Source organism: Halodesulfovibrio sp. (assembly GCF_025210605.1).
Classification (GTDB): domain Bacteria; phylum Desulfobacterota; class Desulfovibrionia; order Desulfovibrionales; family Desulfovibrionaceae; genus Halodesulfovibrio.
Genome location: NZ_JAOARI010000018.1, coordinates 173,015 through 272,536 on the forward strand (window position 1 = coordinate 173,015; position 99,522 = coordinate 272,536).

A 99,522-nucleotide genomic window follows, 5' to 3' on the forward strand; every position below is an offset into this window, starting at 1 on the left:
CGATAATTTTATCCATTGTTGTTGCTGCATGCTGTTACCCTGCATACAAAAGAATTCTCGCAAAGGTAAACGGGCACGAAATATGGGCTTCTACCATCGCCATGTTATTGCTTGTACTCTGTATTGCAGTGCCAATGACATTTTTCATTATAAGCCTTATTCCACAAGCAGCGGACAGTATACAAGCTGTAACCGTATGGCTTCAGCAATCGCAATCAGAATCTTTTCTGAACGACATTCAAAACAACCCGACTTTACAGTGGTTTCACACCCGTCTTCCATTTATTGATGTGAAAGAAGCTGCCATAAAGTCATACCTTGCAACCATATCTAAGACTGTGGGACAGTACATTGTTTCTATTGGTACAACTGCACTTGGTGACACATTAAACTTCTTCGCCAAGTTTCTGCTTATGTTGCTGATAATCTTTTTCCTACTGAAAGATGGAAGCAAGATGGTTTCTGGTCTTAAATATCTCTGGCCAATGCGCGAATCTCAGGAGGATGCACTCCTCGATTCATTGCGTTCTACCTCACGGTCTGTGCTGGTGGGAGGATTGCTTGTTGCTATTCTGCAAGGCATTGTTGGCGGCATAGGACTTGCGTTTGTAGGCATAACCCCCTTGTTCTGGGGAACTGTGATGAGTTTTTGCTCACTTATCCCAATTGTGGGTACAGGTCTGGTATGGATACCGGCAAGCATCTACTTGCTTGTTACCTCCGGCTGGCAGCAAGCGCTGTTTATGGTGCTGTGGGGTGCAATCCCAGTTGCAGCAATTGATAGTTTCCTGCGTCCGTATTTTATGCGTGAAAGCGCCGGGGTTTCCGTTTTCTTCATTTTCCTCTCCATTCTGGGCGGACTGAAAACATTCGGAATGCTCGGTATCCTGTATGGTCCACTTGTTTTGAGCTTTGTTATGGTAATGCTCAAAATTTACGGTGAAGAGTACCACCATATTCTTTCCGAAAATTCTCGCCATTAATTTCAGTCCTGCTACGGCAAAAGGGATTCAATGACGCACCTGACTCTTACTATCGACAATACAGATCAAGCTAGAGCTACATGGCAGTACCTTACGCAATCGTCATCAGAAGTCGCTGCGGACATAGGTGATACCATTTTGAATTTCTTAACGAATCGTCTGGGGATGGAGGAAGAGTACATTGATTCGCAGGTTAAAACTATTTTCATTGATGGAAAACCTGTTGATGACATCACCACTGCTACCATCCCTGAAAATGCCCGCATCGCGCTTGGTGCCATTGCACCCGGTGCTGCGGGAATGACAATGTGCCGCAACAGTCCGATATCCAGCCTCAGAAGCGGCATTACGTATACGAACACAGCGCCGGTAACGACGATTACAGAAGGAGTCGTTACCTTGCTTCTGTTTAATGCCGTCATGAAAGATATGGGGTTACAGATTCTCGAAAAAGGTGTCACTATCCCCGCTGCCAAGCTTGAACAAGCAACAAAGGAAGCGCCAGACTCTATTCTTTCTGCAACGCTGGATGAAACGTCAATCACACCAGAAGAGCTATTACATTGGGTACAAAAAAACCCGCAGACGAAAATACATCTACGGGTTACGTCAACTTCGTAATGCGCAGAGCTGTTACTGAAGGTCGGACTCGAATCCAGGAATGGTAAAGCTACCGCTACCCTGATCCTGTCCGTTACCTTTAGGACAGTCCGGCTGCAAGTAACAGATGTCACATGCACCTTTGAACGGGTAAAAGGTAAGAACTGCATAGCGACGTGAAAGTGCAGATGCATTGTCGTTGTATGGACAGCCTAAGTCTTCCATAACTTCAACAAGGTTGTCAGTCGGTCTCGGAGCCGGAGCACAACCAGCAGTCTCAACATCTGGAAGAACAGCGTAAATGGTGCTCATGATGAAAGCCTGTGCAAGGTTGGTAATCATGTAAGCATCAGACGGAGAATCATCCCACGCGCTGTCAGTATCTTGCTCTACTTCTTCATCAAGCCAGACAGCAAGATATTGGATTTTTCCAATTTTAATTTTCTTTACGGTAAGATGACCAAGCCATTTTTCCCATAAGCCAGCCATTTTATCCATTAATGCGCCATCAACACGAGTCTCCTGACTCAGTTGCAGCAATAATTCCATATCAAAATACGGTGTTGCGTCGAGATTTTCGCTTGTATAGTCAGCCATAATCCTCTCCCGGGATGGTTGATTTCGTGAGTTGTGACTGTGCGGTATAACGATAAATCAGTCAAGCCCTGCAACCAGACAAGCCTGCTTCCCTCTTGCTACAAAGGTAGCTCTTACCGAGATTCTAACACACCGTTTCAGTTACCAAAGCTCACCACAATCACGAAAGGAAGAACACACCATACAAAAAAATATGTGCAGATTATTCGCAAATCTACACACCATACTGAGAAACAACTCAACACTTAGGCTGACAATATAGCTTACATATTTCTTCTGCATGAAGACTCACAAAAGTTAATCCAGTCACCTCACAAGCGGAAGCAATATGTGTGCATTACCGGACTTTGCGGCGAACCTCACCGTGCTCAATATACTCCTCTTCACGGGCTGCGGTATCAATAAGAATGGAGGCGGTCGTGCCTACACGAAGCCGCACCTGTGGCGGAACGTGCGTCAGGTGAATTCGAACCGGAATGCGCTGGGCTAGCCGTATCCATTCGAAGGTAGCATTAACCTCCGGCAACAATTCATAGTTCAAATTATTATTAGACTGAGCGATGCCCCACCCAAGGCTTTGGACAACCCCTTGAAGAGGTGTATCTGGATACCCCATAAGCGTAATTTCTGCCCTGTCACCTTCACGTATGTTCTGGACAGACGTTTCCTTGAAATATCCAAAAATCCAATACGAGGATGTATCTACAAGCGAGATAAGCGGAACATCAGCAACAGACATTGTTCCTCTATAAAGACTGTAGTTTGTAACAAATCCAGAGACTGGCGCGTACACATCTGTAAACTGCAAGTTTAATTCTGCAGTTTCCAACCGTGCTTTCGATGCCTTCACCTGCGCGTCTGCCGCCTGCCATGCATATTCATACTGCACCAAAACCTGACGCGCGATAGCATCAACATCTTCTGCAACAAGCTTCCTGGAGCGCGCCAGAACGTCTAATGCCTCCGCAGCATTTGCCTCATCCACTTCTAATTGTGAGCGAGCCTGATTCACAGCAGCAATAAATGTACTTTTATCTATACTAAAAAGCAGATCACCTTTTTTAACAAACTGATTGTCCACAAACCGCACATGTTCCACAGGACCTGTCACGCGCGACGCCACTGTGATTATATCAGCCTGTACTTGCCCATCGCGTGTCCACGGCTTTACCAAATAGTCTTCATAGCGCACCAGAACAACAACAATCGCCGTTGCTGCGAAAGCGCATGTGAGAAACCATTGAAAAAGACGTTTCATTATCACAAGCTCCTACTAGGCTGGAATAACATATTTACTGAGCAAGCATGTATACAACACAACCAAGGATAGAAACACCACAGGAGGGTAGCCGAAATAACGTGACATTTTGAAATAATTTAATACGAAGACCGTAGCTAGCGCCAAGACCAAGCCCAGAGCAAAGTTTGCCAATATCGGTGGAAAATATATTCCGAGAAATGCAAGTTCATGCGGCATATGCACTCCTAAAAGCGCGGCTGCGCCCATTCTTCCCAGTCAATTTTTTGAGAAGCTGATAAATATTCCATCATCGCATTGGATACCCCTCTATTCCGTTCAAGCAACAGATATAATAATTCATTCTCCTTCTGAGAAATTGGCTGCCCTCTGTTTTCTGCATTCTTATTCACCCGTTCAATTGTTGTTTCAATACGCTCCAACCGACTTCTAAGGTGCTGCTGAAGGGTGTCTATTCGATAATCTGTAGATGTTATATTTCGCTCCAGTTGTGTAAAAAATTTTATTTTAACACGACGCCACTCATCAAGAAGTTGCAGAAGCTCCGGTGCAATCGTCACCTCTTGACCATTTTTCTGCGTCCTGTAGAGAGAAAAAAGAGCTTCTCCCAGCAACTCGAAGGAAAATATAACCTCGCCGACTTGTCCGCGAGGCACACGGATAATAGTACGGTCTAACCGCTCAGCAATACTAAGCATACTTTGCGGGAGCCGCGTAAAATTCTGCATGCACACCTTGAGGCGAAAACGATCCACTAGCGATAGTTTTCTTTTCACCTCATACGGCATCAACTCAAGTATTGTTACCGCGCTTCTAAAAAAACGCCGCCGTTTGCGTATAAAATGCAATTCCGCCACTGGATACGCCACAATATACAGCCCCATACTGGCGACAATGCCCGCTAACGTCATAGTCATTGCACTGTTGATGACAGTCTTAAAATCATACACTTGTACATTTGCAAACTTAGGAAACGACAGCCATGCAAGCAATAATGCCAATTTGAATAACGTTTGATCCGGCTTATTCAAAATAAAGTACACGAGAAATGTTACACAAAATATAAGCGTGCCTAGCTCATAATATGTCGTCAAAAACTGAAGCGTGCACACATAGACGACTGTGATAATAAGCGTTGCCAAGGCATACGATTTTGCATCCCGCAACGGGTCATGTGTTTTCACAAACACCGATATCAAAGAAAAGGCACCACCCAGCATTAGAAATTGCCCATTGTACAACCCGGGTGGATACCAGAAAAACCATATGAGAACAGCTACGGAAAACACCACCATGCTTTGAAGCGCAGTTATAAAGTACTCAAAATCTAATGGTAGCTCCCACGATACATTTGAGAGATACGATGTAGGAGGTTCCAGCGAGTTATCATGAAAAAAGCAATGGTAGTGCAATATTGAATGCACAAGGTGACCCATCTCATCAAATGCACACTGCACAACAATAATTTGTGCCTGCAAAAAATAGGGAAGCTTTGCAAATTCAGCCTCGTCCCGTTCAAGTTGTACAGGCTTCGGGTTACGCCGCAAGTGGTCAGCGTGTGCTCCATATTTCATAGCATGTAAACGAGTCTCAAGCTGCTTCACCTTCGTAGGTAATTCAGGCAAGCTCCTGCGCATAAATTCTTTTCGCAGCTCAGGCACAACCCATCCCCACCTGAGTTGTGCGCGAACTAGTTCTCGCGAATGCCGGATAAAAGCACGCCAATAATTTCTATGCTCCCAAACGGTAAAGGAATCAGTAACAGCAAAGCCCACCAGCTCTTCTATTTTATCAAGAGCACGTAATGCTTTTCTTTGCACGGCAAATACTTTTTTTCTATCTGTAGTTTCCTCTCGCCGCATTTGCTCCCGAAACAAATCTGAATGCAGAGAGGTCATGACAGTGACTTTTTCTTGAAGAATCGGCCATGCACTGCGACGCCATAAAAGTAATGTCACCGTTGAGTATACCGTCATTCCTAAACAAGTTTCTTCCAATCGAGCCAAGGCATATGCAAAGATATCATCACTATGCGGAAGTGACGTTGTAATAACAACAAGACACACAAATGAGATGGCAAAAAAGAAGTAGCCATTCACCTTGCACGCCTGCAAAAAATACATGCTGATGCCACAATAAAGAATAAGAACGGGAAACAAAAAAATGGGTTGCTGCGGAAAGATAGAAAAAATTGTAAGCGCCGCAATCCCGCCCACAAAGGTTCCGGGAATCCCAACCAGTACCCGTCTAAACGCCTGCCCTGTAGTTGAAAAACTCATCATCAATACAGCAAAAGCAGCCCAGTATGGTTGCTTAAAATCTAGATAAAACGCCAGCCCAATGGCAATACTCATAGATATGGCAGGCTTTACAGCATCAATAACGCGCAACTGGAAATCATGCGACATCGATCGCTCTCCCCAGTCATTAAATCTGTTCTTTATTGCTGCCAGTATCGTCATATAAGTTTCAACCTATGTGCCGCGCTGCCTCTGGAGAACAGCATACAATTGCGCCATGGTAACCAAACAGGCATAACCATCTACGTTTCCAGTACTAGTTAAACATACCTCCACCGACATACATGTTATTTGTCTGGGATCATTCATACATTGTCATGCCTCGCATCATTACAAAGCGCATAAAAAAACTCCCTTCAAATTCAGAAAGGAGTTTCTATTGTTATATTCGACAGGCATAACGCCCATGAATTTTTTGTAGCACATTCGTTCTAGAACTAGGCACTATTTGCTATCGAGATATATAACTTAGGCACGGCGCAAGATACGCCCTCGAACAAATGCGATTACAGGCTCAATTGCCTTAGGCGCTAGTAGCCACGATGTACAAGCATATAGCGCACAAAAAAGAGTTCCGCTGACAGCAAGAGATGCAAATGCACCAGTTAGAGGCTGGTCTTTCAGTAGCAGCGGGATTTGCTGCACAGTAAATATTGATGCCGCCATAGCAGGCACACATAAGACAGCTGAAAGCAAAAACATCCGAACAACACCTTTAAAGGCATCACCACCGAATCTATGTCTCCACACAGTGGATAACGCGACAGTATAGATGATGACCGACATTGTTCCCGCCAGAGCAACGCCCATGACACCGATTGTTTTTCCCAAATACCAGTAGACTGGAACAGCCAGCAACGACACTATACTCCCCACTACAGCAGGAGTGATCGTATCTTTATGAGCATAAAATGCTCGTCCTATCATTTGCTGCACTCCCCAGAATGCCACGGAAGCAAGCATAATCTGCAATAGCGGCGTAGCACCTAAGGTTTCCTGTGCGCCAAAGCTGCCCTGCTGGAAAATAAGCCGTAGTGTCGGCTCGGCAGCACTTATCATCCAAAACGAAAGCGGTACAATAAACAACATTGTATTCCGCAGTGCCCTACTTAGCGTTGCGTTAAATTCGTCTGTATCCCCCTTTGCAACCAAAGCGGCAAGGAAAGGATATGACGCAACACCTGCTGCTTGGGCAACAACGCCGACCGGAACAAGCATAATCCGGCGTGAGTAATTTAAAAGACTCACAGCGCCGTCACCAGTTAGGGAACCGAATATACGAACAAATTGCTCATCAAGCACAACAATCGACTGCCCGATCATCAAAGGCAACGCGAGAAGCACAAATTTTTTAAGTCCACGGTGATTCAGAGTGAAACGCCATTGCAACCCACCGCTGCGAACGGCTATGTACGGTAGCATAAAACTGCCGGACACAGCCCCGAACAGCACTCCCCAGCAAAAGCCTTCCATACCTTTATCAATCATAAGCAAACCGCCAACGATGATACTTGCGTTATACACAAGTGGAACAAGCGCAGGGACTAAAAACTGCTTACGCATATACAAAACACCGGACAAACATGACCCGAGAAGAAAGAAAATTTGTGCAGGAAGGATAATCCGCAAGAAGTAGGTAAGGCGAGTTAACGATGCTGCATCGAATCCCGGGGCTGCTATTTTTGCCAAATATGGTGCGCTAAGCCACGCAACACAGGTTCCGGCAGTTGCAACGACACCCACCCAGAACAGCACAGAGGACAAAAACGACCAGCCGTCTTTTTCATCCTTGCCAAAATATTCTGCAAGCAAGGGAATAAGAGTAATTGAGAAGTACCCGCCCGCAAGAAGATAATTCAGAAAATCAGGGATAACAAATGAAGCAAAATAGATATCTGATTCTATGGATGCCCCGTAATAAAAAGAGATCACCTTATCACGAATAAGCCCCATAAATCGCGACAGAAAAATGCTGGCAGCCATAATTACTGCTGCAACACCCATGTGCTGCCTGCCTGTTAAAAACGCCATATATGCGTCAGCTCCTTACATAAAAATCGTACAATAGCATCGCTGAACACGAGTAGCTATCTACACAAAACCAACCCACTCTACGTACTCCATAGAAGTTTGGATGACTACTCATGGCTCACTACTTATTTTTTTCGAAAAAGACAAAAAAGTTAAAACCCATTTAACTACCTATCTATTTTCACTAATACAAACGACCAATCTATCCCGCAACATATTGTAATAAAAGTAATATTAGCTTTTTCACATTTACTGCTTGACTTTATTCAAAGTTGGACCATACTAGATTCATACGCTCATGCAGAGGACACGAGGGATCTGGCCCAAAGACTGTCCGGCAACCTATACTACCACAGTAGTGCAAGGTGCTAAGCCAGCCGCTCCGTGCGGAAACCATGAGGCTGCTATACATACCCAGCCTCTCATTTGAGAGGCTTTTTTATTTACTTCAGGGCGGATTTTTAGCGATTGCGCGCCCTGCAAAACAATACAGCTAAGAGCTTTCCGGTGCATCCGGAGACAAGGAGATTGTTCATGTTAGCCTTTTTAACCCACTTTGCTGAAGCACCAAAAGCAAATATCGAATTTTTGTACCACGATTCATCCAGCCAACCTGCTCCTACACAGTACACAGATTTGCTGGAACTTTTAGGCGACATTAGAATGCTTCATCTCACGCAGGCTCAAAAAGAGGAACTGCGTAGAACTCTCCGCAACGATCTTGCTACAGGCGACATACACGAAATATGGCGCCACAGGGCACTCAGAAAAAATTTGATACACTCACTCGGTAGAATTGTATAACTGCCAAAAAGCGAACAATACACTCCCCATGCAATACAGGAGTGAGTCGTTAGCGATACGCATTGCAGCTTTTATATGTTGCTAAGCAATACATATTGAGTGTGGCTGAAACAATCGCAAAGCTTATTGGATACGCCACACCATTTCTCAACGAATAGTTTTCAATCAAAGTCAGGAGCTAACCACGTCATCATGTAGCTTCTGACTTTTTTCATCAGAACTTACTGCCACAAAACTCTACACATCCAGCAAATTGTTTCTTACTGATACGATCAGCACGCTACCTGAAGCTAGAAACCAAGTGAAGCTAACGCACTTTCAAGCTCTGCAAATGAATGAATCGTACGCATACGTGCTTTTTCTTTGCGCTCGTCCGAATGTAAATTAAGCCAGATACCGTTAATGCCCACCTCTGTTGCTCCCCAAATATCATCCATATAGCTGTCACCAACCATCACAACCCGCTCTGCTGGCAGCTGAAGATCGTGCAGCGCATACCGCCAAAATTCAGCCCAAGGCTTAGGACGACCTGCTCTACCAAAACTATATACAGCAGAAAAACACTGGCTAATTCCCATAGGCTCAAACGCTGCAAGCATGGCTTCGTCACCAGATTCTGAAGCATTGGTTGCCAGCGCTACCCGCCAACTTTTGCTCGCGTGCAACACTGCCTCTGCTGCACCATCCACAGCCGGAACTGAAGACCACACACCTTTACCTGCCAGATACACCGGCATGGTCTCCATCAGTGTTCCGCCCCAGTCAAAAAGTAACGCTCTATCAAACATAGGTTTCCTTTTCCTATTGGTATACTAAATAAAAAAACCCGAAGGCGTAATACGCCCTCGGGTAAATATATAGATGGAATAACGGCGACCTAGAACGGTACGTCGTCCATTCCACTAGCTTCAGATGGAAATGCGGGACCAAGATCTTCATTACCGGAATTATACTGCTGCTGTTGCGGCTGGAAATTGTTGTTCTGCTGCGGACGCGGAGCGTTGTTCTGCTGGTAGGAACGGCGTTCGCCGCCCTGCTGCTGCATTGCATCGCCTTTACGATCGAGGAACTGCACACGCTGTGCTTTAATTTCCGTAGTATAACGGGTCTGACCCTGCTGATCCTGCCACTGGCGGGTTTGCAGGCTGCCCTCAACATACACAAGGCTTCCTTTGCCAAGGTAGTTAGCGCAGTTCTCTGCCACACGCTGGAAGACAACCACGCGGTGCCATTCAGTACGTTCCTGTTTGTTGCCATCACGGTCTGTGTAGGATTCGTCTGTCGCCACGTTGAAGTTAGCGATAGGCGTACCATTACCCGCATAGCGCAACTCTGGGTCTGCACCAAGACGACCGATGATCATCACTTTATTCAGCATTATTGGGCTCCTTAAAAATTACTGTATCTACGATTCTTACTCGTTCGGTAAATCTTTTTCAAGGTCTGATAATGCGTCTTCAATTTTATCTGTAAGCTGGTTAGCTTTTTGCGGATTCCACTCGCTCAATGCTTGTTCAAGCTCCTGACGAAGCACAAAAATAACATCAAGCGGGTCTTTGGCATACGCCTTCAACTCATCTGACCAGTCTGCAAAGCGACACGCATCTACCAGAGTTTCGATCATCTCGATCACACCAGTCTTTGCGACATAACGCTGCTGCTCTTTAGGGAAAGCCAATTCATATAAACGAGGCCACTCCCGTTGAACTTCATCTTCTGAGTATGTGGACGCCCAAACGCGAACCTGCAAAACTTTACCCATGCTTACTCCTGCTCAGTCCATTCGGTCTGCACACGGACAACTACATCTTCAATAAGAGCAAGCTGATCCGGAGGACACACACCGATAAGTGCTGCACCAGCATCCACGTTTTCATTATGCTGGAAGTACACAGAGTAAATTACACCGTCAGGACCGGAGTAATTAAGTGGTGCTTCGCGTTTCATACGAGACATAATGAAAAGCTCCATGCCGTCGTGCACAGTAACACTTTGCGAACCGGAACTTTTAATCTTGCTATCCACATCCGGTGCAAAATAGTATTTTGCACGCTCTGGAGCTTCAAACAAGTACAATGCTTTTTTAAGAATAATTGCGAGAACTTCATCTTTAGAGAGGAAGTGGCGCAGGCGAACAAGCTCAGTACCTGCTTCAACAAATGTGCCTTCCAGCTCAGTGTGAATTTTCTCTACAACACCTTTTTGCGTTGCACGAATAATCTTATCGTTACGTTCACGCTGCAATGTTGCAAGCGGAGTACCCGGAATTTCATTCCAAGTACCGGTTGCACCAATAACGCGGTCGCCCTCTTTAATAGAACCAAAAGATACTACGCCGGTATGAGGAGCGGTAATAATCAGCTCTTCGTACGGAGAAGCTTTAATCTCTTCAAGAAGTTTGGAAATGTCGAGCATATAAAGCCTCCACTACCTGTAGTAAAGGTTACGGCCGCCCATAGTCATAAGCGCCTGCGATAAGTTGTGTCGTGCATCACGACGATCCCAGATACCCTGAATGTGACCGCGGCTGAGAGCCTTCTGGGCACGGTGGTAGTCTGGTGGAATATCCATACCGGTTGTCTCTTTAATTACGCCAGGACCAGCAAAACCGATATTAGAAGAGCGGATTGCGAACTGGTACGGAGAACAACCAAGGAAGCTTGCAAGTGGACCTGCATATGAATTGGTATCGTACAGAACGAGGTACAGACCACCAGCATCAATGTAACGACGTACAGCCATTGTACAACGTGGCATCTGGATTACACCGTTAACACCTTCCTGAATACGAATACCGGCAGTGCCGTGAACATAACTGATGAACGGGAAGCGTTTTTTCTTCGCACGCTCAGCAGCCTGAATGAACTTTTCGCCTTCAGCGGCACCAACTGTACCACCTCGGAATGGTGCGATAAGAGTAGCAACAACAACTTTTACATTGTTGATACGCGCCTCGAATGTCGTACAGGAAGACTTCAAGCCAGTTTTATTTTTTGCCTGCTCAAGCTTGAGGTCAAAGCCCTCAAAACCAAGCGGGTTGGCAGATTCAACTTCTGTGTTGAATTCAAAAATAGAACCCGGATCGAAGATGTTGTGCATGTACCACTGGTATTCCATTGGGAAATGGTGTCCACAGCTGTTACATACACCAGCATATTCGCCAAAAAGGTCTGGTGCCCACAGATCCTGACAGCCATGTGTGTCAGCATTCGGACATGTGATAGCACGGTCATCCTTAGCGCGTGGAGAAATGTAGCTCCACTGCCCTTTGCCCTGATCTTCCTCGTCCCACTGAGAAAGCATAGTAAGCTCTTTCTCTTTGTCGGCTTTGGAAGTGTTGGCAGGAATTGCCTTGGTGATTTTTTTCCAAGGAGCTTTCACCTTGTCCATAAGAACACGGGCTTCCGCGTCCACTTCTTCTACTGCGTACATCAGTTTTTTCTGATGTGAACGCCACAGGTCATACTTGAAGTAGGAGTAGGTATCCCACCCTTTTTCAACAAACCATGCAGCGACGCGGCGGTGAACCGGACGACGGTCAATAAATGCGGATTTGGAAAGTTTATTAAACTTCGCGTGACGCTTGGCGATAAGACGAGCACGAGCTTTTTTGCTCAAGCTCCAGCGTACATGAATGTTTTCAAGATCAAGATCTTCAATAGACTTACCTTTGCGACGACGCAGCGCCATTGCACGGAAAGGAGAAAAGCCTTTCACGTTCAATACAACTTCGTCAGTTGCGCGGATAACTTCCTGACGCAAGCTACGGAAGAACTCGTAATGGTACGGACGCGCACCAAGTGGCGGTTCCTGAACCTTATGGTCTACATAGCCCATACGCACGTTGTCATCAGCAGTAATTTTCAGCTGATGTGCGCATTTCTCAACAAGTTCAGAGCCTGCACGTTCTCCACCACGAACGCGACCTTCAATAGCTGCCGCACCTTCTGGTGAAATAACGGAATAATACCCGTGAGAAAGCATCAAACGGCTGTCGGCAAGACCGATAGCCTCTGCACCACCTGAGCCGCCTTCAGAAAAGATTGCGACAACAGGCACGCTAAGAGCTGCCATTTCGTACAGGTTTTTCGCAATTTGTTGCGCTGCGCCAGGAGCGTCTTCAACAGGGAAAGAACCCGGAGTAAAGACAAAAGTATGCACAGGAATATTCTCGGTTTCTGCAACCTTCATGTAGTGCAACGCCTTTGCGTTACCCCAAGGTTTAACAGAACCACCATTGCGGAATTCTTCGCCGTGCCCTTTTTCCTGACCGATAACCATCACTGGCTGGTGATATACACGTTTGCCACTGCGACGGGTAATGTATGCACGCGCAATCAACATTGAAGGGTCAATGCTGTTTTCGTCTTTACCACCGATTTCTGTGTAGTTATCGTATACGTTTTCTAAAATATCGCGAAGACAAATACGCTGAGAGTGGCGTACAATGCGTACCTTGTCCATCGCGGTCAATTCGTTTTCAAGATTACGTTCTACAAACCCAAAAAGGTCTTCCAACGTCACAAGAGCTGCAAACTTGTCTTCAGTAGACAAGCCGTTCTCGCGCTGTATGAACTCTTCAAGTTTGGATTCAAGCAGACGGATATTTTCCTGCTGCTTATCACCGAAGATGTCTTTGATGTACGTAAGACGTTCGGTTAAATGCTGTGTTCTCTTTTCGGTATCCATATAGTCTCCCCCGCGCCGCTAGGCGGGGTTGATAATGCTTTATTGAGCGTTCCGGCTGCTGTGCTAAAACTCAAGAATTATGTCAGTTTTAGTCCGCAGGAAATTAACATTGGACTTGAGTGACTCGCCACCCTGATTGCGACCTGTAAGACGCAGTTCATCCAAGAATTTCTTACCGTTAATTTTAACCTCAGACAGATCTTTGCCCCAAATAATAGCAAGGGCAAGGTTCGGATCAAACTCGGTTGGAATGTCATACGCAACGTCTGTAGGAACGTGTGTATGCATAGCAAGCCAATCGTGTTTATCCCAGCCAAAGTCTTCAATGCAACCAACCCAAGGAGTAAATTTCATCTCAGGGTTTTCTGCAATAAGACGGTACTCAATGCCGACACCTTCGAAGGTAACAGCATCCTGACTGTATCCAAGAGGTTCACCTAAACCAACTCGAATCTGCTCTGCAATAAGGTCAACACCAGCCTCACCGTTAACGCGGGAAATCATGGCGGAAACACCGTTTTCAACCTGAATACGAGTGTTTACTTCCATAAGGAACGGGCGACCGTCGCGGGTCACAATCCATTCCCAAGTACCTACGTTGTCATAACCAACCTTGCGCGCCATAGCGAGTGAGTATTCGGTAATATCGTCCAGAACTTTCTGGGCGTCGAATGTGTAGTTAATGGAGCTTGGGTCAAAACCCGGCGCAATTTCAAGGCGTTTCTGAAGACCGGTAGACTGGATAGAGCAGTTACGTGTGCCGAAATGTACTGGATTTTTTCCTGTACGGTCGGACACAATCTGTACTTCCAAGTGGTTGAAGTCTTTAATGCGTTGTTCAATAAGAACACCTTCGTCACTAAAATGACGAAGGGAATAACTACGGATACGACGGTATACAGATTTAAAGAGGTCAATATCATATACCTCTTCAATACCCATACCACCGCCACCTGCGGATGCTTTTACCAGTACCATAGGGCGTTCAATACCCTGTTCTTCCTGAAATTCGAAAAGTTGACGAGCAATCTTTTCTGCTTCAAGTTCATCATACACAGGGCGGTCAGACCCCGGTACTGTAGGTACTTCCAAGCTTCGAGCAAGACGTTTTGTATTAATTTTATCGCCCAGTTCACGAATAATTCTCCATGATGGTCCGATAAATATCAGTTTATTTTCGCGTTGTGTTACACGGCGAGCAAAGCGATAGTCTTCTGCAAAAAAACCGTAACCGGGATGAATAGCAGTCGCACCTGACTCATCCGCTACAGCTAACAGTTCGTTTGCGTCTTGATAAGAAGAAACACGGTACAGGCTTTTTTCGCCTCCGTGTTCTTTAGCCATACGAACATGGCCGGAAGCACTATCTTCTGCAGTGTAAACACAGACAAAACCTAATCCAAGCTTTTGACAAGCCTGCATGATACGGATGGCAATTTCCCCTCTGTTTGCCACCAGCACCTTGTGGTTTGTATTCTGCACGTATTACCCTCGATTTTGTGCAGCCTATTTGGCTGCATCTTTTTCTTTTTTCTTAGCGATCATTCGCTTTTGTAACTCAAGCACGAGCCTGTCCAGCCGTGCTTCCTGTCTACGATCAAGAGTGCGGAAATCGCAGCCAATTATCCCGTTGTCAAGAATTCTGACCACTCGACAGGTTAGGTCGGAAAGGTACGCCTTTCCTGCCACCTGAATGGAAATGGAGTGCTCAGCGCCCTCTTTTAAGAATAGTGACTCAGTTTTTATCGCGAACCCTGTTACACTGACGTCCAGAATATCGCAAGTCACATTTTTCTCTTCAAAGGCCACTGAAATGCCGTAAGCCTTTGCTCTAAAAGCTCTACGGCGCTCATTACTCGTTGGCATAGTAAATTCAAGGTCACTCATCGCTACTTGCCTACCCGTCTTTCAAAAACAAATTCAACTCTTCTATTCTGCGCTCTATTTGCTTCATTAATATTTGGCATGATCGGATCAAGATCAGCAAGCCCTGTTGCTGTTAATCGTTGAGGCTCGATACCATGCTCAATATAGTAGCGCAGAACATTGACCGCACGCAATGCTGATATTTCCCAGTTATCTCTGTATCGGCTTGAAGCACTTGGCTGCAAGTCATCAGTGTATCCTTTAATGTTGATAACCTGAGTTTTGTTTTTCAAAAACAACTGGCGCATTTGTTCTAATAATTTAATGCCATCACGCCGCAAAGTAACCTTTCCGTTTTCAAACATAGCGACAGATGGAAGTCGTAACGTAATAACCCCTTCATCAAAAACAGCCCCGATCTGCCCTTCTAACCCTTTCTGGTTGAGGTATGTTCGCATATCGGAATACACTTGCCGCTGTGCTTCAATAAGCTGTTTCTGTAACCGGACAGATTCTAAAATAGCGGTGTCATCTTGTCTGACTGGTGATGTAAGCAGGTTCTGGTCATCACCACCAAATACTTGCCGGACAGTTAAAAAAGAGTCCGTAAACTGTTTCTGGTCAATGACTGACATAGAAAACAGCAATACAAAGAAGGCAAGCAGCAAGGTTACAATATCCGCAAAGGTTGTAAGCCAACCATTGCCTTCTAACTCCTCGCCAATATCATCTTCCATTGCATAATCATCTCTATCGTCGAACATCTTTTCTGTCCTCCGGAGAGATAAAGGAACTTAATTTTTCGTATACTAAACGAGGGTTGTTGTTTTCGAGAATACACTTTGCACCCTCAAAGATAACATTCAGCTGAATTTCTTCCTGAAGAGTTCTGGCTTTAAGCTTACCAGCCATTGGAAGGAAAAGAAGGTTGGCTAACAGCGCACCATAAAAAGTTGTAAGCAACGCAACAGCCATTGCAGGTCCGATACTTGTAGGATCATCAAGGTGTGCCAGCATCTGAACAAGACCGATCAGAGTACCAATCATCCCGAATGCTGGTGCGACAGCTCCAAGCCGGTTAAAAACCGCAATTGCGATATTCTGTCTACGCTTCATGGACAGAATTTCGATTTTCAGCGTGTCATGAATAATGTCCGGATCTGCATTGTCTGCAATAAGCTGACATGCTTTTTTCAGCAGTGGACTTTCTGTTTTAATATTTTCCAGAGCAATAAGCCCTTCGCGGCGGCTGATTTCCGCAATACGAACCATAGTGTTCACAACCTCTGAAACCTTAGTACGGCGAGACGCGAACACCTTTACAACACTTCCAATAGCAAATGCCACTTCTTCCAATGGAAATGTTACAAAAATAGCAGCACCTGATCCACCAAGTACAATCATTGCACCCGGTATGTTAATAAAGTCACCAACACTTCCCCCCATAAAAATGGCGCCAGAGACAAGAGCAAAACCAACAACGACCCCGAGAAGAGTTGCAATATCCATATATTAAACCTATGTAACAGGCGGGTTCGTATAATTTATCACGGTATGTGATTGCAGCATGCTCCGTCAAACCCTTTACGGGGCACTTCTTCCTACAATCTATCAATAGGTATAGCAGGTTATGCAAAGTTTAAATAAAGTACATAACGCCGTACAGTCAATCAAAGAGCTTGCAAAAAACGATTTTTATCCACAAATCGGCATTGCGCTCGGCACAGGTCTTGGTGATTTTATAAACGAAATAGCTATAACCGAGACCATTTCCTATGACGACATTGTCGACTTCCCGCATTCAACAGTAAAATCGCATGCAGGACAGTTTGTTTTCGGCACAATTGCCAATGTACCTGTAGTCGTTCAACAGGGAAGAAACCACCTGTACGAGGGCTACTCTCCTGCTGAAGTAAGCATGGGTGTACGAGTTATGGCGCAGCTTGGCATCACGACATATATTGCAACCAATGCTGCTGGCTGTCTTGTTCCCCAATGGGATGCAGGCAGCCTGATGGCGATTACTGACCATATTAACTTTACAGGCCGTACACCGCTTTCCGGAAACAACGTTGACGAATGGGGACCACGTTTTCCTGATATGAGTCAGGCATACGATCCGCAGCTTATTGCCTGTGCAATGGAAGAAGCTGCCAAGCTCGGTATCCGCCTCGAACGTGGAATCTACGCCGGAGTACACGGTCCGCAGATGGAAACACCTGCTGAAACCCGAATGTACAAACATCTCGGAGCTGATGCCGTAGGCATGTCTACCGTAATGGAAGTTATTGCCGCGCGCCATCTCGGGCTAAAAGTTCTTGGCATATCCTGCCTGACAAACAAGAACCTTCCCGATTGTATGGAAGACGTACCACTGGATGAAATTATCCGCACAGCAAACAAAGCGGGTGCCAACCTCTCTGCGCTTTTGCAGGCAATTATCGCCAAACAGTGCTAACATCGCCCGCCCCCTGTCTACTTCGGTAACGAGTGTCAGCACCGGATACATCTCATTCCTCACACTACTTATCGGAACATCCTTGCATTTCATTAGCATGATGAACTCAAGCTAAAAAAGCATCGCAAAGTCGTTTTTTCTACCGGCTTTGCGATGCTCTATTGGGTGTAATCATCACTCGTTACATATTCTGAAGACTTACAAACACCAATCTGAGTGCTTGCCCTTTCCCGCACTTGGGTATATGCCACCGACACAACGCATAACCGCGAAAGTTTTCCCTGCCGCGACAAGCAGCAACGAAAAGACTTTTGCATTATATAAGGAATTATCTGTGACTCAGACTACTCATAACGATGCAATTCGTAACGTTGCGATCATCGCGCACGTTGACCACGGCAAAACCACTCTTGTTGACGCAATGTTCAAACAGGGCGGCATCTTCCGCGCCAATCAGGAAGTTGATGACCGTGTAATGGACAGCATGGATCTTGAACGCGAACGCGGTATTACTATCGCAGCAAAAAACTGTGCTGTATCTTGGAACAATACAAAAATTAACATCATCGACACCCCGGGTCACGCCGACTTCGGTGGTGAAGTTGAACGTTCTCTTACAATGGCTGACGGTGCTATCCTGCTGGTAGACGCATCAGAAGGCCCACTCCCGCAGACTCGTTTCGTACTCAAAAAGACTCTGGAAGCTGGTCTTAAAGTTATTGTTGTTATCAACAAAATTGACCGCCCTGATGCTCGCATCACCGAAGTACTTGATGAAGTATACGACCTGTTCATCGACCTTGAAGCAAACGACGAGCAGCTTGAGTTCCCTGTTCTGTATGCAATTGGTCGTGACGGTGTTGCAATGACTGGACCGGATGAAGAACAGAAAGACCTTACTCCACTGTTCGAAACTATCCTTTCCGAAGTTCCTGGTCCTAAACACGACCCTGAACAGCCGTTCCAGATGCTCGTAGCAGATTTGTCATACTCCGATTACCTTGGTCGTCTTGCAGTTGGTCGTGTTTTCCACGGTAGCATCCAGAGTAATGACCAGCTCGCATGTATCGGCATTGACAACGAACCGCGTAGCCTGCGTGTTTCTAAAATTCAGACATACGAAGGGTTGAAGCTTGCTGAAGCAAGTGTAGCTCTTCCGGGTGATATCGTTGTTATCTCCGGTATCGAAGATGTAAAGATCGGCGACACAATCTGTACTAAAGAAGCTCCAAAAGCACTGACACGCATCAACGTAGACGAACCTACCGTTTCCATGCGTTTCAGCATTAACTCTTCTCCACTTGCTGGCACCGAAGGCAAGCACGTACAGTCCAGTAAAATCCGTGAACGTCTCAACCGCGAAACTATGCTTAACGTAGCTATCCGTGTTGAAGACAGTGAAGAGCGCGACAGCTTTATTGTTAAAGGTCGCGGTGAATTCCAGATGGCAATTCTTGTTGAACAGATGCGCCGTGAAGGCTTTGAGCTTACCATTGGTCGTCCTGAAGTTATCTTCAAAGAGATCGACGGAACACTCTCTGAGCCAATGGAAAAACTGTTCATCGACTGTGACGACGTTTTCATGGGTGTTGTAACTGAAAAACTTTCTGCACGAAAAGGTCGCATGACCAACCTCGTAAACAACGGTACCGGTCGCGTTCGTATGGAATTCACAATTCCTTCCCGTGGTCTTATCGGTTACCGCGACGAGTTCCTCACTGATACCAAAGGTACTGGCATCATGAACTCTCTCTTTGATGGTTACGAAGAGTACCGTGGCGAGTTCCCTACCCGTCACACAGGTTCCCTCGTTTGTGACCGCTCAGGTCAGTCCGTTGCCTACGCTCTCTTCAACCTTGAGCCACGCGGCGAAATTTTCATCGATGCAGGTCTGCCAGTATACGAAGGTATGGTTATTGGCGAACACAACCGTGACAACGACCTTGATGTAAACCCATGTAAGGGTAAAAAACTCACCAACGTTCGTGCTTCCGGTAAAGATGATGCTGTTGTTCTTACTCCTGTTCGCCCAATGACTCTTGAGCGTGCTATCCACTTCATCACTGAAGATGAATGTGTAGAGGTAACACCAGAATCCATCCGTCTGCGTAAGAATATTCTCTCCGCACAGAACCGTCACCGTCTCGCTGGCAGAAAGAAAAAAGCCGCAGAAGGTAAATAGCATTCCACAAACTACCTGCTGATACAGACAGCAGATAGATATTGTAACGACTAAACGCCGCGGGATATTCTCTTTAAGAACATTCCGCGGCGTTTCTTTTTTTCTGATTGCGCAACAAAGTAATTTCAGATGACAGCTCACCTATTCACACAGGGCAACAGAACAAATAGCTAGTACGTTAGTACCAACCAAATACCTGCCCTAAAAATTCTACCGCTCGAATTTCTGACCAGTAATAATCATCATCCGAAATACGGACAAACCCGATATGACCACCTTCAGCAGGGGTTTCGAGGTAGAGATTTTTACTGCGATGCGCCTGCCCTGTCGGATAGCAAGTGGGACAAAGAAACGGGTCGTTGCGCGCGTTCATTAACAATGTCGGGATTCGAACCCGATCGAGAAATTGCACACTGGAGCTTTTTTTCCAGTACTCCATCGCATCTTTGTATCCATACCACGGTGCTGTATACGTTTCGTCGAAGTCTCGAAAGGTCTTCACTTCATTCAAACGTGTCACATCAACCCGTTCAGGAAACAGCTCATGCTTTTGCAACATTTTCTCTTTAAGGGTTCGCATAAAATTTTTCAAATAAATTGCATTGGAAGACTTATCCATAGCCTTCGCCGCTCCCACAAGATCGCAAGGTACAGAAAATACCACAGACGCCTGAATATTGGGATGCACGATTTCATCAGGGTCACCCAAATATTTAAGAATCTGATTCCCTCCCATACTGAACCCTATGAGAACAATTTCTTCATACCCTCTTCCTGCACAAAAATTCACGACTGATTTTAAATCTTCTGTCGAGCCGCTATTGTACATATGTAATGTTCTGTTAAGCGACCCGCTGCATCCCCTAAAATTCCATGCAACGGCATCCCACCCCGCCTTGAGCAGTGCTCGAACCATACCTTTCACATATGAGCGCTTAGAGTTTCCTTCCAGACCATGAGAAATTATCGCAAGACGCTTTTGCGGATATCCCGGCATAACGTAATGAAAATCTATATCTAAAAAATCATTATCAGGAGTAGTAATCCGTTGAACAGCACTGGCGGGTACTTCAAGTGTTCTGAAAAACGCAGGATACAACGTTTGCGCGTGTCCGCCGGGTAAAAAAAACGGAGCCGGATACAGCGTATTTTCATAAATCGGCATAGTGTTCACCTCAGAGGATAACGTGACAATTACACCATAACAGTATACGTCCCTTTGGCTTCAGGTAAGCAGTAACGACACATATTTTCAGGAGCACGCATGAATCAACATGACGTTATCATTTTAGGTGCTGGCGCTTCCGGTCTCTGGGCAGCACTCACCGCTGCCAAAAGAGGTCGCAAAGTTCTGGTCGTTGACCATGCTCGCAAAGCCGGACGAAAAATTCTGATTGCTGGTGGTGGCAAATGTAACTTTACCAATATAGAACTTAGTGCAGCCAACTACCATTGTAAAAATAGACACTTTTGCAAGTCTGCACTTGCGCGTTTTACTCCGTGGCACATGGTAGAATATCTTTCGCTCCATGATATCCCGTGGGAGGAACGTGAGCACAGTCAGCTGTTCTGTACCCGCAGCGCAGAGGATATTACATATGCCCTCTACAATGATTGTCTGGAAGAAAACGTACGCTTTCTTTTTTCCGAACAGATTACAAGTGTGCAAAAAAACGACGATTTATTCGACGTTACAGTAACAGGCGGACGACATTCCGCGCCGTCCCTTATCGTCGCTCTTGGCGGCAGCGCATGGCCTCAGGTTGGAGCAACTGATGCTGGCTATAAACTGGCACGACAGTTCGGGCACAAAATTATTCCGACATTCCCTGCTCTTGTTCCACTCATGATGCCATCGAACTGGAAGTGCAAAAACTTATCAGGGATAGCACTTCCCGTATCAATATCCTGCAACAAAAAGCAGTACACGGAAAACATGCTTTTCACCCATAAAGGCATCAGTGGTCCTGTTGTGCTTCAAATTTCTGCACACTGGAAAAAAGGAGATGCTCTTGAAATAGATTTCCTTCCTCATGCATCGCTTGAAACACTCTTGGAAGAATCTGGCTCCACTCTGCTATTGAAAACAGTTTTGAAGCGCACTTTCCCCGAACGACTTGCCGTAGCGCTTATTCCTTCTGAACTTGGCGAAAAACAGATTGCGCAACTCAGCAAAAAAGACCTGCTTGCCTTGCACGCTGCTATTCATGCTTTCAAGGTTACACCTACAGGAACAGAGGGTCTAAAAAAAGCTGAAGCAACAGGCGGCGGTGTAGATACAGATTCTATTTCTTCCAAAACGATGGAAAGCAAACTTTGTCAGGGACTGTACTTTACGGGTGAGGTTCTTGACGTTCTTGGTGACCTTGGAGGCTTCAACCTCCACTGGGCTTGGGCATCCGGCAACGCTGCGGGCGAGTCTGTATAACTCCTGATGTTATTCCATCTTTAGATGGTAGCTCACATCACCCTCGGCGCAAGATGAGCAAAAGGTGCAGGCACGGGAAGTTATCGACCTCCAAGATTACATATATAACGCAAAAAGGCTGCCAGTTGGGCAGCCTTTTTCATAACAAAACTTCATCCGGCATCGGCTAAAAAAGCATGCGGAAAAGTGCAACCAGAAGCCATAGCAACCCGCAACCGAAAATAGCTGCTAGACGAATGTGCTTGATAAGCTGCATCAGCGAATGTTTATTCCAAACATCGTCACCAACGCCTAAGACTGGTTTCTCTTTCACTTTACCGAAATAAACCGCCTCACCACCCATTGGTCTCCCATACAGATGAGCTGCCATAGCCATAGGCCAACCGGCATTAGGGCTTTCCATTTTTTCAGCATCGCGCACAACGCTGTTCCATACACCCTTAGCAGGTCCAAGCCCTGCCAGATTTGCAGTCCATTGCAAGAACATGGCTGACAATCGTGCAGGAACATAGGCAAGCACATCATCAAATTTAGCACCTGCCCAACCTAAATCAATCCACTTTTCATTCTTATAGCCCCACATGGAATCCATAGTAGACGTAGCTTTATAGAGCCACAATCCTACAGGCCCAGAAAGAACGAGCCAGAAAAAAGGCGCGATAATGCCATCATTGAAATTTTCAGAAAGCGTTTCTGCAAGCGTCTTGTACAGTTCTTCCTGCGTGGCGTTTGAGACATCACGACTTACCAGCATAGAAACGGCACTGCGCCCTCTATCAAGCGAACCGGACGCTATCGCCTGTACTGCTTTCGTTCCTTCATTGAGCAAACTTCCGAGCGCAAGCCCAGACCATGCAAAATACAGCGCAAACACCCAGCCCAGATATGGAATATCAATAAACGCACTTACAATGATGAAGACCAAAAGCAGCAAAATCACCAATGAAAGAACGCCGCCAACCCTATTAGGAAAGTTCTTACGAGCTAATTTTTCCAGCTTGTTCAACATACGCCCGATCAATTGAACGGGATGAGGCAGACAAGCAGGGTCAGCAAAGACGACATCAATAAGAAACGCAGCCAACGGTATCCAAAGATATTCCATAATCACCTACTTTCCGTTTAAAGCTCCTGTTGCTGCAAAAGCCTGATACAAAACAATACCTACTGCCGTTGATAAATTGAGACTACGTACCTCACCCCACATTGGAATGCGCACATGGTTCTCATAACGATCCATGAGACTATCAGGAAGCCCACGGGTTTCTGGCCCGAATACAAGCGCGTCATTTGCATCGTATTCAACTTCATGCACAGCCACGCCACGTTTAGAACTTGCCATAACATGTCTGTGCTTGTGCCCTACAGCTTCAATGTATGCTTCCCAATCAGACCATACAAACACAGAAACATGCGGCCAGTAGTCAAGTCCAGCGCGTTTTAAATATTTATCTTCAAGACTGAATCCCAACGGCTCAATCAAATGTAAATCTGTTGCGGTTGCCGCACACAATCTAGCGATATTACCAGTATTTGGCGGAATTTCCGGTTCAAATAATACAACATGCATGCATATTACCCCTTTATAAAAACAAAAAAACCGGCTCAGGAAGTACCCCGAGCCGGTTATTATTGCAACGTTAGATAGTGAACAGAACCTATCCTGTTGTCATACACTAGAATGCGTAACTAACAGTGAGAGCACCGATATGGGTTACACCGTTTTTAGATTTACCATCAAGTACACCCGGTGCTACAGAATCATCGTAATCTACACTCTCTGCAATAATGTAAGTGTACGCAAGGTCAACAGTCCAGTTGTCAATGGAGTACCCAACACCAGCACCAATGAGGTGACGGTCTTCAGCTGGAATCATGTAATCAACATACTTAGCGTTTTCTGGAGCTTCGTCAAATGCGTAGCTGCCGCGAACTGTCCAGTTGTCGTTGATATCGTACTCTGCACCGATGCTTACACGCCATACGTCATCCCAGTCTTTAGGCTGACGAACAATGGTATCTGCACCCGGAGTTTCGAGAGTAATGTCGAAGTTTCTGTATGTTGACCAACGAGTATTTACTGCTGCAAGTTCAATGCTCAGCTCTTCAATTGGGTAGTAGGTAACACCCAAGCTAATCATATCAGGAAGAACGATGGATGATTTGGTATCAAGCTTCATCGTAGAGGCAGGAGTAGAAATTTTAGTTTCGCCAGTAGCATCAACTTTTGCCTGACTGTGATAACCGACACCAAAACGCCACTTATCAAGTTTATAGTGCAGACCAGCGGTAAGAGCCACACCATCACCGCTACCAGTCAACTTTGAAGTGGCAAGTGGAGAACCAAGAGTCTTTTCAATAGCAACATCAACGTACACATATTCAAGACCAATAGCTGCGGATAAGTTGTCAGTAATTTTGTACGCCACGTTCGGGTTTAAAGACAACGTAATGATTTTAGCATCATATACATTGTTTGCACCCGGAAAATCGTCTTTATCGTAACCAAAGCCCAGACCGAAACGGGAGTATTCACCAAATCCTACAGCCCACTTATCATTAATACGATGTGTTACGTAAAAATGTGGGATCGGGAATACAGCATCTTCGCTGGAAGTAGTTGTGCTTACACCAGTGGCAGGATTGATTGTTTCAACTTGTGTGTATGGAGCTGCCAGAGAAACACCAGCAGAAATATGGGTTCCATCTAACTGAGTAAGACCAGCAGGGTTGTATGCAACTGCGGAAGGGTCGTCAGCACGACCAACAAGTGTACCGCCAAGTGCGTTACCTCGAGCACTCCACTCATACAAAGCAAAACCGGCAGCAGAAGCAGATGTAGCAACAGCTAACAGCAGGACACAAGACGCAACAATAGACAGGAAATGTCGCTTCATTATTTTCCCTCGTATTCAGTTTAGCATGCCTATAAGTGCCTGTTCAGCACCCTGTTCAATACTTTCAAATAGATATGAAAGCTAAACAGTGTTTCCCCTCAAGACATGCAAAATGAGCAAGCTGCAAGGCCCCTCTGCCATAACTGCTACTTACTCATAAAATTTAAAGTACTGTGTGTATAATAGTATCACTTTCACTTGGCAATGTTTTTTACGTTTTTCCACTCACTTGATCCACAATGAAAAAATAGTGCAATCAAGTTAAGGTATTATAAAAACAATTCTTTCAAACTCTTCCTACACACTTGTTTATATTTGTAACACGAAACCGTACATCATAAGAAACACAAAACCTTACTCTATGATGCTCCCGCCCCACCTCACAACTCAAGTTGCCTGCTCTATACAATACAAAAAAAGGCAGAAAGAACTTCTTTCCACCTTTTCAATATCTCGTATACATTACTACAATGTGAGACTAGCTTCCTCTAATCACAGCGACTTCTTTACGCAAAACACACCAGACAGGACGTTCGCCATCAGTCAAAATTGGGCGTCCTTTAGGGTTCGCAATGTTACACCTGCGTTTTTCGTTCTGGAAAAAGAATGGACAATCCTCACATTCATTAACAGCAATTGCTGGCAAGCCGCTGTTACAAGAAGCAGATTCCGTAACACGCAATGCTGCTCCACTTGCAGGACACCACTCCGGTCTAGTTGTTTCAGGGTCAACATCAACTTGTTTTAATTCAGGAAAACGCCCGCTGCATTTACCCTCATTACCAGCAAGATAAAAAGGACACGCCGAACAGGCAGATACTACAAAAATCATATTTCACTCCTACAGCATATTCACAGGATCTATATCCAGAGACAGTCTGAGCTTAGAACCGCGAGGCACAGCATTACGCATGGCGTAATACAGCGTGCGTACGCTTATCCAGTTATCGGACTTCAGCGTCCACTGGAAACGCTTTCTTCCGCGCAAGATAGGCAACGGTGATGGCGTATGCCCCAACACGCGCACATCATGCTCTTTACCGAGCGCCCTTGCTACCTCGGTCAATGTTTCTACCCATTCCATCCCTTTATTCCAATCCAGCGGATAGCTGGTTCGGATAAGCGCTAATTTTACGAATGGAGGATATTTTCGTTTACGTCTTCGCTCAAGTTCCTCTGCAAAAAATCCATCATAATCTGCACTACCTACAAATTGCCAACAGTAGTGCTCGGGGTCTCGAGTCTGGATTAATACACGCCCAGCTTTTTCACCGCGACCTGCCCGCCCAGATGCCTGAACAAGCAACTGGAATGTACGTTCAGCAGCGCGATAATCAGGAAGATTCAACCCTAAATCCCCATCCGCAACAACAGCGAGCGTTACGTTAGGGAAATGATGCCCTTTGGACAGCATTTGTGTCCCCACAAGCACTTGCGCTTCCTGTTTTGCAAACGAATCAAGAATACGTTGCATCTTACCGGGGCGACGTGTTGAGTCTCTATCCAGACGCAAAATTTTTGTTTCAGGTGGCAATATATCAGTCAGATGCTCTTCAAGCTTTTCTGTACCTTCCCCCATAGGAAGATAGTGAAGCCCCTTACACTTGGAACACACAACAGGATACGCTACCGAATGCCCGCAATAATGACACACAAGCCGTTCACGCTCTTTATGATATGTAAGCCCAACTTCACAGTGCGGACAACGTGCTACGTGACCGCAGTCAAGGCAATACATTAACGGCGAATATCCTCTACGGTTCAACAGAATAACAACCTGTTCACCACGAGCAACCGTTTCTTGAATCTGCCTTTTACATTCAGCAGCAAGGATTCCATCAGAGCGCTTCAAATTTTTTATATTAATGAGAGAAACGTCTGGCAACCTCCCCTCACCCGCACGCTCTTTCATTACACTCATAGAAACTGCGTGTTGCTGCACAGCATAAAACGTCTTTACGTCAGGAGTCGCAGAGCCAAGCAGCAATAACCCATTGCTTTGCTGAACACGATAAAATGCGACTTCTTTTGCCTGATACACCAAGCCTTCATCCTGCTTGAACGAGGTATCATGTTCTTCATCAAGCACTATCAAGCCCAGCGCAGGGGAAGGTAAGAAAAGTGCAGATCGTGTTCCCACAATAATGCAAGGAGCCTCACGCTCTGCCAACGTGCGGAACGTATTTTCTCTTTCAGCAGGAGACTGGTAGCCGTTGTAAAAAAAACAGTCCTGAGAAGGAAAACGATTGCGCACTGCCTGTTCTAACTTACAGGCAAGCGCTACCTCCGGTGCTAACAGCATAACAGAATGCCCCTTAGACAACGCCTCTGCTGCCAACTCCAAATACACCACAGTTTTTCCGCTTCCAGTAATACCATACAGTAATGCTGACTTCGGCTTATCTGCGTGCATCAATGTGCTAAATTCATCGAAAGCAGTCTGCTGTTCCGGCAACAAATCAAAACCGTTCCCGATATCCGAAAAACACTCTGAAGTCTCTTCTTGGCAGGCTTCGCACTCTCCTTCTTCTCTGGGACCAATACGGACAAGCCCACGTTCTGCCAAAGTATTAAGCGCAGCAGATACGCCAGTACCAAGTTCTTTCAACAACCGGGTTCTTGAAAGCATCCCCTTATCTTGCAGATACTCAAGAACCTCGATCTGCCGCTTAGCAGACGGGCGTACAGCCCAAGGCGGGTCAACTAAAAGACTGCAAAGCTCCTGCTCTTCTGCATCAAACGTGCTGTCGAGAACTTCAACAGCGTTTTTCTTCCACAGATCCCCGATAGCAGAACGTTCAGCAAGCGGCATCGTTGCGATATCGCGCATTGTTATCGTGCGCGGTTTGCCACCATCCAACAGGCGCAAGCGCACTTTAGAGGTTCGAAGTCCTGCCGGAAGCAAACCACCGAGAACTTCCCCTTCTGTAACCATATGCCGCAAAGCAAGCTGTTTGACCATTGCAAGGTATTCCGGTTTCAGAAGCGGTTCACGCTCAGCAGCCCAAAGGCACTCTTTAAGCACTACGCCTTCTTTTACGGAACTGTCATCCGTGATGGAAACAATAATTCCTGCTCGCAGCATTCCCCCTTTGCCCAGCGGCACAACAACACGCTGACCACATTTCCATACAAAAGTATCAAGCCACTCCGGTTCGGCGTAGCTCAACGTTGCGTATGGCGGACTTAAAAGAGAGATTGATAACATTGCATACATTCCTAAAAGTAAAAAAGGCGATCATAAAGACCACCTTTTTTGTATTCTTAATTCTGACCGCGTATATTAAGGTAAAAGCGGCTTCAAGTGTTTTACAAGATCATCACGAATAGAATCATCCTGCAAGGCAAAATAAATATTTGCAGTTAAGTACTCCGCCCAGTTACCTGCGTCAAATCGCATGCCGCGCATTTTTACAGCAAGCAATCCGCGTTCTTTCGCAACAGTGCGCAGTGCGTCTGTCAGCTGAATTTCACCACCCGCACCTGCTTTGGTGTTCTCAAGCGCTGGGAAGATTTCTGGAGTCAGCACATAGCGACCAACAATTGCCAGACGAGAAGGTGCATCCTGTACAGCAGGTTTTTCCACCAAATCTGTAACGCGATATGTACCCGGCGCAATTTCTTCACCGGCAACAATACCGTATCGATCAACCTTATCGGCTTCAACTTCCATAACGCCAACAACCGGCAAGCGTTCGGCAGCAGCAACCTCAATAAGCTGTTTCAAACCCGGTTCCATGCCAAACATAAGGTCGTCACCAAGCATTACACCAAAGGCATCTTCATTGATTAAATCCTTGGCGCACAGCACAGCATGACCGAGTCCAAGCTGCTCTTTCTGACGAATAGAAATAATATTCGCCATACGGGCAACTTCCTGCACAGTTTTGAGCAGTTCTGTTTTACCAGCACGCTGGAGTAAACCTTCAAGCTGAAGGTTTTTATCGAAATGATCTTCAATGACTTTTTTTTCGCGGTTGGTAACGAAAACAACATCATCAAGACCGGAACGAATTGCCTCTTCTACAATGTACTGCACGACAGGCTTGTTGTAGACAGGAAGCATTTCCTTTGGGATATTCTTGGTAGCAGGAAGAGAACGGGTTCCCCAACCAGCAACAGGGACAACTACTTTGCGAATATTCATAGAACTTCCAAGATATGTTTAGACTAAGTTTTTCTGTGCAGATTCAGCAAGGTACGACGCAAGGCGCTTTACTTGCTCGCCGTCTTCGCCCTCAACCATTACGCGACAAAGAGACTCTGTACCTGAATAGCGCAACAGAACTCGACCTTTGTCACCTAATTCTTTCTCTGCTTTTGTAACATCTTCGAGCAAGCTTGGACATTCTTCAAACGGAATTTTACGGTCAACGCGAACATTAATCAATTCTTGTGGATATAACTCAAGCAGACCCGCAAGGCTGGAAAGAGGTTTATCTCTCTGACGCATAATGCGGAGCAGCTGAAGTCCGGCAAGAAGACCGTCGCCAGTAGTACCGTAATTCATAAATACCAGATGACCTGACTGTTCACCGCCCATTGTGGCATGCTCGTTTCGCATAGCTTCAACAACATGACGATCACCTACAGGAGTACGTAACAAGCGCCCGCCGTGTTCACGCATAAACACTTCAAGAGCCATATTACTCATCACTGTAGAAACGAGGGTTTTACCCACTAAGTCACCGGATGCCATCATATCCTGAGCGCAGATTGCCATAATCTGGTCACCGTCAAGAACAGAGCCGTTCTCATCGCAGACAATAAGTCTGTCAGCGTCACCATCAAGGGCAAGACCTATATCGGCTCGAACTTCGCGTACCTTCTCTGCCATAATTTCAGGATACAGCGAACCACAACGCTTATTGATGTTCAAACCGTTCGGCTTAACGCCAATAGGAACAACTTCTGCTCCAAGCTCTTCTAGTACTAGTGGAGCAACTTTGTAATTTGCGCCATTAGAACAATCAAGAACTATGCGTAAACCTTCGAGAGACAGGTTCGTTGGGAAGCTATTTTTCAAGTAAACGATGTAGCGACCAACCGCGTCTTCAATACGCTTTGCTCGTCCTACTTTATCCGGAGCAGGATAGTCCCACTGATGGTCAGGGTTAAGAACCATTTCTGTAATGGCATCTTCAACAGAATCTGCGATTTTAAAACCACGATCATCAAAAAATTTAATACCGTTATCGTGGTACGGGTTATGGGATGCAGAAATAACTACACCCATAGTCGCGCGCATATTCCTTGTGAGAAACGCAATGGCAGGGGTAGCCATTGGACCTACAAGGTATACATCCATACCTGCGGCACAAAAACCGGCAGTTAGCGCATTTTCAAAAACATATCCAGAAAGGCGGGTATCCTTTCCGATTACAACTCTATTTCGTCCAGTTTCAGTCCGGAAAGCAGTTCCTGCTGCAAGTCCTAATCGCATAGCGACTTCAGGAACCATCGGGTACATATTCACTGTACCGCGCATACCGTCCGTTCCAAACAAGCGTCTTCCCATGGAAGCTCCTGTTGTAGTATATTTAGTGTGTAAGTAAAATTTATTACGTCTAGATATCGCACGCGATCATTCTTTCACAGCAAGCAGGCTATTCAGCCCCTTTTCACTTGCAGTAATTTGAACAACTGAAAACAACGCAAGTACGCTGTCTTTGGCGATAGGAGGATACTAAGAAACACCCTCTGCCTACACTATTTACTTGAAATAAGTGCAGTCAGAGTCTCCGGCTTGGTGCCGACCACCTTGATATTCTCAGGCAATTCGAGCCGGTAAGGGAGTTGATATTCTCCGGGAGTAATGTCTTCCGGCAACTCTAAAATTACTCTTATTGAATCAATGAGCGCACTATTGTCTTTCATTGAGTCAGGCACTTCAATAGTAAGCGTGACCGAGTCCTGCACTAATGTTATGTCCAACCCCGCACGCGGGATAACGATAACATTACGCACAATGGTACGCTCCTGAGCAAGCAAGCCCAAAATATATGTTACATCCACAATAGGTGGAGTCGCTTTAGCTCGTAACGATAAAGAAACTGTGCCGTCAAGTGTTACACTACCCGGCTCACTAGCCACAGGCGCTGAAGTAACAGCTTCCACATCGCTCAATGCTGCCAATTCAGATTCCGGCCCACTCACTGTCACATACTGTGGCGTTACCGTTGCGGACTCCACAAAAAAGTCAGGAGGCAGTTCGCCAGACCAGCGAGGCACTACCGGAAGCTCTTTCTCAACAAGTTTATCCACTTCAAGTGTCAGACGTGATGGGCGAACCTCTACCACATCAAACGCTTTACCAAGACGAATCCCGCCTGCTTGAATCGGCAGAACATTCAACCCGGGGTGAACTTTGGACAAATCAAGCACATACGTAAGCTGACGATTGGTAATAGTGCGAATAAGCCCTTTAGGTCCGCGCACACGAATCTCAATTTCTGGCGGCAAGCCACTCAGCAGTGTAAGATCTTTAGGCATCCCTTTTAATTCAACGGATGCTCTTTCCCATATTTCAACTTGCTCACGACCAGATATGACGACCCATAAACAGGAAGCCATAATAAAAGCCAAAAGTAAGTGGCGAAAGCTCACACCCATGAATTACCGCTCCAAAAGATTACGCAGCACCCGCTTCAGACGAATCCTGTCGAGGTTACTGGTTAGCCTGCCGTTTACGGCAACAGTAATATCGCCACGCTCTTCAGAAACAACTATGGCAATGGCATCGGTCTCTTCTGTAATGCCCAAAGCTGCTCTGTGGCGCGTGCCGTATTCCGGTCTATCTTGATCGCCGACAGCAAGGGGCAGTATACATCCCGCTGCTGCCACACGCCCACGACGCACAATAACCGCACCGTCATGCAACGGTGTTTTCACCTGAAAAATAGTTACCAGCAATTCCTTAGAAATGGCAGAATCAATCAGAACACCACGCTGGGCAACATCACCCAGCGGAACATGGTGCTCAAGCACAATAAGTGCTCCAACTTTGCGCTTAGCCATATTCACAGCCGCGCCGATCACTTCATCCAGAAATGAATCTTCCACTTCTGTTTTTTTATAGAAACTGCGTGCGCCCATGTTAGAAAGTCCTCGCCTGATGTCATCTTGAAAGAGAATAACAACAACAAGGAAGAACGAACTCAGGAATTGCTGCAATATCCAGTGCAGAGTATAAAAGCCAAAGTATTCAGAGAACGCAAACACTGCTATAAGCAATAACAAGCCATAAATAGCCGATACCGCCCGAGTCCCTCTAATGACTATCATCACTTGATAGAACAAAAGAGTAACAAAAGCGATATCCAAAGCATCACGCCATGTTATGCTGATATATTCCAGTGCATCCAATGAAAACACGCTTACTCCCGAACTCTAACGACGCAAGGCTTCAGCAAGAAGAAGGGTTTCGTGCGTCTTAGCAACATCATGCACTCTGTGCACTTCCACTCCGCGATACCCCAGAATAGCAGTTGTTGCCTGCGTACAATTTTCCCGCTCGCCCACAGGTGCGCCACAAATTTTTTCAAACATAGATTTGTTGGAAATACCCGCCATAACCGGCATGCCCAGAGCTTGAAAACGATCTATTTTTTGCAAGATCGTCAAATTATGCTCTACAGTTTTCCCGAACCCTATACCGGGGTCAATCATAATACGTGACTCAGGAAGTCCGGCGTCTGTCAGCTCTTTAAGTTTCCGATCAAAAAACGCTAAAATGTCATCAACGACATCATCATACACAGGGGCTACCTGCATTTTATCAGGTTTTCCCTGACTGTGCATGAGAACATACCCAGGCTTATACTGTGCTACCACATCTTTAAGCTCCGGCTCAAATTCAAATGCAGAGATATCGTTGATAATGTGTGCGCCAGCATCAAGAACGGCTGCTGCTGTTCCCGCCTTATATGTGTCTACAGATACAGCCCACGGCAAAGCCTCATCTGAGCAATCACCAACAACACCTTCAACAATTGGCAGTACACGCGCTATTTCTTCTTCAAGAGATACCGGATCGGCAAACGGGCGGGATGATTCCCCCCCAATGTCCAATACATGTGCTCCGGCTGCCGCTTGTGAACGTGCGTGGGCAATAGCCGCCGCAACTGAATTATATTCACCGCCGTCATGAAAAGAGTCCGGTGTCACATTTACAATACCGAAGATACAAAAAGGGGCAGGGCCTATGGACCTGCCCCCTCGTACTTCCCAATAAAACGGGGTGCTCATTACTGCTTCTTCTCTTCAGAAGGTTGTGTCGCAGGTTCCGATGTTTTTTCCGGTTCCGCGGCTGGTGCAGTTGGTTGCTGCGCCTGCTCCTCAGTTCCCAGAATAAAATCACCGGAATCTTCATCAGCGGCTTCTGGCTGCTGATCTCTGTAAGCAGCTGCTGCCTTAGCAAACGCATCAGGAGCTTCTGCTGGAGTTGCGTTTTGCGCAGCATTCTTGCCGTTTGAGTCCTCCTGTGGAGGAAGATCTTTACCTTCAATCAGCAGATCAATATCAGCGCCGCTGATTGTTTCACGATCAAGCAAGGAATCAGCAATTCTATGCAGTACGTCGATATTATCCTCAAGAAGCTGACGCGCGGTAGAACGTGCTGTATCAACAATACGCTTTACCTCTGCATCTACAAGGCGTGCAGTTTCATCACTGAAGTTACGGGACTGCGCCCACTCACGACCAATGAATACTTCTTCGCCCTGCTCACCGATGTTAAGAGGACCGATAGCTTCTGACATACCCCATTCGCACACCATTTTACGCGCCATTTTAGTAGCACGCTCAATGTCGTTTCCTGCGCCTGTTGTAATGTCATCAAAGATAATTTCTTCAGCCACGCGACCACCAAGAAGAACCACAAGGTTTGTTTCGAGGAAGGTTCGTGAGTAGCCGTAGCGGTCTTCACCCGGAAGCTGCATGGTAACACCAAGAGCACGACCGCGTGGAATAATAGAAACTTTATGAACAGGGTCTGCTTTAGGAAGAAGCTTTGCACACAGGGCGTGACCACCTTCATGGTACGCTGTGATCTTTTTCTCTTCTTCACTCATGACCATGCTACGACGTTCTTTGCCCATGATGAGCTTGTCTTTAGCCTGTTCGAAATCAAACATGTTGATCTGGTCTTTGTTTTCCTTAGCTGCCTGAAGAGCTGCCTCGTTAACGAGGTTTTCCAAGTCAGCACCGGAGAAACCAGGAGTGCCTTTTGCGATGGTTTCCATGTTCACATCCGCAGCCAGCGGAGAACGACGTGCATGTACTTCCAAAATGCGCTTACGACCTTTTACGTCTGGCACAGGTACGGTAACCTGACGGTCAAAACGTCCCGGACGAAGCAACGCAGGGTCAAGAACATCTGGACGGTTTGTTGCAGCAATAAGAATAACGCCTTCGTTAGACTCAAAGCCATCCATTTCAACAAGCAACTGGTTAAGAGTCTGCTCGCGTTCATCATGTCCGCCACCAAGTCCAGCACCACGCTGACGACCAACAGCATCAATTTCATCAATAAAAATCAGGCATGGCGCATTCTTTTTACCCTGCACGAACAAGTCACGCACACGGGAAGCACCAACACCGACAAACATTTCTACGAAGTCAGAACCGGAAATGGAGAAGAACGGAACGCCAGCCTCACCGGCAACGGCACGCGCAAGCAATGTTTTACCGGTACCCGGAGGGCCCACAAGCAAAACACCTTTTGGGATACGTCCACCAAGGCGAGTAAAGCGCTTAGGGTTTGAAAGAAAATCAACAACTTCGCTGAGTTCCTCTTTTGCTTCATCAACACCGGCAACATCAGCAAAAGTAACCTTTGTCTGCTCCTGCGAGATAAGTCGCGCGCGGGAACGACCAAAGGACATAGCCTTACCGCCGCCTCCCTGCATTTGGCGCATGAAGAAAATCCACACACCGATCAGAAGCAGCATAGGGAACCATGATACAAGCAGAGTCATGTACCACGGAGAATCTTCTTTAGGTTCTGCATTAACAACAATACCCTTGCCCACAAGGCGATCCACCAGCTTAGGATCATCCGGCGCGTAGGTATTTACAACAGTACCGCCATGTTCTTTAGCAAGCAGTTTTTGTCCCTGTATGGAGACTTCCGCTATTTCGCCTTTATCCACCAGCTCCAAAAACTTTGTATAGCTGACTTTTGTCTGCGAGTTTTGTGGCTGGCTGAACATGTTAAACAATACAACCATGAGTAGGGAGATGACAGCCCAGAGAATCAAGTTCCGGGAAAACTGGTTCAAGGTATTTTACCCTCCGAAGTTAGAATCGGATTTAATTTACTTTCTCAAATGTATTTTCGTACTCGAACTTTTATTTCTAATAACTCGAACGCGATTTGACAATGGTTGAAACACTCTTTTTCTAAATTACATTGAACTTTATGCCAAGAGCATCTTACTCTTGCACCTAATACGCTTTCCTGCTAGAACGCGCTCAGTTAAAGAAATTTCATAAAAGGAAGCGTTTCGTCACCGGTGTGGCGTCCGGTCTTCAAAACCGGTGTAGGGCAGTGATGTCCTAGGTAGGTTCGACTCCTATACGCTTCCGCCACGCATATTCTACCCTGCTCAGCAGGGTTTTCTTGTTTATATGCTAGAGCTTCTACTTTCCTCATCGGTTTTATACAATGTTCCCTTAAAAACCGACGACGCTTGCTAAGGTGTATTTCTACACTAACTGCGCACAACTTCCATCACATACTCTTTTACGATTTTCAAATTACGCTTAGGTTACAATCTATCACGGTAGCCCGCCGACAAACAATTAGAGGCATGCAAACCGAACTCTTAAGCACTTTTTGTTGAATCAAGGCTACGTATCGTAAAAAACCATACAACTAAATTAGCATGTTCAGAAAACAAAAAAAAGCTCTCAACAGACTTTAAGCAAAGACTAAAGAGAGTTCTCACCATACTCATAGTACAGCAGCGCAGTACTATTTTTCACACATCCTCAAATACCTCGACACAGAAGTATCTTTCCACCCTGCCCTTTCACCTCCAAATCCAGCGGCATAATAATTTATCGTTCAACCCTATCACGCTTGAAGCTCAACACAAAAAACGCTGGCACATCACTATGCCAGCGTTTGCAGTTTGTATATCTTAAGGAAATTGTCCTGTTGGTCCCCACATATCTTGATCCACAAGTACTTCGTCTTGGTCTTGCAAATAGATTTGTGAATACGGCCCTGCTGGCAATGTCGAAAGCGTAATATCGTTTACACGCCTTGCCACATCAACATACTCAGCCATTGCCGAGTTCACAGCTGAAGCAATAAGCTGTACGATCAAGTCCTCAGAACCGCCACTAAGGTCAACGGTAACTTCTCCATCATGCTTCCATAAAACATTGTTTGTAAGAGTAGAGCGAAGTTCACAATCAATTCCAACAGTCATGCTGGAGCTAAGCACCATGTATGACATGTCCCATGCTGTTATCTTGGTAAACAGTACGCTATCAGCCCCAAGATTGGTTCTGATGCCTTGCAAATCTGCATTGTACAACAACTCAGAGTCGTACAGTCCTTCAATTTGCATTAACTCCATTACAACAGGAGCAGGATAGACGTAATACCCCTTATGCGACAAAGGCTCTGAAACTGTTGTAATATAACATTCTTTTGCGTCTGCCGCTGTCGTAAGGTTAATTGGCGGTAATACTAGGATTGAGCGAGGTTGTTCAGTATACATGCCGGGAAAAAGATCTGCTTTTGTTGCAGGCTTTACACAGCCGACAGCCAAAAGACAGCAGGCGATCATAGCTAAACGAAGAAACTTCATACTGCCACCTACTTCTCAACAGGCTTGTCAGCAGCCTGATTTTTTTCTGCAACAATATCCTTTGCTACGCTATCTTCAACAACATCTGGAGTCGCCATGCGCATAAGCACTGCAACAAATTGTTCAGATTCCGGATACGCAGCAACTTCCCTTTCGTAATTTGCGACAGCCTGCTTTGCATATCCCTCTTTTGCAAGCATGTATCCATACTCTGCAAATATACCAGGAGGAACAGGCTTATTATTCTCTTCAGCATTATCGATGATGTTTACCAACTCTTCCTGATGTTCTTTAATCGTTTCTGGAGACGGCTCTTTAACCATCGCATAATACGTTTGCGAATAATTGCACCATTCTATCCGCTGCTGCGATACACACCCACTCATGAGAACAACAAAGAGGAGGCAGCTACAAACTAGAAATTTTCTCATGGTACTCGAATTTCCTTAGTTTGCTGATTACCTATCAAAACAGTACGTTTCACAACAATTTTGTTGTTACGCATCACAAGAATGGCATGCTTACCCGGAGCAACTTCATACCATTTATCATCTTTTTTACTCGTAGAAAGCGCTACCGAGGCTCCGTTATCGAGAACAAACACTGCACCTTTGGTGTTCCCTACAAAAGAAAGCCATGCAACCTGCTCTGGAGAAGTAACCCCAGTTTGTCTGCCACATCCAAAAGACAACGCCATGATGCCGCAAATAAAAATGAGTACGATAATCTTCTGTAAACGACGCATTACTGCTCCTCCACCTGCAAGGCTTCATAGTTGTCAGCTGCAATGTATGAAGAAAGGTCACCACTCACGACGCTGCAAAATGAGACCTCATCTCGCTGAGATTTTCCGTAGGTTTCAAGAACCTTCAACTCTGCAATTTCTTTACCCGGCAGTGTAATAACACTGTTGGTCTGGCGGTTCTTAACTTTTTTTCCTTCCCTAAGAACAGTAAACCGGTCACCTTTTTTGACGCCCTGACTCTTACCGCCGCCAATAATGAACAATCCATCTTCATAGCCTAAGACATAGCTTCGCCATGGTTTGTCCATCAGGTTTTCAATAATATTTGACGCAACTGTTGTAATAGCTGCTTCAATAGCTTTATCATTCAATGTGGAATCATAACTACTGCGTCCACCAAGACCAAACATAGTACCTACTTCCATAAAAGCTTCACCGCTTCCAGATTCGGAGTAGATGACCTCGCCTGTGTACACATCAATAAGGCGAATGCTCACAGTTGCGAATGCAACTTGTTTTCTGCTTCTGCTGAATATACCAACTTCGCTTGTTTCTTTACGCCCGAACTCAGTAATAGAACCAACAATCAAGTAGTCCGCCATGTTCTTGAGTCGTCCCGCATCACCCAGTGAAAGCTCTGCTTGAATTTTATTCAAGTCTGCTCGCTCAAGAAGAATAAATTTTTCAGTCTGCACTAATTTTTCTGACAGAATATCAACAGCCTGCTTTCCAATTCTGTCATTGTTTTCACCAAGCAAAAAGCTGCGACCATACTTTGTTTCATTAGTAAAGCGACCAATTGCAACTTTTCTTTTAAGTCCACTATACTTTTCTGCTGCCTCTTGTTGAAGAGTAGGGCTGACAATTGCTCCTGAATCAGGTAGAGCAACTTTTTCAGGTTTGCTAATTGTTGCGCATCCGACACATACAGTGCACAGAATCGCAACGAACATACGACAAATATTTTTTCTCATATTTAACCACCTTATTAAAGTGAACAACCATCCACCTTCCACAAAAGCAGATAAAATACAAGTTTTTTGCCCGCCTCCATGCATTTCAATCTAACGAGACGCTTCGTTACTGCATTTCAGCAACACGCTTTTGCAGTCAAATATAAGTCGCCGCACCTTACTACTTGAAAGTCAAACTAATTAAAATACTCTGCTCATTTTAAATTGTCAATGATAGTTGACTCAAATGTCTTTTTTTATGTACGTTCGCTGCCGAGTTTGCTGTACTCAATTATTCATAAAAAGAGAGAGACACTATGAAAAACCAAAATCGCAGACAATTCCTCCAGACAGGTGCTTTTACACTGATGGGAATGTCCTTGATGGGTAGCAAAGCTTTTGCTGCTCCAGCTAATGCTAAGTTCGCCCCAGTACGCTTTGGGATCATCTCTGACCCTCACATGGACATCAAAGGCAAAAACGGCATGAAAATGAGTGCCGCCAGCGTGGATTGTGTTCGTCAGGCTGTAAATGGTCTCAATCAGGAAAAAGATCTGTCTTTTGTTATCATGACAGGCGACCTCCTTCTTGATGGCGAAAAACAGAACGCTGAAGCTATTAAAGAAATTCTCGACACATTGACTGTGCCTTACGTGGTTATTGCTGGTAACCATGACTTCGCACCAGTTAATACTGCAAAACATCGCGAAGGTTTTGATTACCTTTCAATCGATGAGTTCGTGAAATTCTTCGACGGCAAAGGCTACGATGGATCCGGCAACCGCTACTGGGCAAAATCTATTGTTCCAGGACTGCGCATTCTTGGTCTTGATGCTAACCTCCCAGAAGAGAAGAAAAAATGGGGCGGCATCCTGCCTAAAGAACAAATCGACTGGCTTGATAAACAGCTCAGCGACCACAAAGACGAAATGCACATTGTATTCATGCATCACAATGTGATTCCTTGGTCTTCCGACGAACTCAAAGGCGGACCTAAACAGTGGTTCTGTGCTGACAATGCAGAAGAAGTACGCGCTGTTCTTGAAAAGCATGCAGACAATGCACCGCTCATGATTACCGGACACCGTCACATCGGTATGCGTACTCGTGAAATTGGTGGCATTACCTACATGGTTGCACCATCTGCAAACACACACCCTATGCGTTACTCCGTGCTTACAGTTTCTCCAGAAGCAGTAACATGGAAAACTCCTATGGTAGGTGTTCCTGAATCTGTACATATTGAAGCACGCAACAACCTGCTTGCATCTAAATGGTGGCGTGAAAGCCAGTACGCAGAGCGTACTGCTAGCAACGATGCCGAAGTTCTTGATTTCTACGAAAAGAACTCACAGCGCGTTGGCACAAAATTGTTGTAGTACCCGCCTGATATAAAAAAACCTTCGCAATCGTCTGCCCCACCATGTGGATAGACGAAAAGCACTAGGTAGTCAGCGACCAGTTTTTCCCAGCAACAAATGGGAAAAACTGGTCGTTTTTTTAGCTACACACATCTACACAACACGCCACGGTCCTCTAAGTTCGTATCTAGAGTGTTTTTTACATTCGACTGAAAACCCGTCCTATCCATACATATTTATATGTCATATTTTTCATTTAATATTCTGATTTAATATATTTAATTAAATTTCTTGTGATTAAATTCACATAATATTGCTACAAAATGTCTTTTATAAGGCTCTAGCTTGTGAATTAATGTGACGTAATTCTTTATCGCAATTTTTATTGCTGCTCAGATGCCGCATTGCTACTTCACGCTCAGATAACAACAAGCTCAACCACCACCTTTGGTGGAATGACTGAATCTTCACAAGAAACAAACGGGAGAAGAATCATGTCCGTAGATTTTAAAGAAATGCAAGCCACCTTAATGCGCGAAATGCGCTTGTATCATTACCCAATCGCGATCAAATTTTTCTACGATCAGGCAGAAGCAGACAAGTACCTCGAAGAAAACGAAGTGCACGTACCTCTTAAACCTATGACTTACTGCCAGTGGGAAATCGCTGCACGCATGAAAGGTCAGAACGTATACGGTACTAAAGAAATGCTCTCCTGCTCTAACGCTCACTACAGCTTTGGCTGGAAAGGTCTTGATGAAGCGGAAATCAAAAGTCACGCAAAATACACCCGTGACCCAGAGCAGGCAAAGCGCTTTATCGAAACCAAATCTCAGATGCCGGAAGGCATGGTAGGTATGGCTGTAATGCCGCTTGCTAATGCAACTGAAACTCCAGATGTAGTTCATTTTTATGTAGATAACATGCAGGCATATCACCTTGCTGTTGATTACATGGCAGCCACAGATACACACCCTATCCGCCCTGCTATCACAATGAACTCTTCTGCATGTGGCGGCACAGTATTCTCCCACATTGCGAACGAATTCAACATGGTTCCTGCATGTTCCGGTAGCTATAACGCTGGTAAAACTGAGCGCGGTGAAATCAACGTTATGATTCCTGGCGACAAGATGATTGCTACATACGAGCGTCTTCTTGACCGTATGGAAAAACTGGGTAGCTCATCCATTACTAAACCGGGTGACGGCTTCCCAGGACAGGATGTTTGCAAAAACTGTCCGCTCATTATTTTCAAAAAGTCCAAATAGATACTTAAGCATATAGGAGCGGCAGGCACACGCCGCTCCCTTGGAACGCAATTTACGTGAGGAGGTACACGTGTTTTCCAATAAACGTAACTGGGTAAATTTTACCCTGCTTGCTGCAACAGTGGTACTTGTTTTTTCCCAACCAGCATTAGCTGATCGTCTTGCTGACGCTATCAACGCAACACCTAAAGGTGCTGGCGCTGGTGAAATCAACCCTTCTGCCGCTCCGGGCTTCTTAGGCATTCCGGGTGCTCCATCTGTTAACCTTGTTATCGGTTTCTTATGGGCAATCTGGGTTGGTTGGATTTTCTCTACTGTTGGTGCATTCGGCGGTATTATGGCTGGTGTTGGTCACATCACCATTTTCGGATTCGGTAACTACGCATCCGGATTCAAAAAGCAGTCTCCTGTTCTCAACAAACTGGTAACAGACTCCATTCGAGTATCTAACCAGTGGCTTGTAGGTACTTCTGCCGGTATGTCCTCTTTCAACTACTACAAAATGGGTCGCCTTGTTCTGCCACTGGGTCTTTCCCTTGCAACAGGCTCCATCCTCGGTTCATACCTTATTCCTTGGCTCACCGCAGGACAGATCTCCCTTAAAGCGTACATCGGCTACTTTGGCTTGTTCGTACTCTTCTTGGGTTGCTACCTTCTGTATGAAACCACTCCACGTGGTCAGGCAAACAAAAAACAGGCAAAAGAAGCTGCCCGTGCGTTTGAAGCAAGCATCAAAGAAGAACGTTCTGGCTCTTCTGTTGATACTTCCGCACTCGGTGTAAAAATTGTCTCTTTCGCTCCAACCAAATGCGTCTTCACCTTCTATGGTGTTGAGTTCTCCTTCAACCCACTTGTACCGGTCTGCGGCGGTTTCGTAATTGCAGGTCTTGCTTCCTTCCTTGGTGTTGGTGGCGGCTTCCTTCTCGTACCGTTCCTTACAAGTGTTGCTGGTCTTCCTATGTATCTTGTCGCCGGTACTTCAGCCCTCGCAGTACTCGTCGGCATGACCACCTCTATTTTCACATACATGGTGGTCAAAGATACTCCGGTATTCTGGCCTCTCATTGGTGTAGAACTCATCGGTGTACTTGTTGGTTCCTTCATTGGTCCACGCACATCCAAGTACATCCCGGAAGTATGGCTTAAACGCCTCTTCATCTTCTTGGCCTTCTACGTTGGTATTCGCTACGCCTCCAAAGGCTTCCTTGGAATGAGTCTTCTCCCTCCATTCTAATAGCCAACACACACAGCAAATAGCCTGAGGCGAACCACGCCTCTTCGCCTCAGGCGCATACATATTTTCAAGTTCGTTGCCAGCGATACCGTGACAGCCCTACCCATTATTCTCTCTACAACAAAACACAGGGTGCGAACTTTTTAGGTTGATGAGCAATTCAACTTTTATATTCGAGAGGTTTCACATGGATATACAGAGTATTTTTTTCGCACTGGACCCTTACTTTATTGCGCCATACAGGTGGTTAGCTAATCCGCTTGCAGCTATGTGGATCGGCACAGCAATTCTAGGCATATGGTGTCTTCTTGCAGGAGAGATTTCTTCTATCTTCATTTATCGTGTGAACAGGGCATACTACGCCCAGCTTAACGCAAAAATGGTGCGCATGCACAACCTCTCCATTGAAGCCATCAAACAAAAAGATAAAGCAAACTTTAAAGCCACCAACCGCTGGGCTAACGAATATTTTGGCAAAGTTTTTTTTGCTCAGGCAGCTTTTTTTGCTGTTTCTCTGTGGCCTGTCCCCTTTGCACTCGGGTGGATGCAAACACGTTTTACAGGTGTTGACATTGTAACACTTCCTATGATCTCTCTTGACTTAGATACGTTTAGCCTTACCAATTTCAGCACAGACGTATTTTCTTCAACGTCATTGTCACTAGGCTATGCGTTTGTTCTTCTTACCAGTTACATTGCCTTACGATACGGGTTGTATAAGACACGAAAGTACATTCCTGTTCTCCGTACTATTGAAGCAATGCGCGAAGAAGACGCCGAAATGGTAAACCAGATAAAGTCATGGGAAGAACTAAACGCTTCTGCTGCTCCCCTGCAACAGGCAACTAAAGAGACCGTTGCAGCCGGATAACGTTTTCTTTTTAGAAAAGGTCAAAAATTCTATTTGACCCTAATGAGGTTGTTACTTGAAACACCAAACGCTGCGCACGTTGCTAGTAGCCTTTCTACTCTGCATATCTGTATTATTACAGGGCTGCGGAGAAGAAGTACCCGTTGTTAAAGTAGATTTTGCAAAACGGGAATCAATCAAAGTTCCTACACCGGAACCTGCGATAACTTACGCGTACTTGCCTCAATATTCCCACGAAGTTTCCTACGCCAGACACAATCCCCTGATACAATACTTAGCGAAAGAAACCGGACTGCCCATGCGTCAGGTATTTCCAGATACTTTTGCTGAGCACATACGCATGGTTGAACGTGGGGAAATTGATATCTCTTTCTCCAACCCTGTAGTTTACGTTCAGCTTGCGAAGTTAGGCGCACATGCTTTTGCAAGAATTAAAGAACCTGACGGTCGTCCTTCTTTTCGTGGTCAAATCATAGTGCATTCTCAAAACAAGGCTATTGAAAAACTTGAGGATGTCGTTGGTAAACGCTGGATTGCTGTAGACCCATATTCCGCTGGTGGATACATGTATGCACTGGGATATTTTTTAGATCACGGAATCCACGCAAAAGACTTTAGAGAAATTGCATTTGCACCGGGTCCCGGTGGCAAACAAGAAAAAGCAGCACTTGCAGTATATGCAGGAAAATATGACGTAGCCTCTGTTCGCGAAGGCGCACTTGATATTGTTAAAGATAAAATAAATTTAAAACATATTCGGGTTCTGGCAGTAACTCCAGAATATCCGGGCTGGGTATATGCCGCCAGAAAAGGCATGAACAAAGAGATAGTTGCTAAAATATCCCGCGCAATGTTTACGCTTTCAATGGATAACAAAGAAGAAGCAGCTATTCTGACCAACGCACGCACAAGCGGTATTATTCCGGCAACTGACTCGGATTATAATACCGTCCGTACACTTATTCATAAAATCGAAATCGACGACAAAGACTCCACTCTTCAAGCTCCATCATCACAACCAGTGCAGCGGGTGCACAATGCGGAATAGACTAAGTACAATGCGTTTTCGTACCAAACTCAATGTGGGAATGAGCGTTATCATCATTTCCCTCTCAGTTATGCTTGCAGTTGTTGTAACCAACATTGCAGCAAATTCACTTGTGCACGAAACAAAACGCCGCGGACAAGTTCTGGCAGACAACATTGCACTACGTACAACAAGCTCCATGCTTTCCGGTGACTTGCTGCAAATGAAGGAAATGGTTGATGAACTGCGCACTGTGGACAAGGACGTTGCTTACGCTTTTCTCATAAACAGCAACAGTCAAATTCTGGCGCACACATTTGCAGATGGCTTCCCAATTGATTTAAAACACGCCAATATTATTACAGAAGACGGAAAGCCTTCTATCCGGCTTATCGATACAGGGTCACAAAAATTTTATGATTTTGCCGTGCCTGTCACCGCTGGCGGTCTTGTTATCGGACAAGCACGCCTCGGGCTTTCCAGAAGTCAGGTACAGGTTGTTGTAAACGGTCTGATATTCACTATTTCCCTTGTTACCGTAATTACACTTATGGTCAGCATTGCCATATCAACCCAGTTTGCTCACAGAATTACCTACCGCCTGGGTATGCTGGGACAGTATGCAGAAAGCATCGTGCGCGGAGAATTGAAGCTCAACCAGACTTCCGGACTTAACCGGAACTGCTGGGAAATATACAACTGCCAGCAAAAAGACTGCCCTGCATATGAAAATACGGATAAACGCTGCTGGCAGTTAGGCGATACGTTATGCACAAATTATTGTAGCAACCAATCAGCACGCGACCTGAATAATTGCGAGCAGTGCCCTGTATTCGCCCGTAACTCCGGTGATGAAATCCATGAACTTGCAGAAACATTTGACGTTATGTCGCTGTCATTGCGTGGACATATTGCCGAATTAGAAGCGGCTAAAAACGACCTGACAAAACAGCAGGAAATCTTGAGGACTATATTTGAATCCAGTCCCGACCAGCTGTCTCTTATCGATAAAAACGGCACATATCTTTCTGTTAACCAAGCCTTTGCTTCCTTTGTAGCAAAATCAAAACATGAAATTATCGGCAAAACAGAGCACGATATCCCATCACTTTTGAACTCTTGGGACACTCAGAAAGAAACAAATCAAATAATCGAAACAGGCAAACCAGTTAACCGCGAAGTGCGTATTGTTCTCGAAGATGGTTCCCGAAAATGGTTTAACGTACTTAGAGTGCCAGTGCACGATGAGAAAAAACAGTCAATCGGGGTGCTAGGAACTGCGCGTGATATCACAAAGGTAAAGGATTACCAGAACCAGCTTGTGCACTCACAAAAGCTTGAATCCATAGGCAAGCTCGCAGGTGGAGTTGCACACGAGATCAACACACCGCTCGGTATTATTTTAGGTTATTCCCAGCTGTTGCAGGAAGACTTTCCTAAAGACGGACAAGTGCATAAAGACTTGGTCGTTGTTGAGAAGCAGGCTAAATTTTGCAGAAAAATTGTTGCAGACCTTCTTGATTTCTCTCACCAGACAAAAAGTGAGAAAAAAGAGATGTGCTTCAACAACTCCATTATGGAAGTTGTTCAGCTTGTCCGGCATGCTTTTAACTTAGATAACGTGCTCATACTTACACATCTTGATGACAGATTACCAATAATCTATGGAAACCCAGAACAGTTAAAACAAGTCTGGATGAACCTTATGTCCAATGCTATTGAAGCAATAGGTCAAAACGGAGTTATTAATATTCATACAGAATTGGATATTAATGACGGAACAATTGCGGCATGGTTCTCTGATTCAGGAACAGGCATAGCCACAAATGACCTCGACTCGATCTTCGATCCTTTCTTCAGTACAAAGCCTGTGGGTAAAGGAACTGGCTTGGGCTTATCTGTATCATTTGGTATTATTCAAGATCATGGCGGCAGCATATCTGCTATCAGTCCTGCACCTAAGCGTTTACTGGAAGACGGCGCTATGCGCACTGAAGGTTGGGGAGCAGGAACGTCGTTTAAGGTAGTGCTTCCGTTAGACGAAATGGACTACGAGTAATTTGACGGCAATCCACAATAATAACTGCAAAGTGCCTGTGTAAGGAAACCTTGCAGAACATTGTAATTCCCTACAGCCTCTCAGAGACTGTACGTAAGGACACGGTAAAGGACATAGCTATGGCAGAAATAATGGTGCTCGATGATGTGATTGATGCAGGAATTCTTATCAAGCGAATTCTTGAACGCAAAGGACACTCTGTCACTGTTTTTACAGATGAAGAAGAAGCATTGAACTTTGCGCGAACCCACACACCCAATCTCGCAATTCTCGATATTAAGCTTCGCAAAATGACTGGTGTCGAAGTTCTGGCAGAGCTTAGAAGCTACTCCCCGACAACGCAGGTTATTATGCTTACAGGATATCCTACTCTAGAAACTGCCCGCGAATCACTTAAACTCGGTGCAAATGAGTACTGCGTAAAGCCTATTGATAAAGAAGAGCTAGAAAACAAAGTACACGAAGTTCTGAGTGCGGCTATCTAACAAGGTAGGCATTCATAACAACGGTAAGTACGGGGGGATGGCTAACCTTCCAGTTGTTACCAGACATGCCTGAGCCACAGACTATTTATCAGCTAACACCGAAACGAAATAGCTGTGCTCACCATGCAACTTGCAACGCAACTGGGATACCATATTTTTATATGGGCTATGCCACGCGCTTTTCGATCAATTTGCTTCTGAGCAGCAGTACGCGAAAATGGTGACATACGTTACCTATCTTTTTCGTACTATCACCTTATTCTAATTCTACATTCCGACTTGATTGCAGCACACTCATACGACACGATCTGCTTTTTTAACCTACACCGAGTTCAGAGGAACTATGTTTATAACAGAGCTGTTTAAGCACTGGACATTCCGTGCATTTGCACCCGGGACTCTTTTGCGCACAAAATACAATGCCTTTAAAGAGCTTCTGAGACTCGACGAGCGTTGTCTGGAGCATATAGCAAACCTAGAAGAAATTCATTACGGGCGCGAACAGGCAGACTGGACGCGTGTTGTCTGGTTAACTGAAGAATTAGGCAGAGATATCCGAAGCCTTATCGAACAGCTGCAAATTATGAGTCCTGTGAAGTACATGGATCTTCAGGACTACGCGACAAAACTCAACTTCTATGTACGCATGGGAGTAAGCGTAGAAGACCCTCGTATTGAACCGCCTTTTGTTTTCACACTCGATGAAGCACTACATCTACAGGAGGCTGCAGGTGGTAAAGCGGCGAACCTTGCCCGCATTAGTTCCGAAGAAGATATACACCTTCTGCCTGCGCGAATAATTTCTTCTCATGCATACCATTACTTCATTGAGGTAAACGACTTACGTGACGAGCTGGATAAGCGGCTCAGCGCCATTTCCTTATCAGATGCGGCATCATTAGATAGACTTGCATCTGAAATGCAAGAGCTTATTCTCAATGCAGAATTACCCGACCCTATTGCTAATGAAATAGAAATCGCGGCTCTTGAACTGGGAAAAAACGGAACCAAGCTCGCTGTGCGCTCAAGTGCTGTAGCAGAAGACGGAACTGCTTCTTTTGCAGGGCAATATACCTCAAAATTACACGTAGCTGCGGTCGATATTATTCAGGCGTGGAAAGAAGTTGTTGCTTCCAAATACACCCCGCGTGCCCTTGCCTACCGCATTATGAACGGACTTGCAGATACCGAAACTCCAATGGCAGTACTAATTATGCCAATGGTAGATGCTGTATGCTCCGGCGTAGCATACTCTACTGTGCCTTCAGAACATGCTGCACATTTGAAAGAGCCTGCAATTGCTGTATATGCTACTTCCGGCGTTGGTGAAAAACTCGTTTCCGGTTCGATTTCAGGGCAGGCTAGCTTTCTCAAAAAAGAGACATTCCGAATTGTAGAAAAGCCATCGCAACCCATTATCCCCACTCCAACACTCAAACGCCTTGCAAAACAAGCGCAACAACTTGAAACACTCTTTGGTGAACCGCAAGATATAGAGTGGGTCGTTGACCACCGCAGCAGAATATTTATTTTGCAAAGCAGACCAATTCCGCACAGCAAACATCCACAAAACACAGTGTGCCCACCGCACAATTTAACGTCGATTGACGTCGACCAAGAGTGTGCTTCCAGAGGTATCGGCAGCGGAAAAGTCCGTGTTGTGGCAAACTGTCAGGATATTACAGAGCTTCCGCACGGAACTATCCTTGTGACAAGAGGATTAGGTCCAGTACTTACTCGCGTTATCCATCGCCTTAATGGAGTCATTGCAGAACGCGGCAGTGCAGCAAGCCATTTTGCTTCCGTCGCACGCGAATTTAATGTGCCAGTGCTATGCGGCGTTACCGATGCCTGCTCCCGATACACCAACAACCAGCTTGTCACTGTGGACAGTATGTCAGGTACTGTTTTTGAAGGAACACTCCCTGAGTGCCATACAGAAAATACAATGCCTGAGCAGGGAAGCATCCCGCGTATAGGTAAGGTTCTCCCCCGAATTGCAAGGCTGACATTGCTAGACCCGTCATCTGAATCTTTTGCGCCGGAATACTGTAAGTCACTGCACGATCTTGTCCGCTTTGTTCATGAAAAAGGCGTTGAAGAAATGTTTTCGCTTGTAGATAAGTCCAGTCGTGGACTTTCCGGTTCTCGCAAGCTTCAAACCCACCTCCCCCTGAGCATGTATGTTCTCAACCTCGATAACGGGTTATTCCATTCTGCCGCTGGAAAAAAAGAAGTGGCGCAAAGCGATATCGCCTCTGTTCCAATGTGGGCATTCTGGTTCGGACTTTCTTCAGAGCTGGTCACATGGCACGATGCTCTTCCGCATTTTGATTGGGAACATTTTGATAAGGTCAGTGCAGGAATCATTTCAAAAGACTCTCCACTACTTGCAAGCTACGCAATCATTTCAGACAAATACATGCATGCGATGATGCGTTTTGGATACCACTTTTCAATTGTTGATTCCATTTGCGGCGATAATGACAGGCTGAACTACATTCGTTTCCGCTTTATGGGCGGGGGCGGTAAGTCGCATCAGCGCATGTTACGGTTGGATTTTATTGAACGAATCCTTTCCAAAAACAACTTCGCCGTCGAGCGCAAAGGCGACATGCTCAATGCACGGCACGGCATGGAAGAAGGGCATATTATCCAGCAACGCCTTGCATTACTTGGTTTACTGCTAGCCAAAACCCGTATGCTGGACATGCGTATCGAAGATACAAACGATGTTGATGCTCTTGAAAAAGAGTTCATTCAAGACTTAGGGAGCCTTACCTATTGATCGACCTACGCAAAACATTCTCCCGCATTCGATCAACTGCAACGCGCATAGCTAACGGCATGCGTCGCGGTGTCCCCTTTACTGCCTCTTCCGGTACGGAAGAGCATTCGGTATTTCCGGTTCACTACGTATCCTCTCGGCTTGCGCTAGGTCCTGCTCCAAGTACGCAACAACATTTTGCGGCAATCAAAGAACAAAAAATTTCCTGCATTCTGAACCTGTGTGCAGAATTGAAAGAACTTCCAGCGCTGGAAGAAAAAGCGGGTTTTGAAGTCTACTTTCTGCCAATAGAAGATGAGGAAGCGCCGGACTTGCTCCAGCTCGAAAAGGCTCTTGAGTGGATTGACGAACAAATGTTCCTTGGAAAGCATGTGTACATCCATTGCAGACACGGCATTGGTAGAACAGGAACAGTTTTCAATGCATACCTACTTCGTAGAGGCTTAGGGCACAGGCGTGCTGCAAAAATGTTGCACAAGCTACGGGCAGAGCCAACAAACTTTGCCCAATGGCGTGCTGTTCGCAACTATGGTGCACACAATCCGCCACTTTCAATTAAAGCCCCTACTCTAGAATTTGGTGAAGAAACCGCAGAATCGCTTGCCCCCTTCCTCAGCGATTATATGCAGTTGCAAAAAACTGCTGACACTATTTTGCTAGAGCATGATATTGATTCCATGTGCGGGACATTACATAATGCCTGTTGCCACTCCTGCGTCCCACTAACGCTCATAGAATCCCTTGCACTGGCAACGCATCTCAACACGTCTGTCCCCAGTGCAGCCCGTGCCGAAATTATAACCCGTGCCGCAGAGGTTGTGCGCCTTGAACAAAACAGCGCTCAAGGACTTTCCGGCACATTCTGCCTGTATAACACAGACATCCGATGTCCGCTTCTTAGCCACGGAACATGCCTACTGTACGCATACCGTCCGCTCCGCTGTCGCCTTTTCGGAATTACACCAGAGGTTGGAAAAACAATATGGGAAGATGTTCTGCACACACCGCTAGAGCATCTATCATCTCAAGTATATCTGAACGTAACAGGAACCCTGCCAGACCACACCACGCTCATGTTTACTATACCTGAGGTTCTTTCAGGCAAGTACGTCCAACGTCTATTTTCTTCTATGAAAGAGAAGTAAGGTTTGTATTTCGTTGAAACCGTAGTGAATGGCATTCGATCGGCATGAGGGTTTGGCTTTTTTGTAGTGACCCCGCAATGTGTATGCTTGGCTTCATCAGCAATGTCTCCGACGGGCAGGCGGGCGCTGCCCCCTGCACCCCCGCGAGAGGGACGCCCTCTCGACTGCGATTATGGGAAAATTTTTTTGCAATTAGCTACGTGGGATAGTTTATTCAGCAGAGCATCTTACAGTCCCATCGAGCACCTATTTTTTGTAACATCTTGTATTCATTACTCTAAGATCGTGATAAATTTCATTATCTATTTCGACCTTGCACAAGCTGAGTCTGTTTTGCTATTTGAATCCATTGTAACAAATACCACGTAATACTTTACGTACGTACCATCATATATTGGAGTCAAAAATGGCAACATTACCTGCAAGCGCCCTTCTTCAGCGCGATAAAAAAACCTACCAGATTCGTATTACCCCACCATGTGGCGTTGTAACAGCAGATGAGCTTCGTCAGCTCGCAGAGGTTGCAGACAAATACGAAGTTCCTCTTTTAAAAATCACATCCGGTCAGCGTATCGCTCTTATCGGTCTTGAAGAAGAAGAAATGGCAAACGCAGCCGAAGAAGTGCCATTCCGCATTGGTGGTCACTACATTCAGGCTTGTCCGGGTACAGACTGGTGTAAAATGGGTCAGCGCGATTCAACTGGTTTCGCAACGACCCTGAACGAAAAAATCGGCACTCTTGCAACTGCTGCAAAAATCAAAGTCGGCGTTTCCGGTTGTCCTATCAGCTGTGCGGAATGCCACATCCGCGACATTGGTTTCATCGGCACCAAAAACGGTTGGACTATGGTTATCGGTGGTAACTCTGCTTCCCGTCCACGTATTGCCGATACTCTTGCTGAAAAACTTTCTGACGAAGAAGCGCTTGCGCTCCTCGACCGTTTCCTCGCCCACTACAACGAAACCGCTAAGAAAAAACAGCGTGTTGCCCGATACGTGGAAGAGCACGGTATCGAAGCTATTCGCGAAGCTATGGGCGTTTAATTTTACCGTACAGATACAATAAAAAAACGGATGCTTTTTTGAAGCATCCGTTTTTTTATGAGCTAGTATTAAAAGTCCATATGGACAGTCGAATATATTGTGCCATCCGGAAGCACATAGGCATGCGCCATATGATCGGTGTTGTGATAAATGCCGTACTCGCCGTTTTTATCCAGTAAAATTATTCCTGCATGACCGTTTACTCTACGGTACAACATTTCAATTGCTTCCATAGCTGCTGAAGCGGCATCACGATGAGCTAAGTATTCACATGCCTTAGAGCACATAAGAGTACGGATAACCCCTTCTCCAAAACCAGTACATGAAGCCCCGCCAAGTTCGCTATCTGCATAGACGCCAGCACCACAAATAGGAGAATCTCCAACACGCCCCGGAAGTTTGTACGGAGTACCACCTGTAGAAGTAGAAGCTGCAATATTGCCGTCTTTATCAAGAGCAACAGCACCCACTGTTCCTTGCGGAGTAGGAGCAAATGCTTCATGGGTCGAATAACCGTCTTTGCTGCGAAGCTTCTCATAAAGCTGTAGTTCACGTTCAACAAAAAGATCACGAGGATCACATTCAGCTAAACCTTGTTCACGGGCAAAACGTTCCGCGCCTTCCCCGATGAGAAAACAAAATTCCGTCTCTAAAACTTTACGTGCAATATCTACTGGCGTCATGAAACGACGCACACCAGCAACAGCACCGAAATTGAGTTCAGTGCCATCCATAATGGATGCATCAAGTTCTATCTGACCATCCGCATTCAACACCGCACCACGTCCAGCATCAAACGTTTCGTCACATTCCAATACATTCACGGCAGCCTGCACGGCATCAAGAGCACTCGCCCCTTGCAAAAGCAATGGATACGCTGCTTCAACTGCCCTGCGGCATCCGTCAAGGTGCGCCTGCTTGCGCGCTTCAGGAATTGTCCATGCGCCACCGTGAACAATAATTTTCGGTTCCATTACTTTTACCTGTTATTTTTGTAGAAGTTATGAGGCTACCTAATGTGAGCACATAGGGATGCCTCCGACGGGCAGGCATTGCGCTTGTAACCCGACTTACTTTCGTAAGCTGCCTGAGTCTCCGACGGGCAGGCGGGCGCTGCCCCCTGCACCCCCGCAAGGGGACACGTCCCCTTGACCCCGATTAAGGGAGAATTTTACGTTGCACAACTACACGTATGTTCTTTTTAACAGCATTGATTCATACGTTTTTTCTAAAAAACATTACGTAAAATGCAGACTACGTTATACCTATCTTCTACTCAGCCGTTTTAAATTAAACAAGATTTTCTTACGTAAAATATACTATAAAAAATTGTACAAAGCCGAAGCTTTTATATTCCACTCACAACTGTTTCTTTTAAATCGCAGTCGAGAGGGCGTCCCTCTCGCGGGGGTGCAGGGGGCAGCGCCCGCCTGCCCGTCGGAGACACCTAGCTTTTTATATAAAAAAAACGCCGCAGGCGTACCTACGGCGCAGACCGAAAAAACATACTACGAACCCAAATACTTTAGGCAGATTGCACCAAGCGGGGGAAGAGTTAACTCTATGTACCCTTCACCACCAAAGTCATCTGGGCACGTTTCTATCTGTCCTATGTTGCCCACGTTGGAGCCGCCGTAATACATGCTGTCGCTATTCAAGACTTCTTCCCACATCCCGCTCTTGGGGCTGGCGACACGATAGTGATACCGCACTACTGGAGTAAAATTGAATATCCAGAACAGCGGAGTGCCCTCACCACCCGTGCGTAAAAAACTTATGACCGAGGCTCCGTAATCAGAAAAATCAATCCATTTAAAGCCCTTCCAGCTAAAATCTTCTTTGTGCATAGCTTCTTCGGTCACAAGCATCTTGTTTAGATCACGCACTAAAGCACGTATGCCGTCATGTGTTGGAAATTGGAGCAAACACCAATCCAGCTCTTTACGTGGACTCCATTCATTCCACTGCCCGAATTCGCTTCCCATGAAGATCATTTTTTTACCGGGGTGTGCCCACATGTAGGCATACAAAAGACGAAGGTTTGCTTGTTTTTGCCAAACGTCACCACTCATCTTACTTAAAATAGTACCTTTACCATGCACTACCTCGTCATGCGAAAGCGGAAGTATAAAATTTTCGCTGAAAGCATAGAGCATGGTAAAGGTGAGGCTGTTATGATTATAGCTTCGGTAAATTGGGTCAGTTGAAAAATATTCAAGGCTGTCATTCATCCAGCCCATATTCCACTTAAAAGTGAAACCCAATCCACCGGTATACAACGGACGTGAGACCCCCGGCCATGATGTCGATTCTTCAGCTATCATAGCAACACCGGGGAACTGCTCATGTGCGACACGATTAAGCTCACGCAGAAATTCCACAGCGTCCAGATTTTCCCGCCCGCCATATTCATTCGGACACCACTGCCCTTCACATCTCGAATAATCGAGATACAGCATGGACGCGACCGCATCTATCCGCAGACCGTCAATATGAAATTCATGCAACCAATAGAGAGCGTTGGCGAATAAAAAATTACGTACTTCGTGCCGTCCGTAATTGAAAATATATGTTCCCCAGTCGGGATGTTCACCCCGTTGCGGGTCAAGATGTTCATACAGTGCGCTGCCGTCAAAGCGTCCAAGGCACCAATCATCCTTAGGGAAATGAGCGGGAACCCAATCGAGGAACACCCCTATTCCGGCGTTATGCAGTGCATCTACAAACCCTTTAAACTCTTCCGGTGTGCCGAAACGGGATGTTGGGGCAAAGTAGTTGCTGGTTTGATATCCCCATGACTCATCAAGCGGATGCTCTGCAACAGGAAGTAGCTCCACATGCGTAAAACCCATATCTGTTACGTAATCGATAAGAAGCTTTGCAATTTGTCCATATCGAAGAAAGCCATTTCCCTCTGGGTCATGGTCACGGCACCAAGAGCCTAAATGGACTTCATAGATGGAAATCGGCTTATCTAACGGAGGTCCTTGCTTACGGCGAGCGTCCATCCATGCGCTATCTGTCCATGTAAAGTTATCTAAATCCCATGTGCGCGAAGCTACCCCCGGGCGCAATTCACAACAAAATGCTAAAGGATCAGCTTTATACACGTCTCGTCCATCTTTACCGACTACGCTGTATTTATAGAGCTGCCCTTTTTGGACATGCGGAACAAACGCTGCCCACACGCCGGATACACCAACAGGGTACAAAGGCAGTTCTCTAAAATGCCATTCGTTAAAATCTCCGGCAACATGCACTGACTGTGCATTTGGTGCCCATACAGCAAATCTGTACCCCTGTGCGCCATCCACTTCTACGGGATGCGCTCCTAGGAAGCGGTACAAGTCCCAGTGTGTCCCTTTACCAAACAGGTATAAATCAAATGGTTCAAAAAACGCCGGAACACTTTTAAGCGTACCCCTCATCATGCTCTCCTTCGTGGCTCTACAGTTCCGAACGTAATCCCAGTTCATTATACAGTGCTGCATACTCTTTTGCAGAGCTGTCCCAAGAGAACTCCTTAGCCATCGCCCGCCCTATAATTCTACGGAACTCACGCGGGTTGTGCTCCCACACATCAATGGCATCTGTAATAGAATCAATAAACGCCCCACTATTAATATTTTCAAAGGTAAAACCTGTGGCATGCGGGTGCGGCCAAGGCACTATAGTATCGTGTAATCCCCCCACATCGCTGGCAACAGGAATAGTACCAAAACGTAGGGCATATAATTGTGTTAAACCGCATGGCTCGTACGTGGAAGGCATAAGGAAAATGTCTGAAGCTGCTTGAATTTTATGTGCCAGTTCTTCCGTGTAGTCCACAATAGTGCACAGCTTATCAGGATACGTTTCCATATAATTTAAGAGCACGGCTTCGCGCTCCAAATTACCTTCACCAAGAATGACAAGACCGACGTCTTTTTTCATTAATTGCGGAATAATTTCTTCGAGCATGTTAACACCCTTCTGCTTCCGCAAACGCCCGATAAATCCAAGTAAAGGACGCTTTTTCAGTGAGGGAGACAGACCTAGTTCATCTATCAACGCATTTTTGCAAGTACGTTTTCCCCGAACATTATTTCCACTATATGTTTTAGGAAGATATTTGTTACACTCAGGATTCCATACGCTATAATCTGCACCGTTCAAAATACCGTGTAATCGCTCTTTGCGCCCTTTCAGAACATTATGGAGATCACAGCCGAATTGGCGCGTTAAAATTTCCTTGGAGTAGTTTGGTGATACTGTGGTTATTTTATCCGCATACGAGATGCCTGCTTTCATGAAATTGAAATCACCGTAGAATTCAACACCATCCATAGACCAAGCGGATGGCGGCAGACCACAATTTTCAAATAAGCGGGAAGCAAAACGACCTTGGAATGCCAGATTATGGATGGTGAAAACAGAGCGGGTATCTTCCCAGAATGGGTTACTCATCCTGTTAAAATACAAATATGCAGGAGAAAGAGCAGCCTGCCAGTCGTGAGCATGAATTATTTTAGGAGCTATCGTAAACCGCTCCATCAATTTTTGAGCAGCTCTATTAAAAAAAATAAAGCGCTCTGCATTATCAAAGAAATCACCACGATGATCACAATAATAAAAACGCCTGTCGAAATATTCACTACGGTGAATAAAATACACAGGCATTCCCTTGTAATCAGCTTGATATACATCTGCTGTTATTGGTTCCCACGGATACCCTACATGGACATCAGACCATGCGAGGCGAATATCATACTCAGCTGTACCTATCCTTCCGTAAAACGGAGTTATCACAGCTGTTTTAATTCCTTTATTATGCAACGCCAAAGGTAACGCACCAAGAACGTCCCCAAGCCCCCCCGTTTTGGAAAACGGAAAGATTTCTGATGCGATAAATACTACATCTGCCCCCACACTGTACTCCTCGGTAGTTTGGGTATTGAAAGGTCGACATTCGCACAAATGCCGACCTCTACCGACGATAGCGTACCTGTATTTTTCAGGACATGATTTATCGATTTCAGCGTGCTACTTATTTAATCGTTTAAGACGGTTTGCAAAATCTGCAACAATAACATCATGGTCAAACACTATAGTGGGTAGGGATTCCAAAGGAAAGAAGCGTGCATTTTGTGCATCATCACCAGCCATTAGAGCAGATGCATCATTTGTCACAGCACTATATGCCACACTCATTGTGTGGTGTCGCGGGTCCCTTTTAGGGTCAGAGTACACACCGATGAGTTCCGTTAGAATTACATCAAGATTCGTTTCTTCTTTTGCCTCACGAATAGCTGCGGATTCACACGTTTCACCATAGTCAATAAAACCACCGGGTAATGCCCACCCATGCGGCTCATTAGCGCGCTCGATAAGTACTACTCCTTTTGTCGGATCATAAATAACTATATCAACAGTGGGTGCAGGATTCCGGTACATAGTTACCGGCTGTGAACAATGGGGACACGGTATATCATGCGTTATACTCATGAGTTTTTCTCCTTTCTTACATGCCATTAATTACTGTATAATTTTGTATGCATAAAAAAGACAGTGCAATAGAAAAAGCACCTCTCTGACCACTTGAGAGGTGCTTTTTAAAAAAAGAAGGATATGAATATCTTTGCACAAAGGATGCCACTTTTTCCCAGCTATCATTAGAATCGTCGCAGACTACGGCATCCGTGGCATCACTGTTTTTAGCAAAAAAAATCACATCCTATATTCTGTCAAAAGATTTGAACCTATTCAAAAAACACCCGATAGCAGTACAAAAAACTTTTTACTCACGGCATACCATGCGCCGAATGAGCCTCATGAGCCTTTTGAGTTTGCCATAAGTTTTTTCACCTAAACACCAGCAACTCGTGGAACAACGGCAAGTCCTGATGTACGTAAGTCTATTTCAGAAACAGCACCATTACGTACTATGCTGACTGCACGCGGCCCTACAATTTCAATCAGTGTAGAAGGCATGCCACCAGCCGGAACAGGCTCCATATCAACCACACCGGAAACATTCTGTGTAAGCTCAGGGTCAATGCTGGAAACGGCAGTCACAGCAGGGCGTCCACTTAAATTTGCACTTGTGGAAACCAACGGGACTCCTGCTTCTAAACACAACTGCTGTGCCACAGGATGCGGAGTGACACGCACAGCAACCCTGCCTGTTTCACCAGTAAGTACAGATGGAATTCTATCGGAAGCTGTAATTAAAATAGACAAAGACCCCGGCCAGAAGCGATTTGCCAGCGCGGTTACTATATCAGAAGAGATATCTGTCACCAGCGGCAACTGCTCCATGCTGCCAATAAGAACAGGCAGCGGCATAACGCCGGAACGCTTTTTTGCTTTATATACTGATTCTACTGCAAGTGGGTCGAGAGCATTACACCCTACTGCATAAAAAGTTTCTGTTGGGTAGCAGATAACTTGCCCTTCTTTAAGGGCTGCCACTGCTTCGGAAATGCTAAATGTTGGTACGGTCATAAATCTACCTCTATCCTTTTCATTGAGAAACTGCCCATTACACGATACACAGGCAGCCAATACGGATCCAATAACCCGAATATATCTCCAATGATGGAGTAGCTACATGATTCAACTTAAAATTATTGCCGTCGGCAAAATTAAAGAACGCTTCTGGGCAGATGCGGCAGAACACTACATTACCCGCCTGAAGCGCAGTTATAAATTTCAAGAGATCACCGTTAAAGACGGCAACGCTAAAATGAAGCCGCTTGAACGAAATATCGATGAAGGCAAACGTATTCTCGCTGCCCTTGCCCCTACAGATATACCTATCTGCATGGATGAGCACGGAAAAACATACACCTCCGTAAAATTTTCTGAAATGCTCGACCGAATCGGCATGGACAACAACCGGACACCTACCCTAATAATTGGTGGTGCATACGGTCTTTCGCAAGACGTATTAAAAAAGTGCCAGTACAAAATCAGTTTGTCACCTATGACATTCACGCACGAAATGGCACGCGTTGTTCTGTATGAACAACTCTACCGCGCTGATGCTATCCTTCGTGGTAGCCCATATCATCATATTGCCGTCAAATAATGATAATTGCCCGACTCTAACGCGCTGCATCCTGCAAAATATACAGAGACTCAGCACAGACTTAAGCAAGGAGAACCTATGGCTGCCCTACACTTACAATATCTTAAAGAACTTGAAGAATACATGAGCTCAGGACGCATGCAGGAAGACTTTGAATGCTCTCCTGAAGAACGCCGTTTTGAAATGCTCGAATTTCTCGAAACGCTCATGGATGTTGCTGAAATCGCAGATGACACTGCAACAAAACTCATTTTTAAAAATTCCCAGCTTGGTGCGCTTACTGGCGTAAAATAAGTTATAGCAAAGCATCCAAGCTTTTTGCTGCAAGCGTTCATCAAGAAAAAAGGCTGTCCCGCATTCACAGGACAGCCTTTTTTTCATCTCAACTAGCTCGATAGTATCGTCGGTACGATACACACCTCGAATACATCTGTAAGACTACGCTTTTATCAGCGACCAGAAGTATCTGGTATCCTTACCGACGCTATACGAAATTTCTTTTTCTACGCTCCATCCTTCTGTAAGATCTTGCGGCACAGGCTCAAGGGCAAGAACAACAATTCTACCCTGCGATTTAATATTCGGACCAACAAGATCAAGAAGCTTTTTCCACGGCATAAACGCACGGCTCAGCATAAGATCAGCAGGGTCATGCCTTGCCATAAATTCTTCTACACGCCCTTTGTAGACCGTGGTATTCGGAATACGTAAACGCTTAACGGTCTGCTCCATAAACATTGCTCGTTTTTCACGCACGTCTACAAGATGGTATTCTCCTTCCTGCCAAAGAGCACGAAGAGGTATACCGGGAAGCCCTGCACCTGCGCCGAAATCCCATGTAATCGGAGCATCCGGAAGTGGCAAAGAGCGCAAAAACTGGTTAAGATGCAAGCTATCGATAATAAGAATAGTCAGGATGTCCTTCCATGAATATGGACCAACAAGGTTCATTACCTTGTTCCATTTTAAAACGAGGGTCAGATATCCTGTTAGCGCTTCAAGCTCTGATTCTGAAGGAGTAAAGCCTTCTCGCTTTAACAGCGCAGCCACGTCAGTAACTGTTGGAGAGTCGTTCTTTTTCACTGAGTCTATCCTTATGTATATAGAAGCATCGGCTGCCATATTCTATGCATGCCGTTACCTTTTGCTAAGTCTTAATCGGGTTAGGTGGTACTGCACCTCGCCCCCTCTTGCAAGTGAAACAGAGATAGCCTATTAGGCTCTACCAAGCGACGTAGTAAAATTGAATCATATTACAATGTGAGCATATCATGACAATAAACACCGATATAGCGGTTCTCTTTCCGGGACAAGGCTCTCAGGAGCCGAACATGGGACGTGATGTTGCAGAAGCAAACGCAGACATCATGGCACTATGGAAAAAAGCTGAAAAAATTAGTGGCATCGATCTTCGCGGAATTTACTGGGATGGCGACGAAGCTGCCATGGCAGATACCCGCAACTTGCAGCCAGCACTTACACTTGTAAACCTTGGCTTGTGGATTGAAGCTTCAGGCTCCTTGCGCCCTTCCTGCATGGCTGGTCACTCCTTGGGTGAATTCAGTGCACTTGCAGCATCAGAGGCGCTTTCTGTTGAAGCTGTTCTTGAAGCAGTTTCCTTGCGTGGTCGCCTTATGGCTGACGCAGACCCGAACGGTAACGGTGCTATGGCTGCGGCCATGAAAATGAAACTTGATGCAGTGAAAGCTGTTGTTGCTGATGTTGCTGAGTCTACAGGGGAAATGATTCGCATCGCCAACTACAACACACCGGGCCAGTTTGTTCTTTCCGGCACTAAGACAGCTATCGCTGAAGCTGGTGTTAAAATCAAAGAACAAAAAGGTCGCGCAATTCCATTAAAAGTTTCCGGCGCATTCCACAGTCCTCTTATGGCTGACGCAGCTAAAGAGCTTTCCGGCTACTTTGCCAAACTTTCCTGGAACAACCCTAAGTACCCTATTTACTGCAACGTGACAGGCGAACCTGCTGGCACAGCAGCAGACCTTAAAGAAATCATGCCGAAACAGATGACATCATCCGTTTTCTGGATCGACACTATCACCAACCAGTACAACGCTGGTGTTCGTCAATTTGTAGAAGTAGGTCCGAAAGGCGTTCTCTCCAAAATGCTCGGACAAATTTTAAAACCAGTTGCAGACTCCTCCGAATGGGAAAGCCTGAATCTGGGCAACCTTGAAGCTGTTGAAGCGTTTAAGACTGCAAAATAACATACATCCGGCAGTGCAGAAAATACTGTGCTGCCGGATTTCTTCATAAAGCACGTCTTTTCAGGCGTTAAAAAGTTTGCTAAAAAAATAAGTTCCCTTCTGAACGACAGTTCTCTTACACTGTAGTTTCAAGCTGTTACACTACAGCCACTAAGGTAACTTTTCCGCGTTGCGGGATATTGTAAAATTTAACAAGCGCCTTTCTCATTTGGAAAGTCGCTGAACAGTATCGCTAGACCAGTTGAAGTGCACACTTCAGCTTACTTGATATACTCAACTTTATACGTGAATGGAAAGACATGCGCGCTAAGAATCATTTATCTACAGCCCTTAAAGCAATTGTGGCTGACCTTGATCTTGAATGGCCTGCCAGAACAACCATTGAACCTCCGAAAGAGAAAAAGTTCGGTGACATGGCGGCAAACATTGCCATGGTTCTGGCTAAACCTGCAAAACGCAACCCGCGTGAACTTGCAGCACTCATCGCTGAAAAACTCATTGAAGATCCAATGATCGACAATGTAGAAATTGCAGGCCCCGGCTTCCTGAACATTACATTCTCCGTTGATTTCTGGAGAAGCACCATCGCCATTATCGAAGAACGCGGCGAAGACTTCGGTTCCATCAATCAGGGTGAAGGTAAAAAAGTTCAGGTTGAATACGTTTCTGCCAACCCTACCGGTCCGTTGCATATCGGTCACGGTCGTGGTGCAGCAGTTGGTGACAGCCTTGCGCGCCTTCTCCGCTTTGCAGGATACGACGTATACACAGAATACTACGTCAACGACGCAGGTCGTCAGATGCTTATTCTCGGTCAGTCTGTTCTCTTCCGCGCTCGCCAGATCAAAGGTGAAGACCTTCCTGATCCTGAAGATTTTTACCGTGGTGAATACATTAAAGACATCGCACAGGAAGTTCTCGATCAGCATCCTGACTTGCTTGAAAAAGACGATGCTCTCGAAATTTGCCGCGAATACGCACTTAACCAGATTCTTAACGGCATTAAAACAGACCTTCAAGAGTTCCGTGTTGAGCACCAGAACTGGTTCTCTGAACGCTCCCTTGTAACTGCCGGTGCTGTTGAAAAAACATTCAACCGTCTTAAAGAAGCAAACCTTGCTTTTGAAAAAGACGGCGCTCTCTGGTTCCGCACTACAGAATTTGGTGACGACAAAGACCGCGTTCTTCGCAAGTCCGACGGTTCACTGACCTATTTTGCTTCCGATATTGCTTACCACGACAACAAATATGACCGTGGTTTCGATTTGAACGTAGACATATGGGGTGCTGACCACCACGGTTACATTCCGCGTATGCGTGCAGCTATCGAAGCATTGGGCAAGCCAAAAGAAAGCTTCGATGTTATTCTCATCCAGCTTGTAAACCTGCTCCGTAATGGTGAGCAGATTGCTATGTCCACCCGTGCAGGACAGTTCGACACTCTCGAAGAAGTTGTTAAAGACGTTGGCTGCGATGCTGCACGTTTCATGTTCCTTTCCCGCAAAAGTGACAGTCATCTTGACTTTGATCTTGAGCTGGTGAAACAGAAATCCATGGACAACCCTGTATACTACGTGCAGTACGCAAATGCCCGTATTTGTTCTGTACTGCGAAAAGCAGCAGAACGCGGTATTTCTGTACCTGAAAAAACAACTCCTGAGATTCTTTCTGCAATAAAAGAAGACAGTGAACTTGACTTGATTAAACTTCTCGATCAATTTGAGGATGTTGTTGATTCAGCAGCACGTCAACTTGCTCCGCACCAGATTAGTTTCTACGTGCAGGAACTTGCCAGTGCATTGCACAGCTTCTACGCAAACAACCCTATCCTTAATGCTAAGGATGAAAACGTCATTGCAGCACGCCTTTGCCTGCTCCAGAGCGTTTCTAAGGTTATCCGTAACGGTCTTAACCTTGTGGGTGTTGAAGCACCTGAATCTATGTAATTTAACACGAGGATGTTTGCCTGAATGGGCTTTGCACCGACTACATCAAAAGATAAAGACACAGGGAAAAATATTTTTAATTTTTCCCTGCGTCTTCCTGAACTGATTGGCTTGGCTGTTATTATTCTTGTCGGCTTTATCTGGGTCTTTATTTTCGGCTTACTTGTAGGTCGTGGATACCAGCCGGAAGAAGCACTGCCTGAGTTAAAGCACATTATGCCGTCTCAGCAGCAGGTTGTAGAAATTACTCCTACCCCTGTTGAAGAAAACATAGGTAGCAACTCTTCAGTACAGCCCAACAACACACCTGCTTCCCGTCCAATTGAAGTTGCTGAGGCACAGCCTGTAACTAAAAAGCCGGAAGAGGTCGTTCTCAAACCGGAACAGTTAAACTTTTTTGAACAGCTGAAAGCCAAGGAAGCTTCCAACAGCCCGGCTACAGCACCAAAAGTCAAAAAAGCACATGTTGTTGCAAAACAAGCTAAACCTGCTCCAAAGGTACAACCAAAACAGTCTGTAGCTGCTGCACGCAAGCCAAAAGCTCAAAAACAACAAGCTGCTCTCAAAAAGGACAGCCCTGCTTTTGAGTACATCTACCAAGTTGCTGCTTCCACAAACAAAGAAGCTGCAACCAAGCTTCGCAGTTCTATGGAAGGAAAAGGCTTTACCACCTCAATGGCTACGGCTGTTGTTAAAAATGCAACATGGTACCGTGTGAACGTGCACTTTGTTGGTTCGCCAAATCAACTCACCCAATTCAAAAGCCGCCTAGCGGGTGCTGGATACAGTAATCCGTTATTGAAGAAGAAAAAGCAGCGTTAATACAACACAATGCATGGGGTGCAGGCTTCACTTGACGGACTAATAGCAACTTATCTATCATCGTCCGATTGAACTCGAGATCAAAAGGAGCCTGCATTCATGCATCAGAAAACTGGCTTCCAGACCAATCCAGTCGCCGCGCTTGGGCGTTCCGCAACTGATTTTATATCTAGTCTGGGAGAAATTTTTCTTTTTTTCTTAGAAGGTACCCGTCTTATCTTCTCTTCCCCGAAACAGCTGCCGAAAATTATTCGTCAGATGTATTTTATCGGATCTAAATCCTTATTCGTCATTTCCCTTATCGGTATTTTTACCGGCATGGTGTTAGGACTCCAAGGATACTATACACTTGTTAAATTTGGCTCAGAAGGATTACTGGGAGCGGCTGTATCGCTCACATTAATTCGTGAACTGGGACCGGTTCTGACTGCAATAATGATTACCGGACGTGCCGGATCATCCATGGCAGCAGAAATCGGTGTTATGCGAATCTCAGATCAGATAGATGCACTTGATGTTATGGACATAAACCCGATGGCGTATCTGGTTTCTCCTCGCATCGCTGCAAGTGTATTATGTTTCCCGTTACTGACGGCGCTATTTGACGTTATCGGGATTTTAGGCGGCTACTTGACCGGCGTCACAATGCTTGGCATCAACTCTGGTGTATACTTTCACCGAATTCACACCAGCGTAACCATGTCTGACGTGAGTGAAGGATTTTTGAAAGCCTTAGTCTTTGGTATTATCGTTGCCACTATCAGCTGTTATCAAGGATACAACACTCACAAACGAACAGACAGTGTAGGACCGGAGAGCGTCTCCAACTCTACTACCGCTGCTGTTGTACTTTCCTGCGTTTTAATTTTGGTAAGCGATTACGTTATCACTTCCTTCTTATTATAACTCAGGATGGATATTACTATGTCAACAACGACTTGGGATATTGAATTACACGACCTTTGGGGAGGATATAATAATACCAAAATCCTCAAAGGCATTAATGGTTCGCTTCCAGCCGGAAAAATATCCATTATTCTTGGCGGCTCCGGTTGTGGTAAATCCACACTGCTGCGCCATATTCTTGGGCTGAACCGCCCGATGGAAGGGAGTGTTCGAATTGGCGGACACGACTTTTTTGCGCTGGAAAAATCACAGTTCAGAAAAATTCGTCGTCGTATGGGAGTTCTCTTTCAAGATGGCGCGTTACTGGGGTCTCTGACATTGGGTCAAAATGTAGGGCTGCCGCTATCTGAACACACTAAATTACCGCAGGACACCATTCGGAAAATAGTGCTGCACAAACTCGGTCTGGTAGGACTCGCTGACTATATTGATTACTACCCTAACGAGCTTTCTGGTGGTATGCGGAAAAGGGCAGGATTGGCACGGGCAATCGTAATGGACCCTCAAATCCTATTATGCGACGAGCCTACATCAGGGCTTGATCCTATTAATGCTGCGGAAATGGATCAATTGCTTCTGAGTATGAAGGAACATTTTCCATCCATGTCCATTGTTGTAGTTAGCCATGATTTAGAAAGCCTACATAAAATTGCTGACAACGTTCTTGTTATTAATAAGGGGCAAGCTGCCTACTGCGGCAATCTTGAAGGATTGCAGAGCAGCGAAGATCCGTATTTGAAACAGCTACTTGGGAGAAAGCCCAACAGCATCACACAGCCTTCTGTCAGCCTAGGGGCAGACATTCAGAAAGAGCTGTCTAACTGGCTTGAAAAGTAGTAGAATTTTCAAAAAATAAAGTATAAGAGCAGTCTCCATGAAAACGTACTCTAAAGAAACCGCCGTGGGCATTTTTGTGTTAATTTGTCTGCTTTGTGTCGGGTACCTCACAATCAAGCTTGGCAAAATGCAGCTTGGGTCTTCCGATACATATATTGTGTATGCAAAATTTGAATCCGCAGCAGGATTACGTGCTGGCGCTGGGGTGGAAATAGCCGGTGTTCCTGTGGGAAAAGTTGCTTCTGTTTCATTGGATCAGGAAAACTACCTTGCTGAGGTAGCGCTTGCTATCCAAAACGATGTTGAACTTGGCGACGATATTATTGCCTCTATCAAAACAAGCGGTCTCATTGGCGATAAGTATATAAAGCTTACGCCCGGTGGCTCCACTGACTTATTAGAAGATGGAAGCGAAATCAGCGACACTGAGTCTGCTGTAGATATCGAAGAACTCATTAGTAAATACGTTTTTGGAGGAGTTTAGAATAAGAGAAATCTCGTATGTACTTTCACGCCGGACTTGCTATACTACGATGTAATTTCTTTTATTTTACGCTGTTAAAAATCCAAAAACCCTTACTTATCCTATATGGGGGGAAGGTTTTATGTATAAAACCTCTAAAAAACTTTTGACATATGTCATTTGCTCTTTATTCATAACCATGCTTATTGCAAATGTAGCGTTAGCAGATGCCAAAAAAAATGCATCCGATGCATTGCAGCATGCAGTTGATGGAATTTCACATACGCTCAACAACTCGAATCTGAAGAATTTATCAGAAGATAGCGCAGTTGTTTCGGAACTTGAGAAAAAAATTCTAGATATTTTCAGCATGGAACAATTCTCCATGCGTACTGTCGGAAAAAAATGGAAAAGTTTCTCTCCGTCTCAAAAAACTGCCTTTAAAGATGCGTTTGTGAAACTTCTCAAAGCAACCTACTTCAAGCATATCAGCGAATATGACGGACAAACTCTCACTATTGTTGGTGCTCGCACAAACAAAAAAGGTTCCAAAGTAGAGGTTCGTACAGTTGTTAACATTGAGGAAAAAGAAATTCCTATCAGCTACCGCATGCTTGTTGAGAGTAAAAAATGGATGGTTTACGACGTCTTGGTAGAAGGCGTGAGCATGGTTAAGAACTACAGAACACAGTTCAAAGAGCTGCTGCGCAAAGGCTCTCCTGACGACCTCATTCGAAAACTTCAGGAAAAAGCCGTGCGTGTCCGCCAAAAGCAGGCTGCCGCCGACAAACAGTAATTGAGGTACTAATGCGACATTGGATTTGGCTTACTCTTGCTCTTCTCATTCTCAACATACAGCCAGCTTTTGCAGATGGAAAAATACCGTTAGCGCTTTCTGACGACACATCTATTACGGCTCCTGGTGAAACACTACTTTATTCCACGTCCACCTTTGTTGCAGAAAATGATGAGACATTCAGTGATGAACCTGAATTTTTCGAAGAAGATACTGATTATTTCAGTGACGAAGAATACGAAGAAGAGAATTCAGCAGCCTCTGTCTACGACCCTTTTGAGGGCTGGAACAGGGTATGGTTCACCATAAATGACTGGATTTATATTGATGTAGGTAAACCGGCACACGCTGCATACCGTGTTGTTGTTCCAGAACCAGTTCGTATTGCTATTAACAATGTGATTGTAAACTGGTTCGGCATGCCGCGCAGGTTTGTAAACGCGCTGTTGCAAGCCAAGTTTGCTCTTGCAGGCATTGAACTCTCACGCTTTGTCGTTAACACAGCCTTCGGGTTCGGTGGCATTATTGATATTGCCAAGGACTTAAAGCCAGTTATTCCTTACACAGGTGATAAGGAAGACTTTGGACAAACATTAGCGACATGGGGCGTTCCAGCAGGACCGTATCTTGTCCTTCCGTTTTTCGGTGCTTCCAACTTCCGAGATACAGCAGGGATTATTGGTGAATCTTTCCTTCCACCATCTCTTAACCCTCTGTACTGGAACTATGTTCTGTTTGCCACTGCCCAGTTTAACGTTCTGGACAAACGAATCGGCGTGTATGAAAACGTCGTAGGCACAGCTGTCGAGCCATACATTGGCTTGCGCAATGCATATTCACAGCTCCGACAAGCGCAAATAGACAACTAATCTATTTTACAGCAAAAAAGGTTCTGCTTGATATACTCAAGCAGAACCTTTTTTTATTCTATGAGGTACAATAAGCACACTGCTACGGGTAGGAAGTAAACATAAAACGTAAGAAGTTATGTCTTGTGCAGATATTACATACACATTCTGCTGCCATGTACTATCAGGCTACCCTACTCTTCTTCCTCTTCTTCCTTCATAGGCGTATAGCTCACAAGCACGCTCATGTCTTTTTTTGCCCGCAAACCATGCGGTACGCGAAGATCTGTAATAACCACATCCCCACGAACTAAAGAATCTAACACGCCATGCTTGCCAAGTAATAGTCCTTCGCCACTTAGAATAACCACCATTGATTCGCCGAGAGTTTCATAAGATTGAACAGGAAGTTCCTGACCTGCCTTCAAATGCAGGCTCTTAATCTTTACTCCGTTCGATTCATGTACCAGTCGCTCTTGAATTTTTGCTGGATTAAACACCGCATTTTGCAAAATACTACTTTTATGCATAGGAGCCTCCTTTCCACTATGGAGTGTACCCGAAAAGCTCCGTATTCTGACAGTATATTAGCAGTATGACTAAATTGGAGGTGCAATTGTTACCACAAGGCTCATATCTGTAGAAGCGCGTACGCCATGCGGCTCTTTGATTTCACAAATCAAAACATCACCCGTTTTAATGGCATCTAGGGGACCATGCTCACCCAAAAGTTCGCCATTGCCATTCAGCACAACCATAACGAGTTCACCTTCAAGATTATGCGAGTGCACTGGCATCTCCTGCCCTGCTTTCAAATTAAAATTCATAACTTTAACATGTTCTGATTCGTGTACAAGCTGAACATGCATACGGCTCGGATTAAAACTACGGCTTTCAGTAATACTATTTTTACGCATAGGAAAAGCTCCTTTAATTCAGTGTATGCTTCCACTCTAGCGGGTTAACAGTATTATTCTGTGATGAACGTCACGTTACTGATTTCATTGCATTCAACCCCTGCACAAGGTATTCGGACGTAAAAAATTCCCTTTTTTGACAATTGACAATACCTATACAGAAGGCTACCCGCATTTTTTCGGTTATTGGCAATATACTACCATTCCATCTCTGGAGGCACTGTGCTTATCACTGTTCTATGTATCCTTGTGGGAATCCCCCTCGGCTTCCTTTTACGTAATAACAAATCCGTTGTTGATACTGTTAACCGCCTCACTATGTGGTCTATTTACGCGTTACTCTTCATGCTCGGTGTCACCACTGGTTCCAATAAAACCATTGTAAATGAGCTAGGTACAATCGGAGTTCAGGCAGCCTGCATTAGCGTTTGTTGCGTTCTAGGCAGCGCCTGTGCCGTTCTGCTTCTTGATAAACTCGTACTTAAAGGAAAGTTCGATGAAAGGTAGCCTTATTATTCTGTCCTTTTTCATTGCCGGATGCTTTATTGGACACATGGACTCTGTTCCGGCATGGCTCCTTAATGATGCACTTTCCACCTACACTCTGTATGCACTGCTCTTTCTTGTAGGTATGTCCATCGGGTTCGACTCTCACTGCTGGCAAATTCTCAGACAAATGCACATAAAAGTACTGCTTGTTCCAATCGCTATTGTTGTTGGAACAGCCGCAGGTTCTCTCGTTGCATGGAGTATTATAACAGATATGCCAATGCGGGATGTACTCGCAGTAGGCGCTGGATTCGGATACTATTCACTATCTACAGTTATAATAACAAACCTCGGCGATCCGGTTCTAGGTTCTGTTGCCCTGCTTGCAAACATCATTCGCGAGATAATCACTCTGCTGTGCACACCAATTCTTGTTCGTTTTTTTGGAAAACTTGCACCCGTAGCATCAGGCGGCGCAACAGCCATGGATACAACTCTTCCAATAATCGTTAAATTTACAAGTGAACGATATGGCATTGTCGCTGTATTTAGCGGCATGGTTCTAACAGTCCTTGTTCCATTTATCGTGACATTTATAATGACGTAGTACTCAAAAGAACTACATAAAATTACTTTTTTGTACTTTTTCACGTAATTCAAGCGATTATCTGTTGACATTTACTGCTCACAACGCCAGATTATAAGCGGGACGTTTATCAAATCACATTTTTGCAAAGCAGGAGAACCCAATGCTGAAAAAAATAGTTCTTGCGCTGGTAGTTGTTGCCGTAACCGCTTCCTTCGCATTCGCAGAAAAAACAATTGTTATCGCGCATGACGCAACTTGGCCGCCAATGGAATTTGTCGATCAGAACAAAAACATTGTGGGTTATTCTGTTGATTATTGTGATGCCATTGCAAAAGAAACTGGTCTCAAAGTTGAGCATAAAAGCGTTGCTTGGGACGGCATTTTTGCAGGCTTAGTTGGCAGAAAATACGACATGATTGCATCATCTGTATCCATTACTCCTGAGCGTCAAAAGAAATTTGATTTCTCCGACCCGTACTTTGAAGTAACTCAGGCTGTAATTCTCCCAGCAGACGCTTCCGGTTCTTCACTCGCAGATCTGAAAGGCAAAACTCTTGGTGGACAGATTGGCACCACAGGCGTTTTCATGGCTAAACGTGCTGGCGGCGTTAAAACAAAAGAATACGACGAAATTGGTTTCGCTATCGAAGCTCTCTACACTGGTCGTATTGACGGTGTTATCTGCGACGATGCAATTGCAGCAGACTACGTTCTCCGTAATCCTAAATATGCCGGTAAATTCAAACTCGCATTTATCGTTAAATCCGATAAGCCTGAGTACTACGGCTTTGTAGTACGCAAAGGTAATAAAGAACTTCTCGACAAGCTCAACAAGGGCATCGCAGCAGTAAAAGCAAAAGGTATTGAAGACGAACTCCGCAAAAAGTGGATCGGTCAATAATCAGCCTCTGTACTTACAATAAGGGACTGGTACTTACAGAGCACCAGTCCTTTCTTTTTACTGTAACCAACAGCGATAAACATTATGAGTGTAGAAAAAAAAGAAGTACGCATTGCCGTTACAGACGGGATGCTCATTCCTTCCGGTAAAGACAAAAGCATTGTAACTGCGTGGAGCATTTCGCTCATTTTTGCGATAAGCTCCATCGTTTACTTATGCGTTAAAAATCCTGATCCGTATCTGGACATTCTCAAATTCTTACCGGACGGAATTCTGGTTACATTTCAGGTAACAGTCAGCGCAATTATACTGACCATACCTATCGGTCTTGCAACCGGTATGGGGCGATTATCTGAAAATAAAATTATCAACTTAATTGCTTCAACGTACGTAGAAATTATTCGCGGTATTCCGCTTCTGGTTCAACTGTTTTTCATCTATTATGCTATCGGCGAGTTCATACAGCTGCCGGATTTAACTGCTGCAATCATCGCCATGTCCGTCTGTTACGGCGCTTACATGGGTGAAGTTTTTAGAGCAGGTATTGATGCAGTTGACTCCGGACAAACAGAAGCTGCGCGTTCACTCGGTTTCAACAAAACTGAGACCATGTTTATGGTCATTCTCCCGCAGGCTTGGAGAACTATTCTTCCACCTGTGGGTAACGAATTTATCGCGCTGCTTAAAGATTCCTCTCTTGTTTCCATTCTTGCAGTTTCAGAATTACTGCGCCGAGGCAGAGAGTACGCGTCTGTTACGTTTAACTATTTTGAATGCTATCTTATGGTAGCTCTTATCTACCTTGTGATTACCCTGCTCCTTTCAAAAGGAGTAAGCATCATGGAAAACAAACTGAATTACTATGACGACTAATCCAATCATCCAAGTAGAAAACGTCTACAAGTTTTTTGGACAGCTCACAGCGCTTAATGATGTAAGCCTGAACATTACTTCAGGTGAAAAAGTCGTTATCCTCGGGCCATCTGGTTCTGGTAAGTCAACACTATTACGCTCCATCAACCGTCTTGAAAAAATAGACAAAGGTCATATTGTCGTCGACGGTCAGGACATTACTGCACCGGAATGCAATATTAACAACGTGCGTCAGGAACTGGGCATGGTGTTCCAGAGCTTTAACCTGTTTCCACACAAAACCGTGCTGGGAAACCTGATTATGGCTCCCATGCGCTTAAAGAAAATGCCAAAAGAAGAAGCTGAATCCATTGCATTGGAGCTGCTGAAAAAAGTTGGTATCTCGGACAAAGCGCATGTGTATCCGGCTAAATTATCCGGCGGACAGCAGCAACGTGTTGCCATTGCACGGGCGCTTGCCATGAACCCGAAGATCATGCTTTTTGACGAGCCGACATCTGCACTCGACCCAGAAATGATCGGCGAGGTTCTCGACGTTATGACGAGCCTTGCAAAAGAAGGCATGACGATGGTTTGTGTGACGCACGAAATGGGCTTTGCGCGTGAAGTTGCAGACAGGCTGGTGTTTATGGATCACGGTGAAATTATCGAAACAGGCACGCCTGAAGAGTTTTTCACTAACCCTAAACATCCGCGCCTCAAGCAATTCCTTCAACAGATTCTATAAATAAAAAAAGCCGGTTAAACCGGCTTTTTTTTATTTGAACATATATCTGATGGTGTACCCGAACGACGGATACGCCCACAACCACTTTGTCAGTTCTGCAACAGTTGTATTCGTGCGCATAGCAAATGCAAAAATATTAATTATCTCTTCCGAATTATGTCCATTCACCGTTGCTCCTAAAATGGTATCATCCTTCTTAGAAACAAGAACTTTGTACGAAGGATACAGCTCGCCAATCCTCCTATATTCTGACCAGCCCGAAGAGCTTCCTTCGAAAACTTTATATGGAATATTCTGCGCCTGTGCTTCTTCTTCACGCATTCCAACAGTGCTTAATGGAGGATGCGTAAACAGCGTGAATGGCACCACGGAGTAGTCAGGACTTTCTTCATTGCCATGCAATATATTATGTGAAACGACCATGCCTTCCATAGAAGCAACAGGAGTCAGCTCCATGCTATTTCCCACAACATCACCGGCAGCATAAACCCGTGGGTTGGAGGTACTTTGCATGTACTCGTTGACCTTGATGCCGCCTTTTTGATTTAACTCAAGCCCGCCTTTTTCTGGATTTAAATCCTCAACGTGAGCTATTCGTCCCGCTGCCAGCACAACGCAGTCTGCTCTAAATTCGATATTATCCTCACCAGCGCACAAAACTAAGTCGTCCCCTTCGCGTGTAAGTGTGTTTGGAGGAAGCATTGTATGAAAGCGTACGCCCATATCGCGGCTTGCCTCAATCATGCAATCAACTAATGATGCATCAAAACGACGCAAAAAGCGCTCACTGCGAAGCACAACATCAACTTGCGCACCAGCAATAGCAGCCACATGCGAAAGCTCAAAAGCAATAAACCCACCACCGATAAACACAATACGCGATGGAAGTTCCTGCATCTCAAAAAATTCGTCGGTTGTTGTAAGCAGTTCATGCCCTTGAAAATGAACAGGGCGGGACTTAGCTCCGGCTGCAATTACTATTTTTTTCGGCTGATACTGAATCCGATTGATGACCACAGTATCCGGCGTTAAAAACTGAGCCTTGCCATGTACACCTGTAATGCCATGACTCTCATAAAATTCTTCAACAAGTTTCGGAATAGGATCACGCATGGCTGCCATTCCGGTCATCATCTTTTTCCAGTCAATGGAAAGACATCCGCGCAACCCTCTTTCCTTCATGTGCATACGCCGTAGCGCAACATTAGTCACATCGAACAGAAACTTCTTCGGCTCACACCCACGCAGCGGGCATGTTCCACCAAAAGGCTGGTAATCTGCCACGACCACCTGTTTTCCTTCTGCGGCACAGGTGCGTGCAACCGCCCCACCCGCTGGTCCAGATCCAATAACAAGAACATCCGGTTTTTCTATTTTGGTCATGAAGCCTCCTGCTGTTCAATCGACTAATCCACGTAATTGTAGCAACTCCTCAGCCCCGTACAACTATTACTCGTCTTTTTCCTCTGCGCCGCTTTTCTTTAAACACAGATAGTTACAAAATCATTAACCCTGCCTGCTAACAAAATAAATGAACTCTGAGAGCTTTTCGGTATAACGTGAGATGATTCTTTCACTTTTTGGGAGTGTATAAAATAATTTTTTTATTAACAATAACTATTCCCATTAAACACTTTTTTGTGTAGAAGGATTTTCAACAAACAAAAACACAGCCCAACTGGGCGTTACTATGAACTATATTGTCAGGAGAATCTCATGATTGAACGTTCCGGTCTCGTAACTTTTCACGGCAACGGTCTTACACTCGAAGGCACCTCTGTAGAACCTGGTGATGCTGCACCTGACTTCTCCGTACTTACAAATGATTTACAAACCAAAACTCTTGCCGACTACAAAGGCAAAGTTGTCCTTCTGGTTACTGTTCCTTCTATTGATACCCCGGTATGCGACGTTGAAGCACGTCGTTTCAATCAGGAAGCAGCAGACCTGCATGAAGATATTGAAGTACTTACCGTCTCAACTGACCTTCCTTTTGCACAGGCACGCTGGTGCGGTGCTGCGGGTATTAATTCCGTAGAAGTACTTTCCGACCATAAAGACCTTTCACTTGGACACGCATACGGTGTTGCTATTAAAGAACTTCGCCTTCTCGCCCGTGCTGTTTTTGTGATCGACCGTAATCACAAGGTAACCTACACTGAAATTGTGCCAGAAGTTACCAACGAACCAAATTACGAAGCTGTAATCAAAGCAGCAGAAGCTGCTTTGTAAGCATACTCCTCTCTTTGGAAAAGCCCAAAGCCCCTGTTCGGATTGTCCGAACAGGGGCTTGCTTGTTCTAACGATAACTTTACCAGAGACATAAGGGATCTTAAGTAGCTACGCGCAACCTTCCGTGCACTTCACGGCTTGCTACTTTTTCTGATCTACCTATTGCACCAATAGTCACATTTCTGTACTCTGCATCTGCATTTTTTGGAAATGCCTTTTTTATCTTTTCGCCAGTAACAAAGGGATTAAGATGGATATTCTTGCAATACGTGACCATTTGATTGCAACAGTTATGCGCCGCATTGATACTTCTTTAAGCACCCGTGCTGAAGCGCTTAGAGAGTTTATGGACGTAACCCTTCCTAATATCGAAAAAGATGCTTCCGCTGAGATTGCTCAGCATATTCCAACACTGCCAGTAGAAATTTATAAAAAATGGGCAGAAATGTTTGCTGACCGTATGCTTCAGACAGTCAAAACAGACCAACTCGCCGACATGTGTGATAACACAGACGAAAGCAACGCAACTATCTCGCTTGTGTACCTTATGTTTATGGAATCTGAGCGAATGGAGCAACAAATTGCAAAAGACTTAGCTGAGCTTGGAGTAAAAGCAGGAACCACTGATGAAGTGGGCAACTTCCTTGGTGATTATCTCCGCACGGCTTTGGGAGCGCGAAGCCAAGAGCAAATGCAGCAGCCATCCCAACAGTCCGCATAGAAACATACTAAACACAACTGCTTCGATCATAACAAAAGACCAAACTCAGCTCAGGGTTTGGTCTTTTTTGATAGCACTCGCAATTTAAGTGCGTAGCATTAATTCGGTCTTGTCTTCTCGCCTTACTTCAGTTCTACTCGCAGACCATCTGGTTCTGAAATAAGTTTTACATGTTGATCGGTTGCTTCAAGGTCATGAGCCATCCCTTGAAAAAGAGATGCCCGCGACGTCCATTCGTCATTAACAAACACGTCGCACGCACCACCATTTGACTCAAAACGCACCTGCGTGCCATCATCAAGGGTCAGTAATTCTGTTTCACGCAATACCAGCGGCAGGTCTTTACACGTAAAGGTCATAACGTTCTCCTTTGCACATGAGCAATGCGGTTTTGAATACTATGTAAGTAGTCACTAACGTAACATACACAAGATAAAGAGCATTATTTATAATGACAAACGCACAAAAAATTATCGCACAGGAACTTTCCTTGGCAGAAAAAAATGTTGCTTCTGTTCTGGAATTATTAGCAGAAGGTGCCACTGTGCCCTTTATTGCCCGATATAGAAAAGAGGCTACAGGCTCACTGGACGAAGTCGCTATTACCGACATTCGTGATAAATACGAAGCTTTCACAGCGCTTAACAAACGAAGAGATGCTATACTGTCCGCATTAAAGGAACGAGAACAACTTACACCAGAGCTTTCTCAATCATTACAAAAAGTTGGCACATTATCAGAGCTTGAAGATATCTACTTACCATACAAGCCAAAGCGCAGAACAAAAGCACAAACAGCCAGAGAACGAGGGTTGGAGCCACTCGCAAACCTCATTTTCGAGCAAGATGCCTGCAAGTTAGAATCGCTGGCAGCTGCCTACGTATCAGAAGAAAAAGATGTACCAGATATGGATGCAGCACTGAAAGGTGCGCGTGATATCATTGCAGAGCGCATCAGTGAAGACACTCCGACACGAACAGTTTTCCGCAAAATTTTCGCCGTAAAAGGAGTTTGCATATCCAAACTTGCGCGTGGCAAAAAAGACGAAGATGCAGCCACTTACAAAGATTATATTAATTGGCAGGAACCCGTAGCAAAAGCACCCGGGCACAGGTTACTTGCCATGTTCCGAGGCGAGCAGGAAGGCTTGCTGAGTCTTTCCATACGACCAGACGAGAACTTGGCGTTAAACGCCCTTACAAACCACTTTGTTACTTCAGGTAACGCTTGCAGCAAGCAAGTAAGGTTGGCATGCGAAGATGCCTACAAGCGCCTACTTGCCCCTTCTCTTGAAAATGATATCCGAAACGAATTAAAACAGCGCGCTGATGTGGAAGCCATATCTGTTTTTGCATCCAACCTTCGGGAACTTCTTCTTGCTGCTCCACTTGGACAAAAACGAGTACTCGCTCTTGATCCAGGATTCAGAACCGGTGCAAAACTTGTGTGCCTGTCAGAATATGGTGATCTGCTCCACAATGAAACAATCTACCCTACATCCGGAGCAAGAAAAGAAGCACAAGCCGCAGAACGAGTTCAGGCTCTTGTCAAAAAATTCAACATCGAAACCTTTGCGATTGGTAACGGAACAGCATCGCGTGAAACGGAAGCATTTGTCCGCAACCTTGCTATCCCAAATGTATCTATAAATATGGTGAATGAATCTGGGGCATCAATATACTCTGCTTCTGCTGTTGCGCGTGAAGAATTTCCAGATCAAGATATTACTGTCAGAGGTGCGGTTTCCATCGGACGCAGGCTTATGGACCCGCTCGCCGAGCTGGTTAAGATAGACCCTAAATCCATAGGTGTCGGACAATACCAGCATGATGTTAACCAGACAGAACTTAAAAAAGCATTGGATGACGTTGTGGCTTCCTGTGTAAACAGCGTTGGAGTAGAATTAAACACAGCAAGCAAGGAATTGCTTAAGCATGTTTCTGGACTGGGCGCGGTTTTGGCACAAAATATTGTTTCTTACCGTACTGAAAACGGCGCGTTCAAATCACGAAAAGAACTTCTTAAAGTCGCCCGACTGGGTCCTAAAGCGTATCAGCAATGCGCCGGTTTTCTACGCATCCATGATGCAAAGAACCCCCTTGACAGTTCTGCTGTGCATCCAGAATCGTACAAAGTCGTTGAACAAATGGCGAAAGATATTGCTTCAACCTTGCCGGAACTTATCGGTAATGCTGACCTTAAAAGCAAGATTGATCTTGCAAAGTACATATCAGAAAAAACAGGGCTACCTACTCTTACTGATATAATAGATGAACTTGCACGCCCGGGTCGTGACCCGCGTGAAAAGTTTACTGAATTTACTTTTGCGGATGTGCATTCAATATCTGATCTGCACGAAGGCATGACACTTCCGGGAATTGTTACAAACGTTACTAAATTCGGTGCGTTTGTTGATGTCGGAGTGCATCAGGATGGGCTTGTCCACATTTCACAACTGGCAGATCGCTACGTTAGCGACCCGTCAGAAGTTGTTCGCGTGCAGCAAAAAGTCATGGTTAAAGTGATAGAAGTTGATGTGCCGCGTAAGCGTATTTCACTCAGCATGAAAGAAGTGTCTGCATAGCCGAGCTTTTCCATCAAAGCATAAAAAATGCTCCCTGTTTTTCAGGGAGCATTTTTACATTCTTCTATCTAGCTGTGTTTATTTCGCAGCATCTTGCTCGCGAATTTCAACACGTCGAATCTTACCAGAAATAGTTTTCGGAAGCTCGGTAACGTAGCTAATAATTCGCGGATACTTATATGGTGCTGTCAATTTTTTCACATAATTCTGCAACTCTTTTGTAAGCTCGTCAGAAGGTGAATACCCTTGAGCAAGCACAACGGTTGCTTTAACCAACTGTCCACGCAAGTCGTCCGGTACACCGGTAACTGCGGCTTCTACTACTGCTGGATGTGCAACAAGCGCAGATTCGACCTCGAAAGGTCCAATACGATATCCTGAGGATTTGATAAGATCATCCACACGACCGAGGAACCAGAAATACCCGTCCTCGTCCATCCACGCTTTATCGCCAGTATGGTAGTAGCCATCAAACATTACAGACGCTGTTTTTTCAGGGTCTTCAAGGTATCCGGCAAACAATCCGACAGGAGCACCTTCAGAAGTTTTTACGCAGATTTCGCCTTCCTGACCCGGATCACAGATGTTGCCTTCGGTATCCATTAGTACAACATCCCAACCTGGAGCAGGTCGTCCAATTGAACCCGGCTTTGCTTCCATGCAAGGGAGAGTAAGGATTTGCAGAGTAGTCTCTGTTTGCCCATACCCTTCATAAATCGGCAGCCCTGTCATTTTTTCCCATTCGTGGAACACACTATCATTCAACAATTCGCCAGCGGTTGTGCAATGGCGAAGTGCGGAAAGATCGTACTTCGACAAATCCTGACGAATCAGGAATCGATACACGGTCGGAGGCGCACAGAATGTTGTGACTTTGTGCTCAGCAATCTGTTCAAGTAATTCTGCAGGCTCAAATTTACCGCGGAAATCCCACACAAACACGGCGGCACCAGCCATCCATTGTCCGTAGAATTTACCCCAAACAGCTTTGCCCCAACCTGTATCAGCCAAGGTTAGATGAAGGTCACCCGGTTCTAAATCGTGCCAGTAAGCACCTGTCACATAATGACCAAGCGGATACGTGTGAATATGCTCTACCATTTTCGGCATACCGGTAGTACCGGACGAGAAGAAAATGAGTAGAGGATCATCACCACCGGAATTACGTTCCGGCTCCTGAGGACGTGGAAACGCAGAAGCGCCGGATGCCACAAGTTCATCATACGCATGCCATCCGTCAGCAACAGAATCCCCGCCAGCCTGAACCAGACAAGTCAATGATGGACAGTTAGCGCGAGCAGCCTCAACACGGTCAGCAACGGAATCTTCAACAATCATACCGCGAATGTGAGCGCGGCGAACACGGAAATCAATATCTTTAACAGTCAACTGTGAGGGAGACGGAACCGGTACAAGCCCCAGCCTGTGGCAAGCAAGCATGGATACCCAGAACTCAACGCGGCGGTACAGAATAAGCATAACTCTGTCGCCCTTTTTGAGTCCCTGTGTTTCTAATGCACCAGCAAGTTTTGCAGACTGCTCCTGAAACCATGCAAAGGAATAGTCATTACGGACACCTGCATCATCAACATGCACCATTGCCAAACGTTGCGGCTCTTCATCCGCAATGGCATCCAGCACATCAAATGCAAAGTTGAAATTCTCAGGAACATTTAAGGTAAACTCGTGCACAAACTCTTCGTAGCTGGTACTGGAAAACTTCTTCATCATTCTATCCTCGTCCCTCTTGGGAACCTTTCACCACCCGACGTGGTATTACATACTAGCTTTTGACAACATCCCCTGTGTCATGTCCCCTTCCGGCGTGCTTTCGCACCTGCGGGGTTGCAGCAGTTAATAACTGCACCGGAAAGGGACTAGCTAATCACGTCAAGAAAGGTTGCTGCTTCCCCATCCAGACCACGCAATGCGTGCGGAATGCGGGAATCAAAATAAATTGAATCGCCTGCTTCTAGCTTATGGCGTTTCTGGTCAAGCCATACTTCTAACTTGCCCTCGAGCAGGTAAATAAATTCCTGTCCGCTATGCTCGTTCCAAGTAAGCTCGTTTAAATCTTTTGCAGGAACTGTTACAAGAAACGGCTCCATTTTTTTATTGGTAAAGCGTGATGCAAGGTTGAAATAATCGTAATCAACACGACGCTCAACACTCAAACCTTCACCTTTACGCACGAGCGTGTAATCATGAAGATGTCCTTCCTGCCCTGTAATAAGGGATGAAAGATCAACACCGCAAACTGTAGCAACATCTTTAAGGTAGCTAACAGGGATTTCGGTTTCGCCTTCTTCATACAACGCAACAGTTGCAGGTTTTACTCCAACTTTTTCGGCAAGCTCTTCTACCGTCATGTCAACGGCTTCGCGAAGCCCAAGCAAGCGGGGAGCAATTTCCTTATATGCTTTATTTTCGTGCATATTTCCTCCTAACTGACAATGCAACACCTGCTATGTGCAGTAGCTATTACATTTTTGTTAAAAAGCAAAGCTTTTCTTCTTCCACCCATCCACTAGTGTGCAGACAGTAACGTACAGTTGCCAATGGGGATGTAAAGCGTAACGCTTTAATTTGTACGGGACTGACAAACAAAAAAGACGCGTGCCGCATCGAGCGGTACGCGTCTTACACTAACAAAACTTACGCCCCCCGATCATTCTCAGAGAGCAGAAATTCGTCCATTTTTTTCGATCATTTTCACAGTATTAGATACCTGACGTCCAGTCGGAGTACTGCGGCTCATTTCCCGTTCGAGATTCGTAATGCCTTTCAAGACAGTAGAATGACGACGGTTAAATTGCATACCAATTTGTTTTAAGGACAAGTCTGTATGCTTACGAGCAAGATAAAAAATGGTATTGCGCGCTGTTACCAGCTCACGCTTACGGCTACGTGAGTTGAGCTGATCGTATGAAAGATCAAAACAGCTACAGACACAACGTACAATGGAATCCATATTCATGACGACTTCACGGGATGCATAGTGCCCGATAACGTCCCAAGCCATGTCCATGGAAATTCGTTCATTTAAAATTCGTGCTTTCAAAATCAGGTTGTGCAAGCAGCTCTCAATCTGACGTACATCCGAATGAATGTTCTCTGCAAGTAAATCAGTAACGTTTTCCGGCAAATCTACCTGATACAGGCGAGCCTTCTTGCACAAAATATCGCGGCGTGTTTCAAAATCCGGTTTATCAATAACAGCAAGAAAACCAGAACAGAAACGGGAAACAAGCTGGTTATCGACATCTTTTAAATCACGAGGCGCAAAGGAGCTGGACAGTACCACACGGGAACCGCGAGACTGAAGAGATTTTATTGTTGCAAGAACTTCGTCCTGCATTCGCTCCTTACCCTGAAGAAAATGAACATCTTCAAGCAATAAAAGGTCAACATCACGGTAGCGGGATTTAAAGCGCTCTGTATCGCGATGCTTCAAAGAAGTAACAAGACCTGTCGCAAATTCTTCGGCTGTAAGATACTCAACCTTTGGATTAACACGATTGCTATGCTTGCACAGCTGTCCACCGACAGCCTGCATAAGGTGTGTTTTACCAAGCCCCGGTGCGGAGCTTAAAAAGAGAGTGCTGCACGAAAGTGAATCGCGTGTAATACCTTGTGATGCGGCAAATGCAAGATCATTACTTGGTCCTACAACAAAGCTGTCGAAATCAAATCGCCAGTCCAATGCTTTAGAAACCAGAGTATGTTCTACAGGAAGCGACTGCTGAACAACACGTTTATTGTCAGCACCAAAAAGCACCGGAGCAGCCACAGGCTGCGCTTCTGGCACAGGTGTAGCTTCAGCCACAACGGGTTGTGGCTTAGCTTTTGGTTTTACAATAGCTTTCGCGGCACCTGCAACAACAGTAATGGTAGGACGTTCACCGATAACAGAAGTAGCAGCTTCCGCAATATCGTTCACCAGACGCTCACGCACCCATGATGCCACGAAATCATTGGAAGCTGTCAGTCGAATAGCAGTGCCATCAACTTCAGCCTGTAATGGTGAAATCCATACTTTGAAAATGCCGGGGTTTAGGCTTTCTTGTAGAATTTCTCGAATTTGACCCCAAATATCAATCATGGGGATATTCCTACGTTCTTTCATGCTTTTCCGCAATTCGAGTTAAACCAGTGATACCTGTTAGTCTCTGCACAGGCACAATCATCCGGCTAAGTTTAACAATATCTCGATTTATATACCTTTTTTAGTAAAACACTATTTTCAGGCGAAATATTCGATACACGTACAACCAGAGTTGACGCGGTAGACTTTATATTTTTAACAGTTCTGTGGAAAAGTTTTCCACAATCAATCCTGTCAAAAACTGAAGAGTTCGCTTTTTAAAGCTAATATCTGAAAAAGGCAATCATCTGACGCACTTTTTATTCTAGCTTTTTTGTAAAAAGGGCTACGAGAGGCTCACACAAATAAAAGTGTTACTGCTATTAAAAATCGGATAAGCTTTATTTACAGCGAGTTATATAAATCACAAAGAATCCATCAACTGGTTCGAAAGCGGTATAAAACACCTAAAAAAACTCATCACTACCAAATATAAGCTGTTATACGCGGTATGAGCCGATTATTTACGGAAGTGGATAACGACCGCAGGTAAACTTCTCTCCCTCAGGGCAGTACTTTAATTTCTCACAGCGAGCACCCGCGTCTTCAAAGACGCACGGCAATTCTTTGCGGCAAATAGCCAACATCTGGTTTGCCATTGCTCTAATTTCCCATTGTGCCCGCGTGCAGCAGCGGTGCTCGAAAAAGTTGAGCAGGCTTCGACAGTTCATTGTTACTACAATTTTGGACTCAGTAGCCTGCGGAAGCACAAAGCGTGCATCCTCTTTTGCTTTTTCGCCTCGCCCATTTTCCTCAAGAATTTTTTTCAAATCTTGATAAGCGCTGCTGACTTCTTCTAAAAAAGTATCAAATCTCGCCTGCGCTTCTGGGATCTTGGCAAACGCCGGAGGCAAAATGTAGTCGAAGTCACTTCCATCAACATAGCGCTGGCTCTGCTGAGAAAATGAAGCAATACGATGACGCACTAGCTGATGTGTCAACGCACGGGATACACCTTCAATAGCAAAGGTAAACGAGACATGCTCAATCGGGCTGGCGTGGCCGGATTCCATAACTTTGCGAATAAACGCAGCCTGTTTTTCGGCAGAAATATCCCCGTCTACAAGCTTTGTGTGCATATCGCCCACAAAACCGGCATGGTAGCACTGCCTGAAAGCTGCATAAATAACAGCCATCGGCTCTGGAGTTGAAGCAACAAGCTCTACCCTGCATGTTTTCTGAGGCATACTTCCTCCTCGACTATGAGTTACGGCAACCTATGCCAAAAAATTCAAATGACGATACGCCTTAGCCGTTGCAACACGGCCTCTATGCGTTCGCTTAATAAACCCACATTGAATCAAGTACGGTTCGTAAATATCTTCAATGGTTTTTACGTCTTCAGAACAGGCAACAGCGAGAGTTTTTGCACCTACAGGCCCCCCGCCATAATGTTCAATAAGAACACTCAAAAGCTTTCTATCCATCTGATCCAGACCGCTTTCGTCAACGTCCATCATCTGCAACGCACTGCTGGCAAGTTCTGCATCAACAATAACTCCACCTTTTACTGTGGCAAAGTCACGCACACGGCGCAGCAACCTGTTGGCAATACGAGGCGTACCACGGGAACGACGACCTATTTCCAAAGCGCCGTCCGGTGCTATTTCAACGCCTAAAATGCGTGCAGTGCGGGTAACAATTGTTGCGAGTTCTTGCGGAGTGTAAAATTCCAGACGGCAGATTACGCCAAATCTATCGCGCAACGGTGAAGACAATAATCCGATGCGGGTTGTGGCTCCTACCAGAGTGAAGGGCTCTAAGTCAATCTTTACTGTTCGAGCGCCTGGTCCTTGCCCGATCACAAGATCAAGTTTGAAGTCTTCCATTGCAGGATACAGCACTTCTTCAACACTGATAGGCATACGATGAATTTCATCCACGAACAAAATGTCGTTGCGCCCAAGGTTGGTCAAAATTGCTGCAAGATCACCACTGCGTTCCAAAACAGGCCCTGAGGTCGAAACAATATTTACCCCAAGCTCTTCCGCCATAATCTGAGAAAGCGTTGTTTTGCCAAGCCCCGGATTGCCATAAAACATGGTATGATCCATTGCTTGTTCACGGGTTTTCGCAGCCTGAATATATACTTTTAAATTTTTACGCAGTTCTTCTTGTCCAATGAAATCATCAAGGGACGAAGGGCGAATGGATTCATCCATGCAAATATTCTGGTCAGTCTCCATTCCTTATCCCTTAGCAAGAGCTTTAAGCGCACTACGCAGGGCACTGCCCACGTCGAGATCCGGCTCATTTTTCAAAATAGTTTTAAGCAGCGGAGAAGCTTCATCTTCGCTGTACCCAAGGTTTGCAAGACCATCTAAGGCATCACGGTAAACGCTTGTTTTCGGTGCATCGTCCTTACCGGAAACAACCGGCATTTCATCGACTTTAAGCTTATATTTTAATTCAAGAAAAATATGCTGTGCGCCTTTTTTTCCGATGCCGGAAACTTGCGTCAACGCATTAATATCTTCTTCAAATACAATCCGACGCAAATCATCAGGACGGTATACAGACAAAATGCCCAGTGCTGTTTTGCCACCAACTTTTGAAATCGAAATCAGCGTCGTGTACATCTGGCGCTCATCCCACGATTCAAAGCCGTACAACTCCAAGGCGTCTTCGCGCACAACGGTGTACACAAAAATGGCGATTTCTCCGCCTTTTGCTGGAACACGATTCATTGTATGGGCTGGCAAACGAACCTCGTATCCGACACCGCCTGTAGTGACGACGATGACACTTTGTTCCGTTACCTCTGCAATTTTACCTTCAAGATATGCGATCATAATGTATGCTTTTAAAAATTTCTTTCTGTATGAATTAAACCGGTAACTGAAATGCTTACCCGACAAAAGACAGCCTTTGGGAGCTGTCAAAATCTATTACCCAAGACGCTTCAATAAATAAAGCTGGTTTTACATTTGAAAAAAGCATTTTAGCGTACATTACAATCCGCAACACCGTATGCATCTCATGAAACATGGATGCTTACTCAGCTTCTTTCCCAATACCATAGGATAGTTATGAAAGCACTCTGTTAGAATCTAGGCAAACGACCTACAGAAATTTTGAGTATCTGGTTGTATTGAGATGACAGACTGCTGCTGCGAGAGCATCGGAAGTATCTAATGCCCACTTAGGCTGTTTAACGCCTAAAATTTGCGCCACCATAAACGCAACTTGCTCTTTAGCAGCACGCCCACCGCCGACAATAGTTTGTTTGATTTTTGTAGGCTCATAACTGAACACATCAATATCGCTTGCAGCGCAGGCAGCAAGAGCCACACCACGAGCCTGCCCAAGTTTGAGTGCAGACGCTGGGTTTTTAGCAGTAAACACGTTTTCTACAGCGGCAACTGTGGGCTTATGCAACCGGACAATGGCATCCAGTTCCTTAAAAATGACACCCATGCGCCTCGCAAAATCTTTATCAGTAGCGCGGATTGCGCCACAGTCTACCAGTTTAGCCACACCGGAAATTTCTTCTACTACCCCCCATCCCATCACACGGGAGCCGGGATCAATGCCGAGCACTCTTGTTACAGTCAAAACATTCTCCACTGTTCACATACTATTGTAGTATAAATACTCACTATGAAGCCTCAATACTTTTTCGTCCAGTAGGGAATAGTACAACTTCAAGTTCAAACACATCAATAAGAAAGGAGAGAGTTAAAAACTCTCTCCTTCTGTAGTATCTTTTTTACAAAACGCAGCACGTATCGTCACCACAGCTATTGTACAGAAAATACATTTTTTGCACGAACACTGTGTTGGCATTGCCTGCGCTATGCGCGGCTAACCTTACTCAGCGTTAAGCTCAGCCATTACGTCGTCAGATACGTCCATGTTAGTAAATACGTTCTGTACGTCGTCATTTTCTTCGAGAAGATCAATGAGGCGGAGCATTTTTTTAGCGCCGTCTGCATCAAGCTCAATGGTGTTTTGAGGAATTTTAGCCATTTCAGCAGATTCGATTGCAATGCCAGCTTCTTCAAAAGCGGTGCGTACTGCTTCCATGTCTGTTGGTTCACAACGGATATCCCAGTTTTCATCTTCTTCGATGATATCTTCTGCACCAGCTTCAAGACCGAGATCCATTACCTGCTCTTCGGTAATAGCATCTTTCTTGATGATGATCTGACCTTTGTTGTCGAACATCCATGCAACAGAACCAGCTTCGCCCATGTTACCGTTACCTTTGTTCAAGGTGTGGCGCATTTCAGCAACGATGCGGTTTTTGTTATCAGAAGCAACTTCAATAAGGATAGCTACGCCACCGGGACCATATCCTTCATAGGTAATCTCGTGGATATCGCCACCAGCAAGTTCGCCGGTACCTTTTTTAATTGCGTTTTCAATTTTATCTTTAGGCAGGTTTACTGCTTTAGCAGCAGCAATAGCAGAGCGAAGACGCGGGTTGTTAGCAACGTCACCACTAATTTTTGCTGCAATAATAATCTCTTTTGCCGCGCGGGTGAACTGCTTGGAACGTACAGCGTCCTGACGACCTTTACGGTGCTTAATGTTAGCCCATTTACTATGTCCAGCCATGATTCCTCCTTACGTGGTTGCAACTAATTCGCTGCAACTGGAACACTAAAAAATACACACACCCAAACCATATAGGGTGCTAAAAATCAAAGGAAGTCGATTCAAGCTCAGCGGCTAATATTCGTATTCGAACTTCTTGCCGTTAAACCCAAGACCGACATAAAAAATTTCCTTACTTTCGTCGCGTGAGCTTTTAGGCTTAAAAGACTTCACGCTCTTAAAGTATTTACGCATAGAAGCGGCGTACGCTTGTACATCAGGTCCCATAAATATCTTTACAATAAAGCTGCCTGTAGGCTTTAAGCAGTAGCAAGCCACGTTAAGCGCTTCGTAACAAAGCTCGGCAGACCGAGCCTGATCTGTAAATTTATGACCTGTTGTTTTTGGTGCCATATCGCTGATAACAACATCAAACGGCATTATTTCAGCAAGTACGTCTTCAAACTCCTGAGAACGCTCAAATACGTCTTCTTGCATAAAGCGGACATTCGTCGGGAACTCTGTTTCAGTCGTCTGAATATCAGCACCGATAACAAGCCCTTTTTCGCCCACTTTCTCAGCAGCACCAAGAGACCATGAACCGGGAGCGGCACCAAGGTCGAGCACTTTCATACCTTTAGAAAAGATACCAAACCGCTTATCAATTTCTTTCAGTTTATATACTGACCGTGCGGGATAATTGTCTTGTTTAGCCCGCAGGAAGTAATGATCACGATATTTTTTCATAATAAAACCTGTGCAGTTGTACAGTAAAGCGCAGTCAACGCCAAGCGGCATACAATCAGACACCGCAAGGTATCATAATGCTGTCGTTGTATCATTTCTGCACAAAAACAACACAAATGGTTACCGCGTGATGTCACACCAGAGCTAAACGCTGACGTGACGAATAATCCGCAATGGATGTAAAGGGAAAGTGAGATTTCTGCAAGTTTAACGCTACAGCATATTCGGAGCAGCTAGCTGAGGTTGAAGACGCAGACCCTCGATTGCGATACGAGCACACGCTTCCGCATCGGAACCTGCATGGTGATGCTGTAATGTGATACCCAGATGGTCAGAAACTGTGTTCAACTTGTGGTTCATCAAGTTAGGCCAGACCTTGCGTGCCAACTTAACTGTGCACAAAAATCGAGTATCGGCTACAGGCATACCAGCTGAAGTCAGACATGCAGAAAGCACAGAGCGATCAAATGACGCGTTATGTGCTGCCACGAAATCTACGCCTTTAAACAGGGGAGAAAACTGCGGCCACACATCGGCAAAAACAGGCTCATTCTCAACATCTTTCCAGCGAATATGATGTACCCGCACACAAAATGGACTAAAATTGCTGCGAGGCGGCTGCACAAGTCGGTACAAGCTATCGACAATGTGTCCATTTTCTACACGAACAACAGCTACAGCGCAGGCACTGTCACGCTTTGCATCGGCAGTTTCAAAATCAATTGCCGCAAACGTTCCCTTGAATTCAGACATATTATTTTCCCCAAGGAAGCACTGGAACTGTAGATATTGAGTTTTTTGGCGACCCTTCAACCACACGGTCACTGTATGTTAAATATACAAGAACATTGCGTTTCGGATCGAAAAAGCGAACAACCTGCATTGTTTTAAACAGCAATGAAGTACGCTTCTTAAATACTGCTTCGCCGTCATCTTTGCCGGACTTTACGCGCGAAGGAAGAGTGATAGGTCCTGTCTGCACGCAATCAATTGATGCATCCGATGTATCTTCTGCTACGCCTAACGATCCTTTCACCCCGCCCTTTTTAGCGCGACTCAAGTAACAGGTAACCCCGTCAATCTCAGGATCATCAAACGCTTCAATTACAATTTTATCATTAGCTCCAAGAAGCTTAAATACAGTACTCACGGAACCAATTTCTTCTGCGGCAGCAACGGAAGTCATGCCAAGCACAAGTGCTACAGCCAACAGTAATATACGTATCTTCATACGCTCTCCTCTCCGAATGATTTCAAGAGCGTAATTCAACCGCAAAAAAGGCAATTTTGCAAGCTTTGCTCACTTTCCCTCCCAGCGTTGACCGTATCATTGGAGTTTTCTGAAGTTAATGTACACTTAAGCAATATCTGCCCTCTGTGCTGAGGCTTCGTTAAAGACGGCTCAGCCGCTACATAATTTTTAGCAGAAAATTTACCTAAGGAGATGAACATGCTACCGGAAATATCAAAAATTCTTCTCGCCACAGACCTTTCTGAGGATGCAGGAGTTGCAATGCGCTATGCCATCAGTATGGCAGAAAAATACAATGCAGAGCTTACGTTGCTGCACGTGCTGCCCACTATGAAAGATCAGGTTTATTTAAACTCCGGATTTGATTTTACAGCAGTGTATGACGACAACACCTTAAAAGCACTGCTTGATGCCGGAGCCGAAAAGGCTAAAGAAACCGTCGTCAAACTGATGCATAAGCAGTGTACAGACCTCATTGAAGGCAGTCAGGAGTGTTCAAACATTGCACTTAAGCCAATTATTACAACCGGCAACGCTGTAAAAGAAATTACTGACCATGCCAAAAATTGTGATCTTGTTATAATGGGAACCAGAGGACACAGCAAACTTGGCGGTATCCTTGTAGGTAGCGTTGCGCAGGGTGTTATCGCAAAAAGCCCTACCCCTGTACTGATTGTCCGTTCATAGCAACTTTCAGAATACCGGAGAAAGCCATGCTGCCTACCATTCAAAAAATCCTGTACGCAACCGATCTTTCAGAGCCTGCAAAACACGCCTTGCAGTACGCATTATCCATTGCAAAACAGTACCATGCAGACCTTATGCTTCTCCATGTTATTCCTGACTGGGCACGGAATGTAACCCTTGGTTCCGGTCTCGACTTTGCCACCATTTACGACGAAGACACATGGCTCAAAATTAAAGATGATGTGCTGCGAACCAGTATAAAACACGCAAAAGAGCGCATTGAATCAACCTACATGTTCTATAAATACGAGCTGGAAGAATCTGGAATTGCCACAACTGTGCATGTTCAGACAGGACACCCCGCTAAAACGATATTGCAATTTTCTGCTGAAGTAGACCTCATAGTCATGGGAACTTATGGACATTCCAGACTAGGCAGCCTTTTTGCCGGTAGTGTAGCGCAAAGCGTCATCGCCCAATCAACCACACCGGTTCTAGTTGTACATCTTGAAAAAAATAAAAAACCAGCCCCATTGTAAAAACAGTAAAAGAGGAGGGTACGCACCAACAGTGCTACCCTCCTTTTTACTCATTATCCGCATCTACCGTCATGCACTAAAACGCTGATATGTTCTATCAGATAGATAAGCCGCATGCTTTGCAACCAATTAACAAAGCTTCGCACCTAATGGTACGTCCTTATCAATGCTTGCTAACACAATGTCTCCATTGCCGTCTGCAAAGCCCGTCACAAGACATTCTGACATGATCGGTCCAATCTGTTTTTTAGGGAAATTAACAACAGCTACAATCAGACGCCCTACAAGTTCTTCCGGCGTGTAATGGGTTGTTATCTGCGCGCTTGATTTTCGCAATCCAATCTCTTCACCAAAATCAAGATGCAGTATGTACGCTGGCTTACGCGCTTCTTTAAACACTTCCGCAGAAAGAATTTTACCCACACGCAATTCAACTTTTTCAAAATCATTCCATGTAATAGTATCCATTATTCCTCCTGTTCTATGTCGCACACAGCTATGATGGCACTCTGTCTTCAGCCAGTTGAATACTCGCAAGACACAGACACCCCTTACTGTCTTTCATATATACAGCCATCTGCAACTAAATGGAATACCCGCATGTTACTACACAAGAGCTTGGCTCGTGCCACACAATGCACATACAAAAAGGAACAGTACAGCGCGCAAAAAAAAGAACCTGTCCTTTCAGACAGATTCTTTTAGTATCATATAGTGTACGTATATTCAGTTAGACAGCTGAAGGGATATCGCTTTGCGATGCCCGCTTCATCTCAATCATTTTTGCTACACGCTCAGTAAGGTGTAACAACTGATTGGAAAAACTTGCTTCATTGTCATACCACGCCACGAGCTTGAGTAAGTTCCCCGCTTGTACCGCAGTGAGCTGTCCATCAACGACTGAACCATATTTTGAACCATTAAAGTCACATGAAACGAGCGGCTCGTCGGTGTACCCTAAATACTCTCCGGCAGCCTCCCGCAATACGGTATTAACCGCATCGACGGTAGTTGATTTTTCCAGTTCAAAAACACAGTCAATCATCGCGACACTTAACGTAGGTACACGAAGAGCCATTCCCTGCAATCTACCTTTCATATCAGGAATAACTTCCGCTACTGTTTTTGTAGTCCCCACAGGGGTAGGAAGCATATTCATATGACACGCACGGGCGCGACGAAGATCTGGATAGTCATCATCCAGAAGCATTTGACGTTGTGTCACCGGATGAATGGTTGTCATATATCCACGTTTCACACCGAAGTGTTTATGAATATGGTGCAACGGAAGCGCAAGACAGTTAGTCGTGCAGGATGCATTAGATATTATATGATGCTCTGGACATAAATCATGCTCATTTACACCCATAACAATAGTAACATCTGCTTCTGGTGCAGGGCAGGCGATAATAACCTTTTCAGCACCGGAAGCCATATGTTGCAAACAGTGCTCACGAGCTGCAAAGCAGCCAGCCGCCTCTATTACGATATCGCAATCTTTCCAGTCCCACTGGCTGGAAGCGTTCTGAGTTACCGACACAAAAGAATCGTTAAGAAGAAATCCACCTTCCACACTCTTGGCGTCCATAAATCGACCATGAACAGAATCGTATCGCAACAGATGCGTCGCATCTTCAGCGGACATGAGGTCATTAACTGTTACAAGTTGCAAATTCTCATGTCCGGAGAGTAGGCGGGCAAGGTATCGACCAATACGACCGAACCCGTTAATCCCAATAGTTACAGACATCTCTCCCCCAGCTGAAAAACACACTATGCCGAACGAACGGGAACCGCCCGGCAACTGAAGAAACTAGGCTTCCCAAATTTCAATGCTTTCATCAGAAATTTCGATATCTTCGATGAAAGCACTGGCGAATCCTTCCTCGCCTTCAGGAACTATGACAACAAACTGAATATCGTGACCATCTGCATATTCTGCAAATGCTTTAAAACGCTGAGAGGTTTCCGGCAGAGCAAAAAAGTCTTTAGTAACAACATCAAAAATGAACTTAACATTTTTACGGTTTGTCGCCTGTAACTCCGGCATAAAGCCATTTACTTCTTCTGGTTCATCAAAACCTTCAAACCCGTAAGTTCGAACGTCACGGTATCCAGAATCCAGCAACGCCTCTAATGCGGTTTCTACTAATTCATCACGCAGTTGTAACACGTCATCATGCATGTTTTTCTATGACCTTATAATATATAGTAAAAGATATTTCTCCGTAGCGTGTACAAACGCCTAACGGAGCTAATAATTTCAGCATACGCTCGTACTGCATAGCTAATCCCAACTGCGTAGTCAGTCAAGGCAGAATGCTTACGCGGCGTGCAGTTGCTCTATTTTCGTTACACTCGTTACATTATGTATCATCGCTGTGAAGTAACTGCCTTCTCATCACACCACGTCAGACTGTAACAGCATGAAATCCTATCGTTACAAAACTCCATACTTCAATCTGTCATCGTTCCATCATTTCTTTTAAGTACTCCATAAGTATTTTTTGATTGCGCTCTAGAGAAATCGGCGTAAAGTGCCTCTGGGCACGCTGTCACCTCCATTTTTTTGCTGTAACTCACTGCTCTTTTTGTTTCAAAAAACAGTCCGGCAGCCTGCTGATAACAATATTTATGTGTAATCCCTCTGTGGTAATACTGCTACAGAGGGATTACTCATTCAATTTTATAAAAAACCGTCTACGTACTCATTATTCAAGTTATTTTTACAATGAGCCGCCACTACTCTGTTAGTACGTGCTCGGTTTATATGGAATAATTTACAGACTATTTTGACTATCATACCAATTCCTCGTATTCTTGGAACGGTATGGAGGACTCATGAACTTTAGACAGCTTGAACTTTTTCTTTCCCTTGCCAAAACACCGAATATCTCTGTTGTGGCGAAGGAGCATTTTCTCACACAATCAGCCGTTTCTGTTGCCATTAAGGGATTGGAACAAGAACTACGCGTTCAGCTTTTTGATCGGCTCAACCGTAGACTCAGCTTGAATTCTAATGGTCGTTTGCTCTTGCAAAACCTTGAACCAGTGATGCAAGATTTTCACAATGTCCTTCATTCATTTGAAGGTGACTTGCTTACCGGCATATTGAAAGTTGGAGCTTCTTCAACCATTGCCGACTATATTCTACCACAGATTCTTTTCGAAGTTTCTGATTCATACAAGCAAGTCACTATCGAAACAGTTTTTTCTAATCCACAGGTCATTGTAGAAAAAGTAGAAAATGGTGAACTGGATCTCGGGCTTGTTGAGAAAAAAATCCCCAACAAAATGCTTATCTACACCCGCCTTTGTGAAGACGATCTCATCATTGTTTCTACAGATGAAAAACTGGCTAAAAACGGACCGTATGAGATTGAAGAATTGCTTGATAAAAAATGGATTGTCCGCGAACCCGGCGCGGGGGTGAGAGAATCACTTGAAGAATATATGGGACCATTGATGAGCAAGCTAAATATTGTTCTGGAACTCAACCATACAGAATCTATTAAACGAGTTCTTCATAACCCTAATACAATATCTTGCATGTCACCTTTTGCCGTGCAAAGTGAACTCGACAGCGGCGAAGTATACCCTATCGAAATTAAAGGACCTCCTATCAGCCGCTACTTCCATGCTGTCACTCATAAAGTCAAATATCGTACTAGGTTGTTAGATAAATTTGAAAATGCTGTAACCTCATACCTGACGACAGATAAGCTACTCTACAGGAACTAACCAGAGCGCTTGCAAACCGTGCCATTCGCACGTATTGGTTTGAGCTACATGATTCTTTAAAGAGGTTAGCGTAATGTCATGGAATGAATTAGTGCACTTGGTGGGACAAGACTCAATGCTATTTGGTCTTGCTTTCATCTTATTATTTATGTTCTTGCGCCGTACACTACGTGTAGGCGGCTTTCTAGGTTTTACCGGAGTACTTACAACGGTTGTCCTTCTTGCCATGCTTTCATGGATTCAGTGGAACAGATATCAAGTCGGCAATTCTATTATGCAAATTGTTATTACCGACAACCCGACTTATAGAATTCTTACCCCTACTCAAGAGCCTATGTTTGAACCGGCAGTAATCACGGTGGATAACATCCGCTACATCACCGACAAACACAATGAAAAATCACCAAACTACCTGCCGTGGCGAGTAATTGCCATCCCTAAATAACAAAAAATGCCCGCCTGCAAGCGGGCATTTTTTTATCTGCAAAGCATCCAGATAACACATTTTCGTGCTCCTTGCAGGAGCTGCTGCGACACACTGCCGAACAAATATGCGTCGCTACGAGTGACACCTCTGCGACCAAACACCAATGTGGTGTACTTGCCCTTCTTTTGTTCGTTCAAAATAGTCTTAGCAATTAATTTTTTCCGCTCAGGATCTTCTAACGGCTCATCACGTTCATCCAGTGTAATAAACTTACTTTGAACGCATGACGGATCAAGCAGCGAATGCTTCATTTCATCCACCACTTTTTCATGCTTGGCAAGTTGCTGTTCATGTACCTTTGCGCATTCTTTCTTCCAAATTTTGGTACTGGAAAAAAGAGAACATGCTGGAAGCTGCTCAACGCTCAAAACAAGAATGGTATATTTGCCTTGGCACTTGTCAGCAATCATCTCCATCAATTCCTGACAATACTTCAAAGCCTCACGGGCACTTTCACTGGCATCATATGCCACAAGAATTCGTAATTCTTTCACAGTACATCTCCTTTCGACAGCCTCACGGACTTACGCCCGCTCGAAGAAAGTGTACCGTCCCCGTAATCTCATTTCACATGATAACTATTCTATTATACCCGCTCTGGATCAATAAAAACACACATGGCTCAAGCGATTGAAATGAGACTTTTCTTTCGACAAATAAATAGGTTCTTCAAAAAATAAGGCGGGCAAAATACTGCCCGCCTTATCGCAAAACTTATAGCTTAACTCTGTCCGCCAGTTCCAGACACATATCAGCTTTATTCAAGGTATAGAGATGAATCCCCGGAGCGCCGCCATCAATCAACTTCCGAATTTGATTAACAGCAAATCGTAAACCCGTTTCCTTAACAGCTTCGTCGCCGCCCTTTGCATTCGCTTCTTCCAATGACAAGTACAGTTGACCTGGAATATTTGCTCCGCAAAGGCTTAAAATTCGTTTGATTGAACTAAGCGATTGGATAGGTAGAATGCCCGGAATTACTGGTTTATCAATACCGTTACTGCGCAAGCGGGAAACAAAATCGAAGTACTCACGAACGTCAAAAAACAGCTGAGTGACAACAAAATCACTCCCTGCATCAATTTTAATCCGTGTATAATGCAAGTCATCGGCAAACGTCTGGGATTCTGGATGGGCAGCCGGATATCCGGCAACAGATATACCAAAATCCGGATGTTCATTGCTCACCAGCTCTACGAGATCAGACGCATATCTGAACTGCTGGTCTGTCCAGCTAAACTTAGCATCAGCCGGAGAGTCTCCGCGCAATGCAAGCACGTTATGTACATCTGCTTCACGCAATTTATTGATAAACCCGTTAATCTTTTCTTTTGAAGCACCAACACATGTGAGATGCGCCATTGGTTCTATACCGGCGTCGTGCTTCATTCGTGATGTAATTTCGAGGGTATTATCCTGTGTGGACCCGCCTGCACCATAGGTAACAGATGCAAATAAAGGGTTAAGTGCTTTTAAGCGCTCCACTGTAGCGAAGAAAGAATCCCATTGCTTCTTCTCTTTTGGTGGAAAAAATTCAAGCGAATAAAATGGCTTACTCTGACTCTGGATGGCATCAATAATTTTCACAAAACTACCCTCAACATTTCTATTTAAACGACCCACATGAAATGCATCATGTGAAAACTATATATATCAAGAGAACTTGATATGTCAATATTTAAATATAGTCATTTACTTTCAGGTAGACATACCGCTAGCCGAGGCGTATTAAACAAAGAAGAAAAAGAAACTTACATAGAGGAGCTATATTTCTTATGTATCCTTGGCAGATTATTTATTTTGTTGCTGTTGTTGCACTTGCCGCTTTTGTACTTCTCCGCTCTCCACAAGGGACAGTCGGAAAAATTATGACATTTATGCTCAACTGGCTTGCACCATACACATCTATTACAATTGCATTTGTAGCTATTTTCCAGCAAGGTTTTTTACCTGCACTGCCTTTCTTTGCTCTCGCAGGGTTCTGTTTTGTTACTTTTCTCAGACGGAGCATTAACACTGAGGTTAAATAATTCTGTAATATGCAGTTAGTATTTCATACCTTACAAACATTATCCAAAATGATTCACTGCCGCCGCATTATACTTTCAATTGTGGCTACGGCAGTGCTTATTTGTGGCTCAAGCTTACCACTCAAAGCTGAAACTAGCTGGACCACTATTGCAAAAGGGCTTGCTCTTACAGAAATTCCCGTTGACCGAAGCGGACTTTCGTCTTCTGTTATTACAGCGCTCAGAATTTCGCCGTCAGAATTTGAATTCATTTTGCTCATGCGCTCCAAAGAAGGTGATGCCTTTACGCCTGAGCAATGGGCAATGCGCTACAATCTTACGGCGCTCATCAATGCATCAATGTATCTTCCTGATAACTCGAAGAGCACTGGATACATGCGCGATAAACAGCATGTGAACAACGGGTTTATCCACCACAGCTTCGGGTCTTTTTTTGTTGCCAACCCAAGCAAAGCTAACATTCCTGTTGTTGATATTATTGACAGACACCAACAGCAGCACAACACGCTTTTGCCGAACTACACTACAGTCATCCAGAACTACAGGCTATTTTCTGCTGCACGAACGCCTCTTTGGCCTAAAAAAGCAAAGGAAACATCCATAGCAGCCGTTGCAAAAGATACAAGCGGCAATATCGTGTTTATACACTGTCGTACTCCAATGACGGTAAGAAATTTTACCAATCGGTTACTAGACTCCCATCTAAAGTTAGTCACAGCTATGTATGTAGAAGGTGGACCCGAAGCCAGCATGTATTTAAAAACATCGGATATTTCTCGAACTTGGGCAGGACGGTACATTGGAGATTTTTGGAACACAGAAAGTAAGCAATGGATTTTACCTAATGTCCTCGGCATTCGAGCAAAGACGCACCCATAGCCTCTTGATTTTGCATTCCGCCCTTGATAGTTTTTTTTCATCTCTGATAAACAGTTTTATACAGCCACTGTGTAAAATCTATTTTTGTCTAAAAAACGCTTCCACTTGGTTGCGCTACAAATACTTATATTAGCAGGAGAGCACACATGCCTCTGTATGATTTTGAATGTCAAAAATGCAAAGAAATTTTTGAAGAAATAGCTTCTTCCGACTGTACTTCAGGTGAAACATGTCCCGCATGCGGAAGCACAGACACAATTCGCATGGTCAGTGCTCCTAGTCCTATTCCTGGAAGCGGAACCGACCGTCTTCCAAGTACGCTTATGCGAGGTGGTGGCGCTAAATTTGAAAAAGTTCCAGTACCTAAGAAACCTATTCCTAAATCAACACCGAACTGCCCTTCAGGTGGATGTGGTAGCTGTCCCGGAAGTTCTAGTAACTAAAAAAAGCCGAAGCATTTGCTTCGGCTTTTTACTTTCTATAAAAATCTTCTTCCGCGGTTGCGCATCCTTCGCTGTCGAGTCTCAGAAGAATCCAACCTCTGCGGATCTACATGAACTAGAGCATCAGCGATGTCATAGTCACTCCCCTCAAGTAAAGCTTCTACCTTATCCGCAATCGCATGCCCCTCTTCAACTGAAATTGAGCCATCAACCGAAATATGCAGATCAACGAAGACTGCCACCCCTTGATACCGCGTGCGCAGTTTATGCACATCCAAAACACCTTCAACAGAAAGGGCGAGGTCTTGCAATTCTTTCGCAACCGTTTCCGGAACGCCTTTATCCACCAGCTCATTCACGGCTGGCAAAGTAATTTCCCACGCCGCATGAATAATAAAAAACGCCACAATTATTGAGCCTACAAGGTCAACCCAATACCACTCAGGAAGTAAAAGCCCTACAAGAACTGAAGCTGCTGCCGGAATAGAACTAAGTGCATCGCTTCTATGATGCCATGCATTCGCAATAACAGAAGGAGCCTTATGTAATCGTCCATAGAAAACTGTCCATCTGTATAAAATCTCGTTGGCGACTATCGACGTAAGGGCTGCCCCCAAAGCTATAGCTTTTGCATGGTGCACATGCTGCTCAGAATAGGCAACCGAGGCATCAATAACAATACCTACAGCAACCACTGCTAATAATATTCCGATTGCTGCTGTAATCAGCGTTTCATAACGCTGATGTCCATATGGATGCGATTTGTCAGGTGGTGCGGTCCACATTCGAACACCAATGAGCAGCGAAACATCTGTCACCAAATCTGACAAACTATGAATACCATCAGCAGTCACTGCCCTACTATTCCCGAAGATACCGGCAAGAATCTTCAGCACCGCAAGAATTACGTTAACGGCAAGTCCAACCCAAGTAACCTTTGAAACTGCTGCTATTTGCTCTGTTCGTTTCACACCATCAGTCATACGCGTCCCTACTAACATTACAGCGTTACGTTTTGAAAACTCATATCCATAAGATCGTAAAATAAAATCGAGTCGGAAGGTTTTTTCCAGCACACAATTTTCAAAACTTCGTTCGCCTGCATGGAGGCTGCCACAGCAACCGAAGAAGCCGGAGTGCCGAGTACATCCTCAGCCGCACTTCCCGAACCCAGCAGTTCAGCAGGCCCAGTGCTTCCGGGCATAATTGTCCCTACATATCCGCTAAAACCAGCCACAGCCGCTGTTACCATTGGCACATTACACTCAGCCGCAGCTTTTTGAAGATCAAGACGAGTTTCAAGACCTCCTAGACAATCAACAATTACATCAACATGTTTTGCATAATCAATGAGGGCATCGCCACGTAAAAAATGATCAACCCCAATAAAATTAATACTGGGGTTCACACAACGCATTCTCCGCTCTGCCCGTTTTGCTTTTTTCTCACCAAGGGATTCAAAAGTAGCGTTAAGCTGGCGGTTTAAATTAGTCGGTTCAAAAAAATCACCATCAGCCCCCACGATTGTGCCTACACCAAGTCGTGCAAGCTGTTCAATCACATAGCCACCAAGCCCACCAAGCCCTACAACAAAAACTTTAGAGCACAGCAAGTTATACTGTTTTTCCATCGAAATTATCGAGAAATTGCGCACATATCTTTCTGGTAAGATATGTTCTTCTAATGCAGCTTTTTCAATTTCAATAAAAGGAGTTCCCTCCGCCTTCGAAAACGCCTCTACAGTCTGAACAGTTAAAATCGCAATGGTATTACCATCAGGCAATACCATTGTTTCACTTGCTTCTTTAATGGCATGAGAAAGAACAAAATTTGTGTTCATATAGCGTACACTCCCTCTGTTTACCTAATCATATGAATTATCACTAGGCAAGACAGGAGGCATCTTTCAACCTAAAAAAGTACAAAAAAGATGGGTTTCTAAAGCTATTAAAACTCAATTTAGTTCAAAAATTGTTTTAGCGACAACGAACTATGAAAATTGTGCACGTTGCCCAGAAAAGACCAAAAAAAAGACCGCGTTTCTTTTGAAACGCGGTCTAGAAATAAATCTTGGCAGCGACCTACTTTCCCACAGGCTCCCCTGCAGTATCATCGGCGATGGTCGGCTTAACTTCCGAGTTCGGAATGGGATCGGGTGTACCCCAACCTCCGTGGCCACCAAGAAAA

The 99,522-nt window shown here is 45.0% G+C and carries 99 protein-coding genes, 1 tRNA gene, 1 rRNA gene and 1 riboswitch (1 of these 102 running past the window's edge); of the genes, 42 read left to right on the plus strand and 59 right to left on the minus strand.

What is annotated here, in order from left to right; all coding sequences use genetic code 11:
- On the plus strand, nucleotides 1–983 hold the 3' portion of the coding sequence (locus tag N4A56_RS07500; RefSeq protein ID WP_293671464.1) for an AI-2E family transporter. It extends 163 nt beyond the left edge of the window; only the last 983 of its 1,146 coding nucleotides appear in the window; its start codon lies beyond the left edge, outside the window; its stop codon occupies nucleotides 981–983.
- Between the two features lie 30 nt (nucleotides 984–1,013).
- Nucleotides 1,014–1,604: a hypothetical protein gene (locus tag N4A56_RS07505; protein WP_295546217.1), complete on the plus strand. Its 591-nt coding sequence runs from the start codon at nucleotides 1,014–1,016 to the stop codon at nucleotides 1,602–1,604.
- Nucleotides 1,605–1,616: 12 nt separating this feature from the next.
- Here N4A56_RS07505 and N4A56_RS07510 read toward each other — a convergent pair whose 3' ends face one another.
- The 5 genes from N4A56_RS07510 to murJ form a co-directional block, all read right to left on the minus strand.
- Complete coding sequence (locus N4A56_RS07510; RefSeq protein WP_293671468.1) at nucleotides 1,617–2,180, minus strand: hypothetical protein; 564 nt, start codon at nucleotides 2,178–2,180, stop codon at nucleotides 1,617–1,619.
- 337 nt (nucleotides 2,181–2,517) lie between these two features.
- Entirely contained in the window at nucleotides 2,518–3,438 is a 921-nt protein-coding gene (locus N4A56_RS07515; protein WP_295546218.1) for an HlyD family secretion protein, read from the minus strand.
- Between the two features lie 15 nt (nucleotides 3,439–3,453).
- Nucleotides 3,454–3,687: a DUF1656 domain-containing protein gene (locus N4A56_RS07520; RefSeq protein ID WP_366519902.1), complete on the minus strand. Its 234-nt coding sequence runs from the start codon at nucleotides 3,685–3,687 to the stop codon at nucleotides 3,454–3,456.
- Nucleotides 3,666–5,846 carry an FUSC family protein gene (locus tag N4A56_RS07525; protein WP_295546222.1) on the minus strand — a complete coding sequence of 727 codons (2,181 nt, stop codon included), beginning with the start codon at nucleotides 5,844–5,846 and terminating at the stop codon, nucleotides 3,666–3,668. Before N4A56_RS07525 ends, N4A56_RS07520 begins: the two co-directional genes overlap by 22 nt.
- 360 nt (nucleotides 5,847–6,206) lie before the next feature.
- Nucleotides 6,207–7,769: a murein biosynthesis integral membrane protein MurJ gene (murJ, locus tag N4A56_RS07530; RefSeq protein WP_295546224.1), complete on the minus strand. Its 1,563-nt coding sequence runs from the start codon at nucleotides 7,767–7,769 to the stop codon at nucleotides 6,207–6,209.
- Between the two features lie 293 nt (nucleotides 7,770–8,062).
- A riboswitch (SAM riboswitch) is annotated at nucleotides 8,063–8,171 on the plus strand.
- A 132-nt stretch (nucleotides 8,172–8,303) separates the two neighbouring features.
- On the opposite strand from murJ, the gene N4A56_RS07535 reads away from it, so the two are divergent.
- Nucleotides 8,304–8,573 carry a hypothetical protein gene (locus N4A56_RS07535; RefSeq protein ID WP_295546227.1) on the plus strand — a complete coding sequence of 90 codons (270 nt, stop codon included), beginning with the start codon at nucleotides 8,304–8,306 and terminating at the stop codon, nucleotides 8,571–8,573.
- A 290-nt stretch (nucleotides 8,574–8,863) separates the two neighbouring features.
- Here the strand turns inward: N4A56_RS07535 and N4A56_RS07540 are convergent, their stop codons facing one another.
- The 9 genes from N4A56_RS07540 to N4A56_RS07580 all read right to left on the minus strand — a co-directional run bounded on the left by N4A56_RS07540 (nucleotide 8,864) and on the right by N4A56_RS07580 (nucleotide 16,637).
- Nucleotides 8,864–9,361, minus strand: coding sequence for an HAD family hydrolase (locus tag N4A56_RS07540; RefSeq protein WP_295546229.1), 498 nt, complete (start codon nucleotides 9,359–9,361; stop codon nucleotides 8,864–8,866).
- Between the two features lie 89 nt (nucleotides 9,362–9,450).
- Complete coding sequence (locus N4A56_RS07545) at nucleotides 9,451–9,951, minus strand: single-stranded DNA-binding protein (RefSeq protein ID WP_293671482.1); 501 nt, start codon at nucleotides 9,949–9,951, stop codon at nucleotides 9,451–9,453.
- Between the two features lie 36 nt (nucleotides 9,952–9,987).
- Nucleotides 9,988–10,335: a hypothetical protein gene (locus N4A56_RS07550; RefSeq protein ID WP_293671484.1), complete on the minus strand. Its 348-nt coding sequence runs from the start codon at nucleotides 10,333–10,335 to the stop codon at nucleotides 9,988–9,990.
- A 2-nt stretch (nucleotides 10,336–10,337) separates the two neighbouring features.
- Complete coding sequence (locus N4A56_RS07555) at nucleotides 10,338–10,988, minus strand: biotin attachment protein (RefSeq protein ID WP_293671486.1); 651 nt, start codon at nucleotides 10,986–10,988, stop codon at nucleotides 10,338–10,340.
- Between the two features lie 12 nt (nucleotides 10,989–11,000).
- Entirely contained in the window at nucleotides 11,001–13,262 is a 2,262-nt protein-coding gene (locus N4A56_RS07560; RefSeq protein WP_293671488.1) for a carboxyl transferase domain-containing protein, read from the minus strand.
- 63 nt (nucleotides 13,263–13,325) lie between these two features.
- The gene (locus tag N4A56_RS07565) at nucleotides 13,326–14,744 is read right to left on the minus strand and encodes a biotin carboxylase N-terminal domain-containing protein (protein WP_293671490.1); all 1,419 of its coding nucleotides are present in this window, start codon (nucleotides 14,742–14,744) and stop codon (nucleotides 13,326–13,328) included.
- Nucleotides 14,745–14,768: 24 nt separating this feature from the next.
- Entirely contained in the window at nucleotides 14,769–15,149 is a 381-nt protein-coding gene (locus tag N4A56_RS07570) for a PilZ domain-containing protein (RefSeq protein WP_293671492.1), read from the minus strand.
- A 2-nt stretch (nucleotides 15,150–15,151) separates the two neighbouring features.
- Nucleotides 15,152–15,892, minus strand: coding sequence for a flagellar motor protein MotB (locus N4A56_RS07575; RefSeq protein ID WP_295546233.1), 741 nt, complete (start codon nucleotides 15,890–15,892; stop codon nucleotides 15,152–15,154).
- Entirely contained in the window at nucleotides 15,879–16,637 is a 759-nt protein-coding gene (locus N4A56_RS07580) for a motility protein A (RefSeq protein WP_293671495.1), read from the minus strand. The genes N4A56_RS07575 and N4A56_RS07580 overlap by 14 nt, the downstream gene beginning before the upstream one ends.
- A 121-nt stretch (nucleotides 16,638–16,758) precedes the next feature.
- On the opposite strand from N4A56_RS07580, the gene N4A56_RS07585 reads away from it, so the two are divergent.
- Together N4A56_RS07585 and typA are read left to right on the plus strand one after the other, a co-directional pair.
- Nucleotides 16,759–17,586, plus strand: a complete 828-nt coding sequence (locus N4A56_RS07585) for a purine-nucleoside phosphorylase (RefSeq protein WP_295546236.1) — start codon at nucleotides 16,759–16,761, stop codon at nucleotides 17,584–17,586.
- Nucleotides 17,587–17,920: 334 nt separating this feature from the next.
- Complete coding sequence (typA, locus tag N4A56_RS07590; RefSeq protein WP_295546238.1) at nucleotides 17,921–19,768, plus strand: translational GTPase TypA; 1,848 nt, start codon at nucleotides 17,921–17,923, stop codon at nucleotides 19,766–19,768.
- Nucleotides 19,769–19,946: 178 nt separating this feature from the next.
- On the opposite strand, the gene N4A56_RS07595 is transcribed toward typA, so the two are convergent.
- Entirely contained in the window at nucleotides 19,947–20,933 is a 987-nt protein-coding gene (locus N4A56_RS07595) for an alpha/beta fold hydrolase (RefSeq protein WP_295546240.1), read from the minus strand.
- A 99-nt stretch (nucleotides 20,934–21,032) separates the two neighbouring features.
- Between N4A56_RS07595 and N4A56_RS07600 the strand changes: the two genes are divergently transcribed.
- Nucleotides 21,033–22,196 carry an NAD(P)/FAD-dependent oxidoreductase gene (locus N4A56_RS07600; protein WP_295546242.1) on the plus strand — a complete coding sequence of 388 codons (1,164 nt, stop codon included), beginning with the start codon at nucleotides 21,033–21,035 and terminating at the stop codon, nucleotides 22,194–22,196.
- 166 nt (nucleotides 22,197–22,362) lie between these two features.
- Here N4A56_RS07600 and cbiB read toward each other — a convergent pair whose 3' ends face one another.
- From cbiB to ftsH, 11 genes are all read right to left on the minus strand, one after another.
- Entirely contained in the window at nucleotides 22,363–23,301 is a 939-nt protein-coding gene (gene cbiB, locus N4A56_RS07605; protein ID WP_295546245.1) for an adenosylcobinamide-phosphate synthase CbiB, read from the minus strand.
- A gap of 6 nt (nucleotides 23,302–23,307) precedes the next feature.
- Nucleotides 23,308–23,766 carry a tRNA (cytidine(34)-2'-O)-methyltransferase gene (locus N4A56_RS07610; protein ID WP_293671504.1) on the minus strand — a complete coding sequence of 153 codons (459 nt, stop codon included), beginning with the start codon at nucleotides 23,764–23,766 and terminating at the stop codon, nucleotides 23,308–23,310.
- Nucleotides 23,767–23,872: 106 nt separating this feature from the next.
- Nucleotides 23,873–25,093, minus strand: a complete 1,221-nt coding sequence (locus N4A56_RS07615; RefSeq protein WP_293671505.1) for an OmpP1/FadL family transporter — start codon at nucleotides 25,091–25,093, stop codon at nucleotides 23,873–23,875.
- A gap of 478 nt (nucleotides 25,094–25,571) precedes the next feature.
- On the minus strand, nucleotides 25,572–25,925 hold the full coding sequence (locus N4A56_RS07620) for a hypothetical protein (protein ID WP_295546248.1): 354 nt from the start codon (nucleotides 25,923–25,925) through the stop codon (nucleotides 25,572–25,574).
- A gap of 9 nt (nucleotides 25,926–25,934) precedes the next feature.
- Nucleotides 25,935–28,301 (minus strand): primosomal protein N', encoded by a 2,367-nt coding sequence (priA, locus tag N4A56_RS07625; protein ID WP_295546250.1) that lies wholly within the window; start codon nucleotides 28,299–28,301, stop codon nucleotides 25,935–25,937.
- 75 nt (nucleotides 28,302–28,376) lie between these two features.
- Nucleotides 28,377–29,240, minus strand: coding sequence for a UTP--glucose-1-phosphate uridylyltransferase GalU (gene galU, locus N4A56_RS07630; RefSeq protein ID WP_293671510.1), 864 nt, complete (start codon nucleotides 29,238–29,240; stop codon nucleotides 28,377–28,379).
- 18 nt (nucleotides 29,241–29,258) lie between these two features.
- The gene (gene glmM, locus N4A56_RS07635) at nucleotides 29,259–30,611 is read right to left on the minus strand and encodes a phosphoglucosamine mutase (RefSeq protein WP_295546253.1); all 1,353 of its coding nucleotides are present in this window, start codon (nucleotides 30,609–30,611) and stop codon (nucleotides 29,259–29,261) included.
- Between the two features lie 191 nt (nucleotides 30,612–30,802).
- A complete protein-coding gene (locus N4A56_RS07640; RefSeq protein ID WP_293671512.1) occupies nucleotides 30,803–31,705 on the minus strand; it encodes a CdaR family protein in 903 nt (300 codons plus the stop codon).
- 3 nt (nucleotides 31,706–31,708) lie between these two features.
- Nucleotides 31,709–32,458 carry a diadenylate cyclase CdaA gene (gene cdaA / locus N4A56_RS07645; protein WP_293671628.1) on the minus strand — a complete coding sequence of 250 codons (750 nt, stop codon included), beginning with the start codon at nucleotides 32,456–32,458 and terminating at the stop codon, nucleotides 31,709–31,711.
- A gap of 24 nt (nucleotides 32,459–32,482) precedes the next feature.
- A complete protein-coding gene (gene folP / locus N4A56_RS07650; RefSeq protein WP_295546255.1) occupies nucleotides 32,483–33,340 on the minus strand; it encodes a dihydropteroate synthase in 858 nt (285 codons plus the stop codon).
- Nucleotides 33,340–35,373 (minus strand): ATP-dependent zinc metalloprotease FtsH, encoded by a 2,034-nt coding sequence (gene ftsH, locus N4A56_RS07655; RefSeq protein ID WP_293671515.1) that lies wholly within the window; start codon nucleotides 35,371–35,373, stop codon nucleotides 33,340–33,342. Before ftsH ends, folP begins: the two co-directional genes overlap by 1 nt.
- A gap of 216 nt (nucleotides 35,374–35,589) precedes the next feature.
- Here ftsH and N4A56_RS07660 point away from each other — a divergent pair.
- Nucleotides 35,590–35,683, plus strand: a tRNA-Sec gene (locus N4A56_RS07660).
- 554 nt (nucleotides 35,684–36,237) lie between these two features.
- Here N4A56_RS07660 and N4A56_RS07665 read toward each other — a convergent pair.
- The 4 genes from N4A56_RS07665 to N4A56_RS07680 are packed head-to-tail and all read right to left on the minus strand — an operon-like array spanning nucleotide 36,238 to nucleotide 38,634.
- Nucleotides 36,238–36,915 (minus strand): GNA1162 family protein, encoded by a 678-nt coding sequence (locus tag N4A56_RS07665; protein ID WP_295546259.1) that lies wholly within the window; start codon nucleotides 36,913–36,915, stop codon nucleotides 36,238–36,240.
- Nucleotides 36,916–36,923: 8 nt separating this feature from the next.
- Nucleotides 36,924–37,346 (minus strand): DUF4810 domain-containing protein, encoded by a 423-nt coding sequence (locus tag N4A56_RS07670; protein WP_295546261.1) that lies wholly within the window; start codon nucleotides 37,344–37,346, stop codon nucleotides 36,924–36,926.
- The gene (locus tag N4A56_RS07675) at nucleotides 37,343–37,660 is read right to left on the minus strand and encodes a hypothetical protein (RefSeq protein ID WP_295546263.1); all 318 of its coding nucleotides are present in this window, start codon (nucleotides 37,658–37,660) and stop codon (nucleotides 37,343–37,345) included. The genes N4A56_RS07670 and N4A56_RS07675 overlap by 4 nt, the downstream gene beginning before the upstream one ends.
- A complete protein-coding gene (locus tag N4A56_RS07680) occupies nucleotides 37,660–38,634 on the minus strand; it encodes a CsgG/HfaB family protein (protein ID WP_295546264.1) in 975 nt (324 codons plus the stop codon). The genes N4A56_RS07675 and N4A56_RS07680 overlap by 1 nt, the downstream gene beginning before the upstream one ends.
- A gap of 296 nt (nucleotides 38,635–38,930) precedes the next feature.
- Here N4A56_RS07680 and N4A56_RS07685 point away from each other — a divergent pair, with 296 nt between their 5' ends.
- The 10 genes from N4A56_RS07685 (at nucleotide 38,931) to N4A56_RS07730 (ending at nucleotide 51,899) form a co-directional block, all read left to right on the plus strand.
- Nucleotides 38,931–39,992, plus strand: coding sequence for a metallophosphoesterase (locus N4A56_RS07685; RefSeq protein WP_293671524.1), 1,062 nt, complete (start codon nucleotides 38,931–38,933; stop codon nucleotides 39,990–39,992).
- Nucleotides 39,993–40,468: 476 nt separating this feature from the next.
- Complete coding sequence (locus N4A56_RS07690) at nucleotides 40,469–41,245, plus strand: DUF169 domain-containing protein (protein ID WP_295546267.1); 777 nt, start codon at nucleotides 40,469–40,471, stop codon at nucleotides 41,243–41,245.
- Between the two features lie 70 nt (nucleotides 41,246–41,315).
- Nucleotides 41,316–42,479 carry a sulfite exporter TauE/SafE family protein gene (locus N4A56_RS07695; protein ID WP_295546269.1) on the plus strand — a complete coding sequence of 388 codons (1,164 nt, stop codon included), beginning with the start codon at nucleotides 41,316–41,318 and terminating at the stop codon, nucleotides 42,477–42,479.
- Between the two features lie 187 nt (nucleotides 42,480–42,666).
- Entirely contained in the window at nucleotides 42,667–43,350 is a 684-nt protein-coding gene (locus N4A56_RS07700) for a hypothetical protein (protein ID WP_295546271.1), read from the plus strand.
- 55 nt (nucleotides 43,351–43,405) lie between these two features.
- Entirely contained in the window at nucleotides 43,406–44,398 is a 993-nt protein-coding gene (locus N4A56_RS07705) for a phosphate/phosphite/phosphonate ABC transporter substrate-binding protein (protein ID WP_295546274.1), read from the plus strand.
- Nucleotides 44,399–44,408: 10 nt separating this feature from the next.
- A complete protein-coding gene (locus N4A56_RS07710; protein ID WP_293671531.1) occupies nucleotides 44,409–46,436 on the plus strand; it encodes a PAS domain S-box protein in 2,028 nt (675 codons plus the stop codon).
- Between the two features lie 119 nt (nucleotides 46,437–46,555).
- Nucleotides 46,556–46,921, plus strand: a complete 366-nt coding sequence (locus tag N4A56_RS07715; RefSeq protein ID WP_293671532.1) for a response regulator — start codon at nucleotides 46,556–46,558, stop codon at nucleotides 46,919–46,921.
- Between the two features lie 343 nt (nucleotides 46,922–47,264).
- Complete coding sequence (locus N4A56_RS07720) at nucleotides 47,265–49,709, plus strand: PEP/pyruvate-binding domain-containing protein (protein ID WP_295546279.1); 2,445 nt, start codon at nucleotides 47,265–47,267, stop codon at nucleotides 49,707–49,709.
- Nucleotides 49,706–50,854 (plus strand): dual specificity protein phosphatase family protein, encoded by a 1,149-nt coding sequence (locus N4A56_RS07725; protein ID WP_295546281.1) that lies wholly within the window; start codon nucleotides 49,706–49,708, stop codon nucleotides 50,852–50,854. The genes N4A56_RS07720 and N4A56_RS07725 overlap by 4 nt, the downstream gene beginning before the upstream one ends.
- A 406-nt stretch (nucleotides 50,855–51,260) precedes the next feature.
- A complete protein-coding gene (locus tag N4A56_RS07730) occupies nucleotides 51,261–51,899 on the plus strand; it encodes an NAD(P)/FAD-dependent oxidoreductase (protein WP_295546284.1) in 639 nt (212 codons plus the stop codon).
- A gap of 68 nt (nucleotides 51,900–51,967) precedes the next feature.
- On the opposite strand, the gene N4A56_RS07735 is transcribed toward N4A56_RS07730, so the two are convergent.
- The 5 genes from N4A56_RS07735 to N4A56_RS07755 all read right to left on the minus strand — a co-directional run bounded on the left by N4A56_RS07735 (nucleotide 51,968) and on the right by N4A56_RS07755 (nucleotide 58,382).
- A complete protein-coding gene (locus N4A56_RS07735) occupies nucleotides 51,968–52,873 on the minus strand; it encodes an isoaspartyl peptidase/L-asparaginase family protein (protein ID WP_293671540.1) in 906 nt (301 codons plus the stop codon).
- A 534-nt stretch (nucleotides 52,874–53,407) separates the two neighbouring features.
- Nucleotides 53,408–55,327 carry a 1,4-alpha-glucan branching protein GlgB gene (gene glgB, locus N4A56_RS07740; RefSeq protein ID WP_295546288.1) on the minus strand — a complete coding sequence of 640 codons (1,920 nt, stop codon included), beginning with the start codon at nucleotides 55,325–55,327 and terminating at the stop codon, nucleotides 53,408–53,410.
- A 19-nt stretch (nucleotides 55,328–55,346) separates the two neighbouring features.
- Nucleotides 55,347–56,807 (minus strand): glycogen synthase GlgA, encoded by a 1,461-nt coding sequence (gene glgA / locus N4A56_RS07745; RefSeq protein ID WP_293671544.1) that lies wholly within the window; start codon nucleotides 56,805–56,807, stop codon nucleotides 55,347–55,349.
- Between the two features lie 114 nt (nucleotides 56,808–56,921).
- Nucleotides 56,922–57,383, minus strand: coding sequence for an NUDIX hydrolase (locus tag N4A56_RS07750; RefSeq protein WP_293671545.1), 462 nt, complete (start codon nucleotides 57,381–57,383; stop codon nucleotides 56,922–56,924).
- A gap of 360 nt (nucleotides 57,384–57,743) precedes the next feature.
- Complete coding sequence (locus N4A56_RS07755) at nucleotides 57,744–58,382, minus strand: L-threonylcarbamoyladenylate synthase (RefSeq protein WP_295546291.1); 639 nt, start codon at nucleotides 58,380–58,382, stop codon at nucleotides 57,744–57,746.
- 106 nt (nucleotides 58,383–58,488) lie between these two features.
- Between N4A56_RS07755 and N4A56_RS07760 the strand changes: the two genes are divergently transcribed.
- Both N4A56_RS07760 and N4A56_RS07765 read left to right on the plus strand, forming a co-directional pair.
- A complete protein-coding gene (locus tag N4A56_RS07760; RefSeq protein ID WP_293671549.1) occupies nucleotides 58,489–58,968 on the plus strand; it encodes a 23S rRNA (pseudouridine(1915)-N(3))-methyltransferase RlmH in 480 nt (159 codons plus the stop codon).
- Between the two features lie 78 nt (nucleotides 58,969–59,046).
- Entirely contained in the window at nucleotides 59,047–59,262 is a 216-nt protein-coding gene (locus N4A56_RS07765) for a hypothetical protein (protein ID WP_293671550.1), read from the plus strand.
- A 144-nt stretch (nucleotides 59,263–59,406) separates the two neighbouring features.
- Here N4A56_RS07765 and N4A56_RS07770 read toward each other — a convergent pair whose 3' ends face one another.
- Entirely contained in the window at nucleotides 59,407–60,051 is a 645-nt protein-coding gene (locus N4A56_RS07770; RefSeq protein WP_295546295.1) for a 16S rRNA (guanine(527)-N(7))-methyltransferase RsmG, read from the minus strand.
- Between the two features lie 188 nt (nucleotides 60,052–60,239).
- Between N4A56_RS07770 and N4A56_RS07775 the strand changes: the two genes are divergently transcribed.
- The 8 genes from N4A56_RS07775 to N4A56_RS07810 all read left to right on the plus strand — a co-directional run bounded on the left by N4A56_RS07775 (nucleotide 60,240) and on the right by N4A56_RS07810 (nucleotide 67,835).
- Nucleotides 60,240–61,196 (plus strand): ACP S-malonyltransferase, encoded by a 957-nt coding sequence (locus tag N4A56_RS07775; RefSeq protein WP_295546297.1) that lies wholly within the window; start codon nucleotides 60,240–60,242, stop codon nucleotides 61,194–61,196.
- 299 nt (nucleotides 61,197–61,495) lie between these two features.
- On the plus strand, nucleotides 61,496–63,142 hold the full coding sequence (gene argS, locus N4A56_RS07780; protein ID WP_295546299.1) for an arginine--tRNA ligase: 1,647 nt from the start codon (nucleotides 61,496–61,498) through the stop codon (nucleotides 63,140–63,142).
- A 24-nt stretch (nucleotides 63,143–63,166) separates the two neighbouring features.
- A complete protein-coding gene (locus N4A56_RS07785; protein WP_295546302.1) occupies nucleotides 63,167–63,964 on the plus strand; it encodes an SPOR domain-containing protein in 798 nt (265 codons plus the stop codon).
- 99 nt (nucleotides 63,965–64,063) lie between these two features.
- A complete protein-coding gene (locus tag N4A56_RS07790) occupies nucleotides 64,064–64,870 on the plus strand; it encodes an ABC transporter permease (protein WP_293671558.1) in 807 nt (268 codons plus the stop codon).
- Nucleotides 64,871–64,888: 18 nt separating this feature from the next.
- The gene (locus tag N4A56_RS07795) at nucleotides 64,889–65,707 is read left to right on the plus strand and encodes an ATP-binding cassette domain-containing protein (RefSeq protein ID WP_295546305.1); all 819 of its coding nucleotides are present in this window, start codon (nucleotides 64,889–64,891) and stop codon (nucleotides 65,705–65,707) included.
- Nucleotides 65,708–65,744: 37 nt separating this feature from the next.
- Nucleotides 65,745–66,191 (plus strand): outer membrane lipid asymmetry maintenance protein MlaD, encoded by a 447-nt coding sequence (gene mlaD, locus N4A56_RS07800; protein WP_293671560.1) that lies wholly within the window; start codon nucleotides 65,745–65,747, stop codon nucleotides 66,189–66,191.
- A gap of 121 nt (nucleotides 66,192–66,312) precedes the next feature.
- On the plus strand, nucleotides 66,313–66,966 hold the full coding sequence (locus N4A56_RS07805; RefSeq protein WP_295546307.1) for an ABC transporter substrate-binding protein: 654 nt from the start codon (nucleotides 66,313–66,315) through the stop codon (nucleotides 66,964–66,966).
- A gap of 11 nt (nucleotides 66,967–66,977) precedes the next feature.
- A complete protein-coding gene (locus N4A56_RS07810) occupies nucleotides 66,978–67,835 on the plus strand; it encodes a VacJ family lipoprotein (RefSeq protein ID WP_295546309.1) in 858 nt (285 codons plus the stop codon).
- Nucleotides 67,836–68,008: 173 nt separating this feature from the next.
- Here the strand turns inward: N4A56_RS07810 and N4A56_RS07815 are convergent, their stop codons facing one another.
- Nucleotides 68,009–68,344 (minus strand): cupin, encoded by a 336-nt coding sequence (locus N4A56_RS07815; RefSeq protein WP_293671566.1) that lies wholly within the window; start codon nucleotides 68,342–68,344, stop codon nucleotides 68,009–68,011.
- Between the two features lie 69 nt (nucleotides 68,345–68,413).
- Entirely contained in the window at nucleotides 68,414–68,731 is a 318-nt protein-coding gene (locus N4A56_RS07820) for a cupin domain-containing protein (protein ID WP_295546312.1), read from the minus strand.
- 222 nt (nucleotides 68,732–68,953) lie between these two features.
- On the opposite strand from N4A56_RS07820, the gene N4A56_RS07825 reads away from it, so the two are divergent.
- The 5 genes from N4A56_RS07825 (at nucleotide 68,954) to N4A56_RS07845 (ending at nucleotide 72,310) form a co-directional block, all read left to right on the plus strand.
- Entirely contained in the window at nucleotides 68,954–69,238 is a 285-nt protein-coding gene (locus N4A56_RS07825) for a LysO family transporter (protein ID WP_293671570.1), read from the plus strand.
- Nucleotides 69,228–69,827, plus strand: a complete 600-nt coding sequence (locus N4A56_RS07830; protein WP_295546317.1) for a lysine exporter LysO family protein — start codon at nucleotides 69,228–69,230, stop codon at nucleotides 69,825–69,827. The genes N4A56_RS07825 and N4A56_RS07830 overlap by 11 nt, the downstream gene beginning before the upstream one ends.
- A 142-nt stretch (nucleotides 69,828–69,969) precedes the next feature.
- Complete coding sequence (locus N4A56_RS07835; RefSeq protein ID WP_295546320.1) at nucleotides 69,970–70,710, plus strand: basic amino acid ABC transporter substrate-binding protein; 741 nt, start codon at nucleotides 69,970–69,972, stop codon at nucleotides 70,708–70,710.
- 84 nt (nucleotides 70,711–70,794) lie between these two features.
- Nucleotides 70,795–71,583, plus strand: a complete 789-nt coding sequence (locus N4A56_RS07840) for an amino acid ABC transporter permease (RefSeq protein ID WP_295546324.1) — start codon at nucleotides 70,795–70,797, stop codon at nucleotides 71,581–71,583.
- Nucleotides 71,573–72,310, plus strand: coding sequence for an amino acid ABC transporter ATP-binding protein (locus tag N4A56_RS07845; protein WP_293671577.1), 738 nt, complete (start codon nucleotides 71,573–71,575; stop codon nucleotides 72,308–72,310). Before N4A56_RS07840 ends, N4A56_RS07845 begins: the two co-directional genes overlap by 11 nt.
- Nucleotides 72,311–72,340: 30 nt before the next feature.
- Here the strand turns inward: N4A56_RS07845 and N4A56_RS07850 are convergent, their stop codons facing one another.
- Nucleotides 72,341–73,693, minus strand: coding sequence for an NAD(P)/FAD-dependent oxidoreductase (locus N4A56_RS07850; protein ID WP_295546326.1), 1,353 nt, complete (start codon nucleotides 73,691–73,693; stop codon nucleotides 72,341–72,343).
- A 333-nt stretch (nucleotides 73,694–74,026) separates the two neighbouring features.
- Here N4A56_RS07850 and tpx point away from each other — a divergent pair, with 333 nt between their 5' ends.
- Both tpx and N4A56_RS07860 read left to right on the plus strand, forming a co-directional pair.
- Nucleotides 74,027–74,542 (plus strand): thiol peroxidase, encoded by a 516-nt coding sequence (gene tpx / locus N4A56_RS07855; RefSeq protein ID WP_293671581.1) that lies wholly within the window; start codon nucleotides 74,027–74,029, stop codon nucleotides 74,540–74,542.
- 250 nt (nucleotides 74,543–74,792) lie between these two features.
- Nucleotides 74,793–75,263, plus strand: a complete 471-nt coding sequence (locus tag N4A56_RS07860) for a hypothetical protein (protein ID WP_293671583.1) — start codon at nucleotides 74,793–74,795, stop codon at nucleotides 75,261–75,263.
- Between the two features lie 122 nt (nucleotides 75,264–75,385).
- Here the strand turns inward: N4A56_RS07860 and N4A56_RS07865 are convergent, their stop codons facing one another.
- Nucleotides 75,386–75,622, minus strand: coding sequence for a hypothetical protein (locus N4A56_RS07865; RefSeq protein ID WP_293671585.1), 237 nt, complete (start codon nucleotides 75,620–75,622; stop codon nucleotides 75,386–75,388).
- A gap of 92 nt (nucleotides 75,623–75,714) precedes the next feature.
- On the opposite strand from N4A56_RS07865, the gene N4A56_RS07870 reads away from it, so the two are divergent.
- Complete coding sequence (locus tag N4A56_RS07870) at nucleotides 75,715–77,847, plus strand: Tex family protein (RefSeq protein ID WP_295546331.1); 2,133 nt, start codon at nucleotides 75,715–75,717, stop codon at nucleotides 77,845–77,847.
- Between the two features lie 78 nt (nucleotides 77,848–77,925).
- On the opposite strand, the gene N4A56_RS07875 is transcribed toward N4A56_RS07870, so the two are convergent.
- From N4A56_RS07875 to creA, 11 genes are all read right to left on the minus strand, one after another.
- Nucleotides 77,926–79,575: an AMP-binding protein gene (locus N4A56_RS07875; protein ID WP_295546369.1), complete on the minus strand. Its 1,650-nt coding sequence runs from the start codon at nucleotides 79,573–79,575 to the stop codon at nucleotides 77,926–77,928.
- Nucleotides 79,576–79,724: 149 nt separating this feature from the next.
- The gene (locus tag N4A56_RS07880) at nucleotides 79,725–80,282 is read right to left on the minus strand and encodes a cupin domain-containing protein (protein ID WP_293671587.1); all 558 of its coding nucleotides are present in this window, start codon (nucleotides 80,280–80,282) and stop codon (nucleotides 79,725–79,727) included.
- Between the two features lie 239 nt (nucleotides 80,283–80,521).
- Nucleotides 80,522–81,949, minus strand: coding sequence for a chromosomal replication initiator protein DnaA (gene dnaA, locus N4A56_RS07885; RefSeq protein ID WP_293671589.1), 1,428 nt, complete (start codon nucleotides 81,947–81,949; stop codon nucleotides 80,522–80,524).
- A 506-nt stretch (nucleotides 81,950–82,455) separates the two neighbouring features.
- On the minus strand, nucleotides 82,456–83,178 hold the full coding sequence (gene thyX / locus N4A56_RS07890; RefSeq protein WP_293671591.1) for an FAD-dependent thymidylate synthase: 723 nt from the start codon (nucleotides 83,176–83,178) through the stop codon (nucleotides 82,456–82,458).
- 30 nt (nucleotides 83,179–83,208) lie between these two features.
- Nucleotides 83,209–84,177 carry a Holliday junction branch migration DNA helicase RuvB gene (gene ruvB, locus N4A56_RS07895; RefSeq protein WP_293671593.1) on the minus strand — a complete coding sequence of 323 codons (969 nt, stop codon included), beginning with the start codon at nucleotides 84,175–84,177 and terminating at the stop codon, nucleotides 83,209–83,211.
- A 3-nt stretch (nucleotides 84,178–84,180) separates the two neighbouring features.
- Nucleotides 84,181–84,783 (minus strand): Holliday junction branch migration protein RuvA, encoded by a 603-nt coding sequence (gene ruvA, locus N4A56_RS07900; protein WP_295546335.1) that lies wholly within the window; start codon nucleotides 84,781–84,783, stop codon nucleotides 84,181–84,183.
- Nucleotides 84,784–85,054: 271 nt separating this feature from the next.
- Nucleotides 85,055–85,546 carry a crossover junction endodeoxyribonuclease RuvC gene (gene ruvC / locus N4A56_RS07905; protein WP_295546337.1) on the minus strand — a complete coding sequence of 164 codons (492 nt, stop codon included), beginning with the start codon at nucleotides 85,544–85,546 and terminating at the stop codon, nucleotides 85,055–85,057.
- Between the two features lie 255 nt (nucleotides 85,547–85,801).
- Nucleotides 85,802–86,551 (minus strand): YebC/PmpR family DNA-binding transcriptional regulator, encoded by a 750-nt coding sequence (locus N4A56_RS07910; RefSeq protein ID WP_295546340.1) that lies wholly within the window; start codon nucleotides 86,549–86,551, stop codon nucleotides 85,802–85,804.
- A 114-nt stretch (nucleotides 86,552–86,665) separates the two neighbouring features.
- Nucleotides 86,666–87,277, minus strand: coding sequence for an RlmE family RNA methyltransferase (locus tag N4A56_RS07915; RefSeq protein ID WP_295546342.1), 612 nt, complete (start codon nucleotides 87,275–87,277; stop codon nucleotides 86,666–86,668).
- 213 nt (nucleotides 87,278–87,490) lie between these two features.
- Nucleotides 87,491–88,030 (minus strand): 3'-5' exonuclease, encoded by a 540-nt coding sequence (locus tag N4A56_RS07920; protein WP_293671598.1) that lies wholly within the window; start codon nucleotides 88,028–88,030, stop codon nucleotides 87,491–87,493.
- A gap of 1 nt (nucleotide 88,031) precedes the next feature.
- Nucleotides 88,032–88,508 (minus strand): protein CreA, encoded by a 477-nt coding sequence (gene creA, locus N4A56_RS07925; RefSeq protein WP_295546345.1) that lies wholly within the window; start codon nucleotides 88,506–88,508, stop codon nucleotides 88,032–88,034.
- A 219-nt stretch (nucleotides 88,509–88,727) separates the two neighbouring features.
- Here creA and N4A56_RS07930 point away from each other — a divergent pair, with 219 nt between their 5' ends.
- Nucleotides 88,728–89,216 (plus strand): universal stress protein, encoded by a 489-nt coding sequence (locus N4A56_RS07930; protein ID WP_295546347.1) that lies wholly within the window; start codon nucleotides 88,728–88,730, stop codon nucleotides 89,214–89,216.
- Between the two features lie 26 nt (nucleotides 89,217–89,242).
- Nucleotides 89,243–89,755 (plus strand): universal stress protein, encoded by a 513-nt coding sequence (locus tag N4A56_RS07935; RefSeq protein WP_295546349.1) that lies wholly within the window; start codon nucleotides 89,243–89,245, stop codon nucleotides 89,753–89,755.
- Nucleotides 89,756–89,884: 129 nt separating this feature from the next.
- Here N4A56_RS07935 and N4A56_RS07940 read toward each other — a convergent pair whose 3' ends face one another.
- The 3 genes from N4A56_RS07940 to N4A56_RS07950 all read right to left on the minus strand — a co-directional run bounded on the left by N4A56_RS07940 (nucleotide 89,885) and on the right by N4A56_RS07950 (nucleotide 91,940).
- Complete coding sequence (locus tag N4A56_RS07940) at nucleotides 89,885–90,223, minus strand: tRNA-binding protein (protein ID WP_293671605.1); 339 nt, start codon at nucleotides 90,221–90,223, stop codon at nucleotides 89,885–89,887.
- Nucleotides 90,224–90,485: 262 nt separating this feature from the next.
- Entirely contained in the window at nucleotides 90,486–91,505 is a 1,020-nt protein-coding gene (locus N4A56_RS07945) for a glyceraldehyde 3-phosphate dehydrogenase NAD-binding domain-containing protein (RefSeq protein WP_295546351.1), read from the minus strand.
- Nucleotides 91,506–91,568: 63 nt separating this feature from the next.
- Nucleotides 91,569–91,940 carry a hypothetical protein gene (locus N4A56_RS07950; RefSeq protein WP_293671607.1) on the minus strand — a complete coding sequence of 124 codons (372 nt, stop codon included), beginning with the start codon at nucleotides 91,938–91,940 and terminating at the stop codon, nucleotides 91,569–91,571.
- A 656-nt stretch (nucleotides 91,941–92,596) separates the two neighbouring features.
- Here N4A56_RS07950 and N4A56_RS07955 point away from each other — a divergent pair.
- Both N4A56_RS07955 and N4A56_RS07960 read left to right on the plus strand, forming a co-directional pair.
- Nucleotides 92,597–93,496, plus strand: a complete 900-nt coding sequence (locus N4A56_RS07955; protein WP_293671608.1) for a LysR substrate-binding domain-containing protein — start codon at nucleotides 92,597–92,599, stop codon at nucleotides 93,494–93,496.
- Between the two features lie 73 nt (nucleotides 93,497–93,569).
- The gene (locus N4A56_RS07960; RefSeq protein WP_293671610.1) at nucleotides 93,570–93,941 is read left to right on the plus strand and encodes a hypothetical protein; all 372 of its coding nucleotides are present in this window, start codon (nucleotides 93,570–93,572) and stop codon (nucleotides 93,939–93,941) included.
- A 32-nt stretch (nucleotides 93,942–93,973) separates the two neighbouring features.
- Here N4A56_RS07960 and N4A56_RS07965 read toward each other — a convergent pair whose 3' ends face one another.
- Together N4A56_RS07965 and metF are read right to left on the minus strand one after the other, a co-directional pair.
- Entirely contained in the window at nucleotides 93,974–94,477 is a 504-nt protein-coding gene (locus tag N4A56_RS07965; RefSeq protein WP_293671611.1) for a universal stress protein, read from the minus strand.
- Nucleotides 94,478–94,697: 220 nt separating this feature from the next.
- A complete protein-coding gene (metF, locus tag N4A56_RS07970; RefSeq protein WP_295546354.1) occupies nucleotides 94,698–95,570 on the minus strand; it encodes a methylenetetrahydrofolate reductase [NAD(P)H] in 873 nt (290 codons plus the stop codon).
- Nucleotides 95,571–95,758: 188 nt separating this feature from the next.
- On the opposite strand from metF, the gene N4A56_RS07975 reads away from it, so the two are divergent.
- The 3 genes from N4A56_RS07975 to N4A56_RS07985 all read left to right on the plus strand — a co-directional run bounded on the left by N4A56_RS07975 (nucleotide 95,759) and on the right by N4A56_RS07985 (nucleotide 97,335).
- The gene (locus N4A56_RS07975; protein WP_293671614.1) at nucleotides 95,759–96,013 is read left to right on the plus strand and encodes a hypothetical protein; all 255 of its coding nucleotides are present in this window, start codon (nucleotides 95,759–95,761) and stop codon (nucleotides 96,011–96,013) included.
- 9 nt (nucleotides 96,014–96,022) lie between these two features.
- On the plus strand, nucleotides 96,023–96,892 hold the full coding sequence (locus tag N4A56_RS07980; RefSeq protein WP_293671616.1) for a phosphodiester glycosidase family protein: 870 nt from the start codon (nucleotides 96,023–96,025) through the stop codon (nucleotides 96,890–96,892).
- Between the two features lie 146 nt (nucleotides 96,893–97,038).
- On the plus strand, nucleotides 97,039–97,335 hold the full coding sequence (locus N4A56_RS07985; RefSeq protein ID WP_295546357.1) for a zinc ribbon domain-containing protein: 297 nt from the start codon (nucleotides 97,039–97,041) through the stop codon (nucleotides 97,333–97,335).
- A gap of 35 nt (nucleotides 97,336–97,370) precedes the next feature.
- Here N4A56_RS07985 and N4A56_RS07990 read toward each other — a convergent pair whose 3' ends face one another.
- From N4A56_RS07990 to rrf, 3 genes are all read right to left on the minus strand, one after another.
- Nucleotides 97,371–98,318, minus strand: a complete 948-nt coding sequence (locus tag N4A56_RS07990; protein WP_295546359.1) for a cation diffusion facilitator family transporter — start codon at nucleotides 98,316–98,318, stop codon at nucleotides 97,371–97,373.
- Between the two features lie 17 nt (nucleotides 98,319–98,335).
- Complete coding sequence (locus N4A56_RS07995; RefSeq protein WP_295546361.1) at nucleotides 98,336–99,175, minus strand: ThiF family adenylyltransferase; 840 nt, start codon at nucleotides 99,173–99,175, stop codon at nucleotides 98,336–98,338.
- Nucleotides 99,176–99,403: 228 nt separating this feature from the next.
- Nucleotides 99,404–99,518: ribosomal RNA gene (rrf, locus tag N4A56_RS08000) — 5S ribosomal RNA — on the minus strand.
- Nucleotides 99,519–99,522: the final 4 nt, after the last annotated feature.

Coding starts and splice junctions, on each gene's coding strand:
- argS (WP_295546299.1), top strand. CDS start 61,496: ATGCGCGCTAAGAATCATTTATCTACAGCCCTTAAAGCAATTGTGGCT.
- N4A56_RS07975 (WP_293671614.1), top strand. CDS start 95,759: ATGTATCCTTGGCAGATTATTTATTTTGTTGCTGTTGTTGCACTTGCC.
- creA (WP_295546345.1), bottom strand. CDS start 88,508: ATGAAGATACGTATATTACTGTTGGCTGTAGCACTTGTGCTTGGCATG.
- dnaA (WP_293671589.1), bottom strand. CDS start 81,949: ATGATTGATATTTGGGGTCAAATTCGAGAAATTCTACAAGAAAGCCTA.
- N4A56_RS07930 (WP_295546347.1), top strand. CDS start 88,728: ATGCTACCGGAAATATCAAAAATTCTTCTCGCCACAGACCTTTCTGAG.
- N4A56_RS07815 (WP_293671566.1), bottom strand. CDS start 68,344: ATGCATAAAAGTAGTATTTTGCAAAATGCGGTGTTTAATCCAGCAAAA.
- N4A56_RS07835 (WP_295546320.1), top strand. CDS start 69,970: ATGCTGAAAAAAATAGTTCTTGCGCTGGTAGTTGTTGCCGTAACCGCT.
- N4A56_RS07840 (WP_295546324.1), top strand. CDS start 70,795: ATGAGTGTAGAAAAAAAAGAAGTACGCATTGCCGTTACAGACGGGATG.
- N4A56_RS07940 (WP_293671605.1), bottom strand. CDS start 90,223: ATGGATACTATTACATGGAATGATTTTGAAAAAGTTGAATTGCGTGTG.
- N4A56_RS07850 (WP_295546326.1), bottom strand. CDS start 73,693: ATGACCAAAATAGAAAAACCGGATGTTCTTGTTATTGGATCTGGACCA.
- N4A56_RS07805 (WP_295546307.1), top strand. CDS start 66,313: ATGTATAAAACCTCTAAAAAACTTTTGACATATGTCATTTGCTCTTTA.
- N4A56_RS07585 (WP_295546236.1), top strand. CDS start 16,759: ATGCAAAGTTTAAATAAAGTACATAACGCCGTACAGTCAATCAAAGAG.
- murJ (WP_295546224.1), bottom strand. CDS start 7,769: ATGGCGTTTTTAACAGGCAGGCAGCACATGGGTGTTGCAGCAGTAATT.
- N4A56_RS07945 (WP_295546351.1), bottom strand. CDS start 91,505: ATGTCTGTAACTATTGGGATTAACGGGTTCGGTCGTATTGGTCGATAC.
- N4A56_RS07690 (WP_295546267.1), top strand. CDS start 40,469: ATGTCCGTAGATTTTAAAGAAATGCAAGCCACCTTAATGCGCGAAATG.
- N4A56_RS07880 (WP_293671587.1), bottom strand. CDS start 80,282: ATGCACGAAAATAAAGCATATAAGGAAATTGCTCCCCGCTTGCTTGGG.
- N4A56_RS07755 (WP_295546291.1), bottom strand. CDS start 58,382: ATGACCGTACCAACATTTAGCATTTCCGAAGCAGTGGCAGCCCTTAAA.
- N4A56_RS07950 (WP_293671607.1), bottom strand. CDS start 91,940: ATGCATGATGACGTGTTACAACTGCGTGATGAATTAGTAGAAACCGCA.
- N4A56_RS07860 (WP_293671583.1), top strand. CDS start 74,793: ATGGATATTCTTGCAATACGTGACCATTTGATTGCAACAGTTATGCGC.
- N4A56_RS07920 (WP_293671598.1), bottom strand. CDS start 88,030: ATGTCTGAATTCAAGGGAACGTTTGCGGCAATTGATTTTGAAACTGCC.
- tpx (WP_293671581.1), top strand. CDS start 74,027: ATGATTGAACGTTCCGGTCTCGTAACTTTTCACGGCAACGGTCTTACA.
- N4A56_RS07580 (WP_293671495.1), bottom strand. CDS start 16,637: ATGGATATTGCAACTCTTCTCGGGGTCGTTGTTGGTTTTGCTCTTGTC.
- N4A56_RS07915 (WP_295546342.1), bottom strand. CDS start 87,277: ATGAAAAAATATCGTGATCATTACTTCCTGCGGGCTAAACAAGACAAT.
- N4A56_RS07995 (WP_295546361.1), bottom strand. CDS start 99,175: ATGAACACAAATTTTGTTCTTTCTCATGCCATTAAAGAAGCAAGTGAA.
- N4A56_RS07675 (WP_295546263.1), bottom strand. CDS start 37,660: ATGCGTCGTTTACAGAAGATTATCGTACTCATTTTTATTTGCGGCATC.
- N4A56_RS07620 (WP_295546248.1), bottom strand. CDS start 25,925: ATGATTTTTGTAGTATCTGCCTGTTCGGCGTGTCCTTTTTATCTTGCT.
- N4A56_RS07990 (WP_295546359.1), bottom strand. CDS start 98,318: ATGACTGATGGTGTGAAACGAACAGAGCAAATAGCAGCAGTTTCAAAG.
- N4A56_RS07875 (WP_295546369.1), bottom strand. CDS start 79,575: ATGAAGAAGTTTTCCAGTACCAGCTACGAAGAGTTTGTGCACGAGTTT.
- N4A56_RS07540 (WP_295546229.1), bottom strand. CDS start 9,361: ATGTTTGATAGAGCGTTACTTTTTGACTGGGGCGGAACACTGATGGAG.
- N4A56_RS07985 (WP_295546357.1), top strand. CDS start 97,039: ATGCCTCTGTATGATTTTGAATGTCAAAAATGCAAAGAAATTTTTGAA.
- N4A56_RS07910 (WP_295546340.1), bottom strand. CDS start 86,551: ATGGCTGGACATAGTAAATGGGCTAACATTAAGCACCGTAAAGGTCGT.
- N4A56_RS07570 (WP_293671492.1), bottom strand. CDS start 15,149: ATGAGTGACCTTGAATTTACTATGCCAACGAGTAATGAGCGCCGTAGA.
- N4A56_RS07610 (WP_293671504.1), bottom strand. CDS start 23,766: ATGCATGTTGTATTATTTGAACCGGAAATTCCGCCAAATACTGGTAAT.
- mlaD (WP_293671560.1), top strand. CDS start 65,745: ATGAAAACGTACTCTAAAGAAACCGCCGTGGGCATTTTTGTGTTAATT.
- N4A56_RS07545 (WP_293671482.1), bottom strand. CDS start 9,951: ATGCTGAATAAAGTGATGATCATCGGTCGTCTTGGTGCAGACCCAGAG.
- N4A56_RS07865 (WP_293671585.1), bottom strand. CDS start 75,622: ATGACCTTTACGTGTAAAGACCTGCCGCTGGTATTGCGTGAAACAGAA.
- N4A56_RS07535 (WP_295546227.1), top strand. CDS start 8,304: ATGTTAGCCTTTTTAACCCACTTTGCTGAAGCACCAAAAGCAAATATC.
- thyX (WP_293671591.1), bottom strand. CDS start 83,178: ATGCCTCAGAAAACATGCAGGGTAGAGCTTGTTGCTTCAACTCCAGAG.
- N4A56_RS07775 (WP_295546297.1), top strand. CDS start 60,240: ATGACAATAAACACCGATATAGCGGTTCTCTTTCCGGGACAAGGCTCT.
- cbiB (WP_295546245.1), bottom strand. CDS start 23,301: ATGGAATATCTTTGGATACCGTTGGCTGCGTTTCTTATTGATGTCGTC.
- galU (WP_293671510.1), bottom strand. CDS start 29,240: ATGAATATTCGCAAAGTAGTTGTCCCTGTTGCTGGTTGGGGAACCCGT.
- N4A56_RS07710 (WP_293671531.1), top strand. CDS start 44,409: ATGCGTTTTCGTACCAAACTCAATGTGGGAATGAGCGTTATCATCATT.
- N4A56_RS07760 (WP_293671549.1), top strand. CDS start 58,489: ATGATTCAACTTAAAATTATTGCCGTCGGCAAAATTAAAGAACGCTTC.
- N4A56_RS07830 (WP_295546317.1), top strand. CDS start 69,228: ATGAAAGGTAGCCTTATTATTCTGTCCTTTTTCATTGCCGGATGCTTT.
- N4A56_RS07955 (WP_293671608.1), top strand. CDS start 92,597: ATGAACTTTAGACAGCTTGAACTTTTTCTTTCCCTTGCCAAAACACCG.
- N4A56_RS07845 (WP_293671577.1), top strand. CDS start 71,573: ATGACGACTAATCCAATCATCCAAGTAGAAAACGTCTACAAGTTTTTT.
- N4A56_RS07935 (WP_295546349.1), top strand. CDS start 89,243: ATGCTGCCTACCATTCAAAAAATCCTGTACGCAACCGATCTTTCAGAG.
- N4A56_RS07515 (WP_295546218.1), bottom strand. CDS start 3,438: ATGAAACGTCTTTTTCAATGGTTTCTCACATGCGCTTTCGCAGCAACG.
- N4A56_RS07785 (WP_295546302.1), top strand. CDS start 63,167: ATGGGCTTTGCACCGACTACATCAAAAGATAAAGACACAGGGAAAAAT.
- N4A56_RS07640 (WP_293671512.1), bottom strand. CDS start 31,705: ATGGGTGTGAGCTTTCGCCACTTACTTTTGGCTTTTATTATGGCTTCC.
- N4A56_RS07750 (WP_293671545.1), bottom strand. CDS start 57,383: ATGAGTATAACGCATGATATACCGTGTCCCCATTGTTCACAGCCGGTA.
- ruvA (WP_295546335.1), bottom strand. CDS start 84,783: ATGATCGCATATCTTGAAGGTAAAATTGCAGAGGTAACGGAACAAAGT.
- N4A56_RS07870 (WP_295546331.1), top strand. CDS start 75,715: ATGACAAACGCACAAAAAATTATCGCACAGGAACTTTCCTTGGCAGAA.
- N4A56_RS07560 (WP_293671488.1), bottom strand. CDS start 13,262: ATGGATACCGAAAAGAGAACACAGCATTTAACCGAACGTCTTACGTAC.
- N4A56_RS07720 (WP_295546279.1), top strand. CDS start 47,265: ATGTTTATAACAGAGCTGTTTAAGCACTGGACATTCCGTGCATTTGCA.
- N4A56_RS07790 (WP_293671558.1), top strand. CDS start 64,064: ATGCATCAGAAAACTGGCTTCCAGACCAATCCAGTCGCCGCGCTTGGG.
- N4A56_RS07525 (WP_295546222.1), bottom strand. CDS start 5,846: ATGTCGCATGATTTCCAGTTGCGCGTTATTGATGCTGTAAAGCCTGCC.
- N4A56_RS07595 (WP_295546240.1), bottom strand. CDS start 20,933: ATGCCGATTTATGAAAATACGCTGTATCCGGCTCCGTTTTTTTTACCC.
- N4A56_RS07520 (WP_366519902.1), bottom strand. CDS start 3,687: ATGGGCGCAGCCGCGCTTTTAGGAGTGCATATGCCGCATGAACTTGCA.
- N4A56_RS07980 (WP_293671616.1), top strand. CDS start 96,023: ATGCAGTTAGTATTTCATACCTTACAAACATTATCCAAAATGATTCAC.
- N4A56_RS07715 (WP_293671532.1), top strand. CDS start 46,556: ATGGCAGAAATAATGGTGCTCGATGATGTGATTGATGCAGGAATTCTT.
- N4A56_RS07730 (WP_295546284.1), top strand. CDS start 51,261: ATGGCAACATTACCTGCAAGCGCCCTTCTTCAGCGCGATAAAAAAACC.
- N4A56_RS07665 (WP_295546259.1), bottom strand. CDS start 36,915: ATGAAGTTTCTTCGTTTAGCTATGATCGCCTGCTGTCTTTTGGCTGTC.
- N4A56_RS07795 (WP_295546305.1), top strand. CDS start 64,889: ATGTCAACAACGACTTGGGATATTGAATTACACGACCTTTGGGGAGGA.
- priA (WP_295546250.1), bottom strand. CDS start 28,301: ATGTTATCAATCTCTCTTTTAAGTCCGCCATACGCAACGTTGAGCTAC.
- N4A56_RS07810 (WP_295546309.1), top strand. CDS start 66,978: ATGCGACATTGGATTTGGCTTACTCTTGCTCTTCTCATTCTCAACATA.
- folP (WP_295546255.1), bottom strand. CDS start 33,340: ATGAGCACCCCGTTTTATTGGGAAGTACGAGGGGGCAGGTCCATAGGC.
- N4A56_RS07550 (WP_293671484.1), bottom strand. CDS start 10,335: ATGGGTAAAGTTTTGCAGGTTCGCGTTTGGGCGTCCACATACTCAGAA.
- glgB (WP_295546288.1), bottom strand. CDS start 55,327: ATGAGGGGTACGCTTAAAAGTGTTCCGGCGTTTTTTGAACCATTTGAT.
- N4A56_RS07600 (WP_295546242.1), top strand. CDS start 21,033: ATGAATCAACATGACGTTATCATTTTAGGTGCTGGCGCTTCCGGTCTC.
- N4A56_RS07555 (WP_293671486.1), bottom strand. CDS start 10,988: ATGCTCGACATTTCCAAACTTCTTGAAGAGATTAAAGCTTCTCCGTAC.
- N4A56_RS07700 (WP_295546271.1), top strand. CDS start 42,667: ATGGATATACAGAGTATTTTTTTCGCACTGGACCCTTACTTTATTGCG.
- N4A56_RS07680 (WP_295546264.1), bottom strand. CDS start 38,634: ATGAGAAAAAATATTTGTCGTATGTTCGTTGCGATTCTGTGCACTGTA.
- N4A56_RS07615 (WP_293671505.1), bottom strand. CDS start 25,093: ATGAAGCGACATTTCCTGTCTATTGTTGCGTCTTGTGTCCTGCTGTTA.
- N4A56_RS07505 (WP_295546217.1), top strand. CDS start 1,014: ATGACGCACCTGACTCTTACTATCGACAATACAGATCAAGCTAGAGCT.
- N4A56_RS07960 (WP_293671610.1), top strand. CDS start 93,570: ATGTCATGGAATGAATTAGTGCACTTGGTGGGACAAGACTCAATGCTA.
- N4A56_RS07685 (WP_293671524.1), top strand. CDS start 38,931: ATGAAAAACCAAAATCGCAGACAATTCCTCCAGACAGGTGCTTTTACA.
- N4A56_RS07670 (WP_295546261.1), bottom strand. CDS start 37,346: ATGAGAAAATTTCTAGTTTGTAGCTGCCTCCTCTTTGTTGTTCTCATG.
- N4A56_RS07575 (WP_295546233.1), bottom strand. CDS start 15,892: ATGTTCGACGATAGAGATGATTATGCAATGGAAGATGATATTGGCGAG.
- ruvB (WP_293671593.1), bottom strand. CDS start 84,177: ATGGAGACTGACCAGAATATTTGCATGGATGAATCCATTCGCCCTTCG.
- glmM (WP_295546253.1), bottom strand. CDS start 30,611: ATGGGAAGACGCTTGTTTGGAACGGACGGTATGCGCGGTACAGTGAAT.
- N4A56_RS07820 (WP_295546312.1), bottom strand. CDS start 68,731: ATGCGTAAAAATAGTATTACTGAAAGCCGTAGTTTTAATCCGAGCCGT.
- N4A56_RS07510 (WP_293671468.1), bottom strand. CDS start 2,180: ATGGCTGACTATACAAGCGAAAATCTCGACGCAACACCGTATTTTGAT.
- N4A56_RS07735 (WP_293671540.1), bottom strand. CDS start 52,873: ATGGAACCGAAAATTATTGTTCACGGTGGCGCATGGACAATTCCTGAA.
- N4A56_RS07765 (WP_293671550.1), top strand. CDS start 59,047: ATGGCTGCCCTACACTTACAATATCTTAAAGAACTTGAAGAATACATG.